Annotated in this window: 109 protein-coding genes, 2 tRNA genes and 1 riboswitch (2 of these 112 cut by a window edge); of the genes, 54 read left to right on the top strand and 57 right to left on the bottom strand. The window is 66.6% G+C overall.

Annotated elements, in window-relative coordinates:
• Both ACWDPV_RS17365 and ACWDPV_RS17360 read left to right on the top strand, forming a co-directional pair.
• On the top strand, positions 1 to 327 hold the 3' end of the coding sequence (locus ACWDPV_RS17365; RefSeq protein ID WP_449743987.1) for a class I SAM-dependent methyltransferase. It extends 783 nt beyond the left edge of the window; only the last 327 of its 1110 coding nucleotides appear in the window; its start codon lies beyond the left edge, outside the window; it ends in the stop codon at positions 325 to 327.
• Between the two features lie 34 nt (positions 328 to 361).
• A complete protein-coding gene (locus ACWDPV_RS17360; protein ID WP_449743986.1) occupies positions 362 to 1207 on the top strand; it encodes a class I SAM-dependent methyltransferase in 846 nt (281 codons plus the stop codon).
• A 13-nt stretch (positions 1208 to 1220) separates the two neighbouring features.
• On the opposite strand, the gene ACWDPV_RS17355 is transcribed toward ACWDPV_RS17360, so the two are convergent.
• The 7 genes from ACWDPV_RS17355 to polA all read right to left on the bottom strand — a co-directional run bounded on the left by ACWDPV_RS17355 (position 1221) and on the right by polA (position 10958).
• Positions 1221 to 3620, bottom strand: coding sequence for a protein kinase domain-containing protein (locus ACWDPV_RS17355; protein WP_449743985.1), 2400 nt, complete (start codon positions 3618 to 3620; stop codon positions 1221 to 1223).
• 194 nt (positions 3621 to 3814) lie between these two features.
• Entirely contained in the window at positions 3815 to 4597 is a 783-nt protein-coding gene (locus tag ACWDPV_RS17350; RefSeq protein WP_348809987.1) for an amino acid ABC transporter ATP-binding protein, read from the bottom strand.
• Positions 4584 to 5549, bottom strand: coding sequence for an amino acid ABC transporter permease (locus tag ACWDPV_RS17345; protein WP_449743984.1), 966 nt, complete (start codon positions 5547 to 5549; stop codon positions 4584 to 4586). Before ACWDPV_RS17345 ends, ACWDPV_RS17350 begins: the two co-directional genes overlap by 14 nt.
• A 5-nt stretch (positions 5550 to 5554) precedes the next feature.
• Positions 5555 to 6487, bottom strand: a complete 933-nt coding sequence (locus ACWDPV_RS17340) for an ABC transporter substrate-binding protein (protein WP_449743983.1) — start codon at positions 6485 to 6487, stop codon at positions 5555 to 5557.
• Positions 6488 to 6604: 117 nt separating this feature from the next.
• Positions 6605 to 7687: an isocitrate/isopropylmalate dehydrogenase family protein gene (locus ACWDPV_RS17335; RefSeq protein WP_449743982.1), complete on the bottom strand. Its 1083-nt coding sequence runs from the start codon at positions 7685 to 7687 to the stop codon at positions 6605 to 6607.
• Positions 7688 to 7693: 6 nt separating this feature from the next.
• Positions 7694 to 8245 (bottom strand): hypothetical protein, encoded by a 552-nt coding sequence (locus ACWDPV_RS17330; RefSeq protein WP_348803960.1) that lies wholly within the window; start codon positions 8243 to 8245, stop codon positions 7694 to 7696.
• A 16-nt stretch (positions 8246 to 8261) separates the two neighbouring features.
• A complete protein-coding gene (gene polA, locus ACWDPV_RS17325) occupies positions 8262 to 10958 on the bottom strand; it encodes a DNA polymerase I (protein ID WP_348804250.1) in 2697 nt (898 codons plus the stop codon).
• Positions 10959 to 11285: 327 nt separating this feature from the next.
• On the opposite strand from polA, the gene ACWDPV_RS17320 reads away from it, so the two are divergent.
• From ACWDPV_RS17320 to ACWDPV_RS17305, 4 genes are read left to right on the top strand one after another with little or no spacing between them, the layout of a single operon-like run.
• Positions 11286 to 12638: an ABC transporter permease subunit gene (locus ACWDPV_RS17320; RefSeq protein ID WP_449744023.1), complete on the top strand. Its 1353-nt coding sequence runs from the start codon at positions 11286 to 11288 to the stop codon at positions 12636 to 12638.
• A gap of 1 nt (position 12639) precedes the next feature.
• On the top strand, positions 12640 to 13629 hold the full coding sequence (locus tag ACWDPV_RS17315) for a branched-chain amino acid ABC transporter permease (RefSeq protein WP_348803963.1): 990 nt from the start codon (positions 12640 to 12642) through the stop codon (positions 13627 to 13629).
• Positions 13622 to 14662: an ABC transporter ATP-binding protein gene (locus ACWDPV_RS17310; protein WP_348803964.1), complete on the top strand. Its 1041-nt coding sequence runs from the start codon at positions 13622 to 13624 to the stop codon at positions 14660 to 14662. The genes ACWDPV_RS17315 and ACWDPV_RS17310 overlap by 8 nt, the downstream gene beginning before the upstream one ends.
• Positions 14659 to 15537 carry an ABC transporter ATP-binding protein gene (locus tag ACWDPV_RS17305; protein WP_348803966.1) on the top strand — a complete coding sequence of 293 codons (879 nt, stop codon included), beginning with the start codon at positions 14659 to 14661 and terminating at the stop codon, positions 15535 to 15537. The genes ACWDPV_RS17310 and ACWDPV_RS17305 overlap by 4 nt, the downstream gene beginning before the upstream one ends.
• A 66-nt stretch (positions 15538 to 15603) precedes the next feature.
• Here the strand turns inward: ACWDPV_RS17305 and ACWDPV_RS17300 are convergent, their stop codons facing one another.
• On the bottom strand, positions 15604 to 16923 hold the full coding sequence (locus ACWDPV_RS17300; RefSeq protein WP_348803967.1) for an ABC transporter substrate-binding protein: 1320 nt from the start codon (positions 16921 to 16923) through the stop codon (positions 15604 to 15606).
• 156 nt (positions 16924 to 17079) lie between these two features.
• On the bottom strand, positions 17080 to 17706 hold the full coding sequence (locus ACWDPV_RS17295) for an ANTAR domain-containing response regulator (RefSeq protein ID WP_348803968.1): 627 nt from the start codon (positions 17704 to 17706) through the stop codon (positions 17080 to 17082).
• Between the two features lie 144 nt (positions 17707 to 17850).
• On the opposite strand from ACWDPV_RS17295, the gene ACWDPV_RS17290 reads away from it, so the two are divergent.
• Positions 17851 to 17924 (top strand) — tRNA-Leu (locus tag ACWDPV_RS17290).
• A gap of 89 nt (positions 17925 to 18013) precedes the next feature.
• On the opposite strand, the gene ACWDPV_RS17285 is transcribed toward ACWDPV_RS17290, so the two are convergent.
• A complete protein-coding gene (locus tag ACWDPV_RS17285) occupies positions 18014 to 19321 on the bottom strand; it encodes a tyrosine-type recombinase/integrase (RefSeq protein WP_449743981.1) in 1308 nt (435 codons plus the stop codon).
• 245 nt (positions 19322 to 19566) lie between these two features.
• Here ACWDPV_RS17285 and ACWDPV_RS17280 point away from each other — a divergent pair, with 245 nt between their 5' ends.
• The 25 genes from ACWDPV_RS17280 to ACWDPV_RS17160 all read left to right on the top strand — a co-directional run bounded on the left by ACWDPV_RS17280 (position 19567) and on the right by ACWDPV_RS17160 (position 40685).
• On the top strand, positions 19567 to 19827 hold the full coding sequence (locus tag ACWDPV_RS17280) for a helix-turn-helix transcriptional regulator (protein WP_449743980.1): 261 nt from the start codon (positions 19567 to 19569) through the stop codon (positions 19825 to 19827).
• Positions 19820 to 20077 (top strand): hypothetical protein, encoded by a 258-nt coding sequence (locus ACWDPV_RS17275; protein ID WP_449743979.1) that lies wholly within the window; start codon positions 19820 to 19822, stop codon positions 20075 to 20077. The genes ACWDPV_RS17280 and ACWDPV_RS17275 overlap by 8 nt, the downstream gene beginning before the upstream one ends.
• Before the next feature lie 86 nt (positions 20078 to 20163).
• Positions 20164 to 20319, top strand: coding sequence for a hypothetical protein (locus ACWDPV_RS17270; RefSeq protein ID WP_449743978.1), 156 nt, complete (start codon positions 20164 to 20166; stop codon positions 20317 to 20319).
• A complete protein-coding gene (locus ACWDPV_RS17265; RefSeq protein ID WP_449743977.1) occupies positions 20316 to 21161 on the top strand; it encodes a hypothetical protein in 846 nt (281 codons plus the stop codon). Before ACWDPV_RS17270 ends, ACWDPV_RS17265 begins: the two co-directional genes overlap by 4 nt.
• On the top strand, positions 21158 to 21451 hold the full coding sequence (locus tag ACWDPV_RS17260; protein ID WP_449743976.1) for a hypothetical protein: 294 nt from the start codon (positions 21158 to 21160) through the stop codon (positions 21449 to 21451). The genes ACWDPV_RS17265 and ACWDPV_RS17260 overlap by 4 nt, the downstream gene beginning before the upstream one ends.
• Positions 21448 to 21723, top strand: a complete 276-nt coding sequence (locus ACWDPV_RS17255; RefSeq protein ID WP_449743975.1) for a hypothetical protein — start codon at positions 21448 to 21450, stop codon at positions 21721 to 21723. The genes ACWDPV_RS17260 and ACWDPV_RS17255 overlap by 4 nt, the downstream gene beginning before the upstream one ends.
• 132 nt (positions 21724 to 21855) lie before the next feature.
• On the top strand, positions 21856 to 22968 hold the full coding sequence (locus ACWDPV_RS17250; RefSeq protein ID WP_449743974.1) for a bifunctional DNA primase/polymerase: 1113 nt from the start codon (positions 21856 to 21858) through the stop codon (positions 22966 to 22968).
• Entirely contained in the window at positions 22965 to 24290 is a 1326-nt protein-coding gene (locus tag ACWDPV_RS17245; RefSeq protein WP_449743973.1) for an AAA family ATPase, read from the top strand. Before ACWDPV_RS17250 ends, ACWDPV_RS17245 begins: the two co-directional genes overlap by 4 nt.
• Positions 24287 to 24721 carry a hypothetical protein gene (locus tag ACWDPV_RS17240; RefSeq protein ID WP_449743972.1) on the top strand — a complete coding sequence of 145 codons (435 nt, stop codon included), beginning with the start codon at positions 24287 to 24289 and terminating at the stop codon, positions 24719 to 24721. Before ACWDPV_RS17245 ends, ACWDPV_RS17240 begins: the two co-directional genes overlap by 4 nt.
• Positions 24722 to 25865: 1144 nt before the next feature.
• Positions 25866 to 26033, top strand: coding sequence for a hypothetical protein (locus ACWDPV_RS17235; RefSeq protein ID WP_449743971.1), 168 nt, complete (start codon positions 25866 to 25868; stop codon positions 26031 to 26033).
• On the top strand, positions 26033 to 26479 hold the full coding sequence (locus tag ACWDPV_RS17230) for a hypothetical protein (RefSeq protein ID WP_449743970.1): 447 nt from the start codon (positions 26033 to 26035) through the stop codon (positions 26477 to 26479). Before ACWDPV_RS17235 ends, ACWDPV_RS17230 begins: the two co-directional genes overlap by 1 nt.
• Positions 26480 to 26483: 4 nt before the next feature.
• Positions 26484 to 26780, top strand: a complete 297-nt coding sequence (locus ACWDPV_RS17225; RefSeq protein ID WP_449743969.1) for a hypothetical protein — start codon at positions 26484 to 26486, stop codon at positions 26778 to 26780.
• Between the two features lie 74 nt (positions 26781 to 26854).
• A complete protein-coding gene (locus ACWDPV_RS17220; RefSeq protein ID WP_449743968.1) occupies positions 26855 to 27289 on the top strand; it encodes a hypothetical protein in 435 nt (144 codons plus the stop codon).
• Positions 27283 to 27600: a hypothetical protein gene (locus ACWDPV_RS17215; RefSeq protein WP_449743967.1), complete on the top strand. Its 318-nt coding sequence runs from the start codon at positions 27283 to 27285 to the stop codon at positions 27598 to 27600. The genes ACWDPV_RS17220 and ACWDPV_RS17215 overlap by 7 nt, the downstream gene beginning before the upstream one ends.
• Before the next feature lie 117 nt (positions 27601 to 27717).
• A complete protein-coding gene (locus ACWDPV_RS17210) occupies positions 27718 to 31827 on the top strand; it encodes a transglycosylase family protein (protein ID WP_449743966.1) in 4110 nt (1369 codons plus the stop codon).
• Entirely contained in the window at positions 31824 to 31979 is a 156-nt protein-coding gene (locus ACWDPV_RS17205) for a hypothetical protein (protein WP_449743965.1), read from the top strand. Before ACWDPV_RS17210 ends, ACWDPV_RS17205 begins: the two co-directional genes overlap by 4 nt.
• A gap of 290 nt (positions 31980 to 32269) precedes the next feature.
• A tRNA-Leu gene (locus ACWDPV_RS17200) sits at positions 32270 to 32353 on the top strand.
• A gap of 302 nt (positions 32354 to 32655) precedes the next feature.
• Positions 32656 to 32979, top strand: coding sequence for a hypothetical protein (locus tag ACWDPV_RS17195; protein WP_348803969.1), 324 nt, complete (start codon positions 32656 to 32658; stop codon positions 32977 to 32979).
• 132 nt (positions 32980 to 33111) lie between these two features.
• Complete coding sequence (locus ACWDPV_RS17190) at positions 33112 to 34488, top strand: IS1380 family transposase (protein ID WP_348803970.1); 1377 nt, start codon at positions 33112 to 33114, stop codon at positions 34486 to 34488.
• 807 nt (positions 34489 to 35295) lie between these two features.
• Positions 35296 to 35937: a TetR/AcrR family transcriptional regulator gene (locus ACWDPV_RS17185; protein ID WP_348803971.1), complete on the top strand. Its 642-nt coding sequence runs from the start codon at positions 35296 to 35298 to the stop codon at positions 35935 to 35937.
• A gap of 149 nt (positions 35938 to 36086) precedes the next feature.
• Positions 36087 to 36710 (top strand): hypothetical protein, encoded by a 624-nt coding sequence (locus ACWDPV_RS17180; RefSeq protein ID WP_449743964.1) that lies wholly within the window; start codon positions 36087 to 36089, stop codon positions 36708 to 36710.
• Positions 36711 to 36845: 135 nt separating this feature from the next.
• A complete protein-coding gene (locus ACWDPV_RS17175; RefSeq protein ID WP_449743963.1) occupies positions 36846 to 37253 on the top strand; it encodes a hypothetical protein in 408 nt (135 codons plus the stop codon).
• Between the two features lie 176 nt (positions 37254 to 37429).
• A riboswitch (cobalamin riboswitch) is annotated at positions 37430 to 37593 on the top strand.
• A gap of 196 nt (positions 37594 to 37789) precedes the next feature.
• The gene (locus ACWDPV_RS17170) at positions 37790 to 38776 is read left to right on the top strand and encodes a FecCD family ABC transporter permease (RefSeq protein WP_449744022.1); all 987 of its coding nucleotides are present in this window, start codon (positions 37790 to 37792) and stop codon (positions 38774 to 38776) included.
• A complete protein-coding gene (locus ACWDPV_RS17165; RefSeq protein WP_449743962.1) occupies positions 38773 to 39597 on the top strand; it encodes an ABC transporter ATP-binding protein in 825 nt (274 codons plus the stop codon). Before ACWDPV_RS17170 ends, ACWDPV_RS17165 begins: the two co-directional genes overlap by 4 nt.
• A gap of 8 nt (positions 39598 to 39605) precedes the next feature.
• Complete coding sequence (locus tag ACWDPV_RS17160) at positions 39606 to 40685, top strand: ABC transporter substrate-binding protein (RefSeq protein ID WP_449743961.1); 1080 nt, start codon at positions 39606 to 39608, stop codon at positions 40683 to 40685.
• 381 nt (positions 40686 to 41066) lie between these two features.
• Here ACWDPV_RS17160 and ACWDPV_RS17155 read toward each other — a convergent pair whose 3' ends face one another.
• The 5 genes from ACWDPV_RS17155 to ACWDPV_RS17135 all read right to left on the bottom strand — a co-directional run bounded on the left by ACWDPV_RS17155 (position 41067) and on the right by ACWDPV_RS17135 (position 45223).
• The gene (locus ACWDPV_RS17155; RefSeq protein ID WP_449743960.1) at positions 41067 to 41483 is read right to left on the bottom strand and encodes a VOC family protein; all 417 of its coding nucleotides are present in this window, start codon (positions 41481 to 41483) and stop codon (positions 41067 to 41069) included.
• 371 nt (positions 41484 to 41854) lie between these two features.
• A complete protein-coding gene (locus tag ACWDPV_RS17150) occupies positions 41855 to 43264 on the bottom strand; it encodes an MFS transporter (RefSeq protein ID WP_449744021.1) in 1410 nt (469 codons plus the stop codon).
• Entirely contained in the window at positions 43265 to 43420 is a 156-nt protein-coding gene (locus ACWDPV_RS17145) for a hypothetical protein (protein ID WP_449743959.1), read from the bottom strand.
• 395 nt (positions 43421 to 43815) lie between these two features.
• Positions 43816 to 44460, bottom strand: coding sequence for a phosphoribosyltransferase (locus ACWDPV_RS17140; protein WP_449744020.1), 645 nt, complete (start codon positions 44458 to 44460; stop codon positions 43816 to 43818).
• 100 nt (positions 44461 to 44560) lie between these two features.
• A complete protein-coding gene (locus ACWDPV_RS17135) occupies positions 44561 to 45223 on the bottom strand; it encodes a TetR/AcrR family transcriptional regulator (protein ID WP_348803979.1) in 663 nt (220 codons plus the stop codon).
• Positions 45224 to 45368: 145 nt separating this feature from the next.
• Between ACWDPV_RS17135 and ACWDPV_RS17130 the strand changes: the two genes are divergently transcribed.
• Both ACWDPV_RS17130 and ACWDPV_RS17125 read left to right on the top strand, forming a co-directional pair.
• On the top strand, positions 45369 to 46406 hold the full coding sequence (locus ACWDPV_RS17130) for an agmatine deiminase family protein (protein ID WP_348803980.1): 1038 nt from the start codon (positions 45369 to 45371) through the stop codon (positions 46404 to 46406).
• Positions 46403 to 48433, top strand: coding sequence for an amidase (locus ACWDPV_RS17125; protein WP_449743958.1), 2031 nt, complete (start codon positions 46403 to 46405; stop codon positions 48431 to 48433). The genes ACWDPV_RS17130 and ACWDPV_RS17125 overlap by 4 nt, the downstream gene beginning before the upstream one ends.
• A 137-nt stretch (positions 48434 to 48570) precedes the next feature.
• Here ACWDPV_RS17125 and ACWDPV_RS17120 read toward each other — a convergent pair whose 3' ends face one another.
• The 7 genes from ACWDPV_RS17120 to ACWDPV_RS17090 form a co-directional block, all read right to left on the bottom strand.
• Positions 48571 to 48789, bottom strand: coding sequence for a hypothetical protein (locus ACWDPV_RS17120; RefSeq protein ID WP_348803982.1), 219 nt, complete (start codon positions 48787 to 48789; stop codon positions 48571 to 48573).
• A 1-nt stretch (position 48790) separates the two neighbouring features.
• Positions 48791 to 50119, bottom strand: a complete 1329-nt coding sequence (locus tag ACWDPV_RS17115; protein WP_449743957.1) for an ammonium transporter — start codon at positions 50117 to 50119, stop codon at positions 48791 to 48793.
• A gap of 168 nt (positions 50120 to 50287) precedes the next feature.
• Complete coding sequence (locus ACWDPV_RS17110) at positions 50288 to 50809, bottom strand: flavodoxin domain-containing protein (protein WP_348803984.1); 522 nt, start codon at positions 50807 to 50809, stop codon at positions 50288 to 50290.
• A 69-nt stretch (positions 50810 to 50878) separates the two neighbouring features.
• Entirely contained in the window at positions 50879 to 51631 is a 753-nt protein-coding gene (locus ACWDPV_RS17105; RefSeq protein WP_348803985.1) for a glutamine amidotransferase, read from the bottom strand.
• A gap of 380 nt (positions 51632 to 52011) precedes the next feature.
• Entirely contained in the window at positions 52012 to 52806 is a 795-nt protein-coding gene (pflA, locus tag ACWDPV_RS17100; RefSeq protein ID WP_449744019.1) for a pyruvate formate-lyase-activating protein, read from the bottom strand.
• 29 nt (positions 52807 to 52835) lie between these two features.
• On the bottom strand, positions 52836 to 55118 hold the full coding sequence (pflB, locus tag ACWDPV_RS17095; RefSeq protein ID WP_348803986.1) for a formate C-acetyltransferase: 2283 nt from the start codon (positions 55116 to 55118) through the stop codon (positions 52836 to 52838).
• Positions 55119 to 55376: 258 nt separating this feature from the next.
• The gene (locus ACWDPV_RS17090) at positions 55377 to 56222 is read right to left on the bottom strand and encodes a DUF5995 family protein (protein ID WP_348803987.1); all 846 of its coding nucleotides are present in this window, start codon (positions 56220 to 56222) and stop codon (positions 55377 to 55379) included.
• A 257-nt stretch (positions 56223 to 56479) separates the two neighbouring features.
• Here ACWDPV_RS17090 and ACWDPV_RS17085 point away from each other — a divergent pair, with 257 nt between their 5' ends.
• From ACWDPV_RS17085 to ACWDPV_RS17070, 4 genes are all read left to right on the top strand, one after another.
• Positions 56480 to 57283 carry a hydroxypyruvate isomerase family protein gene (locus ACWDPV_RS17085; RefSeq protein WP_449743956.1) on the top strand — a complete coding sequence of 268 codons (804 nt, stop codon included), beginning with the start codon at positions 56480 to 56482 and terminating at the stop codon, positions 57281 to 57283.
• A gap of 26 nt (positions 57284 to 57309) precedes the next feature.
• Positions 57310 to 58203 (top strand): NAD(P)-dependent oxidoreductase, encoded by an 894-nt coding sequence (locus ACWDPV_RS17080; RefSeq protein WP_348803989.1) that lies wholly within the window; start codon positions 57310 to 57312, stop codon positions 58201 to 58203.
• A 73-nt stretch (positions 58204 to 58276) separates the two neighbouring features.
• The gene (locus ACWDPV_RS17075; RefSeq protein ID WP_449743955.1) at positions 58277 to 60517 is read left to right on the top strand and encodes a molybdopterin-containing oxidoreductase family protein; all 2241 of its coding nucleotides are present in this window, start codon (positions 58277 to 58279) and stop codon (positions 60515 to 60517) included.
• Between the two features lie 94 nt (positions 60518 to 60611).
• Complete coding sequence (locus ACWDPV_RS17070; protein WP_348803991.1) at positions 60612 to 61244, top strand: DUF2461 domain-containing protein; 633 nt, start codon at positions 60612 to 60614, stop codon at positions 61242 to 61244.
• A 68-nt stretch (positions 61245 to 61312) separates the two neighbouring features.
• Here the strand turns inward: ACWDPV_RS17070 and ACWDPV_RS17065 are convergent, their stop codons facing one another.
• Positions 61313 to 62065, bottom strand: coding sequence for an IclR family transcriptional regulator (locus ACWDPV_RS17065; protein ID WP_348803992.1), 753 nt, complete (start codon positions 62063 to 62065; stop codon positions 61313 to 61315).
• 71 nt (positions 62066 to 62136) lie between these two features.
• Between ACWDPV_RS17065 and pcaH the strand changes: the two genes are divergently transcribed.
• The 5 genes from pcaH (at position 62137) to ACWDPV_RS17040 (ending at position 66530) form a co-directional block, all read left to right on the top strand.
• Entirely contained in the window at positions 62137 to 62922 is a 786-nt protein-coding gene (gene pcaH / locus ACWDPV_RS17060) for a protocatechuate 3,4-dioxygenase subunit beta (protein ID WP_348803993.1), read from the top strand.
• Positions 62922 to 63473 carry a protocatechuate 3,4-dioxygenase subunit alpha gene (gene pcaG / locus ACWDPV_RS17055; protein WP_348803994.1) on the top strand — a complete coding sequence of 184 codons (552 nt, stop codon included), beginning with the start codon at positions 62922 to 62924 and terminating at the stop codon, positions 63471 to 63473. Before pcaH ends, pcaG begins: the two co-directional genes overlap by 1 nt.
• 3 nt (positions 63474 to 63476) lie before the next feature.
• Positions 63477 to 64682, top strand: coding sequence for a lyase family protein (locus ACWDPV_RS17050; RefSeq protein WP_348803995.1), 1206 nt, complete (start codon positions 63477 to 63479; stop codon positions 64680 to 64682).
• Positions 64679 to 65068 carry a 4-carboxymuconolactone decarboxylase gene (gene pcaC, locus ACWDPV_RS17045; protein ID WP_348803996.1) on the top strand — a complete coding sequence of 130 codons (390 nt, stop codon included), beginning with the start codon at positions 64679 to 64681 and terminating at the stop codon, positions 65066 to 65068. The genes ACWDPV_RS17050 and pcaC overlap by 4 nt, the downstream gene beginning before the upstream one ends.
• 82 nt (positions 65069 to 65150) lie before the next feature.
• Positions 65151 to 66530, top strand: coding sequence for a DUF1731 domain-containing protein (locus ACWDPV_RS17040; protein WP_348803997.1), 1380 nt, complete (start codon positions 65151 to 65153; stop codon positions 66528 to 66530).
• A 17-nt stretch (positions 66531 to 66547) separates the two neighbouring features.
• Here the strand turns inward: ACWDPV_RS17040 and ACWDPV_RS17035 are convergent, their stop codons facing one another.
• Complete coding sequence (locus ACWDPV_RS17035) at positions 66548 to 66943, bottom strand: YchJ family protein (RefSeq protein ID WP_348803998.1); 396 nt, start codon at positions 66941 to 66943, stop codon at positions 66548 to 66550.
• Positions 66944 to 67063: 120 nt separating this feature from the next.
• Here ACWDPV_RS17035 and ACWDPV_RS17030 point away from each other — a divergent pair, with 120 nt between their 5' ends.
• Together ACWDPV_RS17030 and ACWDPV_RS17025 are read left to right on the top strand one after the other, a co-directional pair.
• On the top strand, positions 67064 to 67882 hold the full coding sequence (locus ACWDPV_RS17030; protein ID WP_449743954.1) for an SDR family oxidoreductase: 819 nt from the start codon (positions 67064 to 67066) through the stop codon (positions 67880 to 67882).
• A 3-nt stretch (positions 67883 to 67885) separates the two neighbouring features.
• Positions 67886 to 68806 (top strand): MBL fold metallo-hydrolase, encoded by a 921-nt coding sequence (locus ACWDPV_RS17025; protein WP_449743953.1) that lies wholly within the window; start codon positions 67886 to 67888, stop codon positions 68804 to 68806.
• Positions 68807 to 68815: 9 nt separating this feature from the next.
• Here the strand turns inward: ACWDPV_RS17025 and ACWDPV_RS17020 are convergent, their stop codons facing one another.
• A complete protein-coding gene (locus ACWDPV_RS17020; protein ID WP_449743952.1) occupies positions 68816 to 70006 on the bottom strand; it encodes an oxygenase MpaB family protein in 1191 nt (396 codons plus the stop codon).
• A gap of 43 nt (positions 70007 to 70049) precedes the next feature.
• Between ACWDPV_RS17020 and ACWDPV_RS17015 the strand changes: the two genes are divergently transcribed.
• From ACWDPV_RS17015 to ACWDPV_RS17005, 3 genes are all read left to right on the top strand, one after another.
• On the top strand, positions 70050 to 70679 hold the full coding sequence (locus ACWDPV_RS17015) for a TetR/AcrR family transcriptional regulator (protein WP_348804001.1): 630 nt from the start codon (positions 70050 to 70052) through the stop codon (positions 70677 to 70679).
• A gap of 107 nt (positions 70680 to 70786) precedes the next feature.
• Entirely contained in the window at positions 70787 to 71104 is a 318-nt protein-coding gene (locus ACWDPV_RS17010) for a Rossmann-fold NAD(P)-binding domain-containing protein (RefSeq protein ID WP_348804002.1), read from the top strand.
• A 92-nt stretch (positions 71105 to 71196) separates the two neighbouring features.
• Positions 71197 to 71904 (top strand): DUF998 domain-containing protein, encoded by a 708-nt coding sequence (locus ACWDPV_RS17005; protein WP_449743951.1) that lies wholly within the window; start codon positions 71197 to 71199, stop codon positions 71902 to 71904.
• On the opposite strand, the gene ACWDPV_RS17000 is transcribed toward ACWDPV_RS17005, so the two are convergent.
• The 21 genes from ACWDPV_RS17000 to hisD all read right to left on the bottom strand — a co-directional run bounded on the left by ACWDPV_RS17000 (position 71862) and on the right by hisD (position 97672).
• Positions 71862 to 73694 carry an AMP-dependent synthetase/ligase gene (locus ACWDPV_RS17000; RefSeq protein ID WP_348808085.1) on the bottom strand — a complete coding sequence of 611 codons (1833 nt, stop codon included), beginning with the start codon at positions 73692 to 73694 and terminating at the stop codon, positions 71862 to 71864. The genes ACWDPV_RS17005 and ACWDPV_RS17000 overlap by 43 nt on opposite strands.
• Before the next feature lie 148 nt (positions 73695 to 73842).
• Entirely contained in the window at positions 73843 to 74721 is an 879-nt protein-coding gene (locus ACWDPV_RS16995; RefSeq protein ID WP_348808084.1) for an acyl-CoA thioesterase, read from the bottom strand.
• A 420-nt stretch (positions 74722 to 75141) separates the two neighbouring features.
• Positions 75142 to 76575, bottom strand: coding sequence for a pyruvate kinase (gene pyk, locus ACWDPV_RS16990; protein ID WP_449743950.1), 1434 nt, complete (start codon positions 76573 to 76575; stop codon positions 75142 to 75144).
• 179 nt (positions 76576 to 76754) lie between these two features.
• The gene (locus ACWDPV_RS16985) at positions 76755 to 78260 is read right to left on the bottom strand and encodes a glutamate synthase subunit beta (RefSeq protein WP_449743949.1); all 1506 of its coding nucleotides are present in this window, start codon (positions 78258 to 78260) and stop codon (positions 76755 to 76757) included.
• Entirely contained in the window at positions 78253 to 82824 is a 4572-nt protein-coding gene (gene gltB, locus ACWDPV_RS16980; protein ID WP_449743948.1) for a glutamate synthase large subunit, read from the bottom strand. Before gltB ends, ACWDPV_RS16985 begins: the two co-directional genes overlap by 8 nt.
• A gap of 253 nt (positions 82825 to 83077) precedes the next feature.
• The gene (gene lgt / locus ACWDPV_RS16975; RefSeq protein ID WP_449743947.1) at positions 83078 to 84988 is read right to left on the bottom strand and encodes a prolipoprotein diacylglyceryl transferase; all 1911 of its coding nucleotides are present in this window, start codon (positions 84986 to 84988) and stop codon (positions 83078 to 83080) included.
• Positions 84989 to 85021: 33 nt separating this feature from the next.
• Positions 85022 to 85843, bottom strand: coding sequence for a tryptophan synthase subunit alpha (gene trpA / locus ACWDPV_RS16970; protein ID WP_449743946.1), 822 nt, complete (start codon positions 85841 to 85843; stop codon positions 85022 to 85024).
• Entirely contained in the window at positions 85840 to 87120 is a 1281-nt protein-coding gene (gene trpB / locus ACWDPV_RS16965; protein ID WP_449743945.1) for a tryptophan synthase subunit beta, read from the bottom strand. Before trpB ends, trpA begins: the two co-directional genes overlap by 4 nt.
• A gap of 60 nt (positions 87121 to 87180) precedes the next feature.
• The gene (trpC, locus tag ACWDPV_RS16960; protein ID WP_449743944.1) at positions 87181 to 87999 is read right to left on the bottom strand and encodes an indole-3-glycerol phosphate synthase TrpC; all 819 of its coding nucleotides are present in this window, start codon (positions 87997 to 87999) and stop codon (positions 87181 to 87183) included.
• 108 nt (positions 88000 to 88107) lie between these two features.
• A complete protein-coding gene (locus tag ACWDPV_RS16955) occupies positions 88108 to 88908 on the bottom strand; it encodes a TIGR02234 family membrane protein (RefSeq protein ID WP_449743943.1) in 801 nt (266 codons plus the stop codon).
• A complete protein-coding gene (locus ACWDPV_RS16950) occupies positions 88901 to 90502 on the bottom strand; it encodes an anthranilate synthase component I (RefSeq protein ID WP_348808078.1) in 1602 nt (533 codons plus the stop codon). Before ACWDPV_RS16950 ends, ACWDPV_RS16955 begins: the two co-directional genes overlap by 8 nt.
• Positions 90499 to 90678: a tautomerase family protein gene (locus tag ACWDPV_RS16945; RefSeq protein WP_348804019.1), complete on the bottom strand. Its 180-nt coding sequence runs from the start codon at positions 90676 to 90678 to the stop codon at positions 90499 to 90501. Before ACWDPV_RS16945 ends, ACWDPV_RS16950 begins: the two co-directional genes overlap by 4 nt.
• Before the next feature lie 2 nt (positions 90679 to 90680).
• On the bottom strand, positions 90681 to 91091 hold the full coding sequence (hisI, locus tag ACWDPV_RS16940) for a phosphoribosyl-AMP cyclohydrolase (RefSeq protein WP_449743942.1): 411 nt from the start codon (positions 91089 to 91091) through the stop codon (positions 90681 to 90683).
• A gap of 3 nt (positions 91092 to 91094) precedes the next feature.
• Complete coding sequence (gene hisF, locus ACWDPV_RS16935) at positions 91095 to 91895, bottom strand: imidazole glycerol phosphate synthase subunit HisF (RefSeq protein ID WP_348804021.1); 801 nt, start codon at positions 91893 to 91895, stop codon at positions 91095 to 91097.
• The gene (locus tag ACWDPV_RS16930; protein ID WP_449743941.1) at positions 91892 to 92779 is read right to left on the bottom strand and encodes an inositol monophosphatase family protein; all 888 of its coding nucleotides are present in this window, start codon (positions 92777 to 92779) and stop codon (positions 91892 to 91894) included. Before ACWDPV_RS16930 ends, hisF begins: the two co-directional genes overlap by 4 nt.
• Positions 92776 to 93519 (bottom strand): bifunctional 1-(5-phosphoribosyl)-5-((5-phosphoribosylamino)methylideneamino)imidazole-4-carboxamide isomerase/phosphoribosylanthranilate isomerase PriA, encoded by a 744-nt coding sequence (gene priA / locus ACWDPV_RS16925; protein WP_449743940.1) that lies wholly within the window; start codon positions 93517 to 93519, stop codon positions 92776 to 92778. Before priA ends, ACWDPV_RS16930 begins: the two co-directional genes overlap by 4 nt.
• Before the next feature lie 74 nt (positions 93520 to 93593).
• Complete coding sequence (locus tag ACWDPV_RS16920) at positions 93594 to 93872, bottom strand: hypothetical protein (protein WP_449743939.1); 279 nt, start codon at positions 93870 to 93872, stop codon at positions 93594 to 93596.
• Positions 93869 to 94510, bottom strand: a complete 642-nt coding sequence (gene hisH, locus ACWDPV_RS16915) for an imidazole glycerol phosphate synthase subunit HisH (protein ID WP_449743938.1) — start codon at positions 94508 to 94510, stop codon at positions 93869 to 93871. Before hisH ends, ACWDPV_RS16920 begins: the two co-directional genes overlap by 4 nt.
• Positions 94511 to 94535: 25 nt before the next feature.
• Positions 94536 to 95156: an imidazoleglycerol-phosphate dehydratase HisB gene (hisB, locus tag ACWDPV_RS16910; protein ID WP_449744018.1), complete on the bottom strand. Its 621-nt coding sequence runs from the start codon at positions 95154 to 95156 to the stop codon at positions 94536 to 94538.
• A 33-nt stretch (positions 95157 to 95189) separates the two neighbouring features.
• Positions 95190 to 96329 carry a histidinol-phosphate transaminase gene (locus tag ACWDPV_RS16905; protein WP_449743937.1) on the bottom strand — a complete coding sequence of 380 codons (1140 nt, stop codon included), beginning with the start codon at positions 96327 to 96329 and terminating at the stop codon, positions 95190 to 95192.
• Positions 96326 to 97672 (bottom strand): histidinol dehydrogenase, encoded by a 1347-nt coding sequence (gene hisD, locus ACWDPV_RS16900; protein ID WP_449743936.1) that lies wholly within the window; start codon positions 97670 to 97672, stop codon positions 96326 to 96328. Before hisD ends, ACWDPV_RS16905 begins: the two co-directional genes overlap by 4 nt.
• A gap of 213 nt (positions 97673 to 97885) precedes the next feature.
• On the opposite strand from hisD, the gene ACWDPV_RS16895 reads away from it, so the two are divergent.
• Positions 97886 to 99145 (top strand): DUF4303 domain-containing protein, encoded by a 1260-nt coding sequence (locus tag ACWDPV_RS16895; protein ID WP_348804030.1) that lies wholly within the window; start codon positions 97886 to 97888, stop codon positions 99143 to 99145.
• Between the two features lie 273 nt (positions 99146 to 99418).
• Here the strand turns inward: ACWDPV_RS16895 and ACWDPV_RS16890 are convergent, their stop codons facing one another.
• The 5 genes from ACWDPV_RS16890 to ACWDPV_RS16870 all read right to left on the bottom strand — a co-directional run bounded on the left by ACWDPV_RS16890 (position 99419) and on the right by ACWDPV_RS16870 (position 105263).
• Positions 99419 to 101650 carry an HNH endonuclease signature motif containing protein gene (locus ACWDPV_RS16890; RefSeq protein WP_348804031.1) on the bottom strand — a complete coding sequence of 744 codons (2232 nt, stop codon included), beginning with the start codon at positions 101648 to 101650 and terminating at the stop codon, positions 99419 to 99421.
• 425 nt (positions 101651 to 102075) lie between these two features.
• Positions 102076 to 102642, bottom strand: a complete 567-nt coding sequence (locus ACWDPV_RS16885) for a DUF3885 domain-containing protein (protein ID WP_449744017.1) — start codon at positions 102640 to 102642, stop codon at positions 102076 to 102078.
• A 67-nt stretch (positions 102643 to 102709) separates the two neighbouring features.
• On the bottom strand, positions 102710 to 103627 hold the full coding sequence (gene nadC / locus ACWDPV_RS16880; RefSeq protein ID WP_449743935.1) for a carboxylating nicotinate-nucleotide diphosphorylase: 918 nt from the start codon (positions 103625 to 103627) through the stop codon (positions 102710 to 102712).
• 4 nt (positions 103628 to 103631) lie between these two features.
• Positions 103632 to 104705: a quinolinate synthase NadA gene (gene nadA / locus ACWDPV_RS16875; RefSeq protein WP_449743934.1), complete on the bottom strand. Its 1074-nt coding sequence runs from the start codon at positions 104703 to 104705 to the stop codon at positions 103632 to 103634.
• 150 nt (positions 104706 to 104855) lie between these two features.
• Positions 104856 to 105263: a hypothetical protein gene (locus ACWDPV_RS16870; protein WP_449743933.1), complete on the bottom strand. Its 408-nt coding sequence runs from the start codon at positions 105261 to 105263 to the stop codon at positions 104856 to 104858.
• 96 nt (positions 105264 to 105359) lie between these two features.
• Here ACWDPV_RS16870 and ACWDPV_RS16865 point away from each other — a divergent pair, with 96 nt between their 5' ends.
• Both ACWDPV_RS16865 and ACWDPV_RS16860 read left to right on the top strand, forming a co-directional pair.
• Positions 105360 to 105830: a LuxR C-terminal-related transcriptional regulator gene (locus ACWDPV_RS16865; RefSeq protein WP_449743932.1), complete on the top strand. Its 471-nt coding sequence runs from the start codon at positions 105360 to 105362 to the stop codon at positions 105828 to 105830.
• A 15-nt stretch (positions 105831 to 105845) separates the two neighbouring features.
• On the top strand, positions 105846 to 106532 hold the full coding sequence (locus tag ACWDPV_RS16860; RefSeq protein WP_449743931.1) for an NrtR DNA-binding winged helix domain-containing protein: 687 nt from the start codon (positions 105846 to 105848) through the stop codon (positions 106530 to 106532).
• Here ACWDPV_RS16860 and ACWDPV_RS16855 read toward each other — a convergent pair.
• From ACWDPV_RS16855 to ACWDPV_RS16830, 6 genes are read right to left on the bottom strand one after another with little or no spacing between them, the layout of a single operon-like run.
• Positions 106516 to 107130, bottom strand: a complete 615-nt coding sequence (locus tag ACWDPV_RS16855) for a DUF2567 domain-containing protein (protein ID WP_449743930.1) — start codon at positions 107128 to 107130, stop codon at positions 106516 to 106518. The genes ACWDPV_RS16860 and ACWDPV_RS16855 overlap by 17 nt on opposite strands.
• Positions 107127 to 107396 carry a biotin synthase auxiliary protein BsaP gene (gene bsaP / locus ACWDPV_RS16850; RefSeq protein ID WP_449743929.1) on the bottom strand — a complete coding sequence of 90 codons (270 nt, stop codon included), beginning with the start codon at positions 107394 to 107396 and terminating at the stop codon, positions 107127 to 107129. The genes ACWDPV_RS16855 and bsaP overlap by 4 nt, the downstream gene beginning before the upstream one ends.
• A gap of 12 nt (positions 107397 to 107408) precedes the next feature.
• The gene (bioB, locus tag ACWDPV_RS16845) at positions 107409 to 108446 is read right to left on the bottom strand and encodes a biotin synthase BioB (RefSeq protein ID WP_449743928.1); all 1038 of its coding nucleotides are present in this window, start codon (positions 108444 to 108446) and stop codon (positions 107409 to 107411) included.
• A complete protein-coding gene (gene bioD, locus ACWDPV_RS16840; RefSeq protein ID WP_449743927.1) occupies positions 108446 to 109231 on the bottom strand; it encodes a dethiobiotin synthase in 786 nt (261 codons plus the stop codon). Before bioD ends, bioB begins: the two co-directional genes overlap by 1 nt.
• On the bottom strand, positions 109228 to 110427 hold the full coding sequence (locus tag ACWDPV_RS16835; protein WP_449743926.1) for an 8-amino-7-oxononanoate synthase: 1200 nt from the start codon (positions 110425 to 110427) through the stop codon (positions 109228 to 109230). Before ACWDPV_RS16835 ends, bioD begins: the two co-directional genes overlap by 4 nt.
• Complete coding sequence (locus ACWDPV_RS16830; RefSeq protein WP_449743925.1) at positions 110424 to 111719, bottom strand: adenosylmethionine--8-amino-7-oxononanoate transaminase; 1296 nt, start codon at positions 111717 to 111719, stop codon at positions 110424 to 110426. Before ACWDPV_RS16830 ends, ACWDPV_RS16835 begins: the two co-directional genes overlap by 4 nt.
• 141 nt (positions 111720 to 111860) lie before the next feature.
• On the opposite strand from ACWDPV_RS16830, the gene ACWDPV_RS16825 reads away from it, so the two are divergent.
• The 3 genes from ACWDPV_RS16825 to glgX form a co-directional block, all read left to right on the top strand.
• Complete coding sequence (locus tag ACWDPV_RS16825; RefSeq protein ID WP_348804044.1) at positions 111861 to 112436, top strand: TetR/AcrR family transcriptional regulator; 576 nt, start codon at positions 111861 to 111863, stop codon at positions 112434 to 112436.
• Between the two features lie 44 nt (positions 112437 to 112480).
• On the top strand, positions 112481 to 114658 hold the full coding sequence (locus ACWDPV_RS16820; RefSeq protein WP_449743924.1) for an acyltransferase family protein: 2178 nt from the start codon (positions 112481 to 112483) through the stop codon (positions 114656 to 114658).
• 100 nt (positions 114659 to 114758) lie between these two features.
• Positions 114759 to 115343 carry the start of a glycogen debranching protein GlgX gene (gene glgX / locus ACWDPV_RS16815; protein ID WP_449743923.1) on the top strand. It continues 2316 nt past the right edge of the window, so 585 of the gene's 2901 nt are visible here — the first part of the coding sequence; it begins with the start codon at positions 114759 to 114761; the stop codon falls past the right edge of the window.

The raw sequence follows: 115343 nt of genomic DNA, 5'->3' as shown, positions 1-115343 counted from the left end.
GAGTGCGTCCACGACATGCCCCGACCGGTGGAGGTCCTCCGCGCGGTGCGGCAGGCACTCGCGCCCGGCGGTTCGATGATCGTCATGGACGAGGCCGTCTCCCCCGCGTTTGCCGGGCCGGCCTCCGAGGTCGACCGCCTGATGTACGGCTTCTCGCTGTTCATCTGCCTGCCCGACGGCATGTCGTCGACGCCGTCGGCGGCCACCGGCACGGTGATGCGACCCGACACTCTCCGCACCTACGCGATGAACGCCGGATTCCACGACATGACAGTGTTGCCGATCGATGGCTTCTCGTTGTTCCGCTTCTACGAGTTGACGGCGTAACCGCCTGTGGCCGATCCCGCTCTACACTCGCTGCGTGAACTCTCCTGATCCGTCGACGCCCGATTCACCACACCAACCGCGGATCCTCGGTGACATCGACTCGGCGGTCAGCGAGCGGGCCAACCGCTCGTGGTGGGATCTGGAAAGCCGTGAGTATCACCGCGAGCACGGGGATTTCCTCGGCGCCGATGTGGCCGGCGGCGACTTCGTGTGGTGTCCGGAGAATCTGCACGAGGCCGATGCGCACCTTCTCGGCGACGTTCGGGGACGCACCGTGCTGGAAGTGGGATGCGGTTCGGCGCCGTGCTCGCGGTGGCTCGCGACCCGCGGCGCACACGTCGTGGCCACCGATCTGTCCCGCGGCATGCTGGGCTACGGCATCGCCGCGATGGAACTCTTCGGCGAGCAACGGGTGCCGCTGGTTCAGGCCAACGCCGAATCGCTGCCCTTTGCCGACACCTCGTTCGACATCGCCTTCTCCTCGTTCGGGGCCGTCCCCTTCGTCGCCGACTCCGCGACCGTGATGGCCGAGGTCGCCCGCATCCTCATTCCCGGTGGGCGGTGGGTCTTTTCGATCAATCACCCGATGCGCTGGATGTTCCCCGACGACCCCGGCCCGGACGGTCTGACCGTGGCCATCCCCTACTTCAACCGGACGCCGTACTCGGAGGTCGACGCAGACGGCACGATCACCTATGTCGAGCATCATCGGACGATCGGTGATCGAGTCCGCGAGATCCGTTCGGCTGGAATGATTCTCGACGACATCGTGGAACCCGAGTGGCCCGACGACCTGGAACGCGAATGGGGACAGTGGAGTCCGTTGCGCGGCAGCTACTTTCCGGGTACAGCGATCTTCTGCTGCACGAAGCCCGACTGATCCCGGTCACACCTCACCTGATCTGGTAAATCCACGCGGTGGGCTGCGATAACGCACCGGTGCCCAACCATTCGTAATCGCGGGCCATCCCGGCGCCGTGAAAGTTGCGCAGAAAGTTCACCATCCTCGCGCGGTCACGAACCCCGGAATCGATCGCCTTGAGCATGATGGCCGTCAGATCGTAGCTCTCGGCGGCGAAGAAGTGCGGTTCCCGCCCATATCGCTCCCGGTAGTCACTGACGAATGCGGGTGCGGCCGGGCCACATTCACAGGTGAGGCGTACCCCCGATCCCTGCGGTCCGGTGATGGCGAAGAACGATCGGTTCACCACTCCGTCGCCGCCGGCGTAGATCGGCGCCGCCAGGCCCGCGGAGCGTAGTTGATCGACGAATGGCGCCGCCTCGTCGGTCACTCCGAGGTAGAAGACGGCGTCTGGTGCCTGACTCTTGACCTGCTGCACCTGCTGTGGAAACTGTTCACTACCCACCGGCACGGTGATCACACAGGAGTTGTCGGCCGCGGCACCGAGGTTCGATGCGAACATCCGCGCCGCGGCGGCGGTGTACGCGTCGTCGTCACTGACCACACATACGCGGCGGTACCCCTCGCCCCGGAGATAGAGGGCGATTGCCCGGTTGAGGACCCCCTCGTACGCGGCGCCCATGAAGAAGTTGCCCCAGTTCTGCTCGAGGAGCACGCTTCTCGTTGCCGACGGGCTCGCAAATGCAAGCCCCACCGGCGCAAGTACAGGGCCCGTCGCCGCAGACTCTGCAGATGACCACGGGCCGATCAGGCCGATGATCGACGGATCGGCGGCGGCGGTCTGAGCCACCCGGGCAGCGGTGTCGGCCGATGCCTGCGTGTCGAACTGGGCGATGCCCACCTGGCATTCGGGGTTCGCCGAGTTATGCGCATCGATCGCCATCCGAACACTGTTCGGCAGGGTACTGGCGGTTTCGGCGCGGGCCCCGCTCAACGGCGCCATGAGCGCCAGTTTCGTCGATGAGCCGCAGACCGCCTTCCCATCGCCCGCCGGGTCCAGCGTGGAGTCAGAGGCGTTGTGCGCCACCGGCACCCCGTCCAACGACACCTGGATGATCTCGGACACACGTGTTGGTTCGACGGGTGCGGCATTCGCGCCGGCGATCGAGTCAGCGGACGACTCGCCGTCGGGCCACAGGACCAGCCCCGCCACCACCGCAGCGACCACGAGAAGGACCAGTACCGGGACGCCGATCATCATGACTCGCCGACGCCTCGCCCGACGTGCGTCGGTGGGGCGACCCGATTCGCCGGACACCGCTCCGCTCGCCGGATTCGGCGGCCCGAACGGGGAATTGGCGAACGGGGAATTGCCCCTCGGGTCGATCATTCCAGGATTCGAGAGTGGTGACATGCCAGGGTTCGAGATCGGCGGCATGCCAGGGTTCGAGATCGGCGGCGCCACCCGGGGAGCGGTTACGGGGCGACTACTCGGAGCGGGCCGCGAGACAATCTGAGTTGCCGACGTCGCTTCTGAGGCCATCGGCGCAACCGCGGCGACTCCGATCTGCCGTACGACCGTCGTCGCGTCACGGACGCTCGGGTTCAGTCGGGCGAGGCCGGTTCGGATGTCGTCGGCGAATTCACCACATGACGCGTAGCGGTCTGGCGGCCGCTTCGCCATCGCCCTGGCCAATGCAGCGTCGAGAGGCGCAAAATCGGCAATCACATCGCTCAATCGCGGCGGCGGCGAGTTCCAGTGCGCAGCCATGATGGCCCCGGGATGTTCCCCGGCAAATGGGGGGTGTCCGGCCAAGAGCTCGAAAACCGTGCATCCCAACGCGTATTGATCAGAGCGGCCGGAGGCTGAACTCCCGTCGAGGATTTCCGGTGCGGCGTAGTGCAGGGTGCCGATAAAGGCGGCTGTCGCTGTCAAGTGGGCGCTGGAGGTGATGAGGCGGGCGATACCGAAATCGAGCAGCGTCACCTGCTCGATCGCGGTGCCCGGACCGTCGCGGGTGATCATGATGTTGCCCGGCTTGACGTCGCGGTGAACGACATCTCGCTGGTGCGCGTAGTCCAACGCCGACGCGGTGGCCGTGACTATCGTGCCGATGTCGCCTGGACGCAGCGGCTGATGACGTGAAAGATCCTCCCCTGCAATATATTCCATGGTGAACCAGGGAACCTGGTCGGTAACCCCGTAGTGATAGATGGTGACGATGCTGGGATGTTTGAGAGATGCTGCCGTTTGCGCCTCGCGGGTGAACCGCTGCTGGAAAGACTCATCGCCACGCGCAGATATGAGTTTCAGTGCCTCCAACCGGCCCAGGTGGGGATGTTCGACAAGGTAGACGTCCCCCATCCCGCCCGACCCCAGCGCACGCACGACCCGATAGCCTGCGAATTCAGCACCCGTTTCGAGTGGCATGATCTACCTCCGTGTGGACGCGCCAGGCGCAGAAAAGCGACGATCAGCGCGATCAACACGGTAGCGAAGAGTCATGAACAATGGTGGCGGTTCACCCTCATTTACCACCAAAGAATGTACTGCACATAGTTATTCAAACGAAGGAACAGGGCTTCCCGGCCACTCTTCCCCGGTTATGGAAATCAACCCATTTCTTATAACAGCTTCGACAGGAAACCCTTTGTCCGTTCATGCTGTGGATTTCCGAGAACCTCGCGCGGAACACCCTTTTCGACGACGACGCCACCGTCCATGAAGACGAGTTGATCGGCAACCTCACGGGCGAAACCCATCTCGTGGGTGACCACAACCATCGTCATCCCCGATGCCGCGAGTTCACGCATCACCCCGAGCACCTCGCCTACCAGTTCGGGATCGAGCGCCGAGGTGGGCTCGTCGAAGAGCATCAGTTTCGGGTCCATTGCGAGCGCCCGTGCGATCGCCACACGTTGCTGCTGGCCACCGGACAGTTGCGCCGGGTAGGTGTCGGCCTTGTCCGCCAACCCCACCCGGTCGAGTAGCTCTTTTGCCCTCGCGATGGCCTTGTCCTTGGACTGCTTCTTGACCTGCGTCGGCGCCTCGATCACGTTCTCCAGCGCCGTCCGATGCGGGAACAGGTTGAAGTGCTGAAACACCATCCCGATGTCCCGACGTTGCTTGGCCGCATCCTTCGGGCTCATCTCGTAGAGTTTGTCGCCACGCTCCCGATAGCCGATGAGGTCACCGTCGACGTACAGGCGTCCGGCGTTGACCACCTCGAGGTGATTGACGCAGCGCAGGAAGGTCGACTTGCCCGAACCGGACGGGCCGATCAGGCAGAGGACCTCGCCCTTCGCGACCTCCAGAGTGATGCCCTTGAGCACCTGGAGAGTCCCAAAACTCTTGCACACGCGGTCCGCCAGCACCATGGGCTGCGTCTTCACGTCACCGACGCTCATCGCTCTCCTCATCGACGACGACCTTGTTCTGCGCTGCCGCCATTGCCTTCAACTGCCGGGCCGTGAGTTGCCTCGAGGCACCTCTCGCGTAGTAACGCTCGAGATAGAACTGGCCGACCATCAAAATGCTGGTGACCGCGAGATACCAGCTCGAGGCGACCAGCAGGAGTGGAATCGGCTCGAAATTCACACCCGAAATATCGTGCGCGACGCCGTAGAGCTCGAGGCTGAACGGAACGGCGGTCACCAGGCTGGTGGTCTTCAGCATGCTGATGACCTCGTTGCCGGTCGGCGGGATGATGACCCGCATGGCCTGAGGGAGCACCGTGCGCCGCATCGTCTGGGTCCACGACATCCCCAGCGCCACCGAGGCCTCGGTCTGCCCCTCGCCCACCGAGGAGATACCGGCGCGCACGATCTCTGCCATGTAGGCGGATTCGTTGAGCGCCAGACCGATCATCGCGAAGGTGAATGCCGCGTTGAGTGACTGGATGTCGAAGTGGGCGAACTGGTAGACGAACGGGATTCCGAGATCGATCTGTTTGTACAGCGCCGGGAAGAGCCCCCAGAACACCAACTGCACGTACACCGGCGTGCCGCGGAAGATCCAGAGATACACCCAGGACACCGATCGCAGAACAAGGTTCGGCGACAGTCTCATGACCGCCAGCAACACGCCGAGCACGATGGCGATCACCATCGACAGCACGGTCAACGCGAGGGTGTACCCGACACCTTCGAGGATGCGGGTGTCGAAGAGGTACTTCGCGTAGGTGCTCCATCCGTAGGCACTGTTGGTGGCGGCGCCGTAGACGAACAAGAACAGCAGGACGAGGACGATCGCCGCGGCAACCCACTGCCCCGGATGCTTGAGTGGTACCGCCTTGATCGGTGCGGGTCCTGACGAATCGTCAGAACCCACACCGATCGGACCGGTTGCCGGTGAGCTCACCCCGGTCAGCTCGTTGCGCCGTTGATGACCGCGGTCGGAATGGCTCCGGCCTCTACGCCCCAATGCTCGGTGATGGTCTTGTACTGGCCGTTGTCGATCAGGTACTGAACGGCCTTCTGTACGGCCTGCGCGAGCTGCGATCCCTTGGCGATCGGGTAACCGTAGGGCGCCGAGTCGAAAACCCCACCGGCCGCTTCGATCTTGCCGCCGGCCTGTTTGATCGCGTACGCGGTGACCGGCGAATCCGCCGACATCGCGTCCACGCGGCCCAGCACGAGAGCGTTGGTGGCCTCGGACTGATCGGTGAACTTCACCTTCTCGATGGCCGGCTTACCCGCATCGGTGCACGCCTTGCTCTTGGCCGGGATCTCGTCGGTGTCCTGCACGGTCGTGGCCTGCACCGCGACCCTCTTGCCGCAGGCATTGTTCGGGTCGATGTTCCCACCGGCCTGCTGCGCCCACTGAGTGCCGGCGTTGAAGTAGGTGACGAAGTCGACCTGTTGCTGCCGCTCGAGGTTGTCGGTGAACGAGGACATACCGATGTTGAAGGTTCCTGCCTGGATCGACGGGATGATCTTGTCGAAGTCGGCTTCCTTGTAGACCGGGGTGAGGCCGAGGACCTTGGTGATGGCGTTCATCAGGTCGACGTCGAAGCCGATGATCTTTCCGCTGCTGTCCTTGAACTCATTGGGTGCGTACGGAACGTTCACACCGACGATCAGCTGTCCTGACTGCGCGATCTCGGCGGGCAGAAGCGCTGCGATGTCGGCTTGCTTCGCCACGTCGACGGTGATGGGTTGGATTGCGGTGGTACCGCCGCTCCCCTCGGTCGACTCGTCGTTCGAGCAACCCGCCACCACCAGCGCGATCACCGCCAGCAACAACGTGAGAATCCCCGGCAGCCGCATCGCTGCTGATCGGATTGAACGCTCGCGCATCACACATCCCCTTCACGCCCCGACATCGGAGCAGGTTTGAACCAATCGAAACTGCCGTGTCCCCCGGCGTCTGAACTTACTGCCTGAACGGCCACTTCACCGGTTGGTTACGAAAGATTAACCGGCTGAGCCGATCTGACCGTCCAGGTGAGCGATCACCCGCTCGCCCACCTGCACCGTCGTCGCCGAACCACCCAGATCGGGAGTGAGCGCACCGTCGGCAAGTGCCGCTGTGACCGCCGCATCGATCGCGTCGGCGGCGCGTGTCAATCTCTCGTCGGTGGTGCGCCTGCCGTACCACCGCAACGCCATCGAGGTGGACGAGATGATCGCGATCGGGTTGGCGACGCCGCGCCCTGCGATGTCGGGCGCCGCGCCGTGCGATGCCTGCGCCATAACGACGGTGTCCGAGCAGTTGATCGAGCCGGCCATGCCGAGCGACCCGGCGAGTTCACCGGCGAGGTCGGACAGGATGTCGCCGAAGAGGTTCTCGGTGACGATCACGTCGAAGTCGCCGGGCCGGCGCACCAGCAGGGCGGCCATGGCGTCGACGTGCGCGTCGGTCACCGTCAGGTCGGGGTATCCGGCGGCGACCTCCCGGCACACGTCGCGGAACAGTCCGGTGGTCATCGTCAGCACGTTGGCCTTGTGCACGATCGTCAACCGGCCCGATCTCTCCGTGGCCAACTCACACGCCTGCCGTGCGATGCGTTCGGTTGCGGCCCGTGTGATCACCCCGACCGCCAACGCGATGTCCGGGGTCGGCATGAATTCCCCCGACCCGACCGCCATGTTGCGGTCGGCGTAGAGCCCTTCGGAGTTCTCCCGGGCGATGACGACGTCGATCTCGGGTGCGAGCGCGCCCACGCCCGGAAGGCCGCGGCACGGGCGCAGGTTGGCGTAGAGGCCGTAGCGTTTCCGGATCACCGCGCCGGGTGTCAGATCGCCGGCGAAGCGTTCGGGGTAGCCCGCCGAATCGTGTGGGCCGAGTACCCAGATGTCGAGCGCATCGAGCGCCTCCAGGGTCTGTTGGGGTATCGGCGTGCCGTGGGACTCGATCGCCCCTCGCCCCAAAGGCAAGGACAGCCAATCGAATTCGAATCCCTCATGCGCCGCCGCGGCATCGGCGACGGCCACCGCGACCGGCACGATCTCCGGGCCGATGCCGTCGCCGTTGAGGACTCCGATACGTACCGTCACGTCGTGTCAGCTCCTGTGTTTGACGATGCACGCACCGTCGGAGAACTGCGCGCACACGTCCTCCGCGTCACCGCGCGACCGGGTCGGCCGGGCCACCACGTAACGGCTTGACGAGCCCACCATCTCACCCGGCAGGATCAGCGAACCGTAGTGTTCGTCGCGTACGGCCTCCGCGCCGCCGTAGTCATCGAACGCGCCGAACTGTGCGTACCACTCGGTGTCGGCAATCGGCGGCACGGGCAGGTCGGGGGTGCCTGTGTCATCGCCGTCCGGACCACCGGAATCGGCCCCACCACCGGAATCGTCCAAGTCCTCAGTCGACGAGGGTCGGCTGGTCTCGGCGGTGGTCGGCGTGGTCGCGGGGGCGGTCTCGGTGATCACGACGGTGCTCGTGGTCGATCCCGAATCGGACTCGGCTTCCACCGAGTTCCATTGTCCCCGTGATAATTTCACGCCGACAATGACCGCGCCGACGACGATCACCCCGACCACCACTCCCACGATGACGGGGATCACCCAGGGTGATCGTTGCCGCGGCGGTTCGTCGTAGCCGTCCATTCTCAAGAATCAGCCCTCAGTGCGCGGCATCGTCCCAGGACCGGCCGTACCCGACGGACACCTCCAGTGGCACCGACAGGGTGATCGCCGACCCCATCTCCTCGCGGACCGCCGCCTCGACCTGCTCACGTTCGGCGTCGACGACCTCGACGACGAGTTCGTCGTGCACCTGCAGCAGCATGCGCGACCGCAGCCCTTCGGCCGCAAGCCGCTTGTGCACGTTGATCATGGCCACCTTGATGATGTCGGCGGCGGTGCCCTGGATGGGCGCGTTGAGGGCCATCCGTTCGGCCGATTGGCGGCGCTGCCAATTGTCGCTGTTGAGGTCGGGCAGGTAGCGGCGACGCCCGAACAGCGTTGCGGTGTACTCGTTGCGACGTGCCTCGGAGACGACGTCGCGGAGGTAGTCACGCACTCCGCCGAACCGGGCGAAGTAGGCCTCCATCTGTTCCTTGGCCTCGTCACGACTGATCCGTAGTTGGGCGGCGAGCCCAAAGGCGCTGAGCCCGTAGGCAAGTCCGTACGACATCGCTTTGACACGATGCCGCATCTCGGTGGTCACCTCGTCGATGGGCACCCCGAACGCACGGGACCCGACGAAGTTGTGCAGATCCTCACCGGTGTTGAACGCCTCGATCAGACCGGCGTCCTCCGACAGATGCGCCATGATGCGCATCTCGATCTGGCTGTAGTCGGCCGTCATCAGATCGTCGAAACCCTCACCGCTTCCACCCGGCCCGCTCGCTCCGCTCCCGGCACCGACCACAAAACCGCGCCGGATCTGGCGCCCGGCATCGGTGCGAACGGGGATGTTCTGCAGATTCGGTTCGGTCGACGAGAGCCGCCCGGTCGCGGCCACCGTCTGATTGAAGGTGGTGTGAATGCGACCGTCGTCGGCCACCGACTTCAGCAGCCCGTCGACGGTCACCTTGAGCCGGGTCGCATCACGGTGTTCGAGCAGATGCGCCAGGAACGGATGCTCGGTCTTCTCGTACAGGGTCTGCAGGGCGTCGGCATCGGTGGTGTAGCCGGTCTTGGTCTTCTTGGTCTTCGGCATGTCGAGCTTGTCGAACAGCACCGTCTGCAGTTGCTTGGGTGAGCCGAGATTGATCTGCTCCCCGATCACCTCGTAGGCGGCCTCGGCGGCGGTGCGGATCCGCTCGGCGAACTCTTCCTCGAGGTCACCGAAATGCTCGACGTCGACGGCGATCCCGGCGGCCTCGAGATCGGCGAGGACGAACAACAGCGGCAGTTCCATCTCGGTGAGCAGTGCGCGAGAGTCGATGCGGTCGAGTTCGGTGTCGAGGACGTCGGCGAGTTCGGCGACCGCTCGTGCCTCGAGCATGTGATGTTCGGCCTGCTCGCCCAGCCCGCCGTCGTCATCGAGCAGCGACAGTTGCGCATCCCCGGAACCGTCGTCGGCACGCAATTCGCGCCGCAGGTACCGCAGTGCGAGGTCGTCGAGGTTGAAGGTGCGCTGTCCGGGACGGACGAGATAGGCCGCGAGCGCGGTGTCGCTGGTGACCCCACGCAGCACCCACCCCCGGGATCGCAATGCGTGGATGGCCCATTTGGTCTCGTGGAGAGCCTTGGCGATGCCGGTGTCACCGAGCCACTCACCGAGGGCCTTCTCGTCGGCCGGGTCGAGCTGGGTGATGTCCACATATGCCGAGACACCGTCGGCCGCGGCGATCGCGATGCCGTTGACGTCGGTACCGACGACGGTGTGCGGGGCGGTGATGGTCAGTCCGGCCCGCCCGGTGCGGGCATGCTCGCTCAGCCATCCACCGACCTCACCGGCGCCGAGGACCGAACCGTCGAGATCGAACCCGGACTCGGCCTCGGGCACCACCGAGCTCAGGGTCGAGAACAGCCGATCGCGCAGGACGCGGAATTCCAGATCGTCGAAGAGCTGGTGGATGCGATCGCGGTCCCAGCCGACCCGGGCCAGATCCTGCGGCCCGGCCGGCAGCTGCATGTCACGAATCAGTTCGGTGAGCTGTCGATTGGTCTGCACCGATGCCAGGTTGGCCCGCAGCGCGTCTCCGACCTTGCCCTTCACCTCGTCGACGTGATCGACGAGGGAGGCCAGCGAACCATACTGGCGAATCCACTTGGAGGCGGTCTTCTCCCCCACGCCGGGAATACCCGGCAGGTTGTCACTGGGGTCACCGCGCAGCGCCGCATAGTCGGGGTATTGCGCAGGCGTCAGACCGTACTTCTTCTCCACCTCTTCGGGAGTGAAGCGGGTCAGCTCGGACACACCCTTCTTGGGGTAGAGCACGGTGACCGAGTCGTCGACGAGTTGCAGCGAGTCACGGTCACCGGTGACGACGAGAACCTTGAAACCCTGCGCCTCGGCCTCGGTGGCCAGGGTGGCGATGATGTCGTCGGCCTCGTAGCCCTCGATGGCCATGACCTGGATACCCAGCGCGTCGAGGACCTCCTTGGTCACGTCGACCTGACCGTTGAACTCGTCCGGCGACTTCGACCGCTGCGCCTTGTACTCGGGGTACATGTCGGAGCGGAAGGTCTTGCGGGACACATCGAACGCGGCCGCGATGTGCGTCGGTTCCTCGTCGCGCAGCAGGTTGATCAACATCGAGGTGAAGCCGTACACCGCGTTGGTGTGCTGGCCGGTCTCGGTCCGGAAGTTCTCCGCGGGCAGCGCGAAGAAGGCACGGTAGGCCAACGAATGCCCGTCGAGCAACATCAACACCGGTTGTGTGTCGGCCTTGGCGCGCGTCTTCGTCTGGGGGGCGGTCTTTTCCGAGGCGGACTTGTCCGGAATGCGGGAAACGTTGGTCGCGGGACTCACCCCTGCGAGTCTAGTGATGGGCTCGGACACCAACCTGTGCGGTCGCACGCAACGTCCTGAACTCGCGGTATGCAGATGTTACATCTGGGAAACCTCGATGTCGTCATCTCGCGAAGGCGGTGAGGCTACTCTCCGGCAGGTGCGCGTGCGGTCGGCATACGCGCCGGCACCATCCGATCCACCTGGGAGGTAAACCAGTCGATGTCCGAGCCCGATCGGCAGATGTCTTTTGAGGGTGGTGGGCCGGGTGGGATTCTTGTCGGCGCCAGACCCGAAAGGCACGCGGCGTCCACACCGCCCCGCATCCGCAGAGTCACGATCATCCTCTTCCTCGCGCTCGCGGCGTCGCTGCTGGGCGGAGTGATCGGTGCCAGCACCGCCACAGCCGCACCCAACGACGTCCAGGTGTTCGGTACGTTGCGCAACGGTTCGGAGAAGATCGCCGGCGTGAAGGTCACGGCGACCGACTCCGGCGGCAAGGTCGTGGCCACCGCCACCTCGTCGGCGACCGGAACGTGGCAACTCATGGTGCCACCCGGTAACTACACGATCGCAATCGAGAAGAGCAGCCTGCCGGAAGGAATCGAGGTGCAGAAGGAGGAGCTGCCCGTCGACGTCAGCTCCGGCACCGCTCGCCCGGTGATCTTCTCCTTCGGCGCCAAACGATCGAGTGCCGAGGTATCGCCGCTGGCCAAGTTCACCCGTCTGACCATCGACGGCCTGCGTTTCGGTCTCATCATCGCCATCAGCGGGGTCGGCCTGAGTCTCATCTTCGGCACCACGGGACTGACGAACTTCGCCCACGGTGAGCTGGTCACTCTCGGAGCGGTGATCGCGTGGGTGCTCAACGTCAAGTTCGGGATTCAGCTGATCGCCGCGACCGTCATCGCGGTCGTCATCGGGATCGGTGTCGGCGTCGTCAACGAGCTGGGGATCTGGCGTCCGCTGCGAAGGCGGCGAACTGGCCTCGTGGCAATGCTCGTCGTCTCGATCGGGCTCGCATTGGTGATGCGCTATCTGATCCTGATCTTCTTCTCCGACCGCTCCGAGGCATTCGTCGACTATCAGGTCCAGACGCAGATCGGTTCTGGGGCCTTCGCCATCACCCCGATCAACCTGGCATGCATCATCATCAGTCTGGTCACCTTGTTGGCGGTGGCGCTGATGCTGCAGAAAACACGGATCGGCAAGGCGATGCGGGCAGTCGCCGACAACCGCGATCTCGCCGCATCGTCGGGAATCAACGTCGACCGGGTGATCCTGTTCGTCTGGGCGCTTGCGGGGGGGTTGGCCACCCTGGGTGGCGTCCTACTCGGGCTCTCCGAACTCGGCGGACGAGTGCAATGGGAGATGGGTTTCAAACTCCTGCTGCTGATGTTCGCAGGCATCACGTTGGGCGGTCTGGGAACCGCCTATGGCGCACTTCTCGGTTGCGTGATCGTCGGCCTCGTCGTGCAATTGTCGACGTACTGGCTCAGCCCCGACCTGAAGTACGTCGGTGGCCTGCTCATCCTGATCATCATTTTGACCATCAGGCCTCAGGGCATTCTCGGATCGCGAGCGAGGATCGGCTGACATGGACATCATCTCCGCATTTCAGATTTCCTTCGCGCAGCTCATCGGGCCGTCGGCGATCTTCTACGCACTCCTGGCGATCGGGTTGAACCTGCACTTCGGGTACGCAGGCCTGCTCAACTTCGGTCAGATCGGGTTCGCGCTTCTCGGCGGCTACGGCGTCGGGATCATGGCGGTCAACTACGACCAGCCCTTGTGGCTCGGTGCGATCGTCGGCATCGCCGCTGCCGCACTGTTGGCCGTGCTACTCGGGTTCCCGACACTGCGACTGCGCGCCGACTACCTCGCCATCGTCACCATCGCGGCCTCGGAGATCCTCCGGCTGATCTTTCGATCGACCTCTACCGACGACTTCACGCATTCGACCAACGGGATCTACGGGTATGGCGGCCCCTTCTTTGCCGCCAGCCCGTTCGACAACGGCAAGCAGTATTCGTTCCTCGGTGTGAAGTTCATCGGCGGCGATCTGTGGGCCATGGTGATCGGGTGGACCGTCGTCGCCCTACTCTGCCTCGTTGTCTACCTGCTGGCCCACAGCCCCTGGGGCAGGGTCCTCAAGGCGGTACGCGAGGACGAAGACGCCGCACGCGCATTGGGGAAGAACGCGTATTTCTTCAAGATGCAGGCACTGATTCTCGGTGGTTGTATCGGCGCACTTGCCGGTGTCTTCAACTCGCTGGCCACGCAGTCGATCAACCCTGATTTCTACTCGACGGCACAGACGTTCTTCGCCTACGGCGCGCTGATCCTCGGCGGTGCCGCGACAGTGTTCGGCCCGGTGCTGGGCGCCATGCTGTTCTGGTTCCTGCTCGCCGTCCCCGACGTTCTCCTCCGGCAGGCCACCGCGGGTGATCACCCGCTGTTGTCGATGTCGGAACAACAGGTGGGCGCCGTACGCTACGTCATCCTCGGCCTCGCCATCATGCTGATGATGGTCTTCCGACCACAGGGCATTCTCGGAAACAAGCGGGAGGTGCAACTCGATGCCTGACACCCACGACCGCACCGCGGCTGCACGCAGCAACCTCAAGTCGCTCTCGGCCGACCAACGCGCGCACATCTTCGGCAGCGTCGACCCGGCTCCGGGTTGCGCCAAGCCCGACCCGATCATCGTCGTCGACCACATCACGCGGACCTTCGGCGGGCTGAAGGCCGTGCAGGTCGATCACCTTGAGATCCAACGCGGAGCCATCACTGGTCTGATCGGCCCCAACGGCGCCGGCAAGACCACGTTCTTCAATCTCATCACCGGTTTCGACAAACCCGATACCGGAACGTGGTCGCTGGACGGTGAATCGCTTGGTCGGATGGTGCCGCATCAGGTCGCACGACGCGGCATGGTCCGCACCTTCCAGCTCACCAAGGCGTTGTCGAAGCTCAGCGTCCTCGACAACGTGAAACTCGGGGCCGGCGGCCAACGCGGAGAGCACTTCCTGGCCGCGCTGGCGCCGTGGACGTGGCGCGCCCAGGAACGCGAGATCACCGAACGCGCCCACGAGGTCCTGGCCCGGTTCAAGCTCGACGCCAAGGCCGACGATCTGGCTGGCTCCCTGTCCGGCGGACAGCGAAAGCTCCTGGAGATGGCGCGGGCTTTGATGACCGACCCGAAGATCGTCATGCTCGACGAGCCGATGGCAGGGGTGAACCCGGCGCTCACACAAAGCCTGCTGGGCCACATCAAGTCGTTGCGCGACGACGGTGTGACCGTGGTCTTCGTCGAGCACGACATGGACGTCATCCGCGACATCAGCGACTGGGTGGTCGTGATGGCGCAAGGCGAGATCATCGCCGAATCCCTTCCCGACCAGCTCGGGGCCAACGAGGCGGTCGTCGACGCATATCTCGGTGGCCACCACGATCAACCGCTGGAGTTCGACGATCGGGGCCGACCGATCGGCGCAACCGCGGTGATCGCCGAACAGGTCGAGGCCGCGATCGAAACCACCTTGGAGGAGGGCGGGGATCTGTCCGAGCCGGGCCCCGTGACCGACACACCGGCCACCGACACGAAGGGCAACTCGTGAGCACTGACCCCGGTCCCGCGCCGGACACCGGATCGTTGACGCCGGCCCAACTCGCGGCGACACCCGAGGAACACAGGCGGCTCGCGGTCAACGCGCTGCTGCGCGCCGACGACATCACCGCCGGATACCTGCCGGGAATCAACATTCTCGAGGGCTGCAATTTCTATCTCGACGACGGTGAGATCGTCGGCATCATCGGCCCCAACGGCGCCGGTAAGTCGACCTTGCTGAAGACCCTGTTCGGGTTGATCCCCGTCCGTCGAGGTTCGGTCACACTGCGTGGCGAGGACATCACCTCGGCGAAGGCACACATCCTGGTCAACAAAGGCGTGGGCTACGTTCCGCAAACCCAGAACGTCTTCTCGGCATTGACCATCGAAGAGAACCTCGAAATGGGTGTGTACCTGCGGCCCAAGACATTTCGTAAGCGGTTCGACGTCGTCTCCGAACTGTTCCCGCTGCTGTCGGAGCGTCGGAAGGTCAAGGCGGGCGCCCTCTCCGGCGGTGAACGACAGATGGTCGCCATGGGACGCGCACTGATGATGGAACCGTCGGTGCTGCTCCTCGACGAGCCGTCCGCCGGATTGTCACCGATGTTCCAGGACGAGGTCTTCATCCGATGCAAGGCGATCAATGCCACCGGGGTGTCGATCATCATGGTCGAACAGAACGCGCGTAGGTGTCTGCAGATCTGCGACCGGGGCTATGTCCTTGATCAAGGCCGCAACGCATACACCGACACCGGAAAGAACCTGGCGTCCGATCCGAAGGTCATCGAACTCTACTTGGGAACGCTGGCGGGCAGTTCCGAGACGTCGGCGGACGCTGCGCCAACGATGAAACAGCAAGGGCGACACGCGGCGCAGGACACGTAGACGCACCGCGAACGTCCGAGGGGCCGGAAGCGCTGAACGCACTTCCGGCCCTCGGCTTTGATCACATCAGTTCGCGGACACCGTGATGTATTTGCCGACCGGTTCGACCAGCTTGTTCTGGGCGTTGAACTCCAGAATGCCGTACGACCCGTTGGTCGGCTCACCCGACGCACTGAACGCGAGGTTGCCCGTCGGACCCTCGTAGCGAATGTCCTTGCCCTGCCCCAACATATCGAGGCACTGCTGGTATGTGGTGCACTTGTCGGTACCGTTGGAGATCGAGTTGATGTTCGCCGCGATCGCCTTGCCGTCGGTCGACTTCGCCTTGGCTGCCGCCAAGGCCGACATGATGACCGCGTCGTAGCTTTCACCCGCGTAGTTGAAATCGATCAACGAAGGATCGACAACCTTCAATTCCGCCTGGAACTCGTTGGAGGTCTTGGTCAGCGGGGTCGTACCCTTCATGCCGGCGAGCAGGCCCGTACCGACGGCCTCGCCGAGCGCGTTGCCCATGTTTCCGTCGACGCCGTAGACCTTCTTGCCGTCCGTCGGCCCGATGCCCACCTCGTGCATACGGGTGAGGATCTTCGACGACTCGTCGAAACCGATCACCGCGATGCCGTCCGGATCGAAGTTCTTGACCTGGTCGACCTCGGCGTTGAACGACTGGGCGTTGGGATCGTAGATGATCTTCTGAATCTGATCGGACGGAATGCCCGCGGCCTCGAGGTCCTTCACGGTGTTATCGGCCAGACCGGTTCCGTACGGATCGTTGAGGGCCAGAATCGACACGCGCTGCACACCGTCGCCTGCCATCGTCTGCGAGAGCGCCTGCGCCTGAAGGACGTCCGGCGGTGCGGTGCGGAAGTACATGCCCTTGTCCGCGTAGCAGGTGAACTGATCGGAGGTGTTGGCCGGAGAGAACATCACCACACCGGCGTTGGCGATCTTGTCGATGACCTTCAACGACACCGAGGATGATGCCGCACCAACGATGACCTGCGTTCCGGCTGCCAACTCGCGGTCGACGGTCGCGTTGGCGGTGTCTGTGGTGGTGTCACCCGAGTCGCCGGTCACCAGCTGTACCGGTTTGTCCAGGACACCGCCCGCGGCATTGACGTCCTTGACGGCGAGTTTGGTGCCGGCGATCATGGGTGGCCCGAGGAAGGCGAGGCTGCCGGTCTCGGGCAGAAGCGTGCCGATCTTGAGCGCGCTCGTACTCACCGGACCGGGTGTGGCCTGCGGCGGGTTGTCGCACTGGGCCGTGGTGCTCGAGGACGTGGCACCCTCCGATGAATCCGAGCTGGAGCTACTACAGCCGGCCACCGCAAGTGCCGCAGCCGCGGTGAACACCACCGCACCGCTTCTCACAAAGCGAAAAGACATCAATGCTCTCCTTGTGATTCTGTTGTCTGCGATGCAGTGCGTCGCAACGACGCAGGAACCGCGAATCGCTGAGGTCAAGCTAACGCGATCGTATTGCCACGACGTAAAGATCGTGAAACTCGTGTGATCGCAACCCGATTCATCAACCGGTCTGGCTCACTCCTGCGGACCCAACGTCTCCACCACGACCTGCGCGACAGCCTTCATCGTGGTACGACGATCCATCGCAGCCCGCTGAATCCACTTGAATGCCTCGGGTTCCGAGAGAGACTGCTTCTCCATCAGGAGGCCCTTGGCCCGTTCGACGAGTTTGCGGGTCTCCAGTCGGTCGGCCATCGACGCGACTTCCTTCTCCAGCTCCCGCAGTTCCTGGTAGCGACTGACCGCCACCTCGATCGCCGGGACCAGATCGGCCTTCGTGAAGGGCTTGACCAGATAGGCCATCGCCCCGGCCTCTCGGGCCTTCTCGATGAAGTCACGCTGACTGAACGCGGTCAGCATCACCACCGGTGCCAGACGTTTGCTCGCGATCTCGGCGGCCGCGTCGATCCCGTCGCGGACCGGCATCTTGATGTCCATGATCACCAGATCCGGGGACAGCTTCTCGGTGAGGTCGACCGCGGTCTGACCGTTCGGCGCCTCGCCGACGACCTCGTATCCCTCCTCGCGCAACATCTCGATGAGGTCCATCCGGATGAGAGAGTCATCCTCCGCGACAAGCACCTTATGTGTTGTCTGCTGTTCGGCCGGCGTCACCGACGCACTGTCAACCACCGTCACCATCCCCTCCTCCGCATTGAGTTCAACACCCGAAAACACCAGGTCGCACCCCCCGCACTCGGCGGGTGATGCACCGAAGCGTACCGGCTGTCACCGTCTCCGGCTGATCATCTAGACTTGTCTGCTGCAGCCCCCGCACGGCAGCATGCCCTCGTAGCCCAATTGGCAGAGGCAACGGATTCAAAACCCGTCCAGTGTGAGTTCGAGTCTCACCGAGGGCACAGAAAGACCAGGTCAGGGCAGGTTTTCGACCACATACCCATCGGGGGTAGCGCCTCAACTGCTCGCAACTGCTCGCAGTAGCGCCCGCTCAGGTGCTCGCGAGCAGGTCCGAAAGCCTCGATATTTGGTCCGCTGAGAGGTCGAGCATCGCCACAATCTGCGCGATGTCCGGCGCGTTCTCGGCAGGCTTCAGCGCGGCCGTCCTCGCGTCGTTCAGGGCCGTTGCCAGCGCGTCGAGTTCGTCGCTGAAGAGATGCCCGTATCGGTCGAGGGTGAGCGTCGCCGACTTGTGCCCAAGCATCCGTTGCACGACCTTCACGTTCGCACCCGACCGGATCGCCAGCGACGCCGCGGTGTGGCGCAGTTCGTGGGGTGTGAGGCCCTCGACACCGGCAGCGGTCGCGGCCGGATCGAATCGCCATCGGAACTCACCCGGCGTCATCCATCCGTCACGGCCACCGAACACGAGAGTGCCGGTCGCCTTCGGCACGGTGTCCAGGTGCTCGCGCAGCATGTCGACCAGGAACGCGGGGACCGGCACCGAGCGCGATTCGTGACCCTTTGTCGTGCCCTCGACGGCGCCTTGCCCACGTACCCACGTCACCGACCGGGCAACGTCGAGGCGCCCGTCGTCGAGGTTCACGTCGACCCGGCGCAGCGCGACCGCTTCGCCGTAGCGCAGACCGGCATACGCGAGCACGTACACCATGACCCGATCGGCGGGTGAGGGCATCGCGTCGGCGAGCGCCTCGACCTGCGCGTGATCTAGGAACCGCTTCGGTGCTTCGGCCTTGCGTGGCAACTCGACGCCGTCAGCCGGATTCGATGGGAGTAGCTGAAGGCGCACCGCGTCGCCGAGGACCTGACGTAGGACCTGATGCGCTTGGATCACGCGCGACGCCGAGAGCTTGCGACGGCGGGCACCTTCGGGCACCGCGTGTTCTCCCGCTTGCATCGCCAGCACCCACGCCCGGACACCGGCGAAGTCGACACCGGCCAGCGGGGTATCGCGCCACGTCGGGAGAACGCAGGTGTCGAGTAGTGACCGGTACCCGGCAACGGTTTTCGGTTTGCGTGCGGCCTTCGCGTCGATCCATTGCTCGGCGACCTCGCCGACGGTGCGCTCCCCCGCTGCCTTGCGCACGAACCGGCCGGTGACCAGATCGGCCGTGTTCTGGTCGACCCACTGTTGCGCGTCATCCTTCAGCGCAAAGGTTTTCATGTGTTCGTGGCCGTCAGCGTCGACGAACCGGCCTTGCCACCGGTTGCCCTTGCCGTACTTGGTCGATCGCTTACGGCGCCCGGTGACGGGGTCCTTCGCGCGGGTGTGCCATCGGTCCTCGACCCCGCCGCGGCGCCCGCGCTTCGGTGGTTGTTGTTCATCCGTCGTCGTCATGCCTCGACTGTACGGGTTCGTAGACCATTGCGAGCAGCACCTACGCTCATGTGATCTGCCTCACAAGCTGTCACGATTGACGATTAAATGCGTCAATTAATCATTGCTGGTCACCCATACAATCAACCCAAGTTGTAACAGTTAGCGTCAATTGACGATCTATTTCCGCAGTTCAGAGGCTTGACGATGCGTTTTCGGTTGGTCATTCTTTGGGTGTCAGAAACACCGAAGAAACCGGAGACAAAATGACCACCACGAACGTCGAGATTCGACGATTCACCCTCGACGAGGTCGCGAACATCATCGGCACGTCGCCCGCAGGTGTCCGCGAAATGCACAAGTACGGTCGCGGGCCCGTCATGTACATCTTGGGCAAGCGCCTTGTGTGCGACGAACCGGACTTCGCCCGGTGGGTCGAGTCGCAGAAGGCGAAGAGCGCACGCGGGGAACTCGCCGACCAGTTCCGCGACCCGGCCGAGTTCGAGGGGAACACCACCGATGCCTGACACCGCTGCGCCCACCGTCGAGCTACTCGGCGATCTGATCAAGCTCACCCACGGCGGCGAAAGCATGTACCTCGACGGCGCAGCCGCCCGCGCTATCGCCGTGTCGCTCTTCGCGTTCGTCGGCGTCAGCGCGGCGAACTTCGCCCCGGAGGGTGCCGAAGCCGCGATGGAACGTCTCGACGCCGAGATCACCGCGGCCGGGGCCGAGTGGATTCCGATTCTCGAAAAGCTCGCCAGCACCGCCGAATGACCGTCGCCGTGTGCCCCGCGCCGACGCAGTAAGACACCGACGCCCGTCGGTGACCGGGGAGGACCTACCTAACCAGAGGTCCGAAAATGCACGCGCAGAACCGATTACAGACCCGACCGCTCACGCCGAAGTTCGACGGTAGCGCGCTGGTCTACACCTACGACGACGAGCCGCCGATCGAACTCACCGAGGACGCCGACGGCAATCTGATCGAACTCACCGAGGAGAACACGAACCGATGACCATCGACGACATCACCACGACCCCGCCCACGTTCCCGGACGAACCGCACCGGCCCACGCTCGCCGAGCAGGCCAGCGACCGCCGGTTGCAGATCGAGACCGAGCGCATGTCGGAATCCATCGCCGCCGCCCGGCGGGGTGAGGACCGACCGCGGCCGTCGCTGCGCCCGGTCCTGTCCGGCCGCGCCGAGGAATTGGCGGCACCTGTGATCAAGCGTGCCTTGCGTGGTCACCAGCGCGCCGTCGGTGCGCTCACCGTGCCGGACACCGCAGACCCGACCGCGCGGATCGTCGAGGCGATGCGCGCCGCGGGTGAGGCCGGGGAGCCCGTGGACCCGGACGGCGCACACGTCGCCGCGCTGGTCGACTTCCACCGGCGCCGGACCGACGCCGACGCGCTCGCCGCTGCGCGGGTCGAGGTCGGCCGTCAGACCTCGCGGGCCCTCACCGCCGACGTCCGCGGGATGCGCCGGGACCTGGTCTCAGCGGTCGCCGCCGACCTCGCGGATCTCGCGAAGCTCGCCGAGCAGGTCGTCGAGGCCCTCGACGGCGCCACCACGGCCGAGGACGCGATCGGCAAGGGTCAGGCCGCGGTCAGCGCGTGGCAGACTCGCGACCTTGTCCGCGACCGCACGCTCGCCGCCGCGTGCTCGCTTCACTGGGTGCGCAAGCGCGCCGACCGCGGGTTCGTCGTCGACGCGACCGGCCGGGTCGATGCGTGGCCGACGGGCAACGATGACCGGCACACGTCGGCCCGCACGTGGGAGGTTGTCGACGAGATCCTCGAACGCCTCGACGTGTCCGACGCTGCGCGGGCCCTGATGACCGGCGGTGCCAAGTGAGCGGGTTCGGGCAGTACCTCACCGGTGAACCGACCACCGCCCAGCGCCGCCGGTCGCCCGGCTACCGCAAGGGATTCGGTCGTCACATCGACGGGTCGCAGGACGCGGCCAACGAGAAGCGTTCGCAGCTTGCGGCCCAGCGCCGGGCCCGTATCCGCGACGCGCAGAAGGCCGGGACGGCGACCTATGACCGCAACGGTCGGCCCGTCGACCCGCTCGCCGACGACGCCGCGATGATCGAAGAGAAGTGGGCCGATGAGTTCGGACCGGACGACGGGGACGCGGCATGATCGCCAACCGTCGCCGCGAGGCCAAGTTCTACGACCCGGACGGCGCCGACATGCCGGTGTGCCGGACGTGCTGGAAGGTGTCGGCGGTGCTCCGACGTGGCGAGATCTTCGTCGAGCGCCGCCGCACCGGCGGGCCGATCGCCCACCAGCGCCAGCGATGCAAGGCGATCCGGCCCGGCAGTGACGTGCAGCGTGACGTGTTCGTTGCCTACGTCGCACCCCGGCCGTCTGTTCGCTTGGTTGACGTCAATCGGTCGAGTTCTGTTGCATAGCAACGCCGTTCGGCGTGTCGCGGGCGATCTGACCGGTAGGCTGAAGACGTCGCGGGTGGCACCGCGGCAGTGGTGGTTGTCTCCGATGCCCCGCGCAGACACCCCACACCCACTACGCAGAATTGAGAACGCATGTCCCCCAACGACAAAACCCCCGCCGACAAGGGCGAGGGTTTGGCCGGGCGATCCCACTACGATGAGAACGACTCTCATCGTAGCACCGACGACCGACGCGACACGCAATGCGCGGCACGCGAACTGATCGCATCCGGTCTCGGCACCCCGTTGCCGTTGCCCGAGGGCCGCAAAAAGCCCCCGCCGAAGGACACCACCGGCGGCAAGAATCCCCGGCCCACCACCGACGAGGCCCTCGCGTTGCTCGACGACCACGACGGCAACATGTGCCTGCGCATGGCCGACGGCGTGGTCGGCATCGACGTCGATGTTTACGGAGACAAGCATGGTGACCAGACCATGCGAGCCAAGGTCGCCGAGTGGGGCCCACTCCCCGACACCTACATGTCGACCTCGCGCGACCCCGAGAGCGGTTCGGGCATCTACTACTTTCGGGTGCCCGCCGGGACCAAGCTGCGCGGGGAGATTCGCCCCGCGGTCGAGATCATCCAGGCACACCACCGTTACGCAGTGGTCGCTCCGTCGGTGGTCACGTGGGACGACAAGGGCCGGGTCGATCCGCCCCGCGTCTATCGGTGGTTCGGCCCGGACCTCGAACCCTGCGCCGTGCCGAATATCGCCGATCTCCCCGAGCTACCGGCCGAGTGGGTCGACGGCCTGAAGGTCACCGAGCGCCGTTCACGCCGGGCCGCGGTGCCCGAAGAGTGGTCGGCGTTCGTGTTCTCCGGCGAGGACGTCGGTCCGCGAGAGTGGCGGCAGTTGGTCGCCACGCTCCCCGGTGCGAAGTCTGCGCCGTGCGAGCACATGGCCGACATCGGCGACCCGGTGTCGCTTCACTTCGCCATGCGCGGCAACGCCTACCCCACGATGAACAGCCTCATTTGGAAGGCCGTCCGGTTCGGCACCGGCCGCGCCGAGGACGGTTGCCGCGGTGGGTGTCCCGGCGTCTACCGCGCCGTCATGCGGATCATCGAGGCGTACTTGGTCGAGGTCACCCCCGCGGGCCGACGCGCACGTGAGGCCGGTGGTCGTATCCCCGCGAGCAGCGAGGCCAAGGGCGAAGTCACACGGTCACTGACCGGTGCCGTCCGGGGTGCGGTGGTCGCGTGAGTACCGGTGACGACCCGTGCGGGTTCGAGTATGACGGCGTCGAATACGACACCCAAGAAGAGATGGAAGAGGCCATGATCGAGGCCGAAACGTCAACGCGCGCAACGCGAGCAGAGTTGACCGTAGTTCCCGACGTCGACGATGACGCGAACGACTGGGACGACGCGCTAGTCAGTGATGCCCCGCGGTGGGAGTGGCGAGGGGTCGACGATCTGTTCGCCCCGCTCCCGAAGCGTAATTGGTTGGTCGAGGGTCTATGGCCTGATCTCAGCTACGGCGCGATGGCCGGGGAAAAGAAGACCTTCAAGAGCTACAACGCACTGTTGCTCGCCGTCGCCGTCGCCGCGGGTGTCGACTACTTGGGCCGGTTCAAGGTCACCCGCGCACCGGTGGTCTACATGGCCGCTGAGGGTGGCTCTGATCAGTTCCAGCTACGTTTCCAGGAAGTGTGCAACGGGTACGGGATTCGGAGCCCCGAGCAACGCGCAGAGTTGCGAGGGCACTTCCACGTGACCCACAACCGCGCACCGATCAACACGATTGAGTTCCGGGAGAACGTGACGGCGAAGCTCGACGAGCACAAGCCCGGTCTACTCATCGTCGATTCGCTCTACAACGTCCACGCCGAGGGGGTCGAGACCTCGAACCTGTACCAGCGGGGAAAGATGCTCTCTGATCTCTCAGAGTTGGTGCGCGACAAGTGCGCGTTGATCATCGTCGACCACTTCAAGAAGTCGACCGGATCGCTCGACCTCCACAACATCAGCATGGCCGGTGTCGGCGAGTGGGTCGATTCGTGGGTTCTTCAGCGTCACCGCAAGCCGTTCGACAAGAACAACAAGCGCGCGGCCCTCGAAGTCGAGTTCGGCAACCGCTACGGCGGGCGAGAATATGCCCTCGACATCACCGCACCCCCGCACCCCGACGAGGCCGGTCACGTCGGCGCCGTGACGTGGGAGCTGCGCGACCTCGACGAGGCCGAAGCCGCCGACCGGGCCGACAAGGGCGAGGACACCGGCGCGCGTATCGCCCGCGAGATCAAGGCCGCGTTGAGTGGATTCCCCGAGGGTGCGCCCGACGGTCTCACGGCCGGAGAGATCGAAGACCACGACGAGATCACCGGCAACCGGCAGACCATCCGGGCGATTCTGAACAGCCTTGTGAGACTCGACGTCGCGCAGGTGCGCAAGACCAAAGTCGAGCGACTCAACAAGAGTGGTCGGCCGTATTCGGTCGAGGTCTACCAACTGCGCGAGCGACCCAAGAAGTACACCATCAAGGCCAACCAGCGCGAGAGCGCAGAGAGCGAGAACGACCAGTGACCACCACCACCCCCGCGATCCGGCGCAACGTCAGGCCGAACGCCCCCACCGACGCGAGCCTCACGTCTATCAACGGCCAGAGCATCGTGTCCGTCGAATTGTCCGGCTTCCCCGAGACGTGCCCGCGGTGGGTTGTCGGCAAGCGGTGCCGCAACCCGTACGGCGAGCGTGGCAAGGCGCCGTGTTATTGCGACCGCAACCGCGGGCCGGTGAGGGAGTACATCGACCACCCCCGGCGGGTCAAGCTCGACGACGGTTCGCGTGCGATGCTCTGGCAGCCCTACGGGTCGGTGACCCTCGACGACACGTTCCTCGACCTAATCCGTGCGTGCAGCGCCGACGGCATCGAGGTCGCGATCTCGCCCCGAAGCGACCACTTTCCCGGCAGCACCGTCGGGATCATCTTCACCCCCAAGCGCACCCGCGCATAGCCTCGACGACCATCACGGCCCTTGCACCTTCGGGTGTGAGGGCCGTTGTCGTATCTGCGCACGGGTAGGGGTCTGTCACGGTTACCCACCAACCGTGCGAACTACGTTGGTAGGGGTCCCTATTTGAGCGTTAACCGTGACAGGTAGTGCGAGGGGTAGGGGTCCAGGCATATGCGCAGGTCAAGGACCTGTTTCGTTCACTCGCCCATCGTTGGGCGAGAGACCATCGCCGAAACGTCGTTGATCGCCTCGCCCGCCCAAACCTCGACAGTTGGGCGAGACACACCAACAAGTAGCCTCATATGTGCAGTTCAAAGCATGTTTTGTCTCTCGCCCATCATTGGGCGAGCAATGGGCGAATGGTCCACGTGGGAGGGGGCGGGCGTCTTTCGCCCGCCCACCGGAACCCCTATAGGGGGAGGGCGAGCGAGCGACACGGAGGGTGTCAGATCGCCCGTGTGGCGCCGGACCGTCGAGGGTGAGCCGACGGACGTCGGGCGTCGTAGGAGCGTCAGCGAGGACGTGGGGCCGGTGTAGGGCATCGCGTGAGGGGTGGGGGTGGGACCCCTCCCCGGTCCGATCGCCCAGGGCCCCGCCCCGTACTGCCAGAATCCACGTGAGACATCCATAAGGGCACTATGCAGGCCTGCATAATCGGCCCTGACCTGCGCATATACGCCCCGAAAGCCCCAGAGCCGCCCCACCACCGCGGGGAGCACGACCGCGGCCACCGGCGGCCCGCAGCGCGAAACACGTTGTCGCCGAGACATTTTCGGCAAACCATAACGGAACCGCTACCGCCCCACCGCCGCCCCCGGCCCCTCGCGGGGTGGCCCGGCCGTCGCCCTCGCGGCCCGCAGAGCCCCGCAGACACCCCGGACCCCACCACCACGCCCGAACGGGCCGATCGGCCGTCACAGCGCGAATGAGGCCGCAGGAACGACGGCCGCACAGCGACCCGACCGGACGCCGGACCCCTCGACGACGCTCTCGCCCCACCGCGGGGACACCCACGCGCAGTTGTCACGTTTGACGTCAACCCGAACGAACACGGTTGCGCCACAACCGAACTCATCGGCGTGAGTTTTGACAAGGGATGCGATCATGGGTGCATCCGGGGACCCCACGAACACAGGAGCCGAGCATGGCAACCGCCGCCGCACACATCACCGCCGCAGAGACCGCCCTCACCGAGGCCGAGGCCGCGTTCGAGAAGGGCACCCCGCACGCCATCGCCACCGGCGAACGACAGTTGACCGTCGCGACCGTTCACGCCCAGATCGCAGCAGCGGCACAGAACGCGGGTGCGTAGTGCCGCCGCGAGCACGCAAGACCGCGGCGACCGGGACCACCGGCGCCGCGCTGCGCAAGCACTACACCGAGTGGGCAGCGAGTGAGGGTGTCGACCTCGACCCGTCCGATCACGCGCTCATCGAGCGGTTGGCCGTCGTCACCGACACCGCGCGTGACCTCGAAGCGAGCATTGCCCGCGTCGGCGCGGTCGTCGTCACGCCGGAAACCGGCGCCGAGAAGCCCAACCCGACATTGCCCGCCCTGCGCGGGCAAACCGAGCTTGCGGCGAAGTTGATTCACACCCTCGACCGCCGGATCTCCGATGCGGCCAGCGGCACCCCGGCCCATACCGGCGGGGTGGCGCCGTTCACCGTGCGCGGGCAGTACGACAACAAGACCGGCACCGACGACGCGGTGAGCATCGCCCGCAAGCCCTCGCGCACCCGACCGAAGAAACGGACGTAGCCGTATGGCACGCAAACGCAGCACCCCACCCGCGGGGACCACCACGGCGCCGACCGCATCGGCACCGAAGCCCCAACCGCGGACCGAGGCCGAGTTCCTCGCCGCGATACCTGCCGAACCGAAGACCGACGCGGAGTTCGCCGCGGCCTACGACGGGCACACGCGGCGGTGTGTGGCGACCGGCGCGTGTGAGTGCAACCCGTTCGCCGACGGATACGAACGGCCGTTGTCGCCATCCGAGCGGGTGCCGTGGCCCCATTGGCGCCAGGATCTCGCGCACCGGCGATGGTTGGCCGCATGACCGACGACCGATTGGACGTGCCCGCCGAGTGCCCCCGTGGGCACGAATTGACGCCCCGCACAACGCATATCCGCGTGTCTAGCGGAGGCCCGCGCGGGACCGCACCCGTCGGGTTCGAGTGTCTCCGGTGCCTGCGCGCCGACTGCTACCGCGCCCACTGGGGCCGTGACGCCGTCGTGCCCGACGGCCTGCTCGACGAGACCGCGTTCACCCGCCAACCGCGCGAGTTCGGCAAGGGTGGCCGTGACGGGCAGGCATGGCCGGATCAGGGCCGTTGGTGGACGCGCGTTGTGTTCGCGAGCGGTTGGGGGTTCTGTGATCCCGACCCGACGCCGGAGCTTCGCGAACAGCGAGACGCCGAGAGTCGCGCACGGATCGCCCGCGAACTCGACGAACTCGAAATGAAGGATGCTCGCCAGCGGGCCGCGCAGCGACGGGCCGAGGCCGTCGCGTCGACGGACGCGATACGCGCGGCGATGTCGGCCGCACGTGGGGGTGTCGCGTGCTGATCGAGCTACGGTTGTTCGGCCGCGAGGTCGTCGCCGTCGAGTGCTCACGGGGAGGACCCGACGACGTCGACCTTGCGGATTACGCGCTGTCATCCGACATCGAGCGGGCCGACGTCGGCGCATGGCGTGATGACGTGTTCGACGAAGACGCCGAACCGCGGCCCAGAATCATCGCCGCCGGTGCTCACCGGGCACGCCGTCGCCGCGCGTCGGTCATCGCGATCGGCACCCGGCACCGCAACGGGCCGGTTGACGTCAACTCAAAAACTAAGGGCACCAACGGGTTCGGGTTCTCATCGACAAACGGGTGACCCGCGGCCATCGGCGGGAGTTTTGACAGGCCGTGCGATGATGGTCGAGACGTGCGGGGAATGAAAGCCCGCAGGACCGGGGAGGGTCAAGCGTCGTTCGTTAGGTGACCCCTCGACATGGCCGGTAAGGCTTTCAGCGTCGGCGAAGGTGCCGTCAAGCTCGTTCCGGATTCATCCGGATTCCACAACCGCGCACGGCGCGAACTCGCCGCCGGTCGGCTCACCACCGACGTCGACCTACGCCCGGATACCTCGCGGTTCGCCCGCGAGACACGAGACCGGCTGAAGGCCTCACGGTTCACCGTCGAAGCCCGGCTGACCGTGAACGACACGTCACTACGCGACGCCGAACAACGGATCTCTCGCCGCGGGTTCACCGTCAACGTCAAGCCCACCGTCGACGAAGCCGCGTGGCGCCGATTCGAGGCCGACGCGCACCGGCGACTGTCCCGCATGGATCTACGGGTGTCGGTGACGCCGTCGCTCGACGAAGCCGCCTACCGGGCAACGCAAGCCCGGTTGCGCGCACTCGCCCAAGACCAGACCTCAACAATCACCACCCGACACCGCAACGTCGGCGGGAGTGGCGCCGGTGGCGACTCCGACGGCGGCCTGGGAGGACTCGCGAAGACCGCGGGAAAGATCGGTCTGATCACGTCGGCCGTCGCCGGTCTCGGCGGTGCGATCGGCCTTGCCGGTGGCGCACTCGGCGGACTCGCGGTCGCCGGTGCCGGAGTCGGTATCGCGTTCGGTGCGATGGCCGGAACCATCGCGCTCGGTATGGACGGCATCAAAGAAGCCGCCGAGACCGCGCAACCGGCGTTCGACGCGCTGAAGTCCAGCGTGTCATCGGTTTTCGCGACCGACATGAAGGCCGGTTTCGCGTCGCTGTCGACGCTGATGGGGTCGATTACCCCGCAGATGGAGGGCATCGCAAAGGCGACGTCAGGCTTGTTCAACGACATCACGGCACGCCTGGTCGAGGCCACCCCTCAGATCCAAGGCGCACTCGGCGGGGCCGTGAACATGGTGTCGGCACTGGGACCCGGTCTGTCGTCGATGTTCGCGAGCTTCGCGACGTTCGGCGCGAACATGGCGCCGTTGATGACACAGATCGGCATGGCAATCGGCACGCTCGGCGCCGCGGTCGGTTCGGTCTTCGCCAACCTCGACCCGGCGTTCTTCTCCGGTCTGGTCACGTTCTTGCAATCGCTGTCGCCGCTGATTGGCGGTTTGCTCACCGCATTGACCACGATGGCAACGGCCGTCATGCCCGCGCTCATGCCGTTGTTCTCGGCACTCGGCAACGCGCTTCAGACGATCGCCGGGCCGCTCGGCGCGCTCGGCGCGACCCTCGCAAACGCGCTCGCGCCCGTGCTCCCCGTTCTGGCACAGTTGATCTCGGCGGTCGCAACCGCACTCGCCCCGCTACTGGGCCCGCTGTCGTCGGTGCTTCAGACCGTCGGAACCGCACTGACCGGCCTTGTGCAGGGACTCGCCCCGGCTATCGGCCCGCTCGGCGAAGCGTTCTCGGCGCTGATCGCCGCCGCGGCGCCGTTGGTGCCGCTGGTCGGTCAGGTCATCGGGCAATTGGTCGCGCAGTTCGCGCCGGTGCTTGCGCAGGTCTTCACCGCCCTCGCGCCGGTGATCTCGCAGTTGGTCGACGCGCTCTCACCCGTACTCGCCGCCATCGTCCCAGTGCTGGGACAGGTCGCGTCGATGCTCGGCGACTACTGGGTGTCGATCCTGAACATGCTTGCGCCGTTGCTCCCCCAGATCGTCGGCGCGATCGGCGAGCTACTCGGCGCACTGTTGCCGCTCATCCCGCCCTTGCTTCAGGTCGGACAACAGTTGTTCCCGAGCCTGGTTCAGATCATCGGCGCACTGTTGCCGGTCGTCGTGCAGATCATCGGCCTACTGGTGCAGCTTGTCGGCGTCATCGTGCCGATTCTCATTCCCGCTATCAACCTGCTCGGAACGATCATCGCGGCCGTGTTCTCGGCGATCGCCACCGCGATCACGTGGGCCGTCGACAACGTGATCACCCCGGCCCTGAAGTGGTTGACCGACCGGTTCGAGGACGTCAAGAGCGGCGTCACCACCGTGATCGAGTGGATCACCGATAAGTGGAACGGGTTCGTCGACCTGATGAAGGGTCTACCGGGCAAGGTGACGTCGGCCCTGTCCGGACTCTGGGACGGCATCAAGTCCGGCCTTGCGACCGCGCTGAACTGGGCAATCGACAAGCTGAACAGCTTCACGTCGGTACTCAACAAGGTGCCCGGCGTCAATATCTCGGCGATCCCGCACGTGAGCTTCGCCGGTGGCGGTTACACCGGCGACGGCGGCAAGTACCAGCCCGCAGGCATCGTCCACAAGGGTGAGTTCGTCGTCCCGCAGCAGGGCGTGACGCCGGAAACCATGCCGTTGCTCACTGCGCTACAGGCCGGGTGGGTGCCGTCCGCGGACTTCCTGCGCCTGATGGTCGGCGGGGCCGGATTCGCCGACGGCGGCGGCTACGGCCTCCCCGCCGGGACGTCGATCGGATACGGCGGCACCGGTTTCCCCGACTGGGTGACCAAGCTCGGCGCCGCCTACGGCGTCCAGCCCTCGACCTACCCCGGCCACCAGGAAAGCGACCGCAACGAGGCCGGTTACGCGGCCAACCCGCAGGGACTCAACCGCGGCATCGACTGGTCGGGCCCGGTCGACAAGATGCAGGCTTTCGCCGCGCACCTGATCGACATCGCACCCTCGACCACCGCGATCGAGCAGGTCATTTGGCAGAATCCGCAGACCGGCGAGCAACTCGGTTGGCACGGTCGCCAGAAGGACGACGGTAGCTACTTCGCATCGGATTACGCCGGTCACCAGGATCACGTGCACCTGCGCGCGTCCGGCCCGATCGGCGACGGCGCCGCAACGCAGCCCGGCGACCCCACCGCGGGAGCGGGAGCCGCGACCGAGGGACTCGGCGCGCAGTTCAGCGGCAAGACGTCGGGCAAGCTCACGCCGGAGTTCGAGAAGGGCACGCCGTCGCTCGCCGACGCGATGAAGGACCCCAAGCTCACCAAGGTCTACGTCGTGAACATGCCGACCGCGTGGAACTTCAGCGCCGACACCACCGGCACCAGCGGGGGAACCTCGACCGGTTCGTCGGGTGCCAGCACCACCACGTCGACGCCCTCGACCACCACGTCGACGCCGTCGAACGTCGACACGATCCCGCTGAAGAAGAACGCCGACGGCACCTATTCGTCGACAGACCCCGAGTGGGACAAGCTGATACAGCGCGAATCCGGCGGCAAGGCCGACATCGTGCAACAGGTCCAGGACGCCAACAGTGGGGGCAACGAAGCGTCGGGACTCTTCCAGATCGCACTGGGCACGTGGAAGGCCAACGGCGGCGACAAGTACGCCCCGTCCGCGGGACAGGCGACCCCCGAGCAACAGGCCGAGATCGCCGCGGCCATTTTCAACAAGTCCGGCGGGTCGCCGTGGGGTTCGGGTGCCGGGCAGAACTTCGGCCGTGAGGACGAAGCGAAGTTGCGTGCCGGTATCCAACGCGCAGGGACCGCACCGGCGGGCACCCCGGCCGATCCGGTCACCGTCACCCCCGCACCGTCGACCACCACCACCCCGGACACCACGACCACGACGCCGACCGGCACCACGCCGTCGACGACCACCCCGCCCGCGAGCACCACGACGGCGAGCGAAGAGTCGATGCTGTCCCGGTGGATGCGTGAGCAGTTCGAGGCCGTCGTCGGCAAGCCCAAGACCGACGGCACCGGCAACGCAACGCAGTTGACCGCCGACCAGCAACTCGGCATCGACACCGCAAAGAGCTTTGCCACTCACACCCCGCTCGGCATCGGCGGGCCGCAGGTCTCGACCATCGCGAAGAAGGCACCCGCCATCGCCGAGATTGCCGGGGGTATCGCCAAGGCCGCGCCCGCGTGGGGTCAGGCCCTCGCGGGCAACCCGGCCGCGGCTATCGCCCAGAGTGGGGAGGCACTCGCCCAGTGGGGAGCCAAGACCGCGCAGGACTTCGCGTCGTATCTGCCCGAAGCAGCGCCGGGGATGCTCGAATCCCTGTTGTCCGGTGTCGCCGGGCCGCTGGTCGGCACGATCAACACCGGCGCCTCGACCGATCAAGTCATGTCGACCATGCAGGACATGCAGAACCGGCAGATGCGCCGGTCGAAGATGGGACGCCGCGGATGACCGACCGACCAGACCCCGACCGCAACCCGCAGGGTTACGCCGCGGTGATGCGCGAGCACGACGTCGACGCCCGGCTACGTCGACAGGATCGCCGTTACGGGTTCTCGCGCTACCTACCGCCGGACGGCGAGAGCGAGCACCGGCGCCGCTGATATGGAAAGGGCACCACCGGCGAGATCGTCGCGGGTGGTGCCCTTGTCGGGTGGAAGTGTCCCCCGGTTTACCGGGGAGGTCACGCAACGCGCGCCGGGGAACGCCGACACATCAACGCTATTCGGCCGGATCTCGCACTGTCCAAACTCGCGGTTGCTGCTCGCAGACTGCTCGCAGCGTTCGAGATACCGGCCGATAGTTGTTGTTGATTGTTCGTGACGGTTGGTCGAGTCATTACGTTGTGCCCCTGGCCAATTCACCGACATACAGTCACCAACACGCTAGAATCGCCCACATACCGCGACCTGGGAAAACGTGTTTGCACGGATTCAAAACCCGTCCAGTGTGAGTTCGAGTCTCACCGAGGGCACCATGGAACCCCTGTTCAGCAGGGGTTTTGTTGTTTCTGGACTTGCTACACGGCCCGTGTTGTGTAGCAGACCGTCAACAGTTGGGTGTCCTCACCGGGGCTTTTGTGACCTCTTCGGCAATCGGTCAAGCCGGAAGGAACAAGCCTCATGTCCAGCCCATCAAAGGTGCCAAATCGCACCCACCTCAGCCGTCGCGCGCTAGCCGGCGGTGCCCTGACCGTCCTCACGGTCATCAGCTTCTACGCCCTGCCGATCCTGGCGTGGACCGTGTGCATCCACTTCGGCCTCTACGCCGGGGTGCCCCATGAACGACGCCATCACCGCCACCCAACAACGGCTGGACGCAACCGCAGACCGGGCATGGCAGCGCATGCAGGACACCCGAGGAACCGCCCTGTTCGACATGTGCCGTGACCTTGCCTATGCGGCTAAGGATCGCGCTGACTCTTACGCCCGTGAGCACGCCGAGATAGCACCCGTCCCCACTGAGAGCCGAACAGGACGGTTCCGCACGGGCTACCAGTCAGCTGTGCAAGCTCTCGACAGCGTGCCCGGTCCCCTCATCGCCTGGTTCCTGCCGATCCTGGCCAGCATGCAACCCGAACCCGACGATGACCCGATAAGCTAAGCCGTGCTCTTGGCCTCGATCCACCGATTTGTGTGGAAGCGGGCGGTGCGGGAGAGACGAAATGCCCTGTCTGAGTGAGAGGATGGGACTTGTCTAGGGTTCCATGCACGCGCTCAGAAGGGCATCTCGTAGATGCGATTGTCTCACAGTCATCCGGTCAGGTCTGCAGCATGTGATGACCCGAATCTCCTCGCAGCGGCAGGGTTGGTTCCGGTGATGTCGCTGGCCGAACGCGCGGGCCTGTCAGGGTTGGCCCGCGAGCATCTGACGGTGCCGACCGACAAAGGCGCCAACCCTGATCGGAAGGTGTTCTCGCTGGTCGCGGGGATGGTCGCCGGTGCTGACAGCATCGATGACATGACCATGTTGCGGCACGGGGCGATGGGCCGGGTGTTCGATCACCCGTATGCCCCGTCGACGTTGGGGTCGTTTCTGCGCGAGTTCTCCTTCGGGCATGTCCGCCAGCTCGATGCGATCGCCGCTCGCCTGTTGTCCGGGTTGCATGCCCGGACACCGGTGCTGGCCGGGATCGACGGGCCGGTGATGGTCGACATCGACGACTCGATCATCGAAGTGCATGGCCCGGCCAAACAGGGCGCCGGGTTCGGCTACACCCGCGTGCGCGGGTTGAACTCGGCGATCACCACCCTCACCACCGCGCAGGGTGCACCGGTGATCGCCGCGCAGCGTCTGCGCAAAGGGGCGTGCAACTCCGCACGCGGCGCACATCGATTGATCGCCGACACGCTGGCGACGCTCAAACGTCTGCGCTCGAAACAGGCTGCCGGCCAGGTGCTGCTGCGCGCGGACTCGGCGTTCTACGGTCACCGTGCCATCTTCCACCGCGATCCGTGCCGGCGCCAGGTGTCGGTCACCGTCCGTCAGGACTCGCACGTGCGGGCGGCGATCAGCGAGATCGCCGACGATGCCTGGACGGCGATCGAGTACACCGATGCCGTCTTCGACGAGGACACCGGCACGTGGGTGTCGCGCGCCGAGGTCGCCGAGATCGAGTTCACCGCGTTCACCTCCAAAGCCAAGCGCCTGCAGATTCCCGGGCGGCTGGTGGTGCGCCGCATTCCCGACTTCCAGCCCGACGGGGACGGGTTGTTCGAGGTGTGGCGGTTCCATGCGTTCTTCACCACCAGCACTCTCGACACCGTCACCGCCGACAAGACGCATCGCGGTCACGCGATCATCGAGCAGGTCCACGCCGACCTCAAGGCGTCCGCGTTGGCGCATCTGCCGTCGGGGAAGTTCTGCGCGAACGCCGCCTGGCTGGTGTGCGCGGTCATCGCATTCAACCTCACCCGAGCCGCCGCCAGTCTCGGCGGGAAACGCCTGGTCAAAGCCACCACCCCCACGATCCGCCGCACCCTGATCTGCATACCGGCCCGTATCGCGTCCTCAGCCCGACGCATCACCATGCACCTACCCGCTCGCTGGCCATGGGAACACGAGTGGAACCTGCTGTTCAGCAACACGATCGGACCACAACACCCAGCCTGACCCCTAACCAGCGGCCAGACAGCGGCCCCGACACGAAACCCAGTGAAACACGCCGACATCAGAGATCGGCGACTCTCACACGCCCACTGCCGGGCCGAACGCGCTCAACACCTTTCACGGCACGCCAGAAAGCTGATCGGTGGATCGAGGCTTAGGGAGCCGAAGTTGAGCACCGGACCGACCGTGATCTGCTTGGCGGGCACCGTGTACTGATTGGTTCCGGGTATCCCGCCGACGCGTAGACCCTCGCGCACACACCATCCGGTGATCGGGGGTCGACGCCGGGCTCGACCTCATGGGCACCGAGGGGGCCGCGCGGTCACGATGCGCGGTCACCCGCAACGCCGGATTGAGCCCCCGCTACTTCCACGAGAGCTTCGCCGACCGCACCGAACTGCTGATGGCGATCTTCGATCGGGCACTCGGCGGTACGCGAGTCCGTCATCAGCGCACTCACCGGCGCACTGTCGACACTGTTCGTCGACTGGAGCGACGGGCGGCTCGAGGACGTCACCCATCAACAACTGGTCGACTACGTGACGGCGCTCGTCCACGACATGGTGACCCGGCGACATGGTGACCCGGCGACATGGTGACCCGGCAAGTCGCGGCCCCTCCGTCGGCGACTCCGCAGCGACACCAGGAAGATCCCGACTGAGATCCGCCACGAGTGCGCTCTGCACATTCTGTGTGAGCGGACCTGCCACCGGGCTCAGCTCATGCCCCACCCCACGCGCCGAGGAAGTGGACCATAGATCACACCGAGATCTACTAGATCAATCTCTCTATTAGAGTGATAATTCAAATATGAGAGTTCGTCGGACACCACAACGGGTGGCAGCGCGTCGTGAGCAGATACTGGACACCGCACGACGGTTGTTCGACGCCGATGGCACCGCAGCGGTCAGCACCGCACGGATTGCCCGGGAGGCGGGCATCAGCCCAGGCAACCTCTACTACTGGTTCCCCGACAAGGCAGACATCGTCCGGGCACTCTACGAGCAGTGGAGCGTGCGATCCGAGCCTCCCATCGATCAGAACCGCACGGCGGACGAGATCCTGCAGACCCTCTGGTGGGCCGGGCGACGGCAGGCCACGGTCACCACCGAATTCGTCTTCTTCTCGCGCGAACTGTTCACGCTGCTCCACGCCGACCCCACGTTGCGGTCCATGTACCGCGCGAACTTCGAGCGACGACTGGCCCTGTTCGAAGCGATCGGGGAATCGGTGATCGGCGACGGGCTGATACGTCGGCCCGATCCACCATCCTCTGTTCGCGACGTCATCACACAGTTGTGGCTCGTCGCGGAGACTGCAGTTCCCTTCGCCGACGCCGTCGGCCGAGATCTCTTCGATCCGCACCGCGCGCACACTGCCATCATCGAACCCCTACTCACCGAGCGCGGTCGTCTCGCACTCGGACTGCCACCTCAAGGAGAATGGACATGAGCGACAACGAATCACACGCAGACGACACCGAATCGGTCGGTGCTGAATCTACCCCCGAGGATCCCCCGGATTCGCGTTCCGGCGAAGATGGCGAAGATGGCGAACCAGAGGCGTCAACACCGCCCACAACGCACCTGAACCGTCGATCAGTGCTGAAAGGCGTCGGGCTGGGGGCACTTGCCCTCGTCGTGGTGGGCAGCGGGGCGGTGGGTATCCGCGCGGCGACCAACGGTGTCTTCGACTCCGGCGAGGGCACACCGTATGACCTGTGGACGCAGTGGCAATCCGAGCGAGGGGTCGGCGGAATCGTCGCCGCCGGAGTCCTCGCCGCCAATCCCCACAACATCCAGCCGTGGACGTTTGTCGTCGGCACCGACAGCATCGACCTGTACGCCGATCCCACTCGCGCGATGCCGATCATGGATTCCGACGGCCGCGAACGTATGGTCGGATTCGGTTGCGCGATCGAGAACATGGCAATCGCGGCACGTGCCCGCGGACTCGTCGCCGAGGTCACCCCACTCCCCGACGCCAACGCCGGCCACATCGCCCATCTCGCACTGCAGCCGGGGGTCGTGCCCAGCACGCAGGACAGGGCGCTTGCCGAAGCAATCGGTCTGCGCCATTCGAATCGCGGCCCGTACGCCTCCCGATCGGTGTCGGAGACCGCGCTGTCCACACTGACCTCGGACTCCCCGGGACTCGGTGAACCGACGCCCGATGTCGTATGGATCACCGACACCGACCGCAGACGTGCCCTCGGCGAAATGTAGGTCCGCGCGACGCAGTCGATCATCGACGACACTCCGATGTCCGAAGAGTCGTTCGCGTGGTTTCGCAACGACCGCAGCGACATCGACCGCCACCGTGACGGACTGACTCTTGACGGCCAGGGGATGGCTCCCGCCATGCTGGCTGCGGCCAAGGTCCTTCCCGCACAATCACGGAGCAGCGGGGATGCGTTCTGGCTCAAGAGCACTCGCGACGTACACACCGCCACCGCCACCGCTTACGGCATCATTCGCGTTCCCGACGTTGCCAACCCACAATCACGCCTGGCCGGCGGCCGATTGATCCAACACATCCATCTCGCCGCGACCGCACAGGGAATCGCGATGCAGCACATGAACCAGATCACCGAACGCATCGCCCGTGACGCGGCCTTGCGACAGCCGGACGAATACGGCCCGCAATGGAGCCACGTGATCGGCATTCCCCAGGACGAAGGTCTGGTGTCGCTCCGGATCGGATACCCGGAGCGCGCGGCCGAGCCATCCCCGCGCCGCGCGCTCTCGGACGTGACACGCACAGCGTGACAGTGCAGATCGACGACGCCGAGCTCGACGGCGCGTGACAGTGCCTGCTCGGTGAACATCGTGCTGATGTCCACTCCGGTTCCACCCCACCCTGGCAACCTCACCCCGGCATCGGTCGCCACGTCAGCGTCGCCCTCAGCAACCCACCCGAACAATGAGACAAAACCGACTTGCTACGCTCTGTCAGCGAGAACGGTTCGCATCCCGAGAGCTGGATGCCAGGGAACCCGGTGCGACTCCGGGACTGGCGCGCAACGGTGTGGGTTTCACCTCACGGCATCACACGAGTGACCGCGAGGGTGTTCCCGAGTCCGATACCTGCCGTTCCACCGATGAGTCCATCGCGTACCTCGCGCACAGGTACCCCGACACACCGAGGTAGACGTGTACCTTCCCGGCATCTCACACCATCGCTGCCGGAACGATTTTCACTCGTGACGGCGCCGAGGATCAGGACCCGCTTCACCGCCCGCACTCCGGTTGGCCCAGCCGCCCGGCGCCTACCGCCGCTCGCGCTCACCGGAGTCCTCGCAGCACTGACCTGCCTCAGCCTCGTGACGTCGGTGGCATTCGGGGCCGAACACATCCCGATCTCCGAGGTGTGGCAGACCGTCATCGGCAGGTTCACCGGCAACGAGGTCGACGCCGCCTACTCGGTGATCGTGTGGGATCTGCGTCTGCCCCGCTCGATCCTGGCCGCGATCGTCGGGGCCGGACTCGCCCTGGCCGGCGCCGTGATGCAGGTGCTGGTGCGCAATCCGCTCGCGGAGCCGTACCTGCTGGGTGTCTCCGCCGGAGCCGCCGTCGGCGCAACCGCGGTACTGACGATGGGAGCCCTTGCCGGACTGGGGATCTGGGCGCTGACCGGCGGCGCACTCATCGGAGCGCTGGTCGCCACCGTGACCGTGTACTCCGTTGCGTTGGCCCAGGGCGGGCTGACTCCGATCCGGCTGATCCTGTCCGGAGTCGTGTTGTCGTCGGCGTTCATGTCGTTGTCGTCGCTGATGGTCTTCTCCGCCGGCGACCCGCAGGCCGCAGAGGGGGTGATGTTCTGGATGCTGGGCAGTGTCGCCGGGGCGACCTGGGCAAAGGTCCCGCTGGCCGGAGTGGTCGTGCTGACCACATTGCTCGGCATGCTCCTGATCCATTCCTGGCTTGATGCCTACGCGACGGGCAATGACACCGCTTCCTCTCTGGGCGTACCCGTCGCCGCGCTGCGCACCGGCTTGTTCGTGGTCCAGGGCGTGCTGGTCGGCGTACTCGTGGCCGTGTCGGGTGGAATCGGGTTCGTGGGCCTGATCATTCCCCACGCGGCCCGCATGCTGGTGGGGGCCACGCATCGCGCGATGCTGCCGGTCGCCGTGTGCGGCGGAGCGCTGTTCCTGGTGTGGGTGGACGTCATCTCCCGGGTGGCGGCCGCACCGCGGGAGATGCCGTTGGGCATCGTCACCGGACTCATCGGTGCCCCGGTATTCCTCTACCTCATGGGTCGTCGTCGGTACTCCTTCGGTAGTGGCGGATGAGCGTCCCGGCGGCCATCGCAGCCCCTGAGGTGTCGCTGACCGCGTGCGGTGTCGAATGCCGACGCGGCGGCCGAGTCATCGTCTCTGGCGTCCATGTGTCGGTTCCGGCGGCGACGCGCCTGGCCCTCATCGGTCCGAACGGCGCCGGCAAGACCACCCTGCTGCGGGTACTCGCCGGACTCGAGGCACCGGCGGCCGGGACCGTCCGTCTCGGTGCCGACGACCTGCACGCGATGCGTCCACGGCAGCGAGCGCGTATGGTCGCCGTCGTCGGCCAGGAGGAGCAGCCCTCGGCCGAACTCACACTGACCGAAGCCGTGGGACTGGGACGGACGCCGCACCGCAGCCCGTGGGCCCCCGCCGGAGACGCCGAGCGTGAGATCATCACTCGCGCACTGCAAACGGTTGGGCTCGCAGGCGCTGAACAACGATCGTGCACACAGCTATCCGGCGGCGAACGTCATCGTGTGGTGCTCGCCCGAGCGCTCGCGCAGGACACGCCGATTCTTGTCCTCGACGAACCGACCAACCACCTCGACGCCGCGTGGCGACTTCGTCTGATGCGCATTCTCGACGAACTCGACGCCACCATCGTCGCCGCCATGCACGACCTCGACCTGGTGCTGCGGCATTTCGATCAGGTCGCCGTCATCGCCGACGGCGGCATCGTCGCCGTCGGCACACCGACAGAGGTCCTCGACTCCGAACTGCTGCGCACCGTCTTCTCAGTGCACGGCGACGTCGTGCACCACCCCCGAACCGGAAAACCCCACCTGCTGCTCACCGATGCAGAATCCGCCGACGACACCGATCAAGGATGACAACTCAGATGATTACCGCCCAGCGCCATATTCCCGCCGTAGGCCTCGCCGTCACCGCACTGGTATTGGGGCTCACCGCGTGTGGCTCCGACACCGAGACCGGCGCATCTGCTGACACAGTCACCGTCACCAATTGTGGTGAGGATGTCACCTACGACCAGCCACTCGAGCGCCTCTTCGTCAATGACGGTGGCATGATCGCCATCTCCCTGGCCGCGGGCGCTGCGGACCAGATCGTGGCAGTGAGTTCGATGGCACGCGACGCCGACGTGCTGCGACTCGAGTACGGCGCTCAGGTCGACGAACTCAAGCAGGTGGCGCCCGAGCAACCGACATTGGAGAACATCGTCGGAGCGAGGCCGCAGGTGCTCTACGCCGGATACAACTACGGCATGAGTGAATCCCGTGGCATCACGCCCGAGATCCTCGCCCAGCACGGCATCGATGTCTATCAACTGTCCGAGGCATGCCGTCAGGTCAACGGCGAGAGTGCACGCGGCACAATGGATCCCTGGGTCGCACTCGATACCGACCTCCGCAACATCGGGACCATCACCGCCAACGCCGATGTCGGCGCACAGGCTGCCGACGATGTCCAGACCCGCCTTCAGGCGCTTCGCGCGGCCCCGCAGCCCACTGACAAGCCCACCGTCTTCCTGTTCGACAGCGGCACCGACACGGTCTTCTCGTCCGGGTCCTTCGGTGGCCCTCAGGGAATCATCGACGCCGCCGGTGCGCGCAACGCCACCGAGGATGTGCAGGACACCTGGACCACCGTCAGCTGGGAGCGTGTGGCGACCGCCGACCCCGATGTGATCGCGTTCGTCGATTATCCCGGACAGTCCGTCGAGGAGAAGATCGCGGCGCTGCGCAGCAACCCGGCAAGCCGAAACCTCCGCGCCGTCAAGGAAAACCGCTTCATCAATCTCCCCTACGCCATGTGGGTGTCGAGTCCCCTGAACATCGATTCCGCGGAAATCCTGCGTAAGGTCTTCGAGGCCCACGACCTCGCTCCGCAGTCCCGGATCACGCCGACACTGGACGTCAGGCGACTCGGACTCGGCGGCAACGACTGGCTGACCTACTGAGTCATTCGTTCTCCGACTACGTCGCCACCGGGACCTTTCGGTACGCGGGCTTCGGCAACCGAATCCGATGTGATCGTTGCCGGCTCGGCCTACCGATCACTCGGGGCCACCTCGGCGAATACCCCTGCGGGTGGTGTTGGGGCACCGGGTGTCGTAACGGGATCGCCAAGCCGAGAGGACGCCATCATGACCACCACCGACCCCGACGCCCCCGGTACCGTCACCCGCCCTCCCATCCAGCCGGCTTCACTCCGGTCTGTACCTCGGAGTTCGTCACCTTCGCCGCGATGTGAGGACGAATTCCGTTCCTACAAATCCAGCGTGCGCCCTGGCGATCGTCAATCACCCGCCGGACCATCGATCACCCAGTGCGGCAACAGTTCAGTCGAGGACGCGGTCGTCTTGAAGGAACTCCACGAGTATCCCGTCTGGGTCGGTGATGAAGAAGTACCGCACGCCGGTGCGCCCCTCGGTGATGGTGGTCGAGGCCGGACACAGACCGCGCTCGGTGAAGTCGCGTAGGCATTCGTCGACGGAATCCACTTGCAGACCAAAGTGCTTCACTCCGATCTTGGGGAGATCGGTGATCAGTTCGCGGGCCGCTTGCGGCAGCGGTTGCGATGCGGCGAAGGTGAACAACTCGAGAATCACCCCGTCGAGGCGCAGGTGGGAGACCGACATGGATGCGTCGGGAGCGTCGTACCGCAGCACCTCCCGGAAGCCGAACTGTGCGTAGAACCGAGTCGACCTCTCGATCGACGCCACACTGATCGCCACATGGTGGACGGAGAATCGCATTCGACAACTATCCCGGCCGACACCGCCGGCGCACAAATCCCCTCCCGAGCCGGCTAAGGCGATCTGTCAGCTCGCTCACCGTCACCGTCGGCCCGGGCTGCTCTTTGTCATGCTGTCGATCCAGCTGGGGTGCCGGCTTCGCGATGGTGCGCCGGATCTTTCGCGAGAAGACACGCCGTCTCGGAGCCGTTGCTGAATGTCAGTGATGACCGGTTCGGGGCAGAGCCCAACCGCAAGTCACCTGGGCGGGCCGGACATTCGACGCCGACCCGGGTCGATCACGCCGCGTCGCAGAAGCGCAGTCGCACCGCCCCGGGGCGCCTCGTCACCTCTCGTCGTCCGGGACCCCGGCTGACGCCACTCACGGTGCACTACATACCCGCGGCGCCGTCGAGGGCGACCTCGGTCGCAGGCCCGTGCGCTTCTCCGATCGGCCACCGCACGTTGATGAGCACACCCGCGACCACCGCGACGGAGGCCAGGATCGCCGCGGCCACGTAGAAGCCCGTACTCTGCCCGTGGACCATTGCCTGTGCTTGCACGGTCGCCATGTCTGCGGGACCGTGAATCGACGACAGGTGGCCGGTCACGTACGAGGCGGCGGCGGTGGCGGCGATGGTGTTCAACAGTGCGGTACCGATGGCACCGCCGACCTGCTGCGAGGTGTTGACCATCGCCGAAGCCACGCCCGCGTCACGCGGTTCGACGCCGTAGGTGGCGAGGTTGATCGACGTCATGAAGACCGTGCCCATCCCCATGCCGAGGACCAACAACGCCGGGAACACCACGGTCCAGTAGCGCGTCGACTCGGCCGAGATCTGACTGAGCAGCAGCATGCCGCAGGAGGCGAGGAGTGCACCGGGGACGATGAGGAATCGCGGGGGTACCCGGGTGATCAGCCGGGCCGCGATCTGGGTGGAGCCCAGCAGCATCCCGAATACCATCGGCAGGAAGGCCACGCCCGCACTCAGCGGTGAATAGTGGTGCACCACTTGCATATAGAGCGTGAGGAACAGGAAGGAGCCGAACATCGCGGTCGTCGCCAGTGCGACGCTGAGGTAGGCGCCACCGCGGGCGCGGTCGGCGACGACCCGCAGCGGCAGGAGCGGGTGCGGGCTGCGGGCCTGCCAGGCCACAAAGGCCACCAGCAGGACGACTGCCGCGACCAGGCAGGTGACCGTGCCGGTGTCACCCCAACCCTCTTCGGCCGCTCGGCTGAATCCGTAGACGACGAGGGCCAGGCCGCTGCCGCCGAGGATCACTCCGAGGATGTCGAGACCCGGGGCGTGGTCGTGGGCACGGGCCGGTTCCTTGATTTCGACGATGGCACCGAACAGCGCAATTGCGGCGAACACCACGTTGATGTACATGGTCCAGCGCCAATCGAGGACCTGGGTCAGCAGCCCACCGAGCAACAGCCCGATCGCGGCGCCGCCACCGGCGATGGCGCCGAAGATGCCGAACGCTCGCGCGCGCTCCTTCGGCGACGTGAACGTCACCGTCAACAACGACAGTGCAGCGGGGGCCAGCAGCGCACCGAACGCACCCTGCAACGCCCGCGCACCGAACAGCATGGCCTCGTTCACCGCGGCACCACCGAGTGCTGAGGCGGCGGCGAATCCGACCAGGCCGACCATCAACGCCCGACGACGCCCCCACAGATCGGCGATGCGGCCACCGAAGAGCAACAAACCACCGAATGCCAGGGCGTAGGCGGTGATCACCCACTGCTGGTTGGCCGTGGTGATACCGAGATCGACCTTGGCATCGGGCAGGGCGATCTAGACGACGGTGCCGTCGAGCACGACCATCAACTGCGCGATGCAGATGAACACCAACGCTTTCCAGCGCCGTGGGTCGGGTTCGGCAGGGGGCACCGAGTTCTGGTGTGGCGAGTTCTCAGGTGCTGAGTTCTGCGGCGATGCGGAGGAGGACATTCACGACTCGCTTGCGTCGAGGTGGCTCGGTGCCACGTCGGATTCCGTCGATTGCCGGCCATCCGCCGCGGCTACCGGAGGTGCGGACTCCACTTAGCCTACCCGGCCATGCCCGTCTGCCACAGTGCCCCGGAGATCCGCGGTTCTCTCACTCCTCGTCGAGCCATCGGCGCCGTTCCTTCTTGTTCGCAAAAGCGACTCTCTACCTTCATTTTTTACGATTCGATGACCATTCCCGACAATCGTCGATTGTGGCCGTCTGCGCACGTACGGTAGCCCCGTCACATCCGACCGATACCCGCGCGAAGACGAGGACAACCGTCATGTCCGAATCTGATCTGATCACTTTCGAAACGAGCCGCGCGCGGTCGTCACCGGGATCCTCGGGCGGTCGCTCAGGCCTGCGCGGCCTGAGCCAAGGACGTCCGCACCTGTTGGTCGGAGAGCTGCTCGAAATGATCGTAGGCACCCCCGACGCCGTGGAAGTCCCGCGGCAGCAGCGGGCAGATGACCTCGGCCACCTCGGTGAGGCGGGCCACCGCGTCGGGCGGGGCCACGGGCACTGCGATCACCACATCCGCTGCGCCGGATCTTCGGAGCGCACCGACGGCCGCCCGCGCCGTCGCTCCGGTGGCGATGCCGTCGTCGACCACCACCACGGTCCTCCCGCGGACGTCGACGGCGGGTCGGCTGCCGCGGTAGGCGGTGGCACGCCGTTGCAGTTCGGCGCGTTCGGTATCGATGACGCGCTGCAGATCCTCCGACGACGTGCCGGTGGCCCGGATGATGTCGTCGTTGGTGACCACCACCCCATCACTGCTGATCGCACCCGCGGCCAGTTCCGGCTGACCGGGCACCCCGAGCTTCCGCACGATGTACACATCCAGCGGAGCATGAAGATACTTCGCCACCGGCACGGCCACCGGAACCCCGCCGCGCGGTAGCGCCAGGACCACGACCGATCGATCACGAAGTGAGCCACAGTGATCGGCGAGCGCACGCCCGGCCTGCTCCCGATCCCGATATCGCCGTCGGGTCATCATCGACCTCCTCAGGTGCGTGACGCCCCACGTACCACCGTTGCGCGAACCAAGGCCGCCACGACGATTATCCACCCGGCGGGTGCAGATCCGTGCCGTGTCACACGATGTCGGTGGGGTGCGTCGGTTCGTCGCCGCCCAGAGCGCCGCGCCCCAGTCCGAGTTCGTGCTCCATGGCACGACGAACCAGCCTGCCCCGGTCGGGTGCACCGGCGTAGTGCACGAGGGCGTGCGCATTGACGCCGTCGATCATTCCCAGGAACTGCCAGGCGACATCGCCGGGTTCGTCGGTGGTGAATTCACCGGCGGCGGTTCCTTCCTCAATGATGCCCACCACCAGCGCCTGCCAGGAGTCCATCACCGCACGCACCGCCGCCGCCAAAGCCTCGTTGATCCGCCCGAGACTGAAGGCGTCGGCCCAGACCGCGGTGACCTCGTCGCGCGAGGGTTCCAGCAACGTTGCGATGAGCAGCCGCAGTTTCTCGGTGGCGGTCGCGCCCTCCCCGATGATCTCCACGATCTCGCCGACCTCGGCGGTGGTGATCGCCGTGAAGGTGGACGCCACGAGTTCGTCCATGTTCGGCTCGTAATGCGCGACCAGAGCCGGTGCAACACCGACGCGCGCGGCAACCGAACGCAACGTCAGCGCGGACAGGCCCGATGTCCGGGCCAGATCTCCTGCGGAAGAACGTATCTCGGCCGCTCGCTCGGCCGGCGACTTGCGCGCGGCCCGGGGACGCACACCACGTGATACCTGAACCATGCAGCGATCATCGACGCTGTTGGTCGCCGAGTCAACAGCTATTGACCTCCTGGCCAATAATTTCGTCGGACCCCTTGACGCCCACCTCCCTGCGACCTACCCTCGTAGTTATTGACCACTCGATCAATACTGAGAGGCTTCACCGATGTCGTGGACCATGCCCGCCGAGACTGCTCGGCACGAGCGCGTGTGGATGGCGTTCCCGAGAACCAACACCACCCTGACCGAGAGCGCATCAGAGGCCGAGACCGCCTATGCGGCTTGGAGTCTCGTTGCCAACACCGTTGCCGATTTCGAGCCGGTGAGCATGGTCGTCGACCCGACCGAGATGACCCGCGCCCGCGCGATGCTCAGCAACACCGTCGAGATCATCGAAGCACCTCTCGACGATGCCTGGATGCGCGACATCGGCCCGACGTTCGTCACCGACGACGTCACCGGCCGGCTCGCCGCCGTGGACTGGACCTTCAACGGCTGGGGCGCGCAGGACTGGGCCCAGTGGGACAACGATCGTCGGATCGGTCGGCTCGTCGCCGCGGCGGCAGACGTACCGGTGATCAGCTCGATGCTCGTCCAGGAGGGCGGCGCCATTCACGTCGACGGTGAGGGCACCGTACTCGTCACCGAGACCGTCCAGCTCGATCCGCACCGAAACCCTTATGCCACAAAAGAAACGATCGAGGCCGAACTCGAGCGCACCATCGGGGCGCGAAAGGTCATCTGGCTGCCGCGGGGACTGACTCGCGACTACGAGCGGTTCGGTACCCGCGGACACATCGACATGGTCGCCACCATCGCCTCCCCCGGCACGCTGCTCCTGCACCAGCAGAACAACCCCGAGCACCCCGACCATCAGGTGATGCTCGATCTGCGTGAGTTCCTGGCGGGCACGACCGACGCCGCCGGACGCCCGTGGACCATCGTCGATCTGCCCGCACCGGAGGTCATTCGGGACGCGGACGGCTTCGTCGACTACAGCTACATCAACCACCTCGTGGTCAACGACGGCGTGATCGCATGCGGCTACGGCGAACCGGCAGCCGACGCGCATGCCGTCGAGATCCTCGCCTCGGCGTATCCCGGTCGCCGCGTCGTCACCATCGACGCCCGCGAGATCCTCGCCAGGGGCGGTGGCATCCACTGCATCACCCAGCAGCAACCGGCCGTCGGGACCACCCGATGAGCACGGCCATCCCGACCGCCGGCGACATCTCGACACCACCGCTGGTCGAGGCGACGGTCGCCGAACTGGGCGCGGCCCTGGCCGACGGTACCGTGACCAGCGTCGAACTCGTCGCCGGATACCTCAATCGAATCGCACGGTATGACCGGCACGGACCGACCCTGAACGCCGTACCCGTCCTCAACCCCGAGATGTTCGCCGAGGCACGCGCGAGCGATGAGCGCCGGGCGCGCGGCGAGTCCCGCGGCCCCCTCGACGGGATTCCCTACACCGCCAAGGACAGCTACCGGGTGACCGGGCTACCCGTCGCGTCCGGCTCACCCGCATTCGAGCATCTTCTCGCCGGATCGGATGCCTTTGCCGTCGAGCAACTGCGCCGTGCCGGCGCGATCTGCATCGGATTGACCAACATGCCCCCGATGGCCAACGGCGGCATGCAACGGGGTGTCTACGGTCGCGCCGAAAGCCCCTATAACCCACGGTTTCTCGCGTCCGCGTATCTGTCCGGTTCGTCCAACGGGTCCGGGGTGTCGACGGCGGCGAGCATGGCGGCATTCGGATTGGGTGAGGAAACGTGGTCGAGTGGGCGGTCACCCGCGTCGAACAATGCGCTCGTCGCCTATACCCCGTCACGTGGCGTCATCTCGGTGCGCGGTAACTGGCCACTGACACCCACCATGGACGTCGTGGTCCCCCAGACCCGCACCATGGACGACCTTCTGGCGCTCCTCGATGTCCTGGTGGTCGACGATCCGCAGACCCGCGGCGACTTCTGGCGCACCCAACCATGGGTGACGTTGCCGGCCGCATCCGAGGTGCGGCCACCCTCCTATCTCGACCTCCGCGATCCAGAGTCCCTGCGGGGCAGGCAGTTCGGTGTTCCACGCATCCTGCTGGGCGATGACGATGAGGCCGGTTGGCCGATCACGCCGCGGCCATCGGTCATCGCGCTATGGGAGCGGGCGCGGGCCGATCTGGAGGCGGCCGGCGCAACGGTGATCGAGGTCGACTTCCCGGCTCTGACCAACTACGAACTCGACCGGCCGAGTGCCCGCGACGGATACGCCCGCGGCATTCTGCCGGACGGTTTCTTCGACGCGGAGATGTGGGATCTGACCACCTGGTCGTGGAACGACTTTCTGCAGGCCACCGGCGACGACTCCCTCGATCGGCTGGCCGAGGTGGACGGGGACCTGATCTTCCCTCTCCCCGACGGCGCCATCCCCGACGAACTCGGCGGCTATTACGCCCGCTACAACCTGGACATCGGCGAGTACCCGGCCCGCGCGGCCCGTGGCATCACCCCACTCGAGGAGATCCCCGGCCTCGCCGACGGCGTGCGCGGTCTCGAGGAGTCGCGCCGCATCGATCTCGAGGAGTGGCTCGACGACCTCGGTCTCGACGCGCTGGTGTTTCCGTCGGCGCTCGATGTTGGCGCGGCAGACGCGGACACCAATCCGGACTCGCACGAGCGGGCAATGGCCAACGGTGTGTGGGTGTCCACCGGCAACACCATGATTCGGCACTACGGCGTCCCGACCGTGAACGTCACGATGGGGACGATGGCCGACATCGGCATGCCGGTCAACCTGACCTTCGCGGGTCGGGCGTACAGCGACAACGCCCTGTTGGCATACGCCTGGGCCTACGAACAGGTGTCGCGCCGACGCGTGCCACCGTCGTCGACGCCGGAACTTCCGGGGCTCCACCGGCCCGCCCCTTCCACCGGCGGGCCGACGCCGACCCTGTCGGTGCACGCGGACGCACGTATTTCGGGCGACGTCACCACGATCGAGGTGTCCGGGACCACCGACGCCGCATTGCTCCAGATATTCGTCAACGGTGAGGCCGTGGCACCGCACCGCGACGCGCGCGCCTTCACGGCGACCACCGAGATCCCGACGGCCGAACTAGAACGTCGCCATTCCCAGTGGCGAGATCCCTACGGAGCCATCGTGATGGCGGTCGCGACCTCATCCGGCGGCACCGCCACCGCCGAGTATCTCGTCGTCGGCGGTATCGCCTGAGCGCTGTCAACGTAATTCCGGGCGCTGTCAACGACATTGAGGGCGCTGTCAACCCGATCGGAGTTGACAGCGCCCTCGGCTACGTTGACAGCGCCCTCGCTTGCGTTCACAGCGCCCTCGCTTGCGTTGACAGCGCTTTAGTACACCGGCGGTTCTCCCTCGGCGGCCGGGCCTTTCTCAATCGGCGTGTGCTCGATCATCGACTTGTAGGCGTGGTTCTCGTGCCGGATCATCTTGACGAAGAAGGCGACGAACAGCACCACCGCGAGGATGAACACCACCCAGACGCCCACCGAGTTGCCACCGAAGGTGTACACCACATCGGCGTCGTCGTAGGAATCAATCGGATTGAACATGTCAGTTCGCCTCCTCGATCACCAGTACCGTTGTCTCCGTGCGCATCGCGGTCACCGGTGTGCCTTCCGGATAGGGCGTTGCCGGGACCTCTGCCAAGTCCAGTCCGTGCTCCTCGACCTCCGGCGGGATGCGCAGCAGACCGACCTTCTTGAGTCCGAGAGACACCAGATATGCCGGAATGAATCCCATCGCCACGAACACGAGACCGCCGACCAGCTGCCCCCACAGCGAAATACTCGGATTCCCATCCGTGTTCGGGTAGCCGGCCAGGAAGACGCCGGCCATGACCACCGAGTAGAGACCGATACCACCGTGCACGGCGACAGCACCGACGACGTCGTCGATCTTGAAGCGCTCCAGCAACTTTCCGATGTAGGGCACCAGCGCTCCGGCAGCGAGCGCGAGGATGAAGGCCAGTGCCGGGTGATAGAGGTCCATTCCCGAGGCCACTCCGATCACGCCGGCCAGTCCACCGGAGATGGTCCAGAACGGTTCACCGCGGGAGGCGATATAGGCGCCGATGATTCCGCCCGCCAATCCCATCAGCGTGTTGAAAGCGAAGGCGGACAACGTGGTCGGGCTGCCGTAGATCGTCGCGTAGCCACCGGGACCGTAGATCACGCAGCCCATCAGGAAGCCGAAGAAGCCGGCGAAGATCAGCATCAACCCGACCATGGTGAGCGGTAGGTTGTGGGGCCGGATGGTGACGGCGGTGCCGTCCTCCCGGAAACGGCCCACGCGTGGCCCGAGGTTGATGAGGATACCCAGCGCGGCGAAACCGGCGATGGTGTGCACGCATCCCGCGGCACCCACGTCGTGGAAACCCATCTTGGTGAGCATCCATCCCGCACCGTGCCAACCCCAGGCAGCACCGATGATCCACACGACCGAACCGACCATGACGGTCAGGATCAGGAAACCGCTGGTGCGGATGCGTTCGAGGACGGCACCGGACATGATCGATCCGGTGGTGGCGGCGAACAGTGCGAACGCTCCCCAGAAGATGCCGCTCGACGAGTCCTGCACGTTGGGGCCCATGTTGTCGCTCCACGGCAACGCGGCCTTGGCGGCATCGTTGAACTCGATGAAGCCGCTGGGCATGGCGTTGTAGAGGAACCAACCGACGAAGAAGAACGATGCGACGATCGTCGCGAAGGCCAGCAGGTTCTTCATGGCGGTGGCCAGTACGTTCTTCGAGCGCGACGCGCCGACCTCATAGGCGAGAAATCCTGCGTGGATGAACATCATCAACGCGATCGAGACCCAGTAGAAAAATTCATTGTTGACCGACGTCATCGTCGTCAAAGCATCATCGACTTCCGGTGGCAAGGCAGACCTCCGCTGAACGATAAGGTTTCACATCAGTGTTCAAGGCGTACCGACGGTGTACGCAGATCTGACCTTAGGGCAGTGTTCGTCTCGCGATGATTCCCGAACAGTAAAAACGACGTAAACCGGACGAACCTCTGATCCGACGAGTCGCCCAGGGAGTTCGGGTCACCGCCGAGTCGGCGACACCGGATGTGCCGCGATCGTGGCGGCCCACTTCTCGACGTCATCCCAGTCGCGGTGATCCCCCGGACGAGCACCCATGGCCCACATCACCATTCGGAACCGACGTTCGGGTGGGCGGCCGAAACTTCCCGCGAACGGGTGGTACTCGACCGCGTCGATCCGGTCCCGCAGAGCTGCGATCGCCGGTGGCACCTTGGTACGGAAGATCGCGCCGATCGGTCCGCGCAACGTCGGTCCCATCCCCAGCGAGAAGAGCCACACCGGTCGTTGACGCAGGTCCTGCTCGTTCTCATCGACGAAGGCGGCGAACTCCGGTAAGAAGTCACCATTGTGAATGGCGCTACCCGCGACCACGACATCGAACGACGACGTGTCGGGGCGATCGGCGACCGATGCGACGCTCACCGACATGGCCGACTCGCTCAGGTGCTCACCGAGACGTTCGGCCACTTCGGCGGTCGACCCGTCCGCGCTGGCGTACGCGACGAGTACCGATGACGTCATCACCCTATGATCGCGCACGACGTCCCGACGGAGAAGAGGCCAACGTCCCCGGCTCTCCGTGGATCGTGCTCACCCGGACGTCATACGACGGTAACGATGCACAAAACGGCGCAGGATCATCGCCGGATGCCGGGCATCATGCTCACGCGCCGAGGCCTTCAAGGACTCGGCCGACTCCGGATCGAAGTACCCGAAGTCGCGGTAGACGTCGATGCGGGTCGCCAGGCTGTCCGCGTCGAGCTCCGGATGAAACTGTGTGGCATACACATTCGCGCCCACCCGGAATGCCTGCACCGGGCAGGCCGGTGACGTGGCGAGGTGGACGGCGAACTCGGGCAATGCCGAGGCCGCCTCCTTGTGTCCGCCGTAGGCGTCGAAAGTGTCGGGCAGCCCGGCGAACAGCGGATCATCGTGGCCGGCCGCGGTCAGGCTCACCGTTGTCGCCCCCACCGGTTCACCGTGGCTGCGATCGATCGTCGCGCCGATCACCGAACCCAAGGCGCCCACGCCGTAACAACAACCGAGAAAGGGGAAGTCGGAGTCGACGATGCGCCCGAGAAGGTCGACGAGTTCACTCTCGACGCGTCGTTGGGTGGTGGTCTTGTCCCCCACCGTATCGCTGACGTTGTATGGGCCGCCGCCCAGGATGATCCCCGACCATTCGTCGAGATCGATTGTCCCCAAAGGGCGTTGTGTCAGATTGATTCCGTGTAACTCGGACGGGGCGAGTTCGCCGAGCCGGAGCACCGAACTGTACTCGTCGGCCGCCGCGTCGGGTTCCGCGCGGATGGACAGAAGAAGGTACGGCGCGGTCGTGGACATGGCTCTCGCTGCCGGAGCTCCGATGACCTCGTCCGACGCGCTCCGATCAACGCGGACCTTCCCACTCTACCTGTGCGGCCGCGCATCCCGCCCGTGCGGACCGTCTGCGGATCGGCCGTGGCGGTGCGTGGGTTGCAGCGTCATCTCACCGGGTCTCGACACCTCCTCAGCTTCGCTTCGTCGGGCTCGACCAACGGGAGCAGGCGCGCGTTCCGACCAGCGGGTGGTAGCGCGTTCCGACCTGCGGGCGGTGGATCGCCGCGACGAGGTGGGTGGGTTGCAGCGTCACCGCACCGGGTCTCGACACCTCCTCAGCTTCGCTTCGTCGGGCTCGACCAGCGGCGGGAGGTGGCCCGGCCCAACCGGCGGGAATCCCACTACTACAGAACGACGAGTCCACGCGCGGCGAACTGGCCCTGCACCCGGGCGATGAGATCGGCATCCGGGACGGGTGTGTCGGCCAGCAGGTAGGGCTCACCGGTCGCGGCCCACTTCTCGCGGCCCAGCTGATGAAACGGCAGCACCTCGACGCGCTCCACACCATCGAGACCGGCGACGATGTCGGCGACGGCCTCGACGTTCTCGACGGCATCGGTCAGTCCGGGTACCAGGACGAAGCGGATCCACATGCGCTTTCCTCGGTCGGAGAGCCGTCGGGCGAACGTCAGTGTGGGGGCCAGTTCCCGACCGGTGACGCGCCGATACGTGTCCGGGAGACCGGATTTGATGTCAAGCAGGTACAGGTCGACGGTGTCGAGGTCGTCGTCGCCCAGGCGCGACCCGAGCATGCCGTTGGTGTCGAGGGCGGTGTGGATTCCGGCCTCGTGGCAGCGGGAGAAGATGTTCACCACGAATCGGGCCTGGAGCAGCGGTTCACCGCCGGAGATCGTCAGGCCGCCGCCGGTCACGTCCATGACGGTGCGATAGCGCATCACCCGCTCCATCACCTCGTCGACGGTGTGGCGAACGCCGTCCCTCATCCGCCAGGTGTCGGGGTTCTGGCAGTACTGGCACCGCATCCCACACCCCGACAGGAACAGCGTCATACGGGTACCCGGGCCGTCCGCGGCGGTCACCAGGTCCCACGAGTGCACGGCTCCGGACCCATGATCGACGAGACGTTCGCTGGCCGCCACCTCCAGATCGGCGATCTCCATCGGCGGTACGGTCGGCATGCCGACGCCACCGAATCTCTCGGACACCGTCACAGACCTGCGTGGAAGGTCCGCGACAGCACGTCGAGTTGCTGTTCCCGGCTCAATCGCACGAAGTTGACCGCATATCCGGATACGCGGATCGTCAACTGCGGGTAGCGCTCCGGGTGTTCCATCGCGTCCTCGAGGGTTTCGCGGTTCAGCACGTTGATGTTGACGTGGAATCCGTGGGACACGTTGTAGGCGTCGAGGATGCCGACGAGATTGTGCACCTGCTCGTCGCGGGTACGCCCCAGCCCCGACGGGACGACCGATGTGGTGAGCGAGATACCGTCCTGCGCATCGGCATACGGAATCTTGGCGACCGACAACGCCGACGCCATCACCCCGTGCACATCCCGTCCGTTCATCGGGTTGGCCCCGGGAGCGAATGGTTCGCCGAGCCGTCGTCCGTCGGGGGTGTTGCCGGTGTGCTTGCCGTACACCACATTCGAGGTGATCGTCAGCACCGACTGGGTGTGCCGGGCATGCCGATAGGTCTGCTGGGCGCGGATCTTGGTCATGAACCGGTGCACCAGGTCGACCGCGATGTCATCGACGCGGTCGTCGTCGTTGCCGAAGCAGGGGAACTCGCCACTGACGCGATAGTCGACGACGAGGCCGGTCTCGTCACGGACCGGACGGACCGTCGCATACTTGATCGCCGACAACGAGTCCGCCGCCACCGACAGGCCGGCGATCCCACATGCCATGGTGCGCAGCACAACCCGATCATGCAGGGCCATCTCGATGCGCTCGTAGGCGTACTTGTCATGCATGTAGTGAATGCAGTTGAGCGCATCGACGTAAGTCTCGGCAAGCCAGTCCAGCAAGCGGTCGTACGCGGCGAGCACCGCGTCGAATTCCAGGACGTCACCGGCCGCCGGGGAACTCGCCGGCGCGATCTGAGCGCCGGAGATCTCGTCGCGACCGCCATTGATCGCATACAACAGCGCCTTGGCGAGGTTGACGCGGGCACCGAAGAACTGCATCTGCTTACCGACCGCCATCGCCGACACGCAACACGCGATCGCGGTGTCGTCACCCCACGATTCGCGGAGGAGTTCGTCGGACTCATATTGGATGGCGGAGGTGTCGATGGATACCTCGGCGCAGAAGTCCTTGAATCCCTGAGGAAGTCGCGGAGACCACAGCACGGTGAGATTCGGTTCGGGCGCGGGTCCGAGGTTGTAGAGGGTCTGCAGGTAACGGAACGAGGTCCGGGTGACCAATGGGCGACCGTCCTCACCGATACCGCCGATGCTCTCGGTGACCCAGGTCGGATCGCCGGAGAACAACGCGTCGTAGTCCGGCGTCCGGAGGAACCGGACGATCCGCAGCTTGATCACGAAGTCGTCGATGATCTCCTGCGCCGACTCCTCGGTCAGGATGCCATCGGCGATGTCACGTTCGAGGTAGATGTCGACGAACGTCGACGTGCGGCCCAGCGACATCGCGGCGCCGTTCTGCTCCTTCACCGCCGCGAGGTAGCCAAAATACAGCCACTGCACGGCCTCTCGGGCCGTGGTCGCCGGACCGGAGATGTCGTACCCGTAGGACGCCGCCATCTCCTTGAGCTCACCGAGCGCCCTGATCTGCTCGGCGTTCTCCTCACGGTCGCGGATCACGTCCTCGGTCGAGGGCTCCATGTCGAGGTCGATGCGGTCGACCTTCTTGGCGTCGATCAGCGCGTCCACCCCGTACAGCGCCACCCGTCGATAGTCGCCGATGATCCGGCCGCGGCCGTAGGCGTCGGGTAGGCCGGTCACGATGTGGGAGCTGCGTGCCGCCCGCACATTGGGGGGATAGACGTCGAAGACGGCCTCGTTGTGGGTCTTTCGGTACTTCGTGAAGATCTCGGCGAGCTCCGGTGGGACCGGGTATCCGTAGGTGTCGAGTTCCTTGACGACCATCCGCCAGCCACCGAACGGCATGATCGCCCGTTTCAGTGGTGCGTCGGTCTGCAATCCGACGATGATCTCGTTGGGTTCGTCGATGTATCCCGGTCCGTGCGCGGTGATCGCCGCGGGTGTCTCGAAGTCGACGTCGTAGACGCCCTTGCGGCGTTCCTCGGGGAACATCTGCGACAGCCGCGACCAGATCGCGGTGGTGCGGTCCGTGGGCCCGCTCAGGAATGCGGAGTCGCCGTCGTACGGTGTGTAGTTGTCCTGGATGAAGCCGCGGACGTCGATGCGGTCGCACCAATCCCCCAGCCGGAATCCATGCCATGCACTCAGGCGGGGATCGGTGTGACCGTCGCGGATTGTCGGATCGGTGACTCGCTCAGTGCTCATGATCTCGCCCTCTCGACCGGGGTCATCCGTCCGCGGGATCACCCGCGGGGCGAACTCGGCGCTGGTTTCGCTTACGTCAACGGTACGACCGTGAGCGCATAACTGCACGTCAGAAGGGTACAAGGTCCTATGTGTCGTCCACGGAATCCACGTCGCGACAGCCGGGAACCCCGAGCCTGACTCGCTCATCGATGTCCGAATCCCCAAGTGCCCACGACTCTTATGCCGCTTCTACGCCACGGCGAGCGGCCACCCCGGTCAGAGTTCGGTGGTGATCGGCGCGGGCGTGGCGGCCAACTCGTCGAGCACCGCGATGTTGTGTGCGACGTCGCGGCTTTCCCGCTCGGCGATCTGCGTGACGGCGATGTCGAGGACACCCACCAGCCCGGGAGGGTCGAAGACCAGCCCGCATTCTCCCGACACCTGGAAATCTCGTGCAAGGATGACCGGAGCGCGGGCGAATCCCGGGGTGAACGCGAGAACATGCGCGAATCGCCATGCGCTGTCCCGAAGTTCCCTGATCGCAGCGTTGATCGCGAAGATCTGGTTCTGCTGCAGGACCGCGTAGATCTCGGCCAGTGCCGGCGAGAGCTCGTTGATGTCGGTCACGATGCTGCTCACCTGGCCGGCGAGGACCGCGTTGATCGTCGTGAAGTCGTGGTCGAGATCGGTCAGGCCACCACGACCGGCGACCTCCACCGACGCGATCCCCAGGTCCAGCACGATGTGGGCGGCGATACCGGACAGCATGTGCTGCACGATGATCGGCTCGGGATCGGTGGCGTGCGCGAAGGTGGTGCGCCACGACCGGCTCGGTTTGGGGAACAGGTGCGGGTGAAAATGCCCGTTGAGGGCGTCGAGGTAGCGGGACGCGAACGCGGCGTCGAGGCGGTCCATCCGCGGACCGTCGTCGAACATTCCGTTCTCGACCGCGACGCCGACGGCGAGGGTGATGCGCTTGTACAGCGCCGCGAAGTAGCCGAGCCGACTCGCGGCCGGACCGGCCCAGGCGATGATGCCGTCGAGGGCCACCACCACCTCGTCGATGGTGGTGACGGCCGGGATCGGGTCCGGCGGCGCGACAACTGCGGGACGGGCGGGCATGGGCACGATTATCCGCTGCGGACGCCCGGATGCCCATCCTCCGAATGGCAGATCCAGTGCCCGCCCGGGGCGAGCGATGTCGGGCGGGTCCGCCTGCCTGCTGCACCGACAGTCGGCACCTCCGTACGCTGATCACATGAACGCACGGTCCGCACCGCGCACTCCCGGCACAGTGGATGTCGATAGTGCAGAGGCACAAGATATTTCGCATCGGGATTGGCCGCTGCCCGCAGCGTCGCCGACGGCGGGTTGACCACGTGGACCGGCGCCGCCTGACGGTCAACTGCTCCATCCTGTTCACCGCGGCATCACTGCTGCACCGGCCACGGCACGCCCGCGACGCCGGCTTCGACGCCGTCGAATTCTGGTGGCCGTTCGACGTCGCGGTGCCCGCCGATCGCGACGTCGAGGCGTTCGTGACAGCCGTCGAGGATGCCGGCGTCCGGCTGACCCATCTGAACCTCGCCGCCGGCGATCTCGCCGCCGGTGAACGAGGCCTACTGTCCTCCCCCACGCGCTCCGGTGAGTTCCGCGACAGCGTCGACGTGGCCATGGAGATCGGGAAACGGCTGGGCACAGTCGGTTTCAACGCCCTGTACGGCAATCGCATCGACGGCCTCGAGGCGGCCACGCAGAATGAGCTCGCGACGGAGAACCTCGCGATCGCCGCACGCGCCGCGGCCGCGATCGGTGCGACGATCCTCGTCGAACCCCTCAGCGCCATACCGGCCTATCCCCTGCTGCACGCCGTCGACGCGCTCGCCGTCTGCCATCGGGTTCGCCGGGAGCACGGCGTCGACAACGTGATGCTGCTCGCCGACCTCTATCACCTCGCGGTCAACGGTGACGACCTCGACGAGGTGCTCTCGGTCCATTCCGATCACGTCGGCCACGTCCAACTCGCCGATGCACCCGGACGCGGCGAACCGGGCACCGGAAACCTCGATCTGGCACGGTATGTGCGCATCCTCGACACGCAGTCCTATCGGGGGTGGATCAGCCTGGAGTACCGGGCCACCCGCGCCGATCCGTTCGACTGGCTGTCGGACTTCCCGGCATGACCACCGACACCAGGGAGGAATCACCCATGGCGACAATCACATTCATCGGCCTGGGCATCATGGGCAGCCCGATGGCGATCAACATGGTCCGCGCCGGGCACACCGTGACCGGCTACAACCGCACACCCTCGCGCGCCCGGGCGCTCACCGATGCCGGCGGAGCGACGGCCGCCTCGATCGCCGAGGCCGTGTCCGGCGCCGACATCGTCGCGCTCATGGTGTCCGATGCCGCCGACGTCGAGCAGGTGCTCACCGCCGACGACGGGGTGCTCGCGCACGCCGCACCGGACACCGTCATCATCGACTTCTCCAGCATCGCTCCGGACGCCGCCATCCGGATGGCCGAGCGGGCCGCGTCAGTCGGTCACGCCTTCCTCGACGCTCCGGTATCCGGCGGTGAGGAGGGCGCCATCGCGGGCACGCTGTCGATCATGGTCGGCGGTGCCGAGGACGCATTCGACCGGGCGGCGCCGGTGTTCGAGGCGGTCGGCGCGACGATCGCCCATGTCGGACCGAGTGGCAGCGGGCAGATGGTGAAGGCCGCCAACCAGCTCATCGTGGCCGCCAACATCGAAGCCCTCGCCGAGGCACTGGTCTTGCTCGAAGCGCAGGACGTCGACACCGCGGCCGCCGTTCGGGTGCTGGGCGGAGGGCTGGCCGGGTCGGCGGTGCTCGACACCAAGGCACGGCGCATGCTCGACCGCGACTTCACACCGGGCGGTCGAATCGATCTGCACCACAAGGACCTCGGCAACATGGCCGCGGCGGCACGCGATGCCGGTGTGGTGCTTCCCGTCGGTTCGTTGGTGGCTTCGCTGATGGCGTCGGCGCGCGCCAACGGCGACGGCGGGCTCGACCATTCGGCGCTGTTCCGCGGTGTCGAGCGACTCTCCGGGCGTCTACCGGATCCCTCCGCCTGACCGATCGGCCACCATCGGCGGCAAATCGTGCAACACTCGTTGCCAGAATTGTCGTCTCACGAGGAGCCCCGGCATGCGGACGGACCAGCCCACCTACTGCCGAATCTGCGAACCGTTGTGCGGCATGATCGCCACCGTCGAGGACGGTCGGCTGATCGCGCTGCGCCCGGACAAGGAGCATCCGCTCTCGCGCGGCTTCGCCTGTCCCAAGGGCATCGCCTTCACCGAGATCGTCAATGATCCCGACCGGGTGCTTCATCCGCTGCGGCGAACCCCCGACGGCGACTTTGAGCAGGTGTCGTGGGACAGCGCGCTCGCCGACATCGGTGCCCGTCTCGGCGCGGTGCAGCGTGCGCACGGCAACTCGTCGATCGGGTGGTACTTCGGCAATCCGGCGACCTTCTCCACCGGACACACCCTGTGGACGGCGGCGCTGATGAGTCTGCTCGGCTCGCCGCACGTGTACTCGGCGGGCTCGCAGGACGTGAACAATCGTTTTGTGGCGAGTCACTTCCTCTACGGAAACCCGGTCGCCGCACCGATTCCCGACATCAATCGCACCGACTTCCTGATCATCATCGGCGCCAACCCGATCGTGTCGCACGGCAGCGTGATGAGTTCACCTCGCATCCGCGACGGGTTGCACGCCATCGTGAAACGCGGCGGGGATGTGCTCGTGATCGATCCGCGACGCACCGAGACCGCGCGCGAGTTCGACTGGTTGCCGATCACCCCGGACACCGACGCCCTGTTCCTGCTGTCACTGCTGAACGTGATGTTCACCGAGGGACTCGTCGACGTGGACGAACTGCGCACACGTGCCCGTGGTGTCGACGCCCTCACGCGCACCGCAGCGGGCTTCGCGCCCGAGGACACCGCCGCACGCACCGACATCGATGCCGAAACCGTGCGCGAGATCGCCCGGCGACTCGTGCGCACCGAACGCGCCGCGGTCTACGGACGCATCGGGACCTCGCTGGGCCGGACCGGAACACTGACGACCGCGCTGCTGGACATGGTGAACCTGGTCGCGGGCAATCTGGATGTGGTCGGCGGAAGTATGTTCGGCGACTTGGGGATTCCCGGGCAGCGACTGGCGATCGGCGCCTTGGCGCACGTCCCGGGTTTCACCTGGGCAGGTCGACGCAGCCGGATCGGCAACCTACCCCAGGTCCTCGGTACCGCCCCGGCGTCGGTGATGGCCAAGGAGATCACGACGCCGGGGCGCGGCCAGCTGCGTGCGCTGTTCGTGTCGGCGGGCAATCCCGTGTTGTCGGTCCCCAACGGGGACGAATTACGCAGCGCGCTCGGCGAACTCGATCTGATGGTGTCCCTCGACATCTACCGCAACGAGACGAATGCGCACGCCGACTACATCCTTCCGGCGACCACCATGTACGAGCGCGCCGACTTCCTGCTCCCCTTTCAGGCGTTGTTCACCACCCCGTTCAAACAGGCCACCGAGGCGGTCATCGCACCGATGGGCGAGGCACGGGAGGAATGGACGGTGATCAACGACCTGGTCGCGGCGTTGGCCCGGCGCAGTCCCCTCCTCGCACTGATGCACCTGGGTAACACGGTGTCTCGAGCGGTCGGTGGCCTGCTCACCCCACGTCACGTCTCGGATCTGGTGATTCGCCTCGGCCTGGGTGGTGACCGTTTCGGCATGCGACGCGGCGGTCTGACCTACCGCAGGCTCATCGACGACTTCCCGCACGGCACCGTGGTCGCCGACGGCCTCAGCCCCGGCCGGCTCCGCACGACCGTCACCCACCGCGACCGCAAGGTGCGCCTCGACGCCCCGGAGATCCTCGCCGAACTCGATCGCCTCGACGACGTCGGAGACGAACGATTCCCGTTGCGTCTCATCGGAATGCGTGAGATCCGCTCGGAGAACAGTTGGCAGCACAATGCTCCCCTGCTGCTTCGGGGTGGGCGGACACACTCCGCGCGGATGCACACCCGGGATGCGTTGGACCGTGGTATCGGTGACGGTGAGCTGGTGACCGTGACGTCGCGGCACGGTAGTATCTCGCTGCCGGTGACCCTGACCGACCAGATCAAACGCGGCGTGGTGGCCATCCCGCACGGTTGGGGCCACAACGGTTCCGGCGGGTGGCGCAAGGCCAATGCGGCGGCCGAGACCGATCTCGGGTCCGGTGGCGTCAACGTCAATGCCCTGATCTCCTCGGACCCGGTGGACCTCGAACGGCTTGCCGGGATGGCCAACATGACCGGGGTGCCGATTCAGGTCCTCCCGGTGGACCGCACCTCACGATCACCCGCGGCGAGTTCGGCGCCGGCCGCGAGGTGATGTGCATCGAACTCCCGCGTCGATCGTGCCGACAGTACGGTAGGGAGCAGAGGTCGATCACCTGTCGACCATCCCCAGCGCACGCAAGGGCGACATGACATTCGACGGATTCCCCGAGGCCGCACTCGATTTCTACGACGACCTCGAGATCGACAACACCAAGGCCTTCTGGGAGTCGCACAAGGAGGTGTACCGGACCGCGGTGGCGCAACCGATGACAGCGCTCACCGATGCGCTCGCCGCCGAGTTCGGTCAGGCCAAGATGTTTCGACCGTACCGCGATGTCCGATTCTCAAAGGACAAGTCGCCGTACAAGACTCATCAGGGCGCCTACGTGCCGGTCGCGCCGGCCACCGGGTACTACGTCCAGATCGGCGCGCCCGGTGTGCGGGTGGGCGGTGGCGTCTACGACCTCGGGTCCGAACGATTGTCGGCGCTGAGATCCGCGATCGACAACGAGCGGTCGGGGCGGGAACTGGAGCGGATGCTGACGGCGCTGGCCGAGGCCGGCTGGGAGGTGGGTGGCGACCGGCTCAAGACCGCGCCCCGCGGCTATCCCAAGGACCATCCCCGCATCGAACTCCTCCGTCACAAGACCCTCACCGTGACGCGCGATCACGGATTCGAACCGGTCATCCACACGTCCGCACTCGTCGACGTGGTCCGTGCCGACTGGCGCGAGACGACGCCGCTCATCGACTGGATTCTGCGACACGCCAACGCCTGATTGGGTCGGGTGGCCGCGACAAGAGACGCGGCGCCCACTCGATGCGATACGGCGCACACTCGACGCGCTCAGAGTTGCCGCCCGATTCCCCGCGCCGCCACCGACAGTGCGGCCAGGAGGCGTTGCCGATCGCGTTTCAGGGTGGGGACCACCACGCCGATCGCGGCGACGACGGAATCGGGGTCACTCGACGGCATCACCGGGACCGCCAGCGAGCACGCCCCGGGCGACATCTCCTCGCTGGTGGTCGCGTATCCGTCCCGCCGGATCGTCTCGAGTTGACGCCGCAACACATCGGCGGAGGTGATGGTGTGCGGGGTGATGCGGATCAGGTCGCCCATCGCGGTGTCGATGACATCGGCCGGGGCATGGGCCAGCAGCACCTTGCCGACTCCGGTGCAGTGCAACGGCAATCGGCTGCCCACCGTGCTGACGATGGGCACCGATGCCCGTCCCGCCATGCGCTCGACGTAGAGGACCTTGGCCTCGTCGCGCACGGCCAGATGCACCGTGGCCAGGGTCGCGGCGTACACATCGTGCAGGAACGGTTCCGCTGCCTGCTTGAGTCGCCCCTCGATCGGCGCCCGCAATCCCGCCTCCCACAACAGTCGTCCCACCACGAAACGTCCGTCGGGGCGTCGGGCCAGGGCCTGCCCCGCCACCAACTCGGCGGTCAGACGATGAACGGTGGCCACCGGCAGGTCGGCGCGGCGTGCGAGTTCGGAGAGCGTCAGCACCCGATGTCGCTCATCGAAGGCGCCGATGATCGCGAGCACCCGCGAGGTCACGGTCGCCCCCGCTGTCGAGGTGTTACCCGCCATTCGCCCATCCTTTCCGCTGAGTGGAAGACTACCCTTTCCTGGGTCACATCGGCGCACCTACTGTGAGCTCCATGACAGCCATCAACACCAATCCCGACAGCGCGTCGGCGAGCCAGCGGGAGATCAGTGGCGAGATCGCTGCGATCGAGACCGCTTATCAGCACGCCGGGGTGGAAGAGACCCAGCCACGCCTGGACTACCCGCCCTACCGCAGCAGCCTGCTGCGTCACCCCACCAAGGACCCGCATCACGCCGACCCGGAGACCCTCGAACTCTGGTCACCCGTTTTCGGTGAGCGTGACGTCCACAAGCTCGAATCGGATCTGACGATCCAGCATCGCGGGGAGCCGATCGGTGAGCGGATCGTGGTCACCGGGCGTGTCGTCGACGGGCAGGGTCGGCCGGTGCGTCGCCAGTTGGTGGAGATCTGGCAGGCGAACTCCGCCGGGCGTTACATCCACAAGCGGGATCAGCACCATGCACCGATCGACCCGAACTTCACCGGCGTCGGACGATGCCTGACCGACGACGAGGGCAACTATTCGTTCACCACGATCAAGCCCGGGCCGTACCCGTGGAAGAACCACCACAATGCCTGGCGCCCCGCGCACATCCACTTCTCGTTGTTCGGAACGGATTTCACCCAGCGGATGATCACCCAGATGTACTTCCCGGGCGATCCGCTGTTCCCGTTCGACCCGATCTATCAGTCGATCGTCGACGCCAAGGCGCGCGAACGGCTCGTCGCCACCTATGACCACGATGTGACCAGCCACGAGTGGTCCACCGGATACCGTTGGGACATCGTGCTCACCGGCAGCAACCGCACCCCACTCGACGACGATGAGGACAACTGATGACCACCCTGCTGCCACCCACCCCGGCCCAGACCATCGGACCGTTCTACGGCTACGCGTTGCCCTTCGGCGGCGACAACGAACTCGTCCCGCCGCGCAGCCCCGACGCCGTCCGCTTCCACGGGCAGGTCGTCGACGGCGACGGACAACCCGTTCCCGATGTCCTGCTCGAGATCTGGCAGGCCAACGCCGACGGCACCATCCCCCGGACCGCGGGCTCGCTCAAACGGGACGGGTGGACGTTCAGCGGTTGGGGACGGTGCGCCACCGACGATGCCGGCGATTATTCGTTCAGCACCGTGCCACCCGGCCCGATCGGCGGTGCGGCGCCGTACTTTCTGTTGACCGTGTTCGGCCGGGGGCTGCTGCATCGCTTGTTCACCCGGGCATATCTGCCGGGGCCGCTCACCGACGAGGACACGTTCCTCGCCGGTGTCCCCGCCGAGCGCCGCCACACCCTGATCGCCGAACGCGATCGGGATGGCTACCGATTCGACATCCACCTGCAGGGCGAGGACGAGACCGTGTTCCTGCACTACCCGGGGCAGTAGGCATTGGGCGACCTGTTCTGGCCGGGTGATCATCGCGCCGGCACCGTGATGACCGACCAGGCGTTCTTCCATGCTCTCGTCGACGTCGAGAATGCCTGGCTGGCAGCACTTGTGGGGACCGGCGTCGCACCCGCCACGGCGGCGGCGGATCTGCATGATCTCGTCGGCACCGACGACCTCGACGCCATCGCGGTCGGCGCCGAGGGTGACGGCAATCCGGTCAGCGGACTGGTGTCGGTGTTGCGCTCACGCGCCGGTGCCGACACCGCACGGTGGCTGCACCGCGGCCTCACCAGTCAGGACACCCTCGACACCGCGCTGATGCTGTGCCTGCGCGAGGCAGTCGAGACGCTCGGCGAGCACCTCGCCGCGCAGATCCGGGCGCTCGTCGCGCTGATCGAGGCGTATCGCGACGCTCCCCTGCTCACCCGGACACTGACCCAGCCGGCGTTGCCGGGCACCGCGGGACGGCGGATCGCGTTGTGGCTCAACGCGATTCTCGACGCCGCCGACGTGGTTGCCGCGCTCCCCGGTCCGGTTGTCCAGATCGGCGGTGCGGCCGGCACGCTCGCCGCTCCGGTGGAGTTGTCCGGCTCGACGCGGGGCGCCGAGAATCTGATCTCGACGACGGCCGTGTCGTTGGGATTGGCGATTGCTCCGCCGTGGCACACGACCCGGAGCCGCGTGACCCGCATCGGTGACGCCCTGGTGACATGCTGCGACGCCTGGGGTCATGTGGCCGGTGACCTGTCTGTCGCCGGTCGACCCGAGATCGGGGAATTCTCCGAAGGATCCGGCGGCGGCTCGTCGACGATGCCGCACAAGAACAATCCGGTGCTCACCATCTTGCTGCGCCGTGTCGCCGTCGTCGCTCCCGGGTTGGGGGCGACGCTGCACACCGCGTCCGCGGCGAGTCTCGACGAGCGTTCCGACGGAGGCTGGCACGCCGAGTGGGCCACCCTGCGTACGCTGACGCGCCACACGGTGACCGCCGCCTCCCAGGCCGCCGACCTGTTCTCCGGCCTGCGCTTTGATCCCGACAGGGCGGCCGCCAATCTTGCTGCCGCCCACGGCATTCTCGCCGAGCAGCAGACGATGTCCGGCCTCACCGGCCGGCCGGCGTCGGCCGAGTATCTCGGGGCCACCGACGCCCTGGTCGATCAGACCCTGGACCGAGCCCGCAACCACCTCCGAGGAGTGACATCGTGACCGACGCCGAGGCGTACACCGACCCCTACGAGTCCGGAATGACCGTGCGCCGTCAGGTTCTCGGCGACGCCCATGTGGATCGCGCGAGTGCCGGGATCACCGACCTCACACGCGAGTTCCAGGAGTTCATCACCCGCTACGCCTGGGGCACCATCTGGACCCGGCCCGGACTCGATCGCCGGAGTCGGTCGATGATCACGCTGACCGCCCTCATCGCGCGCGGCCACCATGAGGAACTCGCCATGCACATCCGAGCCGCCCGGCGCAACGGGCTGTCGGTCGATGAGATCAAGGAAGTGATCCTGCAGAGCGCCATCTATTGCGGCGTACCGGATGCCAATACCGCATTCCGGATCGCGGGTCAGGTTCTCGCCGAAGAACTGTGAACACACCACGCCCCGTGTGGACAACCTCACCTGTGAGATGGCCGACGGCGACGCAGACGGGATCGTCGGCCTAACGTGGGTCATGCCCAGCACCCGGTCGTACTCCCAGTTCCTCGCCTGCCCGCCCGACGACGTCTGGTCGGCCTTGTCCGACCCGACGCGACTTCCGGAATGGCACAGCGGATATCGCACGATCACCCTTGACGGACCGGTCGCGGTCGGCACCACCGGAGACTTCACCTCCACGCGTCCGATCGTGGCGGCGGCCCATCGGCGACTCGCACCGCCGTTCACGATCACCGCGGTCGAACCGGCCCGACATCTGCAACTCACTCAGCCCGAACCGGTCGGGACTGCGGTCATCGACTTTCTCCTGGAGCCCGCCGACGGCGGGTGTGTGCTTTCCGAAACCATCTCCACCACAGCGTCTTTCGGACCCATTGCGCGGACCGAGCTGTCCGGCCAACCGCAACTGACCGATCGTGCCGACCTCGCCCGGCTCGCACAGCTGGCGGGTGTTGCGCCCGGCGCGGACTCTCTCACCGTGGTGCTGGCCGGAGGAAGCGGAGCGCTCGGCCGCCATCTCGCCGCCGATCTCGTCTGCCGTGGACACCGCCCCGTGGTGCTGACCCGCACCATCGACGACACGTCCCCGTTCCGGCAGGAACGGTGGGATGCACGCACACTGGGTGCGTGGGCGTCGCAGGTGAGCGCACCGGATCGGGTGGCCGTGGTGAACCTGGCGGGCAAACTCGTCGACTGTCGTCCGACCGAACGAAATGTGGCGGCGCTGCGTGACTCTCGCGTCGACGCCACCCGGGTGCTGGTCGAGGCCGCCAAGCAGCGGAGCACGCCGGTGCAGCGGTGGCTGCAGGCGAGTACCACGGCCATCTGGAGCGATATGGGCGAGACCTGGTGCACCGAGACCACTCCGGTGCCCGCCGGACTCCCGCAGATGACCGGTGTCGCGCAGCCGTGGGAGGACGCCGTGGCCGGCGCCAACACCGACCACCTGGTGATCCTGCGGACCTCCATCGTCCTCGACGGCCAAGCCCCGGCCATGAAGCGGCTGACCGATCTGGCCAGGCTCGGTCTCGGCGGTCGGGTCGGTTCCGGCCGGCAGTGGTTCAGCTGGATTCACGTCGACGACTGGCTCGCCGTGGCGCGGGCCGCACTCGGACTCGACCCACACCTCACGATTCCCGACGGCATCGTGATCGGTGCGAGTCCCCACCCGGTCCGCAACTCCGATCTGATGGCATCCCTGCGCCGCGCCGTTCACCGTCCGCCGTCACCGCCGACCCCGGCGGCCGTACTCAAGATCGGCGCCATCGCGCTGCGCACCGATCCCGCACTCGGACTGACCGGGCGCCGCGCCCGGTCACAGGTCCTCGACGACGCCGGTTTCCGGTTCACCCATCCGACGCTCGACGACGCACTTGCCGACCTGTTGCCGAGCTGACCGCAAGTGATCCGCGGCTACAGCTGGTCTCCGTCGAGGTAGAACCACGAGCCGTCCACCCGCTCGAATCGGCTGTGCTCGGTCATGCTCGCCCGTCCGCCCGGGCCCCGGTAGAACGCGGTGAATCGGACCTGCCCGGTCGTGTCGAACGGTCCGCCACCGACGGTGTCGAGGACATCAAGGCGGTACCAGTCGATGGTGTCGTCGAGGTCGAGGTCGGCGGGACGGGTGGACCGATGCCAGCTTGCCAGCAGGTGTTCGGCATCGCCCACCGCGAACGCGGTGAATCGGGAACGCATCAGCGCCTCGGCGGTCGGAGCCCGACGCCGCCCGGCGAGGACCGGACCGCAGCACTCCTCGAAGGTGAGCCCAGATGTGCACGGACACCTGGCATCTCGATCGACGGTTCGCACCCCGACAGCCTACGTGCCGACTCGGCGCAGGTGGGCGGCACCGGACGTCACGTCCTTGACATCGTCGCCGTCGCCGGGAAGATTTCTCGTCATCGAGAATCATCGAAATGAAGGGCTGTCATGCAACGAGATGTCGTCGTCATTGTCGGAACCGGCGGGATGGGCATGGCGATCGCCCGACGACAGGGTGGCGGCCGACGCGTGCTGCTCTCGGACTTCAACGAGACCGCCCTCGACGCGCACGTGGCGACGCTGAAAGCGGAGGGATTCGACGTCAGCGGCCATCCGGTCGACGTGTCGTCGACCGATTCGGTGTCGGCCCTGGTCGAGCAGGCGACCGGACTCGGTCCGGTCACACAGGTGGTGCACACCGCGGGTCTCTCGCCGGTGCAGGCCTCCGCGGAGGCGATTCTGCATGTCGACCTGCTCGGTGTCGCGGTGTCACTCGAGGCATTCGGACGGGTGATCGCGCCCGGCGGTACCGGCGTGGCGATCGCGAGCATGGCCGGGCACATGTTCCCGCCGCTCCCCGCGGATCAGGTCACTGCACTGGCGACCACCGCCGTCGCCGACCTGCTGGAGCTGCCCGCCCTCGGCGGTGAGGTGCGCACCAACCCTGCCCTGGCCTACGGGATTGCCAAGCAGGCCAATCATATTCGAGTGCGCGCGGCCGCCCGGACCTGGGGTGCGCGCGGCGCCCGAATCAACAGCATCTCCCCCGGCGTGATCGCCACCGCCATGGGTCAGGAAGAACTCGCCGGCCCCAGCGGCGAAGCGATGCGCGCGATGATCGCCTCATCGGGCACCGGGCGCGTCGGCACCGCCGACGACATCGCCGCTGCGGCAGCATTCCTACTCGGCCCGGATTCGTCGTTCGTCACCGGGACCGACCTGCTGGTTGACGGTGGCGTCGTCGCCACGATCGGAACCCAGGGCTGAACCGTGCCGACACCGCCCACCGACACCGCGCCCGCCGACGTACCGTTCGCCGAGCACCGCTACGGCACCGTCACGGTTCTCACCGCGGCCAACGGTGGCGTGGTGCCGTACGGCAACAGCGTCGTCGTCCGCGGGTCGGAGGGCACCCTCGTCATCGACCCGTCGCTGGCGCTCGATCGCGATCCGGTCGGCGCGGACGCCGTCTTGATCAGTCACGCCCACGAGGACCACATCGCGGGGTTGCGTCACTTCGACGCGGACACCTACGCCCACCATCTCGACGCGCCCGCCGTCGGGTCGCTGGAGGTGCTCATCGCCGGCTACGGGCTCGAACCCGACGAACTCGACGCCATGTCGGATGCGCTGGTCACCGATTATGGTCTGCCCGCCGAGCGTCCCGGGGTGATCGGCATCGATGCCGGTCACACCTTCGACCTCGGCGATCACATCGCGACCGTCATCCACCTTCCCGGCCACACCGCCGGGCACTGCGGGGTGCTCATCGAACCCGACGGGTTTCTCTACCTCGCCGACATCGATCTCACGTCGTTCGGTCCCATGTACGGCGTCGTGGGGTCGAGCGTCGACGATTTCCTGACCTCGATCGACCGCGTCGGCGAGATCGATGCCCGCTGGTACGGGACGTTTCACCACAAGGGCGTGGTCACCGGTCGCGCGGAGTTCGCCACCCGGCTGGCCGCGTACCGCTCCCGCATCCTCGAACGTGAGGCGCGACTCGTGGAGTTCCTCGCCGAACCCCGCACCTTCGACGAGATCGTCGCCCACCGACTCGTGTATCGCCCCCACGTCGACGCACCATGGGTCAACGCCGTCGAACGCCGCACGGCCACACTGCATCTGGAGCGGCTCATCGGAGTCGGCGCGGTCGACGAGGCCGAACCCGGCCGATACCGCCGGATGTAGGGTCACCGGCTAGGCCGGTTGCTCCTGGGGAGCGGTGTCGACCATGTCGTGGGTCATCCCGTAGGCCGCACGCATACGCGACATCTCGACATCGCGCTCGGCGTAGGCCTGCGCGGTGAAGGCCTCGAGGCCGCCGGCCCGGCGGACCTGCGCGCGCCCGACCAATCGGAGCAGTGGCGAGAGCCGGGGCAGGAGGTGTTTGACCCGGCGGTCGGCGATCTGGAGGGCGTCGGCGTCGTGATCGCCGAGGAATACCCGCTCATATCCTTCGATGAGAGCGGTGGCGACCGGAAGACGAAGGCGTTCAGGGAGCTTCAACGTGTTCGCGAACTCCGGGACCAGGTAGTCGGCGTTGAGGGCGGCGACGAACTCGCGGTCGTACTCGTCGGGGCCCGGCGAGGTCAGTCGGTACAGCTCCTCGATGCGGCGATGATCGGCCGCGCACGTCGGATTCAGATCGTCGTCCATGCCGATCACGTGACCGACGTAGCGCCAGAGGTGATAGATGTCGTTGAGTTCGGTGTCGGTGAACCGCACGCCGAGCGATTCCATCGCCTCGATCGCGATGTGGCCGAACTCGGCGAGGGTGAAGGCCATATACGGCTGCGGGATCGGCACACCCCACGCGTCGTGATCCCACACCCCGGTGCGCAGCAGGTGTTTGCGGACGTGCGCGTGAATCATCCGCACGCGCACCGTGTAGGCGAATCCCTCACCGTCACGGCGCATTCCACCGGGGGTGAGTACACGTCGGAGCCACTCACCCACCTCCACCGACCGCACACCGGGCATCGTGCCGTATCGCCCGGTGAGCGCCAACGGTTTTCCGGCGATGCTGTTGCCCGCCCCGCGCAGCAGAGATGCGGCCGCGAGCACGATGGCCATCGCAGGGAAGTGCCGGACCAGACTGTCGGCGGCCCGGTCGCACCGGTCGTGCTCGAGCCAGTCCGGTTCGGTGTCGAGCGAGGTGAACAGGTCGATGAGTTCGGTGGGCGGTTCGGTGACCGCGTCGATGCCGTCGGCAAGCGCGGTCGCCAGCAGCGCGAAACCTGACCGGCCGGCCGGATCCTGCATGCCGGCCACCGCATCGGCGCGGTCATCGGCACGCCACATGGCGTCGATCCAGGTGTCGCCCGCGACGCCGTACTGCAGACGCGCGCGGGAGGCGTTCACCAGGTCGGTGGGTGGCACAGATGTCATGCCATCATCCAAACACGAGGATTCCTCACTTACTATTCATGTTATGACCGTCGCAGGCACCGGCAATCGACGTCCGGAACGCAAGCGCATCGCCCCGCGTCAGCAGCGAGCGGTGCAGATGCGCCGACGACTCCTCGACGCCACCACCGCACTGCTGCGCGATCGTCCCGAGGGATTGCCATCGACGCAGGACATCGCCGATCGATGCGACGTCAGCATCGGCACGGTGTACCGGTATTTCGCCGATTTCAACGACATCCTCTTCGACCTCCGACACGAGGCGATCCAACAGATCGGAACCGACCTCGCAACCGCGATCGCGGTCGCGATGAACGAGGAACCCCGGGCGGCGATCACCGCCGTGGTGAAAAGCCTCACTTCTTCGTTCGAGCGTCACGCACCGGTAGTGCGCGCCTCGGTGACCGGCGACGACTCCGAGTTTGGGTCGGCCTGGTCGGAGATCGAGGCACCGCTGATACCACTGGCACGCATCCTGCCGATGCGCCTGCGCCCCGACCTGTCCACCGAGGAGATCGACGAGTTGGTGTTCATCACGATGGGCGCAACGGCAAGTCTGTGCTTGCGTGTCGCGCTGCTGCGCCCACCCACCGCGGACCGGGACCGACTGATCGCCACAACGTCACGAATGTTGTTGGCCGCGTTCGACGTCTGAGTACCAGTCCCCCGCCACACCGGGCCACACGGGAGCGCGGACAACCTGCAGCCAACTGCCAGGGTCGTCACGGCCACGGCCCAGCACCACGCCGTGAACTGAGAGACATGCACAGCACACGCCACCACACCGACACCGTCCTCGTCGTCACCGACGGCTCCCTCCGTGCGAACACGATCATCGATCAGGTCCTGCGATCACACCGCAACCTGGTCGTCACCGGCCGCAACGCGCACGACCTCGTCCCCTACATCGACGCCGGCGTCCACGATCGGGTCTGGACGGTCGTCTGCGATCCGTCGGATCCCACCCAGATCGACTCGCTCATCGAACGCGCCACCGACCGGATGGGGCCGGTCATCATGGTCGTCGACCCCGCGGGCCAACTCCGCGACGTCGAGGCCGCCGATCGCCGGGTGGCCTGAGGTGCGCTGACCGCGCGGAACCCCGCCGTGGCCACCCGATCGGCGCGATCGCCTAATCTGGCCGAATGCCGATCTCTCGGGTGCCTTCCACGATGCGACTGGTCATTGCGGGAGTCCTCATCGCCGCGGCGGGCATCTGCTACTCGTCGTGGGTTCTGGAGTTCTTCTGGGCCTCACCGCTGGATCCGCTGCGCAGCTTCCTCAGCGAACTCGACGCCGCCCATCGACCGCACCGGAACGTCTACATCGCCGGCGACATCACCACCAGTTGCTGTGCGCTGCTCGCCGCGGGTTTGCTGTGGATACCGCGTCCGGCGGTCACCGGACGCTACGGACGCGGCGCGGTGGCCGCCCTCGCCGTCTTCGGTGTCGCGACCATCACCGACGCGCTCTCACCGATCGAGTGCATCCCGAATGTCGACCCCAACTGCCCGTCCGAGCCCAGTGGTCTGCTCCCGCAGCTTCACCACGTCCACGCCTTGACCAGCACCGTGGCGGTGTTCGCGATCTTCGCCGCGATGATCCTGGCGGTGGTCTCGGCGTGGCGCGAGGGCCACTGGCCGGTGCTGCGCGTGTGGGGACTCGCGGTGCTGGTGACGATTTCCGTCGCGACGGTGTGGATGCTCGCCGCCGACGACGCCCACGGGGATTTCCGGCTCGGCCTGGCACAGCGCATCCAGGTCGGTGGGATGTCACTGTTCCTGGTGCTGTGGGGTGTCGCCGTGGCTGGTCAGCGCCGCTGGTCTCGGGACAGCGGTCACCGTAGGTCGATGACGCTCGGATCGGAGTCGGTGGCGTAGAGCAACTCGATGTGCTCGGCGTACTTGTCGGCGATCGGCTTGCGTCGCAGCTTCATCGTCGGGGTCAGTTCGGCGCCACCCGGCTCCCACGCGGCCGGGACGATGGTGAGTCGCTTCACCTGCTCGACGCGGGACAGTTTTCCGTTCCCGGTCCGGACGGCGGTCACCACCTCCTCGACCACCCTCGGGTGCGACGACAACGCGGCGATGTCGGCGTCGGGCATGTTCAGCGCCTTCGCACGGGCCGCGGCGGCGTCGGGATCGAGAACGACGAGCGCGGAGACGAACGGTTTGGCGTCGCCGATGGCGACCACCTGACCGATCAGTGACGACGCCGCCTTCATCGCATTCTCGATGTTGGTCGGCGACATGTTCTTTCCGGCCTCGTTGATGATCAGTTCCTTCTTGCGGTCGACGATCCTGACGTGGCCGGCGCCGTCGATCTCGGCGATGTCGCCGGTGGCGAGCCAACCGTCGGCGTCGATGCTCTCGGCGGTCTTGTCGGGCTGTTTACGATAGCCCCGCATCACCACGGGACCGCGGATGAGCAGTTCCCCGTCGTCGGCGAGTTTCACCTCGACACCCGACACCGGCTTGCCGACGGTACCGATCGCCATGTCGTCGGGGGTGGTCATCGTGGAGACACCGGTGGTCTCCGACATGCCCCACACCTCGAGCACCGGGATACCCAGCCCCAGGAAGAACTGCAACACCTCGGCCGGGATGGCCGCCGCACCCGACCCGGCGAAGGTGATCTGATCCATGCCGATGGCCGCGCGGACCTTCTGAAGCACCAGTTTGTCGGCGAGCCCGTGTTGCAGTCCGGCGACGACCCCCTGGGAGGTGCCGTCCAGTTGTGCCTGGGCCGCGGCCGCTCCCCGCGCGACCGCCCAGGCGCCGAGGTTCTTCTTGATCGGGCTCGTCTCCTCGGCCAGCTTGGCCTCGATCCCGGCGCGGATCTTCTGCCAGACGCGCGGGACACCGAAGAAGAAGGTCGGACGCACCTCGGGTAGCGCCGCGGCGATCTCGCGGGGATCTGCGACGGTGGTCACCTGGATTCCGCGGGCCATGTTGGCCGCGTGCGAGGACACCCTGTCGGCGATGTGTGCTGCCGGCAGATACGAGATCACCCGATCGTCGAATCCGACGTCGACAACCTCTGCGAGAGAAGCGAGTTCGGCGATGATGTTGCGATGGGTGATCTCCACGCCCTTGGGCGGACCGGTTGTTCCCGAGGTGTAGATGAGTGTCGCGAGGTCCTCGGGTTGTACCGCCTGCCACGCCGCGGTGAAATCGAAGTCCGCCGAACCCGACCCCTCCAGGTCGTCGAGGGTGATCGCACCGCCGGCCGGACCGTCGACCACGACGATGGTGTCCACGGAGGTGCTGGCCGCCTTGATCGCCGGCAGGAACACCTGCTCGGTGATGACGATGCGGTTCTCGGCGTTGCCGAAGAGGTACTCGATCTGGTCGGGCGAACTCGTGTTGTAGATCGAGAACGGGATGGCCCCCAGGTGCAGGGCCGCGGTGTCGACGAGGTGGAACTCGGGCCGGTTGGTGAGCATGATGCCGACGGTGTCGCCGCGGGCCACACCCACGGCGGCGAGACCGCGTGCGATGGCCTCGACCCGTCGTCCGTATTCGGCCCAGCTGATCTCGGTGATCCCGCCGACCGTGCGCAGTGCAACCTTGGTGGGGTGCAGCGCGATCGAGGCCTGGAACGCCGCGGGCAGGGTCGCCACGTCGGTGCCGCTCTCGTGCGGAAAGGTGATCGTTTCGTACTCGGACATGGTGTTCCCCCAGAAGGCAGGCCGGCAGTGTTGCCCATCACACTAACCAGCCGCGCGCGGTTTCTGGAGGCTTCGGCCGATTTGGTAATGCAAAGGTAAAAACCGCAGGTGGAACTGTGCCACCTGGCGGGTTCCGCTGGTGGGGTGCTTACTTCTTGGGCGGGAAGTACTTGATCAGGGCCTCCTGCACGACCGACGTGGCCAGGGTGCCGTCGCGCATCCAGAACCGTCCGGAACCCATGCCACGGGATCCTGTGGCCACCGGTGAGCGAGTGGCGTAGAGCATCCATTCGTCGAAGCGGAAGTCGCGGTGGAACCACATCGAATGGTTGACGGTCGCCGCGAACAGGCGGTCGATGCCCCAGGACAGTCCGTGGGTGGTGATGATGGAGTCGAGCACGGTGGTGTCGGAGGCGTAGCACATTGCGGCGACGTGCATGATCGGGTCGTCGGGCATCACGCCGTCGGTCTTCATCCAGACGCGGTTGTCGCGCAGGGTCTCCCCGGCTTCGCGCATCTTCCAGGACGGGTCGTTGGCGAAGCGGATGTCGATGGGGTGCAGAGCGTCGACGAAGGTCGCGATTCGATCCTCGAAACCCTTGAAATGCTCACCGAGAGTGGGCAATTCCTCCGGGTAGGGCACCTGCGGGATCTCCACGGCGTGTTCGAGTCCGGCAGTGTTGTCCTGGAAGGCCACCAGCATCGTGAAGATCTCTTCGTCGTTCTGCTTTGCGGTCACCTGCCGGTTGGCGAAGGACTTGCCGTCGCGGAAACGGTCGACGTGATACTCCATCGGCTGGTTGACGTCACCACCGCGGATGAAGTGCGCGTGCAGGGCGTGCACGGGCGGGTTGCCGCGGGTGAGGGTGCGCGCCGCCGCGACCACGCCTTGCCCGAGCATCTGCCCACCGAAGGTACGCGCGGTCTTCTGTTCCGGGTGCTGGCCGATGAAGAGGTTCTCGTCGCGTTGCTCGACATCGAGCAGTTGGAGCAGCTTGCCGAGGTCACCGGCCACTTCCGCAGTCATGACCTCAAGCCTAGGACGTGAAGACGGGGCCACCGACCCCAGGCCGCCCCGACCTTGCCCATTTCTGGCACCTAGAACGCCGATCCGTCGGGAAAACCGCAGGTCACGCGAAGTGGATACTTCGGAAATGGCCAGAAATGGGCACCGCACCCACCACACTCACCGGGCGCGCCCTGCCTGCACGACGAAGAGCGAGGAGCGCTACTCGCCCACCGCTGAACCACCACGCTCACCGGGCGCGCCCTGCCTGCACGACGAAGAGCGAGGAGCGAAGCGACAATGCGATGAGGAGGAAGGCAGGGTGCTTTGGCCCGGTGAGCACGCGACGGCGGAGCCGGCGCCAACCAGCACCGCGATGAGGAGGAAGACGCGGTGCTGCCAGCCCGCCGGGCACGCGCCGGCGGAGCCGGCGCCAACAACTCAGTGGTCCTGTTCGCCGATTCGGTGGACGTGGATCATGTTGGTCGATCCGACGGTTCCGGGTGGGGCGCCGGCGACGATGACGACGACGTCGCCGACGTTGAGGCGTCCGATGCGGAGCAGTTGGTGGTCGACTTGGTCGATCATGTGGTCGGTGGTGTCGACGTGGTCGACGATGAATGTTTCGGTTCCCCAGCTGAGGGCGAGTTGGGATCGCACCGCTTGGGTCGGGGTGAAGGCCAGGAGGGGTAGGCGGGAGTGGAGGCGGGCGAGGCGTTTGACGGTGTCGCCGGATTGGGTGAAGGCGACCATGGCCTTGACTTCGAGGCGTTCGCCGATGTCGCGGGCGGCGTAGGAGATGATGCCGCGTTTGGTGCGGGGGACGTGTGAGAGGGGTGGTACGTCTCGGGATCCGCCTTCGACGGCCTTGCAGATGCGGGTCATCGTCTGGACGGTTTCGATGGGCCATTTGCCGACGGAGGTTTCACCGGAGAGCATGACGGCGTCGGCGCCGTCGAGTACGGCGTTGGCGACGTCGGAGGCCTCGGCGCGGGTGGGGCGTGAGTTCTCGATCATCGAGTCGAGCATCTGGGTTGCGACGATGACCGGCTTGGCGTTCTCGCGCGCCATCTGGATGGCTCGCTTCTGGACGAGTGGCACTTGTTCGAGGGGAAGTTCCACGCCGAGGTCACCGCGGGCGACCATGACGCCGTCGAAGGCCAGGACGATGGCTTCGAGGTTGTCAACGGCTTCCGGCTTTTCCAGTTTGGCGATCACGGGGACGCGTCGGCCGACGCGGTCCATCACCTCGTGGACGAGTTCGATGTCGGCGGGTCCGCGGACGAAGGACAGTGCGACGAGGTCGACGCCGAGGGTGAGTGCGAACTCGAGGTCGCTGATGTCTCTGTCGCTGAGCGCGGGGATCGAGGTTTTGACGCCGGGCAGGTTGAGGCCCTTGTTGTTGCTGACGGGGCCGCCTTCGGTGACGGTGCAGACGACGTCGTTGCCGTCGATCGCGATGACCGACAGTCCGACCTTGCCGTCATCGACGAGGAGTCGGTCACCGACCTGCGCGTCGAGGGCGAGTTCTTTGTAGGTCGTGGACACACGGTCGTGGGTGCCGACGACGTCGTCGACGGTGATTCGTACTTCCTCACCGGTCGCCCACATCACCTCGCCGTTGAGGGCTCCGTCGTCGACGAACTTCCCGAGGCGGATCTTCGGGCCCTGAAGGTCGGCGAGGATGCCGACGGCCTTCTCGACGGAGTCGCTGGCGCGGCGGACGCGGTCGTAGACCAACCGGTGATCGTCGTGGCTGCCGTGACTGAAGTTCAGTCGCGCCACGTCCATTCCCGCTTCAACGAGTTCTTTGAGACGTTCCTCGCTGTTGGTCGCGGGGCCCAGGGTGCAAACGATCTTGGTACGGCGTGTCACGGTGATCACCTTAGTCCCGTCGTGGTGGCTTCTCTATGGGAAGTGACGACTCGTCATCACCCCGCCACTCGGCGTTCGGGCGGGGCCCGAGGTCATCGCCGGTGGCAACGGTTCATTGTGTTCATGACCTCACACCGCGGCCGGGCGTGCCGAGGTGTGAGGTCTGGGCTACTCCGCGGTCAGCGCACCGACAGGGGCAACGCAGCCGGCCGCACCGGCGACGGCAGGTCCGAGGCGCCCATGAGGAACTCGTCCACCGATCGTGCCACCGAACGTCCCTCGGCGATGGCCCACACGACCAGAGATGCGCCGCGGTGGGCGTCTCCGCACACGTAGACGCCGGGTGCGTCGGTCTGCCAGTCACTTCCGCAGGACAGGGCACCACGGCGGTTGGGTTCGATCTGCAGGTCGTCGAGGAGGGGGCCTCGCTCGACTCCGGCGAAACCGATGGCGAAAAGCGCCAATTCACAGGGGATTTCGAATTCCTCGCTGACCGGGGTGATGACGCGGCGGCCGTCGGCCTCGCGGACTACCTCGACCTCGGCGAGGACCATGGTGGTCACGTTGCCGTCGTCGTCACCCAGGAAGCGTTGCACCGCAACCTGATACTTGCGGTCGCCGCCTTCGGCGTGGGCACTGGAGGTGCGCATGATGAGCGGCCAGGTGGGCCAAGGTGAGCGGGTGTCGTCCCGATCCGATGGCAGTTCGGGGTTGTAATCCAACTGCACCACCGAGGCCGCGCCCTGGCGGTGTGCCGTGCCGAGGCAGTCGGCTCCCGTGTCGCCGCCACCGATGATCACCACGTGCTTGCCCTTGGCGGTGATCGGCGACGGTCCGTCACCCTCGCATTCGCGGTTGGCGGGCACCAGGTGCTCCATCGCCAGGTGCACGCCGTTGAGTTCCCGACCGGGGACCGGGTTGTCGCGGGCGGCCATCGCACCGATGGCGAGGACCACCGCGTCGTGCCGGGCGCGGAGGTCGGCGACGCTCAGGTCTGTCCCGACGGCGCAGCTGGTGACGAATTCGGTTCCCTCCGCGCGCATCTGGGCGACGCGTCGGTCGATGTCGGACTTCTGCAGCTTGTACTCCGGGATGCCGTAACGCAGCAGGCCGCCGATCCGGTCGTCACGTTCGTACACGGTGACGTCGTGACCGGCGCGGGTCAGCTGCTGGGCGGCGGCGAGCCCGGCGGGTCCGGAACCGACGACGGCCACGGACTTACCGGTCTTGATCGCCGGCGGTTCGGGCCCGATGATGCCTTCGGCCCAGGACTCGTGGGCGATGGTCTTCTCGATTCGCTTGATGGTGACACTGCCGCCGGTGGTCGGCTCCGAGATGGACAGCACGCAGGCCGCCTCGCACGGCGCCGGGCACACCATGCCGGTGAACTCGGGGAAGTTGTTGGTGGCGTGCAGGCGTGCGCTGGCCGCGTCCCAGCGGCCACGACGGACCAGGTCGTTCCATTCCGGGATGAGGTTGCCCAGCGGGCAGCCCGCGGTTCCGGAGTGGCAGAACGGGATTCCGCAGTCCATGCAGCGCCGTGCCTGGTCGCTCACCTCAGCGAGCACCTTCAGCGGATTGTCGGCGTGTTCGTAGACGTCGCCCCAGTCATGTACGCGTTCGGCGACGGGCCGATACTTCGCTTCCTTCTTCGAGATTTCCAGGAATCCGCGTGGGTCAGCCACGAGCCGCCTCCATGATCGCTGAATCAACGTCGCGCCCTTCGGCTTCGGCCATGCGGGCCGCGTCGAGGACACGTTTGTAATCGGTCGGCATGACCTTGGTGAAGGCCAGGCATCGACGCGGCCAGTCGGCCAGCATCGAGGCGCCGATCGCCGAACCGGTCAGTTCGGTGTGTTTGGCGATGTGTTCGTGCAACCACTGCAGGTCGTCGGGGTCGGGCCGCATCAACTCGACCATCGCCGAGTTGACCTTCGACGGATCGAGGTCGTAGACGAAGGCGATACCGCCCGACATTCCGGCGGCCATGTTGCGTCCGGTCGCGCCGAGAATGACCACCCGTCCGCCGGTCATGTACTCGCAGGCGTGGTCGCCGACGCCTTCGACGACCGCGGTCGCACCCGAGTTGCGGACCGAGAACCGCTCCCCGACCTTTCCGCGCAGGTACACCTCACCCGACGTCGCGCCGTACAGGATGGTGTTGCCTGCGATCACCTGATCCTCGGCGATGAACCACGCCTCGGGGTCGGGTGCGACGACGATCTTCCCGCCGCACAGTCCCTTTCCGACGTAGTCGTTGGTGTCGCCGCTGAGATTGATGGTCACGCCCGGCGGCAGGAACGCGCCGAGCGACTGGCCCGCCGAGCCGGTCAGTTTGACGGTGATGGTGTCCTCGGAGAGTCCTTCGGCACCGTAGCGGCGGGTGACCTCCGCACCGAGAAGCGTGCCGACGGTGCGGTTGACGTTGCGGACCGGCAATTCGAGGGTGACCGGGTGGGCGTCCTCGAGTGCGCCTTCGGCGAGTTGGATCATGGTCTGGTCGAGCGCCTTGTCGAGGCCGTGATCCTGACCGCGCACGCGACGGGTGGGGCCCTTGTCCTCGACGCGACGGAAGATCGGACTCAGGTCGAGACCCTTGCTCTTCCAGTGCGCCACAGCCGAATCGGTGTGCAGGCGCTGCGACTGACCGATCGCCTCGTCGAGTGTGCGGTAGCCGAGCTGGGCGAGATACTTGCGGACGTCCTCGGCGATGAACCGGAAGAAGTTGACCAGGTGTTGGGCCTGACCGGTGAAGCGCGAACGCAATTGGGGGTTCTGCGTCGCGACACCGACCGGACAGGTGTCGAGGTGGCAGACCCGCATCATGATGCAGCCGGTGACGATCAGCGGTGCGGTGGAGAATCCGTACTCCTCGGCACCGAGCAGCGCCGCCATGATGACGTCGCGTCCGGTGCGCAGCGCGCCGTCGCACTGAACCGTGATGCGATCACGTAATCCGTTGAGCATCAACGTCTGCTGAGCATCGGCCAGGCCGATCTCCCACGGCGTGCCGGCGTGCTTGAGCGAGGTCAGCGGCGACGCGCCGGTGCCGCCGTCGTATCCGGAGATCAGCACCACATCGGCGTGCGCCTTGGACACGCCGGTGGCAACGGTGCCGACACCGACGGCCGACACCAGTTTGACGTGGATCCGGGCGTCGGAGTTGGCGTTCTTCAGGTCGTGGATCAGCTGGGCGAGATCCTCGATGGAGTAGATGTCGTGATGTGGCGGCGGCGAGATCAGGGCGACCCCGGGGGTGGAGTGCCGCGTCTTGGCGATCCACGGGTACACCTTGTAGGCCGGAAGTTGGCCACCCTCACCGGGTTTCGCACCCTGTGCCATCTTGATCTGGATGTCGGTGGCGTTGATCAGGTAATCGCTGGTGACACCGAACCGGCCAGAGGCGACCTGCTTGACGGCGCTGCGTCGTTCCGGATCGTAGAGGCGGTCGGTGTCCTCGCCACCCTCACCGGAATTCGACCGTCCGCCAATGCGATTCATCGCGATCGCGATCGTCTCGTGGGCCTCGGCGGAGATCGACCCGTAGCTCATCGCGCCGGTGTTGAAGCGCTTCATGATCGCTTCGACCGGTTCGACCTCGTCGAGCGGAATCGGATCCTTTGCGCCGAGATCGAACTCGAAGAGCCCGCGCAGTGTGCCGCCCTTGCGGGACTGTGCGTCGACCTTGTCGGAGTACTCCTGGAAGACCTCGTCACGCCCGGTCTTGGTGGCGTGCTGCAGCAGGAACACCGTCTCGGGGGTGAACATGTGCAGTTCCCCCTCACGCCGGTACTGGTACTCGCCGCCGACCTCAAGACGCCGATAGACCTGTTCGGTGGCGTTCTCCGGGAAGGCGCGATGATGCCGGAGGCGGACCTCTTCGGCGAGTTCGTCGAGGCCCACCCCCTCGAGGCGAGACACGGTGCGGGTGAAGTATTCCTTGACCACCGCCGAGGACAGGCCCACCGCCTCGAATGCCTGCGACGCGGTGTATGAGCTGATGGTGGAGATACCCATCTTGCTCATCACCTTGAGCACGCCCTTGCCGAGCGCCTCGATGTAGTTGCGGATCGCCTTGCTCGGTGCGACACCGGTCAGTTCACCCTCGGTGATGAGATCCTCGATCGATTCGAGGGCCAGGTACGGATTGACCGCGGCGGCACCGAAACCGATCAGCAACGCGATGTGGTGGACTTCGCGGGCGTCACCGGACTCGACGACCAACGCGACCTTGGTGCGCTCCTTGGTGCGGACAAGGTGGTGGTGGACCGCCGAGACCGCCAGCAGCGACGGGATCGGCGCATGTTCGCGGTCAGAGTGACGGTCGGAGATGACCAGGGTACGGTGCCCCTCGGCGATCGCCTGCGACGACCGGGTCCGCAGATCCTCCAACGCGGCCGCCAGACCCGGCCCGCCGTCTGCCACCTCGTAGAGACCGTGCAGCACCTTGGCCGACAGCCCCGGGTTGTCGCCGTCGTCGTTGATGTGCACGAGCTTGGCCAGATCATCGTTGTCGATGACCGGCCAGTGCAGCTGGATCTGCCGGCACGACGCGGCGGTCGGGTCGAGCAGATTCTGCTCGGGCCCCATCACACGGGCCATCGAGGTGACGATCTCCTCGCGGATCGCGTCCAACGGAGGGTTGGTGACCTGGGCGAACAGTTCGACGAAGTAGTCGTAGAGCAACCGCGACCGCTGCGACATGACGGCCACCGGGGTGTCGGTGCCCATCGAACCGAGTGGTTCGTAGCCGGAGGCCGCCATCGGGGTGAGCAGAACCCGCAGGTCCTCCTCGGTGTATCCGAAGGTGACCTGACGCCGCACGACGGTGTCGTGGTTGGGCTTGTACACCGGCCGGCTCGGCAGCGTCGCGATGTCGAGAAGGCCGGAGTGCAGCCACTCGTCGTAGGGCTCGGCGTGGATCAGATCCCCCTTGACCTCCTCGTCGGGGATGATGCGTCCCTGCGCGGTGTCGACGAGGAACATCTTGCCGGGCTCGAGGCGGCCCTTGGAGACGACGTCGTCGACCGGTACGTCGAGGACCCCGGCCTCGGAGGCCAGGATCACGCGGCCGTCGCGGGTCTGCCACCAGCGACCCGGGCGCAGGCCGTTGCGGTCGAGGACCGCGCCGACCACCGTGCCGTCGGTGAAGGTCACACAGGCCGGTCCGTCCCACGCCTCCATCAGAGACCCGTTGAACTGGAGGAAAGCTCGACGCTTGGGATCCATCACGGGCACGTTCTCCCACGCCTCGGGGACCATCAGCATCACCGCATGCGGCACGCTGCGACCACCGAGATGGAGCAATTCGAGGACCTCGTCGAGGGAGGCCGAGTCGGAGGCCTCGGGCGTGCAGATCGGGAACGCGCGTTTGAGATCGCCCGGGATCAGATCGGTGTCCAGGAGTGCCTCGCGGGCACGCATCCGGTTGCGGTTGCCGCGGACGGTATTGATCTCGCCGTTGTGGGCGACGAACCGGAACGGATGCGCGAGCGGCCACGACGGGAACGTGTTGGTGGAAAACCGCGAGTGGACGATGGCGATGGCGCTCATGCACCGCTCGTCGCGCAGATCCGGGTAGTACAGCGGCAGCTGCATCGTGGTGAGCATGCCCTTGTAGACCATCGTCCGGCTCGACAACGACGGGAAGTACAGGCCGGTACCCGCTTCCTCGATGTCGGCGGTGACGCGTTCGGCCTGCTTGCGGAACGGGTAGATCGCGCGGTCGAGATCGATGCCGCCCAGGCGCGGACTTCCGGTGGCCGGGTCGACGGTCACGAACAGTTGCGCCATGTACGGCATGCAGTCGACAGCGGTTTCGCCGATGTCCGCGCCTTCGACGTCGACGGGCAGTTCACGCCATCCGAGCACGGTGATGCCCTCGTCGGCCGCGAGATCGGTGACCCGCGCCATCGCGACCTCACGCAGTGCCGGGTCCGCGGGCAGGAAGCAGTTGCCGGCCGCATAGGTGTTGGAACCGTCCGGGTTGGCCGGTGGCAGGTCGAAATCTACCGAGCCACGCAACAATTCGTCGGGTAGTTGAATCAGGATGCCCGCGCCGTCACCGCTGTTCGCCTCGGCGCCCGCCGCTCCACGGTGTTCCAGGTTCTCGAGAGCCAGCAGGCCGTCGGCAACGATCGAGTGAGAGCGACGTCCATGGATATTGGTGACCATCGCCACGCCACATGAATCGACCTCTGCCTCGGGGTCGTACAGTCCCTGCTTCGCCGGAAGCGCCGAAAACAACATCACTACCTCCACTGGATTCGAGTCGAATCGCATGCATGATGTCCTTTGGGACAGCGCTGGCCCGTGGAGCAATGTGTCCGTTCCGCGGACATGGGCTGCCGCAAACGGTGAGACTCCACCTTATCTGACGCGCGGCGATGGTGCGCTCGTTGCAGTCGGCGCGGCAGACGTTGTCCGACAGTGAAGTCGGACGCCATCCGAAGTCGGGCGTCGTCAGGTGAAGTCGAGCGTCGTCAGATGAAGTCGAGTGTCGTCAGGAGTCGGAGGAGCGCCGGTCCGCGGATTCGGCGGGGGCCACCTCGTCTGCCGAGGCGGCGGGCGTGTCGTCCGCGTCGTCCGTGGGCTGGTCGTCGGTCTCTGTCTCCCCCGCGTCGTCTGACTCCGCGGCGGTCTCCGTCTGCCCGGTGGTATCCGATTCCGGCGGTGTCCAGGCCGTCGCGTCGGCGACCTCGGCAGTGCCCTCGATGATCTCGGAGTCGTCGACGGGATCGTCGACGATGACGACATTGGCGTCGGAGCTCGAACTCTCGGAATCGTCCGCTTCCGGGGTCCACGCAGTGGCGTCGGCGACCTCACCGGTGCCCTCGATGATCTGCGAGTCGTCGACCGGGTCATCGACGTGGATCACGTCGGCCTCGGATTCGGTGGCATCGGAAGCGCCGTCAGTGTCGGACTGAGCGCCGTCAACGTCGTCGGGAGCGCTGTCAGTGTCAGACTGAGCGCCGTCAACGTCGTCGGGAGCGCTGTCAGTGTCAGACTGAGCGCCGTCAACGTCCTCGCGAGCGCTGTCAACGTCCTCCGGAGCGCTGTCAGTGGTGTCGGGAGCGCTGTCAGTGGTGTCGGGAGCGCTGTCAGTGGTGTCGGGAGCGCTGTCAGCGTCAGACTGAGCGCTGTCAACGTCAGACTGAGCGCCGTCAACGTCCTCGCGAGCGCTGTCAACGTCAGACTGAGCGCTGTCAGTGTCAGGCTGAGCGCTGTCAGTGGTGTCGGGAGCGCTGTCAGTGTCGGACTGAGCGCTGTCGGCGTCCTCGGGAGCGCTGTCGGTGTCGGACTCGACGGCACGGTCCTCGTCGGCCTCTTCCAGGCCCTTGGCGATCACCTGGGTATCCGTCGCGTCGTCGCCGGCATCGGTTGTCTGCGCGTCGTCGTCGAACTCCTCGGTGTCCATTACCTCGTCTACCTCGTCGGCCTGAACCTGGGTGTCCTCGTCGTCCTGGGTGTCCTCGTCGTACTCGTACTCGTCGACGTATCCGACGGCGCCGAGCGCCTCGAGTTCCTCGGCGCGGCCCGCGTGGTACATCTCCAGACCACGTTCACGGCCCTTGGTCGCCACCACGAAGTAGATGGCTGCCGCCACAAACAGCAATGCCGAGGTGAAGACGTTGATACGGATTCCCGCGATGAAGGTGTAGACGGTGTCCGAGCGCAACAACTCGACGATGAACCGGCCGGCGCAGTAGCCGGCGACATACAGGGCGAACAGACGCCCGTGGCCGATGCGGAACTGGCGATCGATCAGCACCAGGGCCAGCACGATCAGCAGATTCCACACCATCTCGTAGAGGAAGGTGGGATGGACTATCGCGTACACCTGACCGGTCGAGGTGCCGTTGATGAGTCCGGGACCGGTTTGATAGCCGTCGGAACGTTCAAAGATCTCCAGGCCCCACGGGACGGTCGTGTCGCGCCCGTACAGTTCCTGATTGAAGTAGTTGCCGAGGCGACCGATGGCCTGTGCGAGCAGAATCGGCGGGGCGATCGCATCGCCGAAGGCCGGCAACTTGATCCCGTGTCGGCGACACCCGATCCAGGCGCCCAGGGCACCGAAGATCACCGCGCCCCAGATTCCGAGACCACCGTCCCAGATTCGGAGGGTGTCGATGGGCGACTTCCCACCATCGCCGAAGTAGATCTGCCAGTCGGTGAGGACGTGATAGATCCGGCCACCGATCAATCCGAACGGGACGGCCCAGATCGCGACGTCGAGGACCTCACCGGGCTGTCCCCCGCGTGCGATCCACCGGCGGTCCCCCCACCAGACGGCCAGGATGATGCCGACGATGATGCATAGCGCATAGGCACGTACCGGGACCGGGCCCAGATGCCACACACCCTGCGGTGGACTCGGGATGTAGGCGAGCAACGTCGTTGTCGGCGCGATCACGCCTGACACCCTAGCCGACCGCTGACGGCCTGCTCACCGCGGTGGGGTCGGATGCGCAACACCATCGGCGAGCTCGGAAACAAGCGCACGCAAGGCACCCGGGCTCTGCTCGGCAGCACTGACCAGTGCCGATCCGACGATGACGCCGTCGGCGTAGGACGCGATCTCGGCGGCCTGCGCACCGCTGCGGACACCGAGTCCGACGCCGATCGGGATGTCGGAATACTCCCGCACCCGCGCGCACAGTTCGGGCGCCGCGTTCGACACGGTGGTCCGGGCACCGGTGACACCCATCGTCGATGCCGCGTAGACGAATCCGCGGCACGAGTCGATGGTCAGGGCGAGCCGTTCCGGGGTCGAGGACGGCGCGACCAGGTAGATGCGGTCCAGGCCGTACTCGTCGGAGGCGACGTGCCATGCCTGGCCCTCCTCCGGGATCAGGTTGGGGGTGATCAGTCCGGCTCCGCCGGCTTCGGCGAGATCATGGGCGAAGCGTTCGACGCCGTACTGCAGGATCGGATTCCAGTAGCTCATCACCACCGCCTGCCCACCCGCATCGGTGATGGCGCGGACCGCGGTGAACACGTCCCGGACCCGCACCCCGTTGGTCAATGCCAGGTCGGCGGCTTCCTGGATGGTCGGGCCGTCCATCACCGGATCCGAATAGGGGATGCCGACCTCGATGATGTCGCAGCCCGCCTCGACCATCGTGGTGAACGAATCGATCGACGCGGCGACAGTCGGGTACCCGACGGGCAGGTAGCCGATGAGCGCCGCGCGACCCTGCTCGCGGCACTTCTCGAAGACCGGCGACAGCCGGGACGGACCGACGTGGGCGATGGTGCTCGGGGTCATCGGGCGTGCGCTCCTTCGGATGTGTCGGTGTCGGTCGGCTCGTCGAACAGGTGGAACCATCGCGCGGCGGTGTCGACATCCTTGTCACCGCGACCCGAGAGGCTGACGACGATGATCGCGCCCTCACCCAACTCACGGCCGAGCTTGAGGGAGCCGGCCACCGCATGCGCCGATTCGATCGCGGGAATGATGCCCTCGGTACGGCTCAGCAGGGCCAACGCCTCCATCGCCTCCGTGTCGGTGATCGGCTGATACTCCGCCCGCCCGATGTCCTTGAGGTAGGCATGCTCGGGTCCGACCCCCGGATAGTCCAATCCGGCCGAGATCGAATGCGATTCGATGGTCTGGCCGTCCTCGTCCTGCAGCAGGTAGGAGAAGGCGCCCTGGAACGCACCGGGAGTACCCCCGGTGAATGTGGCCGCATGCCGGCCGGTCTCGACGCCGTCACCGGCCGCCTCGTAGCCGACCAATCGCACACCGGTGTCGTCGATGAACGGATGGAAGATGCCGATGGCGTTGGAGCCGCCGCCGATACACGCGGTCACCGCGTCGGGCAGGCGTCCGGCCTGCTCGAGGATCTGAGCACGCGCCTCGAGTCCGACGATGCGTTGCAGATCGCGGACCAGCATCGGGAACGGATGTGGGCCCGCCGCGGTACCGAAACAGTAATAGGTGTTGTGCGCATTGGTGACCCAATCACGCAGCGCCTCGTTGATGGCGTCCTTCAGCGTGGCCGAGCCGGTGTCGACGGCGATGACCGACGCGCCGAGCAGCCGCATCCGGGCGACGTTGAGGGCCTGTCGTTCGGTGTCGACGCGGCCCATGTAGATGATGCATTCCATGCCGAAGAGGGCACATCCGGTGGCGGTGGCGACGCCGTGCTGACCCGCGCCCGTCTCGGCGATGATGCGTGACTTGCCCATCCGGCGCGCCAGCAGCAACTGCCCGAGCACGTTGTTGATCTTGTGAGATCCGGTGTGGTTGAGGTCTTCTCGCTTGAGGAAGATCCGCGCTCCGCCGGCCTCCGCGCTCAGCCGGGTCGCCTCGTACAGCGGCGACGGGCGACCGACGTAATCGCGTTGCAGCCGATCGAGTTCGGTGAGGAAGCCATCGTCGCTGCGCAGCTTCTCATACGAGGTGGTGACGTCATCGATGACGGCCATCAACGCCTCGGGGACGTGCCGGCCACCGTACTCCCCGAAATGCCCGCCCTCGTCGGGTTCGATCGACGTGCGGGTGGCCACACCCTTACTGGCCGTAGGAAATTCGATCGTCACAGGAGACCTCACTGCAGTCACGTCACCACGGCCGCATCCGGCGTACGCCGAATGAGGCTGTCAGCGAACAGGTTTCGGACAAGATGGATGGGTTCCGGCGGTCACCAGCTCGGACACCGCGGTGCGCGGGTCACCGCTGGTCACCAAACCTTCGCCCACCAGTACCGCGTCGGCGCCGGCACCCGCGAACGCCAGCAGGTCGGCGGTACCACGAACACCGGATTCGGCGACGCGGATGACCTTGGTGGGCAGCCCCGGGGCGATCCGCGAGAAATTGTCACGGTCGACCTCGAGGGTCTTGAGATTGCGATTGTTGACGCCCACCACCGACGCACCCGCTTCGAGTGCGCGATTGGCCTCCTCCTCGGTGTGCACCTCGACGAGTGCCGTCATGCCCAGACTCTCGGTGCGGTCGAGCAGCGACGCCAGCACATTCTGTTCCAGCGCGGCGACGATCAGCAGGATCATGTCCGCACCGTGGGCGCGGGCCTCGTGGATCTGGTACGGCCCGACGATGAAGTCCTTGCGCAGCACCGGAATGTTCACCGCGGCACGCACCGCGTCGAGGTCGGCGAGAGAGCCGCGGAATCGTCGCTCCTCGGTCAGCACGCTGATGATGCGCGCGCCACCGGCCTCGTAGGCGGTGGCCAATTCGGCCGGATCGGCGATGGTCGCCAGATCACCCTTCGACGGGCTGGCGCGCTTCACCTCGGCGATCACCCCGATACCGGGCTGTCGGAGCGCGGCCATCACGTCTTTGGGGTCGGCGGCCTGCTCGGAGGCCGCTTTGACGGCGGCGTAATCGACGACCGCTTCACGCGCGGCGACGTCGGCCTTGACTCCCTCGATGATCGACTCGAGGACGTTCGGCATGCTCACGACAGCTGGTTACCTTTCGACGATCTTGCCTCCACCAGGGTAGACGGACGCCTCGGAGCCATCGTGACCGGGGCGAACATCAGGCGGATCGGCCGCGGGACGGGCCCATCACCGCTGATCGGTGGGATCGATGCCGGTGTCGAGCGCGTCCCACATCATGCGTTCGTTGGCCTGCTTTCCGGTGGCGGCGGTGCCGTCGGTCGCCGAGTTGTCGGCGTCCTCCGCGTTATCGGCGGCGGCCTTGCGTCGTTCGTGCTCGGCGAAGATCTCCCGTTCGAGTTCCTCCCGCCGTGCCGCCGGCGTGGTGTACTTCGACGACATCGCCGCGCCCGAGGCGGCGCGCAGCAGCAGAATGCCCGCCAGCACGCAGCAGACGGTACCGGCGATGACGACCGCGGCAACCCAGCCGTTGGTCGTGGTCAGTCGCACCACGTACTTGTCGGCCAGGTCGATTGCCCGCGCCGCATACAGCGAATCCGACGAACTGGTCACCATCGACAACGCCGGGAACGCCGCCAGCAGACCGCCCACGGCCACCAGCACGGCGAGCAGCCGCAACCCCCAGCCGCGCAACGAGAACGCCGCGAGGATCGCCGCCAGCAACACCAGTGCCAGCGGGGTCAGCCACGGACTCCAGTCGGCTCCCTTGACGGTCATGTAACGGTCCGGGGACATGCCGTCGCCGGCGAACACCGTCGCCCACGTCAGCCGCGACGACACCCAGAACAACAGGGCGCCGAGTCCCAGCAGGATCGCCGCGATGACCTTGGTGCGCCGCACGCGGGCGGCTCGGGTGGTGGTCGTGCCGGCGGTGTCGGTCGTGTCCGTGTCGGCGGCGCCTGCCGGTTCGGTGGTGCCGTCCGGTTCGGTGGTGCCGTCCGGATCGGTGGGTGTGGAGTCGTCAGTCATCGTCGGAGATCTCCGCGGCGCCGCCGCCGGCGGTGCCGACGCGTCGCATCGTCGACGCCGCCGCCACCGCGTTCAGCACGGCGGTCGCCTTGTTTCGTGCCTCGTTGTATTCGTAGTCCGGGTCGGAGTCGGCCACCACGCCACCGCCGGCCTGCACGTATGCCCGTCCCCGCGACATCAGGGCCGTGCGGATGGCGATGGCGGTGTCGGCGTTGCCGGCGAAGTCGAGGTAGCCGACGATGCCGCCGTACAGACCGCGACGGGTGAGTTCGTGTTCGTCGATCAGTTCCATCGCCCGCACCTTGGGCGCGCCGGTGAGAGTTCCCGCGGGGAAGCAGGCGGTGACGGCGTCGAGTGCGTTCTTGTCGTCGCGCAGGGTCCCCGACACCGTCGACACCAGGTGCATCACATGGCTGTATCGCTCGATGTGCCGGTAGTCGCTGACCTTCACCGTGCCCGGTCGGCACACCCGGCCGAGGTCGTTGCGGCCGAGATCGACGAGCATCAGGTGTTCGGCGTTCTCCTTCTCGTCCTCGATCAGACCCTTCCCGAGGAGCTGGTCTTCCTCCTCGGTCGCGCCACGCCATCGGGTACCGGCGATCGGGTGCGTGGTGGCGACGCGGTCGTTCACGGTGACCAGGGCCTCCGGGCTGGATCCGACCACGGTGAACGGGTCGCCGTTGATGCCGGGGATGCGCAGCAGATACATGTACGGGCTGGGATTGGATGCTCGCAGCACGCGGTACACGTCGAGGGGGTCGGCGTCGCTGTCGATTTCGAAACGCATCGACGGCACCACCTGGAACGCCTCACCGGCCTCGATCTCGCCGACCAGGTCACGCACGATCTCGTGATACTCCTCGCGGCTGCGCTGGACCCGGTAGTCGGGTGTCGGGTGGTCGAACAACGACACCGTCGAGGGGGCAGGGGCGGCGAGGGCCTCGGTCATCCGGTCGAGACGTTCGAGGGCGTCGGCGTAGGCCTGTTCGACGCGGTCGTCGGAACCGTCCCAGTTCACCGCGTTGGCGATCAGGGTGATCGTCCCCTCGTGGTGATCGACGGCGGCGAGGTCGGTGGCCAACAGCATCATCAGGTCGGGCAGATGCAGATCGTCGACGGTGGTCTCGGGCAGACGCTCCAACCGACGCACCATGTCGTAGGCCATGAACCCGACGAATCCGCCGGTCAGCGGCGGCATGTCGGGCAGCGGATCGGTGGCCAGCAGACGCAACGATTCGGCCAGCACGGTCAGCGGATCGCCGTCGACCGGGGCTCCGGCCGGAACCGCACCCCACCAGCTCGCCTTGCCGTCGACGACGGTCAGCGCCGACGGTGCGCCGGCACCGATGAACGACCACCGCGACCAGCTGCGCCCGTTCTCCGCGGACTCCAGCAGGAACGTGCCCTCACGGTCTCCGGCGAGCTTGCGGTATGCCGACAGCGGCGTCTCCGAATCGGCCAGCACCTTGCGGGTCACCGGCACCACCCGGTGATCGGCGGCGAGGTCGAGGAACTCCGCGAGGGTCGTGGTCGTGGCGTGATCGGCTCCGGCGCGGTGGGAACCGGCGTGCTCGTCGGCGGGAGTGTCGCTCATCCGAGGGGCTCTCCGCCCACGCCCCACTGGCCCCGCGGGATCTCGTTGATCGTGACCCACACCGAATCGGGATTCTTGCCGGTGGCACGGGCATAGGCGTCGGTGACCGCGGCGATCGTCTCGCGCTTGACCCGGTCCGACAATCCGGGGGTCTGCGAGATCTGGATCAGTGGCATGACTAACCTCCGCCTTTCGTGGTTTCGTGTGCTGCCTCGATTGTCTCAGGCCCACCGGCCTCGACAGCCGCGAACTCCGACAGCAGCGAGTCGGTGTCGAAGCAGCTGTGATTGCCGGTGTGGCAGGCCGCGCCGACCTGGTCGACGACGAGCAGGACGGTGTCACCGTCACAGTCGAGTCGGACGTCGTGAACCGACTGGGTGTGCCCGCTGGTCTCCCCCTTGACCCAGTACTCCTGACGGGACCGCGAGTAGTAGGTGGCCCGCCGCGTCTGCAGGGTGCGTTCCAGAGCGACGTCGTCCATCCACGCCACCATCAGCACGATGCCGGTCTCGCGTTCCTGGGCGACGGCCGCGAAGAGACCGTCGGCGTTGTGCTTGAGCCTGCCCGCCAGTTCCGGTGGTAACGCCATGTCTCAGACCTCCATCGGGGTGTCTCGTGCGGTGCGAATGGTGATGCCCTCCGCGGCCATCGCATCCTTCACCTCGCCGATCGTCAGCTCGCCGAAGTGGAACACCGAGGCGGCCAGAACCGCGTCGGCGCCGGCCTCGACGGCCGGGGCGAAATCGCCGACCTTTCCCGCGCCCCCGCTGGCGATGACCGGCACGTCGACCGCGGCGCGCACCGCGCGCAGCATCCGCAGGTCGAATCCCTGCTTGGTGCCGTCGGCGTCCATCGAGTTCAGCAGGATCTCCCCGACGCCCAATTCCTGTCCGCGCCGGGCCCATTCGACGGCGTCGATGCCGGTGCCCTTCCGGCCGCCGTGGGTGGTGACCTCCCAGCCGGACGGGGTGGGTGCGCCGTCGGCGGGCACGGTCCGGGCATCCACCGACAGCACGATGCACTGCGACCCGAAGCGGCGGCTCATCTCGGCGAGCACCTCCGGGCGTGCGATCGCGGCGGTGTTGACGCTGACCTTGTCGGCGCCGGCACGCAACATGGTGTCGACATCGTCGACGGTCCGGATTCCGCCGCCGACGGTGAGCGGGATAAAGATCTGCTCGGCGGTGCGCCCGACCACCTCGATCATCGTCGACCGTCCCGAACTCGACGCGGTGACGTCGAGAAAGGTGAGTTCGTCGGCGCCCTCGGCGTCGTAGCGCGCCGCCAGTTCGACCGGGTCACCGGCATCACGCAGGTTCTGGAAGTTGACGCCCTTGACCACCCGGCCGTCGTCGACGTCCAGGCAGGGAATGACACGAACCGCCAAGGTCATGAGCTCTGCTCCTTCGTTTGCGTTGGCGCCTTCTCGTGCGACTGCGCCTGAGCCGAGCCGGCGGTGTCGAGCCGGTCCACGCCGAACACCTCGTTCACAACGGCCATCACCTCCCGGTGAATTCCGGGGGCGCCGGCCACCAGCGACGGCGAGGCGACCGTCCAGTCCGCCCCGGACAGATCGGTGGCCACTCCCCCGGCGCAGCGCACCAGCGCCGCCCCGGCGGCGTTGTCCCACGGGTGACGTCCGAAGGCGATGGATGCACCGAACGCGCCCGTCGCGGCATACGCCATGTCGATTCCGGTGCTTCCGGTCATCCGCAGCCGCGCCACCCGCCCGGACAGCGCGCGGATCAGATCGGCGCGGAGTGCCCCGGGATAACGCCCACCGTGCCCCACGTTGAACGGTCCGAAGCCGATCGCCGACTGCGACAACGACTCCGGCGGTCGCGCGTCGACCGGTTCGCCGTCACACAGGAGCCGGCCGCCGGCGTACCCGGCGAACCGCTGACCGGTCAGCGGCAACCAGGTCAGCCCAAGGACGCTCTGGCCGTCGACGAGCAGGGCCAGCAGAATCCCGGTCAGCGGAATCCCCGACGAGTAGTTGTAGGTGCCATCCACCGGGTCGAGAACCCAGACGGCGCCCTCGTCGACCGGAGGACCACCGAATTCCTCACCGTGGACGCCGATTCCGGTGCGCTGCGCCAGTTCGCCAGAGATCCGGCGTTCCAGATCGAGATCCACCTGGGTGGCGAAATCGGTGTCGCCCTTGCGGACCGCGCTCGGGGCACCCAGACCCGCGACGAACTGATCACCGACTCCGTCGAGGATCGTGCCGGCGACGTCGAGCAGTCGCGGCAGATCCAGGTCGGCGCCTCCGGTCACCGGCCGCCGACCGCCGTCAGCGCCTCGGGCAGGGTGAACCGCCCGGCGTAGAGGGCCTTGCCGACGATGGCGCCTTCGACGCCCTGATCGACCAGCCCGGAGATCGCGACGAGGTCGTCGAGCGCGGACACGCCACCGGAGGCGACGATCGGCGCGTCGGTCGCGGCGGCCACCTCGGCGAGCAATTCGAGGTTGGGGCCGGCGAGGGTGCCGTCCTTGGACACGTCGGTGACGACGTAGCGGGCGCATCCATCACCGTTGAGACGTTCCAGGACCTCCCACAGGTCACCACCGTCGGTGACCCAGCCGCGTCCCCGGAGCCGGTAGGAGTTGCCCTCCCGGATCACGTCGAGGCCCACGGCAATGCGATCGCCGTACTTGTCGATCGCGCGGGCACACCACTGCGGATTCTCGAGGGCGGCGGTTCCGAGGTTGACCCGGGTGCAGCCGGTCGCCAGCGCGGCGTCGAGGGAATCGTCGTCGCGGATACCGCCGGACAGTTCGACCTTCACGTCCAGTTCGCCGACGACCTCGGCGAGCAGGTCGCGATTGTTGCCGCGACCGAACGCGGCATCCAGATCGACGAGGTGGATCCACTCGGCGCCGTCCCGCTGCCAGGCGAGTGCGGCCTCACGCGGTGAGCCGTAGGAGGTTTCGGTGCCGGCGGCGCCCTGCACCAGGCGTACGGCCTGCCCGTCGGCGACGTCGACGGCGGGCAGCAGTTCGAGAGTGGTTCCCATGGAAGTTGGTGAGTCCTTTGTGTTGAGTATCCGGAGCGGGTCGAGAATCCGACCGTTGGCTGGTGCGGCGTCGCCTAGTCCGGTGGACCTTCGCCGCGTGAAGCGCGAATCGCCTTCTCCGCCTTGCCGATCTGATAGCGGGAGGTGAATCCGATCGCGGCGATCATGGCCAGCACCGCGACCAGGGCGGAGACGAGCCCGGCCGTCGGGTTCCACTTGGCCATGCCGAGGATGATCGGAATGAACAGCACCAGGACGATGGCGCCGGCACCGAGCACGTAGACGACGAACCGCCCGTAGGAGAAGCGGTACTCCTCCGCCGGAGTGCCGGGGGTCTTGGGAGATTCGGTCATGACAGACTCTCGATCCAGTTGCGGAGCAGCTGGGCACCGGCGTCACCGGACTTCTCCGGATGGAACTGGGTGGCGCTCAGCGGTCCGTTCTCGACGGCGGCAAGGAACTTGCCGCCGTAGTCCCCCCAGGTCAGCTTCGGTGCCCGCAGGGCGGTGCCGTCGTTGTCCATCTCCCAGGTCTGCGCGGCGTAGGAGTGCACGAAGTAGAAACGGGTATCGGCGTCGAGGCCGTGGAACAGTACGGAGTCGTCGGGGGCGTCGACGGTGTTCCAGCCCATGTGCGGCAACACCGGCGCCGGCAACCGGGTGACCGCGCCCGGCCACTCGCCGCACCCGTCCGCCTCGACGCCGAACTCCACACCCTGCTCGAAGAGGATCTGCATGCCCACGCAGATCCCCAGCACCGGGCGGCCACCGGCGAGGCGGCGTCCCACGATCCGATCGCCCTTGACCGCCCGCAGACCCTCCATGCAGGCCGCGAATGCACCCACGCCGGGAACGACGAGTCCGGTGGCGTTGAGCGCGGCGTCGAAGTCGCTGGTCACGGTGACCTGGGCGCCGACGCGTTCGAGGGCCCGGTGCGCCGACCGGAGGTTGCCGGAGCCGTAGTCGAGGACGACGACGTCGGGGCCGCTCACAGTGACACTCCTTCGTTCGCTGCGCTCACAGGGCCCCCTTGGTCGACGGCACACCCGAGGTGCGCGGGTCGTACTCGGTGGCCTCGCGCAGCGCGCGGGCGACGGCCTTGAACTCGGCCTCGGTGATGTGGTGCTGATCGCGGCCGTAGAGCACCCGCACGTGCAGGGCGATCCGGGCGTTGAGGGCGATCGACTCGAAGACGTGCCGATTGATGACCGTCGAGTACGGCACACCCGGGTAGCCGCCGATCACCGCGGTCAGCAGATGATCGGGTTCGCCGGTGTGCACGCAATACGGCCGGCCGGACACGTCGACCACGGCGTGGGCGAGGGTTTCGTCCATCGGGATGAAGCAGTCGCCGAACCGGCGGATGCCCTTCTTGTCACCGAGGGCCTGGCCGAGGGCCTGACCGAGGACGATCGCGGTGTCCTCGATCGTGTGGTGGCCCTCGACGTCGACGTCGCCCTGGGCCGCCACGGTCAGGTCGAAACTGCCGTGCTGGCCGAAGGCGTTCAGCATGTGGTCGAAGAAGGCGATCCCGGTGGAGATGTCGGTCTTGCCGGTGCCGTCGAGGTTGAGTTCGACGGTGATCGAGGACTCCTTGGTGGCCCGCTCGACACGTGCGATGCGCGGCGCCGGCTGCATCGCCGACGAGGTGGTCGAATCCTGCACTGTCACTTACCCATTCTCCAGATCGGTGGCGGCCAGACGGCGACTGACGTCGAGGAAGGCGTCGTTCTCGTCGCGCAGTCCGATGGTGACACGCAAATAGCCCGGAATCGACACATCGCGGATCAACACCCCGTCGTCGAGGTAACGCTGCCAAGACGCGGGGGCGTCGGCGAACCGGCCGAACAGCACGAAGTTGGCGTCGGAGTCGATGACGTCGAAGCCGGCGGCCTCGAGCTCGCCGACGACCCGCCTGCGTTCGGCGATGATCTTCGCGACGCCGGCGAGGGTGTCGTCGCTGTGACGCAGCGCGGCTCGCGCGGCGGCCTGGGTGAGGACCGACAGGTGATACGGCAGGCGCACCAACTGCAGGGCCTCCACGATGGCCGGTGACGCGGCAAGGTAACCGAGGCGCCCACCGGCGAAGGCGAACGCCTTGCTCATGGTGCGGCTGACCACCACCTTGGCCGGGAATTCGTCGATGAGTTCGGTGGCGCTGGGCTGTTCGGAGAACTCTCCGTAGGCCTCGTCGACGATGACGATGCCGGGCGCGGCCTCCACGATCGCCCGCAGTCCCTCGTTCGGGATGGATGCCCCGGTCGGGTTGTTGGGTGAGGTCACGAACACGACGTCGGGGCGGCGAGCGGTGATCTCGGCGACCGCGTAGTCGATGTCGAGGGAGAAGTCGGCGTTGCGCTTGGCCTCGAGCCACGTGGTATCGGTGCCGTCGGAGATGATCGGGTGCATGGAGTAACTCGGCACGAAGCCGACCGCGCTGCGCCCGGGCCCGCCGAAGGCCTGCAGCAGTTGCTGCAGGATCTCGTTGGAACCGTTGGCGGCCCAGAGGTTGTTCACGTTCAGCCGAACACCGGTGGCGGCACTGAGATAGTCGGCCAGTTCGGTGCGCAGGGCAATAGCGTCGCGGTCGGGGTACCGGTGCAGTTCGGTGGCGGCGGCCCGTGCCGACTCGGCGACGTCGTCGATCAGGGCCGGCGACGGCGGGTGCGGATTCTCGTTGGTGTTGAGAATGACCGGCACCTTTAATTGCGGTGCGCCATAAGCAGTTTTACCGCGGAGATTGTCACGCAACGGCAGATCGGCGACGGTGATCGATGCGCCCGGCGTCTGCGGATCGCTGACTGCCGTCATCGCACGGACCCCTCGGTCGAGAACCGGCGGGTGATGGCATCCCCGTGCGCCGGAAGGTCTTCGGCCTGCGCGAGGGTGACCACCTTGCTTGCGACGTCACGCAGCGCGGCCTCGTCGTAGTCGATGACGTGCACGCCACGCAGGAAGGTCTGCACCGACAGTCCGGAGGCGAATCGGGCCGAACCCGAGGTCGGCAGAACGTGATTGGAGCCCGCACAGTAATCGCCGAGGCTCACCGGCGCGTAGTTGCCGACGAAGATCGCTCCCGCGTTGTGCACGCGATCGGCGACCGCGGCGGCGTCGGCGGTCTGGATCTCCAGATGTTCGGCGGCGTAGGCGTCGACCACCGCGAGACCGGCCTCGACGTCGTCGACCAGGACGATCCCGGATTGCTTGCCGGACAACGCTGTTGTCACGCGCTCGCGGTGCTTGGTCTGCGCCACTTGGGTTTCCAGGGCCTCGTCGACGGCGTCGGCGAGCTCGGCACTGTCGGTGACGAGCACCGAGGCGGCCAGCACGTCGTGTTCGGCCTGACTGATGAGGTCGGCGGCGACCAGCGCGGGAACCGCGGTGGCGTCGGCGAGAATCGCGATCTCGGTGGGACCGGCCTCGGCGTCGATGCCGACGACGCCGCGGCACAAACGCTTGGCCGCGGTCACGTAGATGTTGCCGGGACCGGTGATGAGGTCGACCGGGTCGAGGACACCACCCGGTTCGTCGGCCGCGTCGGTGTCGGTGCCGCCGTAGGCCAGCAACGCGACGCCCTGCGCGCCGCCGACCGCCCACACCTCGTCGACGCCGAGCAATGCGCAGGCGGCGAGAATCGTCGGATGCGGCCATCCACCGAAGTCCTTCTGCGGCGGCGAGGCGACCACGAGTGATCCGACTCCCGCCTCCTGCGCCGGCACGACGTTCATGATCACCGAAGACGGATACACGGCGTTGCCGCCGGGAACATAGAGGCCGACGCGACGGACCGGAATCCACTTTTCGCTCACGATCCCACCGTCGACGACCTCGGTGCGGGTGGTCTCGCGACGCTGATCGGCGTGGACGAGCCGCGCCCGGGTGATGGATTCCCGCAGCGCGTCGGCGACCGTCGGATCGAGACGATCGAGTGCGTCGGCGATCACCTGCGCGGGTACGCGCACCGATGCCGGGCGGACCCCGTCGAACTTGTGCCCGTAGTCCAGCGCGCCATCGGCTCCGAGGTCGGCGACCGCATGCACCACCGGCGCCACCGTGTCGAGTACGGCATTGACGTCGGTGCCCCCGCGAGGCAGCGCGCGACGCAGTTCGGCGAGCGTCGGCGCGCTTCCGCGCAGGTCGGTTCGGGCGAGCATGGGTCACTCCTGGTCGGCTGGTGGATTTACCCATCCAGGATACGGGTCGCAGGCCAGCGGGTTTCACGCCACACCTGCGGCTCGGATTCATGACGGATGGCGGATAACTTTCATGCCTCTCGTCACATCCGAACCACCGGCCTCAACGTGGCTCGCCCTTCATCATCTCTTTCACCGACACGGACCCACCGTGCGCGCCGCTACGCTCGTCGCGTGACATTCGATTGGGTGGGGCTGACCGATCACATCCGACTCGCGATCGTGCGAGCGGTGTCCGAGTTTCGGGATGAACGTCCCGGCGAAGCGATCTATGGAGTTGCGGTCTTCGGGTTCTATGCCGACGGCGAGACAATCGCCTGGCCGTTGCTCGGGGTGGCGAGCGAGGAGTCTGCGCAGGCCACCGACCCCGACGTGCGGTGGCATCCCTACGACTGGGACTGGTCTCGCGAACCCTCCGATGAGGACGAACAGTGGAGCGAGACGTTGTCGGAAATGGCCCGAGCCGGCGATGACGATCACTTCGACAGGGTCGAGGCCCGCTTTTATCGGTCTGTGATCGCGGCATGTAAGTCGGCGCGCAAGCAACTGTTGGCCGACGGTGTGGTCGACAAGACGTGTCTCGTGGTCGCGGTCGATGAGGCCGAGGAACTTGTCGCCAAGTGCATCAGCAAGGCTCAACTCCGACGCCACTTCCCGCATCTCGACGCCGCGCAGGCCGAACGCGATCGTATCGCCGGACTCCCGGTGAGTGAACAGGTCCGTGAGTGGTGCGATCTGTTGATCGCGGATGCGACGAGCAGTGATGCCCCGTTGGGTTGGGAGGAGTCGCACGAGGCGTTGATCGCTCTCGGTCGCGCCGAACCCGACCTCGTTCTCGACGCGATCATGCGCTGCATTCGCGAGACGACGGATGTCCCGGAGTGGCAGTGGATGTTCGTCATCGACCGCATACGCGTCAGCCGCCCCGACGTTGTCGAGTATCTGACGTCGAGGATGCGCGCTGCCCGTGACGATGAGTCCGCATCACGGTGGTCGGCGGGCCCGCTCGTGACGCTGGGTCACGCGGACATCGTTGTGGCGCAATTCGACTCGCTCAATCCCGGCGCATACAACGTCTTCGATGGGCCTTACCGCGCCCTCGATCCCGATCATCCGCTGGACTATCGGCCGCTCGAGGCGGCCCTCACTGCGCATCCGGAGATCGAGCGGGCGCTCGTGAGCGTGATGGGCACTGGCGTGACCAGACATCACGAGGTGCCGGTGGGCGATGTCGCCGCCCTATTTGACGGTCTACGCTCTCCTTGGGCGATCATCCGACGGCATGCCGCCTTCACCTTGTTGTACGCACCGCTCGACGATGCCGGACGACAACGCTTTCTCGACTCCCTCGCCGAGTTGGAGAACGATCCCGATCCGGAGATCGCCAACCGAGTGCCACTCCTCCGAAGCATCTTTGCCGACCGCCGGACGTGACAAGGACGAACCGCCTTCCCGGCTGGTCGAGCCGACCGGAGCGATGGCCTTGCGTGAGCTCCGTCGAAGCTACGAGCCGTGTCCGCCGGGCCGAGGTTGTCGAGATCGAGGTCGAGGCCCAACCCGTCGGTCGAGCCGCACCACACGTTGGTCGAGCCGGGCGGAGCGCTAGCGAAGCCCGTGTCGAGACCTCGCAAGGAAAGGCCGGAACTTCCCACCGCCACAACGTTTCTGTGGCAGTGCGGCCCGGCCAGTACCGGTGGGCGGGCTGCTTCAGGAGGTGTCGAGCCGGTAGTGAAGCCGGGCTGCCAGGACACGTTCGATCCGGCTGTTACGAGGGTTCATGCCGATGGCGGCCAGTTCCTCAAGCTCACGTTCACGGTCGGCGTCGCTGGTACGGATGCCGCCATCACGGATGCGGCGCTCGCGGGGCTGTCCTTCGCTGGTCGTGTCGCGGACACGAATCCGGGTACGCGAGGCACGATCCATCCCGGCAGCGGCAGCAGGGTCGTCGGGATCGTCGGTGATCGGAACACCGTCCCCGTCGAAGATGACCAGGTCGATCTCCCCGGTGTCGGTGACACCAGGTTCGTCAGAGTGCTCGTCGCCTATGGCGCCGGGCCTGTCCTGCTGGTCGGGTGGTTGAGGCTCGACCGGATCGAATTGGTCTGCGCCCGAACCATATTCGTCGACGGCTGGGTCGGGCCGGTCAGTGACGCCGGACTCATGATCGGCGTCTTGGTCGACGCTGTCTGCGATGTCGATGCTGTCGTCGATGCTCGAGGAGTCGGCAGCCGGAGCCGGATAGTCACTCGAGACACCACGATCGGACGAGATTTCGGCGTCCACGAACGGCGACGCGGTGTCCTCGTCGTCGGGATCGGCCGGTTCGTCGATGTCGGTATGGACCGACTCGGCCTCATCCTCCGCGTCAGCGACGTCGGCTTCGATGTCAGCAGTTTCGGCATCGACGGTGTCGGCGTCAACCGCGTCGGTGTCTGCGGGTTCGGTTGCGCCGGCACCACAATCGGCGACGATGTCGCCGTGGATCTGTTCGCGGATCTGGTCGAGTTTCTCCTCGTACAGGGCGGTGATGTCGGGGTGGTCGTTGACGATCTTCGGGTTTGCCGGCATGCCGGGTTCGGCGTTGAGTTGCCACCAGCACCGTCCGGCGAGCGGCCCGTCTTCGTAGATGCCGGTGGTGTACTGGCCGGGTTTCGGGCCGACCATCCGGTTGTGCGGCCCACACGCCGGCGCCAAATCGCTGATGTCGGTTTTCCCGCCATCAGCCCAGTCCTCTTTGGCGTGATGCATTTCCGAACGCGACGCGGGTTGCCCACACCCGGGGAACGAGCACACTTCACCGCCGGTGCGGGAGAACGACGCGATCCGCTGCTCGGTCGACGCCAGGCGTCGGGACCGCCCGAGATACAGGGGCAGGTCGATGGCGTCGGAGAACACCGCCAGGAACTGCTGCACATCGGTGGGATCTTCGATGTCTCCCAACGCACTCAGCAAATCAGGAATGGGAATCGTCGAACCAGATGCCGTGGTGGCATATCCGGCCCCGGCCAGCAGATCCGTCACGGACGCTTTCGCGATCAACGCCACGGGCAGGCCTCGATGCGTTTTGCCGAGGACGCCTTCTTTCATCGCCGACACCAACAACATGTGCATCGCATCAAGATTGCGTTGCGCCTGAGAACGGTCGTCACGTTTGACCGCCGCAGCCAACACGTCGGGGTCGGCGTCACCGATCGCACCGGTCGGCGATTCCGGATCGCTGAGACTATTCATCCCGGGTTTGGCCCAGGCGTCGAGCATGGTGTCCCACAGAGCCCGGGTGACCGGCGGGAGATGCCCGTTGAGTTTCGCCATCCCATCGACCCGGGACTGGTTGATCCACAGGTTGCGACGCTGTTGGCGTTCTTTCTCCTCCACCAACTGTCCATCGGGATCGAGGTGCGCCAGGATCCGGGCACCCATCTTGGTGATGTCGGCTGGAATGTGTTCGGTGGCTTTCTCACCCAGGGTTTCTTCGGCGGCGACCTTCTTGTCATGCGGAACGGCGCCCGGGATCTTGTCCAGGGCTTCCAACGCCGCCGAGAGGTGGGTGTGGCCGATCAGGCCCTGCTCATATGCTTTGGACAGGGTGGGGAACTTCGGTTCCTCCGGTTGTCCGGTCAGCCCGTGGAATCGGGCGGTGGCTTTCATGTGCGCGATGCGCATGGTGGGTTGCGCGATCCGCAGATCGAAGTTCAGAAAGTTCGACAGGCTGACTTTGCCGACCTTGCGGTGCACACTGCGATCCGAGATTTCCAGGATCGCCCGATCACCTTGGAAGTGGGTGCGGGTCGCGATCTGTTCGGACAGTTTCGCCGCCTCGATGACTTCGGTGTCCGAGCAGGCGGTCATCGGAGTCTGGGCCAACTCGTCCAAGATCTCGGAGAGTTGGTGCATCAGTTGCAGTGGTCGTGACATGGGACTGTCGGTGGTGTCTGTCATGCTGATGTCACCTCCCCCGAGAATGCCGTGTAGCGTATCTGTTCTATTATAACCCCACTTAAACACGAATCGCAAGTGTTTTCTATACACAGGTTGTGCAAAGGTGAGTGTGTTTGGGGTGGTTGGGTTTTCAGCGTCGGCTTGCGAGGTCTCGACACAGTCCTCCGCTAGCGCTCCGGACCGGCTCGACCAACGAAAAGGGGTGCTCGACCGGCGGAATGGGGCTGCTCGACCGGGCCGGAATGAGGGGTGCTCGACCGGCGGGATCGGCTCTCGACTGGCGGGATCGGCTCTCGACCGTCCCGACGGTCGGCACCTGTACGCAGTCGACGTGACGACCGTTCGCGCACTGAGCAGCCAGGTACACACCTACAACATCAACGGCCCGGTGGTCGCGCTGACGACAGTGTCGGAGTGAGAGACGACTACAAACCCTCGGCATTCGGTGGCAGCCATCGAAAGAACTTGTCGCGCAGCCCGTCCCGAATGGCTTGCGTCGGTGCTATCACGTCGCCGCCACCGTCATAGGGGTGATAGAGCCACTCCGCACCCGTCGAGGTGATGACGACGTCTCCGGCACGGTCGTCGGCAACCAACCTCAACAGCGCACGCAACCGCGGGGACCCCAGCGTGGACGTTCCGATGTAGATGTGCTGCCACCATTGGTGATCCGTGTCGTCGTCCACGAGCAGTGAGCGCCAGTACGCGGATTCACCGAATGCCGCGACAAGCCGGGTGGAACGGCCGGCGGGTTCCGGCGACGACGACCATCCGCTTGTCATGACACGGAGATCCTGCGGCGATGTTGCTGTCACCGAACACAATTCGGACAGCACTGCCCGGTGCCGGGAGAACACCGTGCGACGCTCGGCGTCGTTGCGCGGGAACCGTTTGGCGCCCGGCAGCGTGTGGAACCGCACCCAGGTGTCCCCAACCCGGTATCGAAGCAGATACCTGATCGGCTCCAGGTCTCCTCGTCTCGAACGCCACATGTCGTCGAAGTCGGCCACGACACCGCCGATGTTCTGCGCCCTTGCCGTTGATCGACGCGCGACGGCGTCAGCTCGGGATGTCGAGGCCGAGGTCGAGTGCGATCACCGAGTGGGTGAGCCCACCGACCGCCAGATAGTCGACGCCGGTACGGGCATAGTCGGCGGCCTGATCGAGCGTCAGGCCTCCTGACGACTCCAGCTTCGTCTGCGGTGACCGGTTGTTACGACGCGACACCGCCATCTGGGTCGCCCACAACTCGAAGTTGTCCAACAGCACCAACTGCGGCTCGAATGCGAGCACCTCGTCGAGTTGGTCGAGCGAATCGACCTCGACCTCCACCGGCAGATCCGGGGCGGCCGATCGCACGGCGGCCAGCGCCGCACTCACCGATCCCGCGGCGGCGACGTGATTGTCCTTGATGAGGGCGGCATCGCCGAGACCCATCCGGTGGTTGACTCCCCCGCCTGCGCGCACCGCGTACTTCTGCAGATAACGCAAGCCGGGCAGTGTCTTTCGCGAGTCGCGAACCCTGGCGGCGGTTCCGGCGATGGCGTCGACCCAGTGGGCGGTCGCGGTGGCGATACCGGACAGGTGACACGCCAGATTCAGTGCCGTGCGCTCTGCGGTCAGCAACGGTGCGGTGGGCGCACGAACGGCAAGGACGGTGTCGCCGGGCGCGACCCGAGTGCCATCGGCCACCTGCGCGGTGACCTCGTAGGCACCGAACCCGATGACCTCGTCGAGTACCGCCACCACCACCGGTAGGCCTGCCACCACGCCGTGGGCGCGACTGACGACCGCGGCGTCGGTCACCGCATCGGCGGGGACCGTCGCCGCGGTGGTGACGTCCGGGCCGTAGCGCAGGTCCTCGTCGAGCGCCGTGCGGATCAGTGCACGGACCTCGTCGGTGATGGCGAGGTCGAGGTTGTCGTCGGCGACGAGTTGGCCGACGAATCCCTGCGACGATGAACTATTTTGCGACACAGCCCTATTCACCCGAACCGGGATGACCGATGGCGATCATCCGCTCGACGCTGCGACGAGCGCGCTCGGCGACGTCGTCGGCGACGAACACCTCGTCGCGACCCTCACGCAGCGCGCGCAGCAGCGCGGCCGGCGTGATCATCTTCATGTACGGGCACGATGCGCGATCGTTGACCGCCTGGAAGTCGATACCCGGGGCCGCCTTGCGCAACTGGTGCAGCATGCCGATCTCTGTCGCGACGAGAACCTGCTTGGCGCCGGTCTCGCGGGCGGCGTCGATCATTCCGCCGGTGGAGAGGATCTTGACGCGGTCATCGGGCACCGCACCCTCACCGGCCAGATAGAGAGCCGAAGTGGCACAACCACATTCGGGGTGGATGAACAGATCGGCATCGGGATGGGCGGCCGCCTGCTCGGTGAGCTCGTCGCCGTTGATGCCGGCGTGGACGTGACATTCGCCGGCCCAGATGTGGATGTTGTCGCGGCCGGTCTCGCGCTTAACGTGTGCGCCGAGGAACTGATCCGGCAGGAATAGGACGTCACGGTCGGGGTCGATGGAGGCGACGACGTCGACGGCGTTGGACGAGGTGCAGCAGATGTCGGTGAGTCCCTTCACCTCTGCGGTGGTGTTCACATAGGACACCACGACGGCGTCGGGGAACTCGTCCTTCCACTCGCGCAGTTCGTCGGCGGTGATCGAGTCGGCGAGCGAGCACCCGGCGCGGGCGTCGGGAATCAGAACCCGCTTGTCGGGGCTCAGGATCTTGGCGGTCTCGGCCATGAAGTGCACCCCACAGAAGACGATCTCGTCGGAGTCGACCTCGGCCGCGATGCGTGAGAGAGCGAGGGAGTCACCGACGTGGTCGGCGACGTCCTGGATCGCCGGCAGTTCGTAGTTGTGCGCCAGCAGGGTCGCGTTGCGCGCGCGTGCGAGGCGACGGATCTCCTCTGCCCACTCCGGGGTCGGCTCGACACCCGAGTAGCCACCGGGGCCGTCGACCCATTGCGCATCGATGAGACCCGGTGCGTCTATCAGGGTCGCGTCAGTCACCGCGGCGCGGTCGCTGGTGATGCTCATCTGCCACTCCATCTCCCTGCCGCCGGGCGGCGGCGTGGTCTCGGCGCGGTCTGCGCCTCGAGCCGGTTTTCGACTAGTGATCGAAAACCTGGTGATGATCGTAACACCGGCACGCGCGCGGACATTCCGGCCCGATGCCGCCGCGCCGCTTCACGGTGACGAAGCGCCCGAACAGCGACAACACGAGGTCTTGGCGAGCGCTGTCAACGTGGCGCACGGCGCTGCCAACGTCGTGGCGAGCGCCGTCAGTGCCGTGGCGAGCGCTCTTAACGTCGTGGCGAGCGCCGTCAGTGCCAGCGAGAGCGCCGTCAGTGCCGTGGCGAGCGCTGTCAACGTCGTGGCGAGCGCCGTCAGTGCCGTGGCGAGCGCTCTTAACGTCGTGGCGAGCGCCGTCAGTGCCAGCGAGAGCGCTGTCAGTGCCGTGGCGAGCGCTGTCAACGTCGTGGCGAGCGCTGTCAGTGCCGTGGCGAGCGCTGTCAGTGCCGTGGCGGGATCCGGCTGGTCGCGCGGGTGCGAACGCGGGGTCGAGTAGTTCCAAGCGCATTCCAAGTAGTCCACTACGCGTTTGCGCGATCGTTTCGCTCCGTAGCGTTCATAACGCACCGCAGTAGCAGAAGAAACCCCCGCTCACCTGCCCCAGGAGACATGATCATCATGACCGCTTCGCGCAATGCCAACACCTCCGACGGCCCGAGTCATCGACAGATCCCGACCGCGGTTCCGCCGCGCCCGGTCCTCGGTGTCCGCCGCGCGTACTCGACGCCGTTGCAGGCGATGCGCCGTCGTCAGGAGGCCCTCGACCGCCTCGCCGCCCGTCGGCCTGGGTCAGCCGCCGATCTGATGGCGCCACCGGCGGCATTGCGGGCGGTCCCCAGTGAGCCGACGTCCCCGCAGTACACCCCGGTCCCGTTGACCACACGGGAGGTCGAGGTGCTGCGCACCTGGCTGCTCGTGGACTCGAAGTCGGAGGCCGCCACCCAGTTGATGATCTCGGTGGGCACCGTCAACACCCACCTCGCCCGCATCCGCGTCAAGTACGCCGAAGCCGGCCGCACCGCACGCACCAAGGCGTCGCTCGTCGCACGGGCCATCCAGGACGGACTCGTGGTCCTCGACGACCTCTGACCTACTATCGAGCGCATGTCGCTGCGGGTCGAGGTGCTCTCTGTCGTCTTCCAGGTGCGCCCGATCTCCCCCGGTGGCCAGCCCGACCTGTTTGTCCTGCTGTGGCGGACCGACGAGAATTCACCGTGGTCGCTGCCGGGCGGTGACGTTGCCGGTGCCGCCGAAACCCTGTCGGCCAGCGCTCGTCGCTTTCTCACCGAGAACCTCGACGTCACCACGGTCGCGCACCTCGAGCAGTTGTCGGTGTTCTCCGATCCCGGGCGGGTCCCCGAGGTGCGGACGATCGCGTCGACCTATCTGGGTCTGGTGCCGACCGACGCGGCAACCCGGCTCCCGCCGACGGCCGCGTGGCACCGGGTCGACACTCTTGCCGAGCAGTCCCTGGCCTACGACCACGCCGCCATCATCGACGCAGGCCGGCACCGCCTGGCGGCCAAGCTGTCCTACACCAACATCGCATTCGCGTTGGCGCCCTCGGGGTTTCCGATGTCGGAACTCTCCGAGATCTACGGCGCCGCACTCGGGTATCGCGTCGACACCACAAACCTGCTGCGCATCCTGAGCCGCCGCGGTGTGGTGGTGGCCACCGGAACGTTGGGCCGCACTGGCCGCTCCGGAGGTCGCCCGCCGGCGCTCTACGCATTCGCCGACACGCAGTTGCGCGTCACCGACGAGTTCGCGACCCTCAAACCACCGATGTGATCGCATCGTCGGACTGCTCGATCCGGCCGTCGCCGACCCCGAGGTCACCGCGTCGGCTCACGATGGCGGCCAGTAGGTACACCACTGTCGCGGTGAGCGGCGCACAGATCAGCAGAATCCAAGGGCCACTGGGTGATCCGCGGGTCACGCCGTCGAGCCAGAGCTGTGGGACGGCGGTGAACACGTCCCCGACTCCGAACGAATCCGGATTCGGGAAGCGTCGCGCGGCGAAAGCCGAACCGACGACACCGGCCAGCGCGCCACCGAAGACCGTCGACGCCAGCATCGCGGCGTAACCGGGCAGGCCGCGCCAGCCCGACGCGACGAACCACGTCACGATCGCGGCGACGACACCGAAGCCGAACATCACGAACGCGAATGTCGCGACCCCGGCGATGCTGTCGACCATGAACACCTGGGTGCGGCCCTTCACCGCGGAGGCCCCGGGTGTGGCGATCGCCCACACGGCACCCGCGATGACGCCGAACAGCACGACGACCCCGACGGCGGCCAGCAGGGTCGCAGGTGTTCGATGCCGGATGCGCGGGCGCGTCTCGATCGCGGGCGCGACGGTTGCAGCGCCGGCCACCTCGCTCACCGGCGTCCCAACTCACTGGAGTCGACCGTGCCGTGGCGCGAACACCGCGCATCCCAGCCGTCGGGACGGACCTGCACCGCCATCCGCCGACCGCACTGGCCACAGAACCGTGGCGGTTCCAGGCCGAGGCGTGCCGCGGTCGGCACCGCGTCGGGCGCCTGGATCTCCAGTTCGATGCCGGTGTAGACGCCGTAGCGATGCGGCTCGTCGAGCGGACCGGGAATGTCGGTCGCCGCCGCGGCGGCACTCATCGTGGTTGCTCTCATCTCACCAGGTAATCAGATGCTGTCGTTGAGTGCCTTGATCGGCATCGACAAATCGCTGAGCAGGTCCAGATCGTCCTCGGCAGGACGACCGAGCGTGGTCAGGTAATTGCCGACGATCACGGCGTTGATACCGCCGAGGATGCCCTGCTTGGCGCCGAGGTCGCCGAGGGTGATCTCGCGACCGCCGGCGAAACGCAGGATGGTGCGCGGCAATGCCAGACGGAACGCCGCGACCGACTTGAGCGCCTCGGCGGCCGGCAACACGTCGAGGTCACCGAACGGGGTACCCGGCCGCGGGTTGAGGAAGTTCAGCGGCACCTCGTCGGGATCGAGCGAGGCGAGGTCGGCGGCGAACTCGGCACGCTGCTCGAGGGTTTCCCCCATACCGAGGATGCCGCCGCAGCAGACCTCCATGCCGGCGTCGCGCACCATCCGCAGGGTGTCCCAACGCTCTTCCCAGGTGTGGGTGGTGACGACGTTCGGGAAGTGGCTGCGCGCGGTCTCCAGGTTGTGGTTGTAGCGGTGCACGCCCATGTCGCGGAGTTGGTCGACCTGCTCCTGGGTCAACATGCCCAGGCTGCAGGCGATCTGGATGTCGACCTCGTTGCGGATCGCCTCGATGCCCGCGGCGACCTGGCTCAGCAGCCGCTTGTCCGGGCCGCGGACCGCGGCGACGATGCAGAACTCGGTGGCGCCGGTCTTCGCCGTCTGCTTGGCCGCCTCGACCAGCGACGGGATGTCAATCCAGGCGCTGCGCACCGGCGAGGCGAACAACCCCGACTGTGAGCAGAAGTGGCAATCCTCCGGGCAGCCACCGGTTTTCAGCGAGATGATGCCCTCGACCTCGACCTCGGGGCCGCACCAGCGCATCCGCACGTCGTGCGCGAGCTGCAATAGTTCGGTGAGGCGGTCGTCACCCAACCGGAGCACGGTGAGCACCTGCTCCCGGGTCAGGCCCTCGCCGCGTTCGAGGACCTGTTCGCGGGCGACGGTGAGGATGTCGGCGGTGTCGGCGTCGACGGTGGCGGGGGCTATCGGGGCCTGGGTCATCAGAAGATTCCTTCGAGGTGGCTGTCGTCGGTCAGGGTGGTCTGCGGGGAAGTCGCTTGGGTGCGGATCGCGGTGATCCAATCGGCGTCGACCCAGGTGGGTGCCGCGGAGCGGAATGCCTCACCCGACATCGCGCCGGCGCCCTCGGGCAGGACGCCGACGACCGGTACACCGGTCAGGCGCGGGAGGTCGTGTCGATTGCAGCGCATCGCGAGATCGGGAGCGGCGGGCCAGGATCCGATGACGAGGCCGGCGACGTCGACGCCGGCCGCGCGGACGGCCGCCACGGTCAGCTCGGCGTGGTTGAGCGCTCCGAGTCCCGGTTGGGTGACGACGAGGACCGACGAACCAAGAGCGCGTGCCACGTCGAGGATCGTGAACCCGGGGGCGAGTCGCACCAGTACACCGCCGGCGCCCTCGATGAGGGTGAGCCGATGGTTGCCGACGACGTCGGCCACCCCGGGCACCACGTCGTTGATGTCGAGTTGCGGTAATCCGGCGCGGTGCGCGGCGGTTTCCGGGGCGAGCGGATCCGGAAACCGCGCCCCCTCCCACGTCGGCAGGTCGCCCGCGAGGGCGGTGATCCTCGCCAGATCGCCCGGCTCGTCGGGTCCGACACCGGTCTGCGCGGGTTTGCAGACGGCGACGTCGGTGCCGGCGGCGTCGAGGGTCGCGGCGAGTGCCGCGGTGACGATGGTCTTGCCGACGTCGGTGGAGGTGCCGGTGATCACCAGGCTCCGGCCGGCGACCGGCCGGGTGGGCTTCCACCACGGATCGAGGGTCATCGCGCACCCACCTCGTGCAGCGCCGCGCGCACCACGTCGGCGGCGTGGTCGATGTCGGCGTCGTCGAGATCGGCGCGCAGGGTCAGCCGCAAGCGGGAGGTACCCGGCGGCACCGACGGCGGTCGGAAGCACCCCACCAGCACCCCGGCGTTCCGGCAGGCGGCGGCCGCGGCGACCGCGGGCTGCGGGTCACCGATGATGATCGAGAGGACCGCCGAGGTCTCTACCGCGCCGTCCGGGCCGATGGGCAATGCCACGTCGAGAAGGTCGGCCATGCGAATCATGTTGTGGCGCAGCTGCTGCGGCATATCCGGTTGCGCCCGCAGGATGTGCAGTGCGGCGTGGGCCGCGCCGACGGCGGCGGGGTTGAGACCGGTATCGAAGATGAAGGTGCGGGCGCGGTCGGTCAGGTGATCACGCAACACCGCCGGCCCGAGCACCACACCACCCTGTGCGCCCAGGGACTTCGACGCGACGGCCGTGGCGACGAGGTCGGGTGCGCCGGACAGGCCGACCTCGGCGATCACTCCCCGACCGCCCGGGCCGCGCACACCGAGGCCGTGAGCCTCGTCGACGAGCAGTGCGGCACCGAATTCACGTGCAGCGGTGTACAACTCGGACACCGGGGCGGCGGCGCCGTCGACGCTGTAGATCGAGTCGGTGACGACGAGGGCACGCTCTTCGGCACGGTCGGCCAGTGCCGCACGCACAGCCGCGACGTCACCGCGGCCGACCACCGCGACCCGTGCCCGCGACAGTCGGCAGCCGTCGATGAGCGAGGCGTGGGTTCCGGTGTCGGAGACGATGAGATCGCCGCGTCCGACGAGGGCGGTGATCGCCCCAACGTTGGCGAGGTAGCCGGACGAGAACATCAGCGCGGCAGGGAATCCGAGGAAGTCGGCGATCTCGTGCTCGAAGTCGACGTGCGCCGCGGTGGTGCCGACGACCAGTCGCGACGCGGTCGAGCCGGCGCCCCATTGCGTTACCGCGGACCGTGCGGCATCGATCACGTGCGGATGCGTCGAGAGCCCGAGATAGTCGTTGGAGGCGAGGTTGAGCAGGCCCGCGCCGGCGGTCCGCACGATCGGTTCGCGGTGCAGCCCGGCCTCTTTCGTGGCACGGGCGGCGTTGTGCAGCCAGGACAGGGCGACCGATTCGCCGGTGGCGGCGGTCGTGGTGGGGTTCAGCGTCGTCACGGGTGACCTCCGGCGGGTACGGCGAGACTGGCGTCGACGGCGGCCCGCATGCCGCGGGTGATCACCTCGACGTCGTCGGCGGTGCAGATGAAGGGCGGCATCGCGTAGATCAGGTTGCGGAACGGGCGTAGCCAGGCCCCGGCGTTCACGGCCGCCGTCGTCGCCGCGGCCAGGTCGACGGGGTGGTCGAGTTCGACGACGCCGATCGCGCCGCGCACGCGCACGTCGGCGACGCCGGTGATTCCACGCAGCGGTTCCAGGCCGGTACGCAGGCTGTCGCCGATGCGCGCGACGTCGACGCGCCACGCGCCGGCGAGCAGCAGTTCGGTGGAGGCCACCGCGATGGCGCAGGCGAGCGGATTGGCCATGAAGGTCGGGCCGTGGGCCAGTCCCCCGGCCTCACCGGCGCTGATGACCGCGGCGAGTTCGTCGGTGCACAGGGCCGCTGCCAAGGTGAGGTATCCGCCGGTCAGCGCCTTGCCGACGCACATGATGTCGGGCACGACCCCGGCATGGTCGGCGGCGAACATCTCCCCGGTGCGCCCGAAACCGGTGGCGATCTCGTCGAAGATCAGCAGGACATCGTGATCGTCACAGATGCGGCGCAGGTCGGCGAGGTATCCGGGGTCGTGGAAACGCATTCCGCCGGCGCCCTGCACGACCGGTTCGACGATGATCGCGGCGAGCTCGTCACGGTGGGCGCGTACCGTCTCCGCGACGGCGGCCACATACGCGGCATCGTGCTCGGCCGGTGGCGCGGGAACGAAAAGTTGTTGTGCGAGAACGTCAGTCCACATCGAGTGCATGCCGCCGTCGGGGTCGCAGACGCTCATCGGCGCGAAGGTGTCACCGTGGTATCCGCCGCGCCAGGTGAGCAGTTTCGTGCGCCCCGGTTCACCGCGGCCACGCCAGAACTGCAGGGCCATCTTGATGGCGACCTCCACCGACACCGACCCGGAATCGCAGAAGAAGACCTTCTGCAGCCCACTGGGGGTGATGTCGACGAGCAGTTGTGCCAGACGAGCGGCGGGTTCGTGGGTGAGGCCGCCGAACATCACGTGTGACATCGAGTCGAGTTGTCGGCGCGCGGCGTCGTCGAGGACCGGATGGCGGTACCCGTGGATCGCGGCCCACCAGGAGCTCATGCCGTCGACGACGCTGCGACCGTCGGCGAGATGCAGGTGAACGCCGTCGGCGGCACGCACCACGAGCGGCTCCGAGGCGGCCGGGATGGCCCCGTAGGGATGCCAGATGTGCTGCGCATCGATGCGACTGATGCTTGCCTGGTCCACGGTGGAGTTCCTCTGGTGACGGGTGCTGGACGCGGTGTGATGGGCGACACCGCTCGACTGCCTGAACACTGTACAGGACTTTTCCTGGACGGTGTACAGGCCGCCGTGGGCCCGCTTCGACGCGCCCTCTACCCTGTGCCTGTGAGCAACTCCCGCGCCGACATCCTCGCCGCCGCCCGTGACGTGCTCATCCACCACAGCCTGGCGGATCTGACGATGCGCCGCCTCGCCTCGGAGGTCGGCGTCCGACCCAACGCGCTGTACTGGCACTTCCCCAACAAGCAGACGCTCCTGGCCGCGCTGGCCGACGATCTGTTGTCGGAGGTTGCCCGCCCCGATCCGGCGCAGCCGTGGGACCAGCGCCTGCGGGCCCTGGCCGTCGGAATGCGCGCGGCCCTCCTGCGCGTGCCCGACAGCGCCGAGGTGGTCTCCTCGAGCTGGGCCAGCGGCCTGTCCGACCGCGCGGTCGCCGACGACATCGCGGCCGCGGCCGCCGGCGGCGACCTGCACGAACGAGATGCACGCGCGGTCGCCACCGCCATCTGCCAGCTCGTCATCGGCTTGACCATCGAGGAACAGACCCGCGCCCAGATGGAACGGCTCGGCGTCACCGGCCCGTCCGGCCGCGATTTCGACACCGAGTTCGGCGACGGCCTCGAGGTGATCCTCGACGGCGCGCGCCGCCGATCCGGAGCGCAGGTGCCCGCGGACCGCTAGCGTCGAGAGGCGACACCGTCTCGACGAAAGCCGTTCCGCCCACCGTGGCTCGCACCACCCCTGCTCACCGCACCGATCTCGATGGCCTCCGGGGCATCGCGATCGCCCTTGTTGCGGTGTTCCACATCTGGTTCGGCCGGGTGTCCGGCGGTGTCGACGTCTTCCTGACCCTGTCGGGCTACTTCTTCGTGGGCTCCCTGCTGCGCCATGCCATCGACGCACAACAACCCCACGTCTCGATCGGCGCCGCGGTCAACCCGTGGCCACGGCTGGTGCGCCTGGGGCGGCGGTTGCTCCCGGCGTTGGCGACGGTGCTCCTCGCCGTCCTCGTCCTGACGATCGTGGTCCTCCCGCAGACCCGGTGGAACGCGATCGGGCAGGAACTGACCGCGAGTGCGCTCTATTACCAGAACTGGTATCTCGCCCTGAACTCCCAGGACTATCTCGCGGCGAGCTCGGCGAACAGTCCGCTGCAACACATCTGGTCGATGTCGGTGCAGGGCCAGTTCTTCCTGGCGACCCTGCTCGTCGCGCTGGCCTACACCGGCGCGATCGGTCTCGGTGCGCGCCTGTTCGCATCGCCGGCACGACCGGCGACAATTCGGGCGATCGCGGGCGTCGCCGTGCTCACGATGGCGGTCGTGTCGTTCTGGTGGGCGACGGTGCGGATGGACGTCAATCAGCAGTGGAACTACTTCGACACCCTCTCGAGGCTGTGGGAGCCGCTGGCCGGCGGACTGTTGGCGGTGTGGATGCCGACCTGGCGGGTCTCGCGATGGCTGCGGACCGTCGCCGCGACCGCCGCGCTCACACTGATCCTGACCTGCGGGTGGTGGATCGACGGCGTCGCCTCCTACCCCGGCCCGTGGGCACTCGTTCCGGTCGGCTCGACACTGGTGATCATCTGGGCGGGTACCGCGCAGCGCCCACCACGCGGACGGCACGCCCGCGTGGACGACTCACCGCCCCTCCTCAACCGGGTGCTCGCCTCACCCTGGCCGGTGTGGCTGGGCGCCATCGCCTACTCGCTGTACCTGTGGCATTGGCCGCTGCTGATCTTCTATCTCTCGTGGCGCGGCACCGATCACGCGTCGATCCTCGCCGGCGCCGCCGTGCTGACCGCCTCGGTGATGCTGGCGTGGCTGACCAAGCGATACATCGAGGATCCACTGCGTGAAGGTCCACTGCGGAACGAACGACCGGGGCACGGTGACCCGTCGCGTCGCGCCACCCCCGCGCGACGTCGCCCTCTCGGCTACGCCCCGGTGCTGGCGACGGTCCTGGTGATCCTCACCGTCGCCGGCGGAGTCGGCGTGCGCCTGTGGTCGCAGCACGTCGCCGCCGTCCACGTCGACACCGCCGATCTCGACCCACGGCTGTATCCGGGAGCCCGGGCCCTGCTCGACGGCGTTCCGGTGCCGGCCGTCGAGCCGCAACCCAGCCCGCTGGAGGTCATCGAGGACTTTCCGGCGACCTCGACCGACGGCGTCATGAGCGATTTCGAGGATCCACGTATCCATGTGGGGGTATACGGCGATCCCACCGCCTCGCGGACCATCGCACTGGCCGGTGGATCGCACGCGGAGATGTGGATCACCGCCCTGGATCTGCTGGGGTCACGGCACCACTTCAAAGTCACGACGTACCTGAAGATGGGATGCCCTCTGTCGACGGAGCGGACACCCCGACTGCAGAACGGGGTGCCCTACCCGCAGTGCCGCGACTGGTCGCGGCGCGTGGTCGACCGGATCGTCGCCGACCGCCCGGACGCGGTGGTCACCACATCGACCAGGCCGCGTGTGGGCGCCCCCGGCGACGTTATGCCGTCCACCTACTCACCGGTGTTCGAGCGTTTCACCGACGCCGGCATCGAGGTGATCGGAATCCGCGACACCCCTTGGCCGCACGGCCCCGACGGTGCTATCGACACCCCGACCTGTCTGTCCGACGGCGGGACCGCCGACACGTGTGGGACCGACCGTGCCGAGGCACTCGACCGGATTGACCCGGCGGCGGGATACGCCCAGCGCAACCGCCGTTTTCACGCCCTCGACCTCTCCGACGGACTGTGCGACGCGAACCGGTGTCCCGCGATCGTCGGCAACATCATCGTCTACAAGGACTGGCATCATCTCAGCGCCACATACGTCCGCAGCCTCACCGACGGTCTGGGCCGCCAGTTGGGCCGCGTTCTGCCCTGGACGACCGATCACGATCCCTGATCGCGCAACTCGGGACTCCCGATTGGGACGGGTATCACGTACGCCCGGACGCAGACCGTTCCGAGATGAACGCCGACACCATCGCGACTACTGTCGTGGAATGAACTCACCGAAGGTGGAGACGTCCGCACCATCCACCGGCGATGACCAGGCAGCGACGACCGGGCAGGCCGCCGCAGCCGAGGATCCCACGGGCGACGCGCTCGACGCCGAGCAGGTCACCCCGCCGACCGAGGACGAGACCCCGACCGAATCGACCCGGCCCGAGTCGGAATCCGCCCCGGAAGAAACCGCCGCACCAGCAGAAACCGCGGTCCCGGACGCCGAACCCGCCTCCGCACCATCCCCCGAACCCGCCGCCGTCATCACAGACAGCCCGACGACGGCCGCACCGCTGAGCACCAGCACCGCACCCCATCCGACCGAGAGTCCGGTCAAGGCATCGGAGCAGGCCGAGCCGCTGGTCGCCCCCGAACCCGATCCGATCGACGTCTGGCCGGGGCAGGCCTACCCGCTCGGCGCCACCTACGACGGGGTCGGCACCAATTTCTCGTTGTTCTCCGAGATCGCGACGGCGGTCGACCTGTGTCTCATCGACCGCGACGGCAACGAGCGCCGCATCCGACTCGAGGAGGTCGACGGGTACTGCTGGCATTGCTACCTGCCCAACGTCGGCCCCGGCCAG

The organism is Gordonia sp. NPDC003504 (assembly GCF_053587995.1).
The sequence above is the reverse complement of the archived record's forward strand: the minus strand, read 5'-3'. Positions and strand labels throughout refer to the sequence as shown.

Excerpts from the sequence above, each read along its gene's own strand:
- ACWDPV_RS17355 (WP_449743985.1), bottom strand. The coding sequence starts at position 3,620 with ATGCCACTCGAAACGGGTGCTGAATTCGCAGGCTATCGGGTCGTGCGT.
- ACWDPV_RS17350 (WP_348809987.1), bottom strand. The coding sequence starts at position 4,597 with ATGAGCGTCGGTGACGTGAAGACGCAGCCCATGGTGCTGGCGGACCGC.
- ACWDPV_RS17340 (WP_449743983.1), bottom strand. The coding sequence starts at position 6,487 with ATGCGCGAGCGTTCAATCCGATCAGCAGCGATGCGGCTGCCGGGGATT.
- ACWDPV_RS17330 (WP_348803960.1), bottom strand. The coding sequence starts at position 8,245 with ATGGACGGCTACGACGAACCGCCGCGGCAACGATCACCCTGGGTGATC.
- polA (WP_348804250.1), bottom strand. The coding sequence starts at position 10,958 with ATGTTGCTCGACGGGCATTCGTTGGCCTACCGTGCCTTCTTCGCGCTG.
- ACWDPV_RS17320 (WP_449744023.1), top strand. The coding sequence starts at position 11,286 with ATGTCTTTTGAGGGTGGTGGGCCGGGTGGGATTCTTGTCGGCGCCAGA.
- ACWDPV_RS17315 (WP_348803963.1), top strand. The coding sequence starts at position 12,640 with ATGGACATCATCTCCGCATTTCAGATTTCCTTCGCGCAGCTCATCGGG.
- ACWDPV_RS17310 (WP_348803964.1), top strand. The coding sequence starts at position 13,622 with ATGCCTGACACCCACGACCGCACCGCGGCTGCACGCAGCAACCTCAAG.
- ACWDPV_RS17300 (WP_348803967.1), bottom strand. The coding sequence starts at position 16,923 with ATGTCTTTTCGCTTTGTGAGAAGCGGTGCGGTGGTGTTCACCGCGGCT.
- ACWDPV_RS17295 (WP_348803968.1), bottom strand. The coding sequence starts at position 17,706 with ATGGTGACGGTGGTTGACAGTGCGTCGGTGACGCCGGCCGAACAGCAG.
- ACWDPV_RS17285 (WP_449743981.1), bottom strand. The coding sequence starts at position 19,321 with ATGACGACGACGGATGAACAACAACCACCGAAGCGCGGGCGCCGCGGC.
- ACWDPV_RS17280 (WP_449743980.1), top strand. The coding sequence starts at position 19,567 with ATGACCACCACGAACGTCGAGATTCGACGATTCACCCTCGACGAGGTC.
- ACWDPV_RS17275 (WP_449743979.1), top strand. The coding sequence starts at position 19,820 with ATGCCTGACACCGCTGCGCCCACCGTCGAGCTACTCGGCGATCTGATC.
- ACWDPV_RS17270 (WP_449743978.1), top strand. The coding sequence starts at position 20,164 with ATGCACGCGCAGAACCGATTACAGACCCGACCGCTCACGCCGAAGTTC.
- ACWDPV_RS17265 (WP_449743977.1), top strand. The coding sequence starts at position 20,316 with ATGACCATCGACGACATCACCACGACCCCGCCCACGTTCCCGGACGAA.
- ACWDPV_RS17255 (WP_449743975.1), top strand. The coding sequence starts at position 21,448 with ATGATCGCCAACCGTCGCCGCGAGGCCAAGTTCTACGACCCGGACGGC.
- ACWDPV_RS17250 (WP_449743974.1), top strand. The coding sequence starts at position 21,856 with ATGTCCCCCAACGACAAAACCCCCGCCGACAAGGGCGAGGGTTTGGCC.
- ACWDPV_RS17235 (WP_449743971.1), top strand. The coding sequence starts at position 25,866 with ATGGCAACCGCCGCCGCACACATCACCGCCGCAGAGACCGCCCTCACC.
- ACWDPV_RS17225 (WP_449743969.1), top strand. The coding sequence starts at position 26,484 with ATGGCACGCAAACGCAGCACCCCACCCGCGGGGACCACCACGGCGCCG.
- ACWDPV_RS17210 (WP_449743966.1), top strand. The coding sequence starts at position 27,718 with ATGGCCGGTAAGGCTTTCAGCGTCGGCGAAGGTGCCGTCAAGCTCGTT.
- ACWDPV_RS17205 (WP_449743965.1), top strand. The coding sequence starts at position 31,824 with ATGACCGACCGACCAGACCCCGACCGCAACCCGCAGGGTTACGCCGCG.
- ACWDPV_RS17195 (WP_348803969.1), top strand. The coding sequence starts at position 32,656 with ATGAACGACGCCATCACCGCCACCCAACAACGGCTGGACGCAACCGCA.
- ACWDPV_RS17190 (WP_348803970.1), top strand. The coding sequence starts at position 33,112 with ATGCGATTGTCTCACAGTCATCCGGTCAGGTCTGCAGCATGTGATGAC.
- ACWDPV_RS17185 (WP_348803971.1), top strand. The coding sequence starts at position 35,296 with ATGAGAGTTCGTCGGACACCACAACGGGTGGCAGCGCGTCGTGAGCAG.
- ACWDPV_RS17175 (WP_449743963.1), top strand. The coding sequence starts at position 36,846 with ATGCTGGCTGCGGCCAAGGTCCTTCCCGCACAATCACGGAGCAGCGGG.
- ACWDPV_RS17165 (WP_449743962.1), top strand. The coding sequence starts at position 38,773 with ATGAGCGTCCCGGCGGCCATCGCAGCCCCTGAGGTGTCGCTGACCGCG.
- ACWDPV_RS17160 (WP_449743961.1), top strand. The coding sequence starts at position 39,606 with ATGATTACCGCCCAGCGCCATATTCCCGCCGTAGGCCTCGCCGTCACC.
- ACWDPV_RS17155 (WP_449743960.1), bottom strand. The coding sequence starts at position 41,483 with ATGCGATTCTCCGTCCACCATGTGGCGATCAGTGTGGCGTCGATCGAG.
- ACWDPV_RS17145 (WP_449743959.1), bottom strand. The coding sequence starts at position 43,420 with ATGTCCTCCTCCGCATCGCCGCAGAACTCAGCACCTGAGAACTCGCCA.
- ACWDPV_RS17140 (WP_449744020.1), bottom strand. The coding sequence starts at position 44,460 with ATGACCCGACGGCGATATCGGGATCGGGAGCAGGCCGGGCGTGCGCTC.
- ACWDPV_RS17135 (WP_348803979.1), bottom strand. The coding sequence starts at position 45,223 with ATGGTTCAGGTATCACGTGGTGTGCGTCCCCGGGCCGCGCGCAAGTCG.
- ACWDPV_RS17130 (WP_348803980.1), top strand. The coding sequence starts at position 45,369 with ATGTCGTGGACCATGCCCGCCGAGACTGCTCGGCACGAGCGCGTGTGG.
- ACWDPV_RS17125 (WP_449743958.1), top strand. The coding sequence starts at position 46,403 with ATGAGCACGGCCATCCCGACCGCCGGCGACATCTCGACACCACCGCTG.
- ACWDPV_RS17120 (WP_348803982.1), bottom strand. The coding sequence starts at position 48,789 with ATGTTCAATCCGATTGATTCCTACGACGACGCCGATGTGGTGTACACC.
- ACWDPV_RS17110 (WP_348803984.1), bottom strand. The coding sequence starts at position 50,809 with ATGACGTCATCGGTACTCGTCGCGTACGCCAGCGCGGACGGGTCGACC.
- ACWDPV_RS17105 (WP_348803985.1), bottom strand. The coding sequence starts at position 51,631 with ATGTCCACGACCGCGCCGTACCTTCTTCTGTCCATCCGCGCGGAACCC.
- pflA (WP_449744019.1), bottom strand. The coding sequence starts at position 52,806 with ATGCCGACCGTACCGCCGATGGAGATCGCCGATCTGGAGGTGGCGGCC.
- pflB (WP_348803986.1), bottom strand. The coding sequence starts at position 55,118 with ATGAGCACTGAGCGAGTCACCGATCCGACAATCCGCGACGGTCACACC.
- ACWDPV_RS17090 (WP_348803987.1), bottom strand. The coding sequence starts at position 56,222 with ATGCCCGCCCGTCCCGCAGTTGTCGCGCCGCCGGACCCGATCCCGGCC.
- ACWDPV_RS17080 (WP_348803989.1), top strand. The coding sequence starts at position 57,310 with ATGGCGACAATCACATTCATCGGCCTGGGCATCATGGGCAGCCCGATG.
- ACWDPV_RS17075 (WP_449743955.1), top strand. The coding sequence starts at position 58,277 with ATGCGGACGGACCAGCCCACCTACTGCCGAATCTGCGAACCGTTGTGC.
- ACWDPV_RS17070 (WP_348803991.1), top strand. The coding sequence starts at position 60,612 with ATGACATTCGACGGATTCCCCGAGGCCGCACTCGATTTCTACGACGAC.
- ACWDPV_RS17065 (WP_348803992.1), bottom strand. The coding sequence starts at position 62,065 with ATGGCGGGTAACACCTCGACAGCGGGGGCGACCGTGACCTCGCGGGTG.
- pcaH (WP_348803993.1), top strand. The coding sequence starts at position 62,137 with ATGACAGCCATCAACACCAATCCCGACAGCGCGTCGGCGAGCCAGCGG.
- pcaG (WP_348803994.1), top strand. The coding sequence starts at position 62,922 with ATGACCACCCTGCTGCCACCCACCCCGGCCCAGACCATCGGACCGTTC.
- ACWDPV_RS17040 (WP_348803997.1), top strand. The coding sequence starts at position 65,151 with ATGCCCAGCACCCGGTCGTACTCCCAGTTCCTCGCCTGCCCGCCCGAC.
- ACWDPV_RS17030 (WP_449743954.1), top strand. The coding sequence starts at position 67,064 with ATGCAACGAGATGTCGTCGTCATTGTCGGAACCGGCGGGATGGGCATG.
- ACWDPV_RS17020 (WP_449743952.1), bottom strand. The coding sequence starts at position 70,006 with ATGACATCTGTGCCACCCACCGACCTGGTGAACGCCTCCCGCGCGCGT.
- ACWDPV_RS17015 (WP_348804001.1), top strand. The coding sequence starts at position 70,050 with ATGACCGTCGCAGGCACCGGCAATCGACGTCCGGAACGCAAGCGCATC.
- ACWDPV_RS17010 (WP_348804002.1), top strand. The coding sequence starts at position 70,787 with ATGCACAGCACACGCCACCACACCGACACCGTCCTCGTCGTCACCGAC.
- ACWDPV_RS17005 (WP_449743951.1), top strand. The coding sequence starts at position 71,197 with ATGCGACTGGTCATTGCGGGAGTCCTCATCGCCGCGGCGGGCATCTGC.
- ACWDPV_RS17000 (WP_348808085.1), bottom strand. The coding sequence starts at position 73,694 with ATGTCCGAGTACGAAACGATCACCTTTCCGCACGAGAGCGGCACCGAC.
- ACWDPV_RS16995 (WP_348808084.1), bottom strand. The coding sequence starts at position 74,721 with ATGACTGCGGAAGTGGCCGGTGACCTCGGCAAGCTGCTCCAACTGCTC.
- gltB (WP_449743948.1), bottom strand. The coding sequence starts at position 82,824 with ATGTTGTTTTCGGCGCTTCCGGCGAAGCAGGGACTGTACGACCCCGAG.
- trpA (WP_449743946.1), bottom strand. The coding sequence starts at position 85,843 with ATGACCCCGAGCACCATCGCCCACGTCGGTCCGTCCCGGCTGTCGCCG.
- ACWDPV_RS16955 (WP_449743943.1), bottom strand. The coding sequence starts at position 88,908 with ATGACTGACGACTCCACACCCACCGATCCGGACGGCACCACCGAACCG.
- ACWDPV_RS16950 (WP_348808078.1), bottom strand. The coding sequence starts at position 90,502 with ATGAGCGACACTCCCGCCGACGAGCACGCCGGTTCCCACCGCGCCGGA.
- ACWDPV_RS16945 (WP_348804019.1), bottom strand. The coding sequence starts at position 90,678 with ATGCCACTGATCCAGATCTCGCAGACCCCCGGATTGTCGGACCGGGTC.
- hisI (WP_449743942.1), bottom strand. The coding sequence starts at position 91,091 with ATGGCGTTACCACCGGAACTGGCGGGCAGGCTCAAGCACAACGCCGAC.
- hisF (WP_348804021.1), bottom strand. The coding sequence starts at position 91,895 with ATGACCTTGGCGGTTCGTGTCATTCCCTGCCTGGACGTCGACGACGGC.
- priA (WP_449743940.1), bottom strand. The coding sequence starts at position 93,519 with ATGGGAACCACTCTCGAACTGCTGCCCGCCGTCGACGTCGCCGACGGG.
- ACWDPV_RS16920 (WP_449743939.1), bottom strand. The coding sequence starts at position 93,872 with ATGACCGAATCTCCCAAGACCCCCGGCACTCCGGCGGAGGAGTACCGC.
- hisB (WP_449744018.1), bottom strand. The coding sequence starts at position 95,156 with ATGCAGCCGGCGCCGCGCATCGCACGTGTCGAGCGGGCCACCAAGGAG.
- ACWDPV_RS16905 (WP_449743937.1), bottom strand. The coding sequence starts at position 96,329 with ATGACGGCAGTCAGCGATCCGCAGACGCCGGGCGCATCGATCACCGTC.
- hisD (WP_449743936.1), bottom strand. The coding sequence starts at position 97,672 with ATGCTCGCCCGAACCGACCTGCGCGGAAGCGCGCCGACGCTCGCCGAA.
- ACWDPV_RS16890 (WP_348804031.1), bottom strand. The coding sequence starts at position 101,650 with ATGACAGACACCACCGACAGTCCCATGTCACGACCACTGCAACTGATG.
- ACWDPV_RS16885 (WP_449744017.1), bottom strand. The coding sequence starts at position 102,642 with ATGTGGCGTTCGAGACGAGGAGACCTGGAGCCGATCAGGTATCTGCTT.
- nadA (WP_449743934.1), bottom strand. The coding sequence starts at position 104,705 with ATGAGCATCACCAGCGACCGCGCCGCGGTGACTGACGCGACCCTGATA.
- ACWDPV_RS16865 (WP_449743932.1), top strand. The coding sequence starts at position 105,360 with ATGACCGCTTCGCGCAATGCCAACACCTCCGACGGCCCGAGTCATCGA.
- ACWDPV_RS16860 (WP_449743931.1), top strand. The coding sequence starts at position 105,846 with ATGTCGCTGCGGGTCGAGGTGCTCTCTGTCGTCTTCCAGGTGCGCCCG.
- bsaP (WP_449743929.1), bottom strand. The coding sequence starts at position 107,396 with ATGAGAGCAACCACGATGAGTGCCGCCGCGGCGGCGACCGACATTCCC.
- bioB (WP_449743928.1), bottom strand. The coding sequence starts at position 108,446 with ATGACCCAGGCCCCGATAGCCCCCGCCACCGTCGACGCCGACACCGCC.
- bioD (WP_449743927.1), bottom strand. The coding sequence starts at position 109,231 with ATGACCCTCGATCCGTGGTGGAAGCCCACCCGGCCGGTCGCCGGCCGG.